The organism is Aequorivita echinoideorum, from assembly GCF_018476645.1.
Taxonomy (GTDB): Bacteria; Bacteroidota; Bacteroidia; order Flavobacteriales; family Flavobacteriaceae; genus Aequorivita; species Aequorivita echinoideorum.
On the sequence record NZ_JAHCTB010000005.1, the window covers coordinates 115,343 to 226,116 of the forward strand.

A 110,774-nucleotide genomic window follows, 5' to 3' on the forward strand; every position below is an offset into this window, starting at 1 on the left:
TAAAACAAACTGAGGTTATAACTTCGTGCATTTGCCCGCTCAAATTTTGAAGCATTTCTTTAGCTTCCTCAGCATTTTTTGGCTTTCCGAGTGCTTTTTGATTATGCCAAACAATGGTATCACTTGTAATCAAAATATCATTTTCATTCAAATTTGAAAAGGCCGAAGCTTTAAGCTGGGAGAGATAATCCGTTATTTGTGTGCGTTTCAATTGTTCCGAAAAAACCTCGTTTACTTCCTTCACATTGATTGCGAAGTCAATGTCCAACTCCTTAAAAAATGCCTGTCTGCGGGGCGAACCCGAAGCGAGGATGATATTGTAATCTTTAAGTTTTTCGCGAAGCATACGTTTGTTTCTGATTTTAATTTTTCCTTTTTAATTCAACATAAATTGGAATAATGGAATGGAGCACATTCCCAATAACATAATGATTTTGAGCAAATTTGAAAGCAATGCATAGTTTTTTTTTGTTTTCGCATCCCATACCGCATAACAAAAATAGAGCAGGGGCGCAATTACAAAAAATAAAAAATAGAGCATTAAAAAAGTATGGTTGTATAAAAAATTGTACGTATAAAACACACTGCCGAATATTGCCAATACCCCGAGAATAAAGACGATACCGTTGGTACGCTTTCTGCCAATGGCAATGGGCAACGTATTTAGATTCCCATTTTTATCTCCATTGATGTCCTGAATATCCTTTACTATTTCCCGAATAAAATTGATTAAAAATGCAAAGAGTGTGTAATGCCAAACAATTTTAAAAATTCCAATTTGCAATGGCCGGTTTCCGGCATTTATCACGGGAAGAATATCAAAAACGGGAACTATAAGCAAGCTCATTGCCACCAGTGCCGAAATAAGAATATTATCAATCAGAAGAATTCCTTTTAAATAGGAAGCGTACAAATAAAGCAAAGCCGAAAAAATGATAAACATCGCTGAGAATGCTGGCCGACCAATTGCATTTGAGAGATAGAAACCAATGCCAACACCCAGCATATTAAGCAGGATATAGAAACGAAACGCGCTTTTTTCTGAAATTTTCTTTCCTATCAGCAGCTTTTCCGGCTTATTGATTCTATCAATCGCAACATCATATATATCATTTATAATATTTCCGCCGGCGGCAATACAGAGAGTTGCAACCAATAGTAGTATAAATCCAAAGTCATTTAAAATTGTATGCGCACCAAAAGGATTGAAAAGTCCATACTTAATGAAAATTTGAACCAAAGCTATAAGCAGTAAATTCTGGTACCGGATTAATTTAAGGTAATTCACGTGGTTTTTTAATCCAATTTTGATGAAGGACCGCCAGTAATATCCCATTTTCCCTGAACTTTCAGCACTTGTTCTATAACATCGCGCACGCAACCGCGCCCGCCTTTTTTGTGGGAAACATACTTTGAAACCGCTTTTACTTGTGGCACGGCATCCTGCGGGCAAGTGGGCAGGCCTATTTCCTGCATCACGGGAATATCTGGCATATCATCGCCCATGTAGAGTATTTCGGCGGCGTTTATGTTATGTTTTTTTAGGATTTCGTGATATTTCTCAATCTTTTTGTGGGAACCAAGATAGATATCCCCAACACCCAAATTTTGCAGTCTTACGCGAACGCCTTCATTGGTACCGCCAGAAATTATGCAGATTTTATAGCCTTTTTCAATGGCAAGTTTCATGGCGTACCCGTCCTTTACGTTCATGGAGCGGAACATTTCACCTTCGGTATTTACCAACATATTTCCATCCGTCAGCACTCCGTCAACATCAAAAATAAAGGTTGTAATGTGCTTTAAATATTCTTTATAGCTTTTTTCCATCGTTTGATTTTAGTTGGTTTGTAAAGAGTTCGTAGAGTTTTTTATGTTCTCCGTTCGTGAGCAAATGTAGATGTTTTTCAATGGTTTTTAAATCGTTTCTGGCTGCGGGACCGGTCTGCGCTTCCCTCGGGTCTAAATTTTGAATTTTTTCAGAAGTCTCTAAAATTAAGGGTTTCAGCAAATTGAAGGGCAAATTTTCTTCGGCTAAAATTTCATTGCCAATTCGGTAGAGATAATTGGTAAAATTATTTACGAAAACTGCCGCGAGATGCAGTTTTGCTCTTTTTTCAGAAGAAATTTCAACAACTGTATTGGAGATATAACCTGCCAATTGTTGAAGCAATTTTAGGTCTGAATCCTTTTCGGCCTCCAAGCAAATGGGAACAGTTTTAAAATCCATTTGCCGTTGCTTTGAGAATGTTTGCAATGGATAGAAAACACCGCGCCTATTTTTTTCTGAAATTGTGTTTATATGTACACCACCGGAGGTGTGAACCACCAATTTATTTTGAAATGGCAGTTTTTCGGAAAAATCGGCAATGGCATCATCCGGGATTCCAATAATGTAAACATCTGCCGTTTCAATTGTTGTCATTTTCTCCACAAACGGAATATTTTCAAAGGGAGGTTCAGATTTTATAAAATTCCGATTGAATATTTGTTTCACCGTAACATTTTCGCATTGCAGAAAAGCCTTGCACAAATGTTGGTTTACGTTTCCAAAACCTAAAAAAACAACTTCAATCATCTGGCTAAATTACGCAAGAGTTTATGAATAAAAAACGCATTAAAATGCCTAAATTTGCGCCAAAATTCCCTGTAATGCAAAAAAAGCTTGCCGCAGTTCTTTTCTCCACTCGTTTAACCGCCGTTTTATTTCTAGTTTTTGCCGCCGCAATGGCCGCTGGAACCTTTCTTGACGCCTCTGCTGAAACACCGCCAACAGATTACACCCGCGAACTTATTTACAATGCGTGGTGGTTTGAGGCAATTATGGGGCTTTTTGTTGTCAATTTCATTGGAAATATTTTTCGCTACAACCTTCACAAGCGCAAAATGTGGGCTTCGCTATTGCTTCACTTGGCTTTTATTTTCATAATAATTGGCGCATTTGTTACGCGATACATTGGTTATGAAGGCGTTATGCACATTCGGGAAGGCAAAACGGAGAATTCAATTTTATCTGAACAAACATATTTGACCACATTTATTGATGGCGATTTTGAAATTGAAGGCGTTGCGCAAAGGCGTAAGTTGAAACCAAAAAAATTGAGACTGTCAGAACGTTTGGACAATGATTTTTCCATTGAAACCGATTATAACGGTCAGCCCGTTACCATCAAGTACAAGGATTTTATGAAAGGTGCCAAAGAGGGTCTTATTGAGACTGAAGATGGCGAGGAATATTTGAAAATTGTAGAGTCGGGTGGGGGAGAACGCCACGAGCACTGGATAAAGTTGGGTGAAATAAGCAATGTGCACAACATCCTGTTTGCCGTGAATAAACCTACTGAGGGTGCTATAAATATTACCTATACGGAAGATGGAGATTACACCATTACCGCACCCTTTGAAGGCAGTTTTATGAATATGAGCGAGCTTAGGAATGCGGGGGTAGACCAGAATAATCTGGATATGGAAAATGTGCAGGAACTCGCACAGCAATTCAGGAAACCTTTTTACCGCGATAGTTTGCAAACCTTGATGCTGCGTTCGCAATATCAGTTGGCTGGTATTGCCTTTGTAATTCCTGAACCAGTTGTAAAGGGGAAATTTGGTCCCGTTAAAATTGAAGAGGGCGAAGCTGCAAACCAAAATGCCCTTACGCTGGAAGTTTCTTCAAAAGATGAAACCAAAACCGTGGAACTTATAGGTGGAAAAGGAACATTTCCAGACCCTACAGAGGTGGAAATTGCTGGATTGAAGGTGTATTTAAGCTATGGTTCCGAAAAAATTGAACTTCCGTTCAGCCTTACCTTGAATGATTTTATCGCAACAAAATATCCTGGGACTGAAAAAGGCTATGCTTCCTTTAAAAGTAAAGTAACCGTAAACGATTCTGAAAATGAGCATTTTGATGCTGAAATTTTTATGAATAATGTATTGGACCACCAAGGGTTTCGTTTTTTTCAGGCTGGTTTTGATCCAGACGAGCAGGGTACTATTTTATCAGTAAACCACGACCGCGCAGGAACTTGGATAACCTATTTGGGTTATTTTTTACTCTATTTTGGATTGATGGCAATTCTCTTCAGCAAGCACAGCCGCTTTGGGAAACTGGAAGAAATGCTGGAAAAAATCAAAAAGAAAAAGGCGAAAATGCTTACAGTTGCTTTGGTACTATTTGGTTTTAGTGGATTCGCACAACATTCGCCATCATCAACCCATACATCTGCAACGAAACAGCAAATAGATTCGCTTATCAAGGCAAATGTGGTGAGCAAGGAACACGCGGCTAAATTTGGCCATCTTATTATACAGGATAATGGGCGAATGAAACCAGTAAACACCTTTGCCAGCGAATTATTAAGAAAAATAAGCCGAAGCGATAGCTACGAAGGTTTGGATGCCAACCAGGTTTTTATCTCCATGACTGAATTTCCACGATTGTGGGTTGAAGTTCCATTGATTGCGTTAAAATGGCAGAATGACAGTATCCGGCAGATTGCTGGCATTCCAAAAGAGCAGGATGATATTGCCCTATTGGATTTTTTTGATGAAAAGGGAAACTACAAACTCGAACCGTATCTGGCCGCAGCTACCAGAACCAATACGCCCAATCAATTTCAAAAGGATTTTATAAAGGCGCACGAAAATTTTTCATTGCTGAATGCGGCGCTCAGTGGAAGTATTCTGAAAATTTTTCCCATTCCTAATGATGAAAATAACAAATGGGTAGCATATCCTGAATTGGCCAGCGCCAATTTAAAAGGTATGGATTCGCTTTATTCCAAGAATATTCTTCCCCTTTACTTTGAAAGTCTGAAACAAGCAAGAAGCAGTGGCGATTATTCCAAAGCGGATGAACTTTTGGAAAGCATTACCAATTTTCAAAAAAAGTACGGTAGCGATGTAATGCCTTCAGAAACCAAATTAAAAGCCGAAACTATTTACAACAAAGCAGATATTTTCAATAGACTTTATAAATATTTTGCAGTTTTTGGCGTATTGATGTTTGTTCTTATCATTTTTCAACTTTTTAGAAATCGTAAATCCCTTCGAATTTTAATCAAAAGTTGCAAAATAATTATTTGGGCATTTTTTGTTTTAATGACGCTGGGTCTCGCACTTCGGTGGTATATAAGCGGGCACGCACCTTGGAGCGATGCTTATGAATCTGTAGTGTACGTAGGTTGGGCTACGGTTTTCTTCGGCCTCGCTTTTGGGCGTAAAAGTGATCTTACCGTTGCATCCACGGCATTTGTGGCCTCCATAATTTTGTGGGTTGCCCACGAAAATTGGTTGGATCCCGCGATTGCAAATCTGCAACCCGTTTTGGACAGTTACTGGTTGATGATTCACGTAGCGGTAATTGTGGCAAGTTATGGTCCATTTACTTTGGGGCTTATCTTGGCGGCAACTTCTCTTTTGTTGATGATTTTTACAACCCAAAACAATTTTAAAAGAATGGAAATTAACATAAGTGAACTTTCCGTAATTACTGAAATGGCGCTTACCGTAGGCTTGGTGATGCTGACTATTGGAAACTTTTTAGGAGGCCAATGGGCAAACGAAAGTTGGGGACGCTACTGGGGTTGGGACCCGAAAGAAACTTGGGCGCTTATAAGTATTATGATTTATGCTTTTGTCATCCACGCAAGATTGGTTCCCGGATTGCGAGGCCGTTGGATTTTTAATGTACTATCCATGTTTTCGTACGCATCAATAATGATGACCTATTTTGGAGTAAACTTTTACTTGAGTGGATTACACTCCTACGCCAGTGGTAATGCGCCAGTTACCCCGACTTTTGTTTGGTATATTGTTGCTTTTGCAATTGTTTTAAGCGTTATATCCTTTTTCAGTTACCGAAAATATTATGGGAAAAAGGAGCCAAAACTTCAAAAGTGAAACTAAAAAAACCACGAATTCAAAGATAAACACCTACAAGGTTTTAAAACCTTGTAGGATATTCGTGAATTCGTGGTTAAGGAAATCATCAATCGAAATTCGTAAATCGATAATCCTTTAAATCATATCTTCAGGTTTTACCCATTCATCAAATTCTTCAGCGGTTACGTAGCCCAAGTTCACCGCTTCTTCTTTTAATGTAGTTCCATTTTTATGGGCTGTATTTGCTATTTCAGCAGCTTTATAGTAGCCAATTTTTGTATTGAGGGCAGTAACAAGCATCAGACTGTTGTTTAATTGCTTTTTGATAACGTCGTGATTTGCCTCTATGCCTGCTGCGCAATGTTCCTCGAAAGAAATGCAGGCATCACCAATAAGTTGGGCAGACTGTAGGAAATTTGCAGCCATTACGGGTTTAAAGACATTCAATTCAAATTGTCCCTGCATTCCGCCCACAGCAATTGCCATATCGTTGCCAATCACCTGTGCGCAAACCATCGTGAGCGCTTCGCATTGCGTTGGGTTCACTTTACCGGGCATAATTGATGAGCCAGGTTCATTAGCGGGTATTATTATTTCTCCAATTCCACTTCGGGGACCACTGGCGAGCATTCGTACATCATTTGCAATTTTATTCAATGAAACCGCAAGTTGCTTCAATGCGCCGTGGGATTCCACAAACGCATCGTGTGCCGCAAGCGCTTCAAACTTGTTAGCAGCTGTTATAAAAGGCAGACCAGAAAATTTCGCTATATATTCTGCTACTTTTATATCATAACCCTTAGGTGTGTTAAGTCCTGTACCTACCGCAGTTCCGCCCAATGCAAGTTCAGATAAATGTGGAAGTGTATTTTTTAACGCTTTGATTCCAAACTCAAGTTGCGTGGCGTAACCGCTAAATTCCTGCCCAAGGGTTAGTGGCGTGGCATCCATAAAATGCGTACGGCCAATTTTTACCACATTTTTAAATTCTTCTGCTTTGTCTGAAAGGGTTTTTTGAAGTTTTTCAACTCCCGGGATGGTAACCTCAATCAATTTTTTATAAGCCGCTATGTGCATTCCCGTTGGGAACGTATCGTTTGAAGATTGACTTTTGTTTACATCGTCATTCGGTTGAAGTGTTTTATCACCTTCGCCAATGGTTTTTCCTGCCAGTTGGTGGGCGCGGTTTGCAATCACTTCGTTTACATTCATATTACTTTGCGTGCCACTTCCGGTTTGCCAGATTACAAGCGGAAATTGGTCATCGTGCTTTCCATCCAAAATCTCATCACAAACAGCTGCAATGGCATCCCGTTTTTCTTCTGAAAGAACGCCGAGATCGCAGTTGGTATAAGCGGCAGCCTTTTTCAAATAGGCAAAACCGTAAATAATTTCTAAAGGCATAGATGCTGGGCTTCCTATTTTGAAATTGTTTCTGGAACGCTCCGTCTGTGCCCCCCAAAGTTTATCGGCCGGGACTTGAACCTCGCCCATGGTGTCTTTTTCTATTCTATATTTCATATTAAAATAATTTTGAAAGGATTGATGGCAAAGGTAACGAAAAGCCAAAAGTTGTTCAACCCGCGCAGTTGTTTATTTGTTGTGAATAAATAGGAAATTCCTATAGTGTTTTTTGAAAAAATCCATTTATATTTGTGGCATCAATTAAAAACCAGTTACGCTATGTTTACATTTGAACAGTATTTAGGATTTCTTGCATTTTTGGTGATCATCACCCTTGGTTTCTGGTTAATGATTTTTCTTGTGAGTATAATTCCTTACTGGATTGGTGGGTCTTTGATGGAGAAATATAAATTGAAGCGCGAAGAGAAGAAGAGAGCTCTGGAAGCTAAAAAATAATTCTGTTGAATATATTAATCAAAAAAGGAAGCTATTTGGCTTCCTTTTTTATTTTGTGTAAATATTAAGTCTTGTGAAATTTTTCCGAAAGTAGTAAAAAGGAATAGTTTACGGGTACTTTATTTTGACTGCTTTCAACTAAAAATTTAAAGCTAAAATTTTACTATCCCTCAAACTCGCCATCATCTTCTCCACCATCTCTATTTCCGCGTTGTTGACGTTGTTTTTGCTGGTTGAATCGATAGGTGAAGGTCAACGAAACCAATCGTTGTCTCCATTGAAATTCATTATCGCTCGTAAATGTTTCAGCGTTGGTGAACGATCTGCGTATGCGGCTGTTGAATAAGTCGCTTACATTAAGTGCCAATGTTGCGTCTCCATCAATAATGTCTTTGCTCATTGCCATATCCACGGAAAGAATTGCCTCATTTTCAGTCTGGGCATTGTTTGATGGACCACGGTAAAAACCATTGGTCTGCCAATCAATTTCCCACGGCAATTTGATTTTGGAGCTCAATCTTGAGAAGTAGCTCGTATTTTCTGCTCCATAATCTATATTGTTGAAGAAACCTTCCGTTTTAAAGAAAAAATAATTGAAACTTCCATTGAGTTGAAGCCATTTTGCGGGATTGTAAAGTATTCCCAGTTCAAAACCATAACGATCATTCGTTGAAAGATTTATGGGAATTGTTCTAATAATCGGCACCCCGTTACTGGTAATCTGTCCGGTACTTTCCTGAACGCGCTCGAAAGCATCAGTCTCATGCTGATAATAAACGGACGAAGTAAATGTGAGTTTTTTCCATCGGCGTAAATACCCGAGGTCAAAAGCGTTTGAGTAGGCTGGATCCAGTTCTGGATTTCCTTGAAAAACATTCGCCTCGCTGGAACGGGAAGGAAACGGATTGATAAACCAATTTCGGGGTCTGTTAATCCTTCGGTTGTAACCTAAGGTGATGTTTTCGTTTTCCTTTAATTCATACGTTAAATTTACGGTAGGGAATAGCCCAGTGTATTTTCTGTCAAAATCCAAATCAAAGCCATTGTTTGCGGCAATATCTGCTGCTTCAACTTGCCCTTTCAGTTGTGTATGCTCTAGCCGAAGACCCAATAAAAACGAAAACTTTCCTAGTTTGTTCCCATATTGCGAATAGAATGCATGCACATTTTCATCATATGTGAATATATTTGAAAGACTATCATTTCTTATAAAGTTTCCAGAGACACCGTCTTCCTCAAGCAGGAGATAATCGGTTTCTGTACTTTCAAAATTACCTCTATAACCTGCTTCAAATTGGGCTTCTTCGCCAATTGGCAATATATAATCTGCCTGCGCCAAGTATTCTTTCTGGTTTTCCTTATTCCGAATATCCTCTGCGGGCAACACAACAGTAGCGGGAAAAGTGGTGCGCTCATCAATAAATGAAAGTTGGGTTTCCCGGTCCCTTGCAAGTTGGAAATCTGCTGTTAACTTTTGGCCATTATCATCTAGATTATTCACATAATTCAATGAAAATTGATAACTGGTATCATCCTCGCTTTCAGTTTCTGTTCGGGTAATCTGTTCCGCAACGCTACCATTTTGAAAATTTGAGGTGTTATTTGTGGTTACATCCGTATCATCGCCCAGACGTAAAAATGCACTTGCGGTAAGCGAAGACTTTTCGGTCAAGAAATATTCGATGCCCAAGTTTGTATTGAAGCCTTGATCCAATCGATCATATCTTCGGTCTTCCACGACACGCCCAAATTCTGGCTGGATGGTTGTGGTCTCGCCAGTTTCAGGATTAATTCTATCGTAAGGAAAATAGGTGTTGTCGAAAAATGCATTTCCGGGTGCATCTCTGTAGCGAATTCCCGTGGTATTGAAAATATTAAATTTATCAGTCCGTAAATTGATGTTTGCCGTAGCGGTGCTGTTTGTGGGAACACCAATACTCGTAGTTATGGAGCCGTTTAACCCCAGCGTTTTTTCTTTCTTCAGAATAATATTTAAAATACCGGCGGTACCTTCCGCATCATATCTTGCTGATGGAGAAGTGATTACTTCAACACGTTCAATAGCATCCGCCGGAAGTTGCCGAAGCGCATCGGTAGAGCCGAAACCTGCGATGGCAGAAGGTTTTCCGTTGATGAGAATGCGCACGTTATCATTTCCGCGAAGCGCAATGGCTCCATCCACATCTACCGTTACTGATGGAACATTATTCAAGGCGTCACTCACGGTAGCCCCACCAACTGTTAAATCCTTGCCTATATTATATACTTTTTTGTCGAGCCTTATCTGAACCTCTGTAGTCTCTGCGCGCACCACTACTTCATCCAAGCTTGAGGCATCCAGCGCTAACGTCATTGTGGGCAGCGTGGTGTTTTTTGTAAGATTCTGATTGGTAAGTTGCTTGGTTTTATATGAAATAAATTCAAATTGCACAGTATATCGGCCGGGAGCCACATCAATGGAATAATTTCCATCGAGATCTGTGATGCCACCTGTAACGGTTTTTCCCTGCTGATCTATAAATGAAACTGTTGCATATTCAAGTGGAAAATCAGTTCCCTGTTCAATAATTTTTCCTTTTACAGTAATCTCTCTATCAGATTGTTGGGCAGAAATTAGGGAAGATACAAGTAGGCATAGGGCCAATAAATAATACTTCATAGTAGTTTTTAGCAAATTTGACACACGAAAATAGCCTTGGTTTAACGGGCTTCTGCTAATTTTCTGTTAAATAAAAAAGGTTGAATTATAAAATATCAAGCACCTTCTCGGGCGGCCTGCCGATTACGGCTTTGGTACCTTTTACCGCAATCGGGCGCTCCATCATTCTAGGGTGTTCAATCATTGCATCTATGATTTGCGAATCACTTAAATTTTGGCCCGAGTAGTTTACCTTCCAATCTTTTTCCTGCGTGCGAACCAGATTAATGGGTTCAATACCCAAAAGTTCTATTATTTGCTTTAGTTCAGCGTGTGTTAGGGGTTTTTGAAGATATTTTACAATTTCTATTGTTTCACCCTTTTCTTCCAGTAGTTTTAGGGCTTCGCGGGATTTACTGCAGCGTGAATTGTGGTAGAAAGTTATCAATTCTTATTATTTTAAATTTATAAATACGGAAGCAATTCCAGTTCTTTGTTGAAATCGTATTGCAAATCTTCGTGGACCGTTGGTATTTTTTTTTTTATAAAATCCAATTGCCTGTTGTAAAGATTTTTGAGCAACTGATTTCGTTTTATAGATGGGCGAAACGCTTCAAGCTTTTCACAAAAATAAAGCAATAACTCAATTTCGGTTTCTTTTTTTGTTGAATAGCGAATGTATTTTTTCACCTCCCGAAGTATTTTGCGCACGCTTTTCTTCACATAAAAAAACGATTTGGAATTTATGGCTGAAAACTGTTCGTCCATCAGTTTTTTTATGGAAAGCACATAACCTTCCTCATTTTCGACTTCAAAAAGAAGATACGTCAATAACTCTTTATTTTCCTTCTTAAATTTTGAAAGTCGAAGGCAAAGCTCCAGCAACTCCTGTGTTGAACGATGATTTAGTTCGGTTTTTATTTCTTTAACGGAAGCGGCTTTCATTGATAATTTTCAAAAATTAGGATGAGCAATTTACAATTCATCACTCTTTTCCTTCTGTCCGGTCATCATTAAATAGGCTTTTAGAAAGCCATCAATTTGGCCATCCAGCATCGCGTCCGTATTTCCTGTTTCGTGTCCGGTGCGAACATCCTTTACAAGTTTGTACGGATGTAGCACATAATTACGTATTTGCGAACCCCATTCAATAGCAAGTTTGCTGTCCTCAATTTCAGCGCGTTGCGCCAACTGTTTTCTTAATTCAATTTCATATAGCTGTGATTTCAACATCTGCATCGCTTTTTCACGATTGTCCAGTTGGCTTCGGGTTTCGCTATTATGGATTACAATTCCGGTAGGGTGGTGGGTCAATATCGCCTTTGTTTCAACTTTATTCACGTTCTGTCCCCCGGCACCGCTGCTTCGGGCAAAATCCCAAGAAATATCTGCGGGATTAATTTCAATCTCTATAGTGTCGTCCACGAGCGGATACACGTAAACGCTGGCAAAACTGGTGTGCCGCTTTGCGTTGCTATCAAATGGAGAAATACGCACGAGACGATGCACGCCGTTTTCGCTTTTTAACCAGCCAAAAGCGTATTCGCCCTCAATTTCCAGCGTCACAGTTTTAACGCCGGCAACGTCACCGGGTTGAAAGTTGAGCTCCTTCACCTTAAAACCATTTTTTTCGGCCCACATTAAGTACATTCGCATCAGCATTTGCGCCCAATCGCAACTCTCAGTTCCACCGGCTCCCGCAGTAATCTGTAGGACGGCACTCATATCATCACCTTCCTCGCCCAGCATGTTTCGAAACTCCAATGCTTCCACAGCAGTTTCCGCTTTTTCAAAAGCGGCTTCCACTTGCTCGGGAGTGCCTTCACCCTCTTTGTAAAAGTCAAGCAGGATTTCAGCCTCTTCAGTATAGTTTTCAGAATTTTCGAAATCGGTTACCCACTTTTTTTTGGTACGAAGTTCTTTCATAAAAACTTCGGCTTCGCGCGGGTTATTCCAGAAATTGGGATCAAATGTTTTTTCCTCTTCGTTTGTTATTTCAACACGCTTTGCAGCAATGTCAAAGATATTGCCTCAAGGCCGCAACCCGGCTTTTAAGGTCTTTAATTTGGTCTGTTGTGGTCATAATTTATATCCGCAAATGCGGAAATTTTAAAATTTGAAGCTGGTTAAAAATTGAACGCCTTGCTTCAAAATGGGTTTAGGCGCAAAAATACCATTAACTTCGTGAGAAGAATGCATTTTTCGTTTAATTTTAACCCTTCCCGATTTTAGAAACCAATCAAAATCTTTTTTTTTATGAAAAAAACATTTCTTCTCTTATTGATGCTCTATTCGTTTTTTGCCATTTCGCAAAACGATGAAGCCTATGTGGATGAACAAATCGCACAGCGTGTGGCCCAGTTTAAAATGGGCAATATTTCAGATTACATCATTAGAAAGGATTTTTGTGAAGGCAATATCCAAATGTTCAAAATGCCTGATGGGAAAATGTGTTCTTCCGCGTCCACGTATTATTCGGTTTATGTTTTTTGGAAAGAAAATGAAAAACTTCAAGTTGAAAAAATTGATAATTGTGGCAGTTTTGAAGTTTTATCCGTTTCAGACACAAAATTTTTTGACAAGGCACTTGAAATGAAAAGCAAACTTGAAAATGAAGAAGTTAAACCGTATAAACCCAAAAATCAGGAAGCGAAGCCTACAGGAAACATGCAGGTTCAGGATTGCCGGAAAGAATTTAAATTCCATTTAGGAAATAGCGATTTTGAAAAATCTTTCAAGGAATATGATCTTGGCAATAATTCAACGTATGAAAATGTAAATTCAGAGTATAACAATGCGCTACCGCTTGTGAAACTTGATCGAAATATTTCGGAAATTATAGAAACATTGGAAAGTGAAGGGAAATTTTTCAGAAATAAAAAATAGAAAATGAAAATTGATTTAAGAAGCGATACCGTAACCCGCCCAAGCGAAGAAATGATGCGAGCCATTATAAACGCCGAAGTGGGTGACGATGTTTATAAAGAAGATCCAACCGCAAATAGACTGGAAGCACGGGTCGCGGAATTTTTTGGGATGGATTCCGCATTGTTTTTCCCTACGGGAAGTATGGCAAACCAAGCCGCAATAAAAATGCATACCCAGCCCGGAGAGCAATTGATTGCCGATAAATGGGCGCACGTCTACAATTATGAAGGCGGCGGCGTTTCCTTTAATAGTGGGGTTTCCTGCAAGTTGGTTGACGGCGACCGCGGCATGATTACCGCTGCGCAGGTTGAGGAAAATATTAACCCTCCAGATTTTTACCACAGTCCGCTTACAACGCTTGTTTGCTTGGAAAACACCACCAATAAAGGGGGCGGAGCATGCTATGATTTTTCAGAAATTGAAAAAATACGAAGCGTTTGTGATGCCCACGGACTTGGACTGCATTTGGACGGCGCGAGGTTGATGAATGCACTGGTCGCCAAAAAAGATAGCCCAAAGGATTACGGCCGGGTTTTCGATACTATTTCCATCTGCCTAAGCAAAGGCTTGGGAACGCCAATGGGAACAGTTTTGGCGGGAAAAAGTGAAATTATGAAAAAAGCGATGCGCGTGCGGAAGGTATTGGGCGGTGGAATGCGGCAGATAGGATTTATGGCCGCTGCGGGACTATTTGCTTTGGAAAATAATGTGGAAAGACTAGCAGAAGATCATAAAAGAGCTTCCGAAATTGCTGAAGTTTTGGCGCAATTGGAATACGTTAAAAAAGTAGAGCCAACGGAAACAAATATTGTTATTTTCTATTTGGCTGTTGGAATTTCAGATGAAAAATTTATGGAAGATCTAGCCCAAAAAAATATCCGTATCAGTAATATGGGGCAGGGAAAACTGCGCATCGTCACACATCTTGATTATACCCAAGAAATGCACGAGAGATTTTTGGAAGTTCTGAAAAACTATAATTAGATTTTAAAAGCACGAATCCACGAAAATTTGTATCAAATTATCCGTGAATTCGTATTTAAATTTTCAGAAAATTATTTGAACATATCCAAACCGGGAATGTCGGGCATTCCATCCTTTGCGACTGCGGCTACTTCGGTTTCGTGGACATTTGTTGCTTTTTCAATAGCTTTGTTCAGTGTTAAAATAAGATAATCTTCCAGTTGCTCTTTATCTTCAAGCAAACTATCATCAATTTCAATTGTCTTTATTTTTCTATTGGCCGTGAGCGTAATTTTCAAGAGCCCATCGTTGCTGGCTTCGTCAATCAGGACGGTATCCATTCTTTTTTTAGTGGCTTCAACTTTTTGCTGGGTTTCTTTTAGTTTACCCATCATTCCCATTAAATCTCCAAACATATTTTTTCGTTTTAGTTTGGTGCAAATTTACTAATTTGCACGGCTACTAATCAAGCTATCGGATTCAATCTTGGCAATATTTTGAATAAATAATCATTATGCTTTTTGATCCGTGAATCATTATAACATTCTATAGATGAAAAATTACACCTTGTTTTCAATTGCTTCCCTTATTTTTGCCGTATCAATACAAGCCCAGGAAATTTCAAAAACTACTATGAAAATCACGCCACCCAAAGCAAAAAAACTTTTGAAAAACCTTGAAAAGCATGGTGATATGCGTGCCGATAATTATTATTGGCTGAACAACCCAGAAGATAGCGAGGTTATTGATTATTTGAATGCGGAAAATGCGTATTACGAGCAAATGACGGCGGACACGAAGCAATTTAAGCAAGATCTATTTGAAGAAATGAAGGCGCGGATAAAGGAGGATGATGAATCTGTTCCCTATAAACTGAACGGATATTACTACATAACGCGATACGAAACCGGAAAGGATTACCCAATTTACACTCGAAAAAAAGGCTCGCTTTCAGCAAAGGAAGAAATTCTATTTGATGTGAATGAAATGGCAAAGGGGCATTCATACTATAATCTAACGGGGCTCAATGTTTCCGAGGATAATAATTTGGTTTCTTTTGGTGTGGATACCTTGAGCCGAAGAAAATATGATATATATATTAAAAACCTAAAAACAGGTGAAATTTATGCCGAAAGAATCCCGTTGACAACGGGCAGCGCAACCTGGGGAAGCGATAACAAAACACTTTTTTACACGCGAAAAGATGAAAAGACGCTGCGCGCAGATCGTATTTATCGCCACACGCTAGGCACGGACCCAATAACCGATGAGCTTGTTTACACTGAAAAGGATGAAACTTTTGGCACATACGTTTACAAAACGAAGTCAAAAAAATACATCGTAATCGGTTCTTACAGTACGCTCACTTCTGAGTATCGAATTTTAAATGCCGATACCCCTTTGAAGGAATTCAAAGTTTTCCAGCCGCGGGAACGTGGTCTGGAATATAGTATCTCGCACTATGGTGACAATTGGTATGTGCTTACCAATAAGGATAAAGCCCTCAATTTCAAATTGATGAAAACTTCAGAAGAAAAAACCTTGAAGGAAAATTGGGTAGATATGATTCCGCACCGCACCGATGTGCTTTTGGAAGATATTGACATTTTCAAGGATTATTTGGTCATAAGCGAGCGCAGGAATGGCCTTACGCAAATACGAATAAAAAAATGGAAGGGCAATGTTGACTACTACCTTCCTTTTGATAATGAAACTTATACAGCATTCACCACCCAAAATCCTGAATTTGATACCAAAATCCTTCGGTATGGCTACAATTCGCTGAATACACCCGCTTCGGTAATTGATTTCAATATGGAAACCAAAGAAAAAACGGTTTTAAAGGAGACTGAAGTATTAGGTGGAAAATTCGATAAAAATAACTATGAAACCGAACGTCTTTGGGCAACTGCGGCAGACGGCACCAAAATTCCAATGTCTATAATCTATAAGAAAGGTATCCAAAAAGACGGCAGTAACCCGCTGCTTATTTATGGATATGGCTCATACGGTTCAACCATTGATCCCTATTTTTCAAGTGTTCGCTTGAGTTTGCTTGATCGCGGATTTATCTTCGCAATTGCCCACGTTCGCGGTGGCGAATATTTAGGTAGACAATGGTATGAGGATGGAAAATTATTAAAAAAGAAAAATACGTTTACGGATTTTATAGATGCCTCAAAACATTTGATTGCTGAAGGCTACACATCTCCAGAGCATTTATATGCCTCGGGAGGATCTGCGGGCGGGCTGTTGATGGGTGCCATTGCAAATATGGCTCCGGAACTGTACAATGGAATTATTGCTTCCGTACCCTTTGTTGATGTGGTAACCACAATGCTGGACGATTCCATACCATTGACTACTGGTGAATATGACGAATGGGGAAATCCCAATGACCCTGAATATTATAATTATATGAAGAGTTATTCTCCATACGATAATGTGGAAGCAAAAAATTATCCCAATATGCTTGTTACAACAGGCCTGCACGACAGCCAAGTTCAATATTGGGAACCTGCAAAATGGGTGGCGAAAATGAGGGAATTAAAGACAAATGACAATATGTTGTTGCTTCATACAAATATGGATGCTGGACACGGTGGGGCTTCCGGTAGGTTTGAGGCATTAAAGGAAGTTGCTATGGACTATGCCTTTTTGCTGCATTTAGAAAGAATTAAGAACTAATTAAAATATTTCCTTACCTTTGTATGGTTTAAAATTTCAGCTTTGCTGAATATTTTTTGTAACGAACTTCCTTTTTATGAAAGATGAAATAAAAGCTCATGATAATGTATTGTCGCTTATAGGCAACACACCGTTAATAAAGCTTAACAAGATTACCTCAAAGATGAAAGGTAATTATTTCGCAAAAGTTGAAGCGTTCAATCCAGGACACTCCACCAAGGACCGCATCGCACTTTACATTATAGAACAGGCTGAAAAAAGAGGTATTCTTAAACCGGGAGATACTATCATTGAAACCACTAGTGGCAACACTGGTTTTAGTATTGCTATGGTAAGTATTATAAAAGGGTATGAGTGCATTCTAGCCGTGAGTTCAAAATCTTCAGCAGATAAAATTGATATGCTGAAAACAATGGGGGCCAAGGTATATGTCTGTCCAGCCCACGTTAGTGCTGATGATCCACGTTCCTATTACGAAGTGGCAAAAAGGCTTCACAATGAAATTAAAGGCTCGGTATACATAAACCAATATTTCAATGAGTTGAACATAGACGCCCATTATCAAACCACAGGCCCTGAAATTTGGGAACAAACGGCGGGAAAAATCACACATTTGGTTGCTTGCAGTGGAACGGGCGGAACAATTTCCGGTACGGCGAGATTTCTGAAAGAAAAAAATCCGAATATTAAAATTATTGGTATTGATGCTTATGGCTCGGTACTTCAAAAATATCATCAAACCAAAGAATTTGATGCAAATGAAATCTATCCATACCGAATTGAAGGTTTGGGTAAAAACTTGATTCCTACCGCAACAGATTTCAACATTATTGATAAATTCGAAAAAGTGACGGATGAAAGTAGTGCGCACACAGCGCGCGAACTAGCCAAAACCGAAGGGCTTTTTGTGGGTTACACTAGCGGCGCGGCGATGCAAGGCCTAAAACAACTTGAAGAAGATGGCGAATTTAATGAAACCAGTAACATTGTGGTAATATTTCCTGACCACGGTTCTAGGTATATGAGCAAAATATATAACGATAACTGGATGAACCAACAAGGTTTCTTCGATTCTGAAACTGCTGAAATACACAAAATTGAATTCATCAAATAGAAAAAATAATACTATTTAAAATAATTTCAAGGACCGATTAATAGATTTAATCGGTCTTTTTGTTTTATGATAAATTCCGTTTGGAAGCTCTTTCTAAAATCATTTGTTAATTCTTGTTATGCTGATTTATTTATTTAATTTTGCCGAACTATTTTAACAACCCATTATTGATGAAAGATTTATTCGATAAAATCTATAAAGATAAAGGCCCCTTAGGAAAATGGGCCGAACAGGCGGAAGGTTACTTTGTTTTTCCAAAACTGGAAGGGCCTATTTCAAACCGAATGAAATTTAAGGGGAAAGAAGTAATCACTTGGAGCATCAATGATTATTTGGGTCTCGCCAATCACCCAGAAGTTAGGAAAGTAGATGCCGAGGCCGCTGCAAAATATGGCTCGGCATACCCGATGGGCGCTAGGATGATGAGCGGGCATACAGACTTGCATGAGCAATTGCAGCGTGAGCTTGCCGCATTTGTAAATAAGGAAGCCGCCTATTTGTTGAATTTTGGCTACCAAGGGATGGTCTCAACCATTGATGCCTTGGTTTCCAAGGACGATGTAATTGTTTATGATGTTGATGCGCATGCTTGTATTATTGATGGGGTCCGTCTTCATTTGGGACAGCGTTTTACCTACAAGCATAACGATATGGAAAGCATCGAGAAGAATTTAAAGCGTGCCGAAAAAGTTGCAGAAAAAACCGGCGGTGGTATTCTTCTTATATCTGAAGGCGTATTCGGGATGCGCGGCGAGCAGGGAAAATTGAAAGAAATTATCGAGCTTAAGAAAAAATATAATTTCCGCTTTTTTGTTGATGATGCGCACGGTTTTGGGACCCTTGGAAAAACTGGAGCGGGAGCAGGTGAGGAGCAGGGCGTACAGGACGGTATAGATGTTTACTTTGCCACTTTCGCAAAATCAATGGCGAGCACAGGGGCATTTATTGCTGGTGATGAAGAAATCATGAATTATTTGAAATACAATCTTCGTTCACAAATGTTTGCAAAATCCCTGCAGATGGTTTTAGTGGAAGGAGCCTTGAAGCGTTTGGATATGCTCAGGACTATGCCTGAGTTAAAAAATAAGCTTTGGGAAAACGTGAATGCACTCCAAAACGGATTGAAAAAACGAGGTTTCGATATTGGTACTACTCAAAGTTGTGTAACTCCAGTTTATTTAAAAGGAAGTATTCCTGAAGCAATGGCACTTGTAAAGGATCTACGTGAGAATTACGGTATATTCTGTTCCATTGTGGTTTATCCAGTTATCCCTAAAGGGCTGATTTTATTGCGAATGATTCCTACGGCATCGCACACCATGGAAGATATAGAGGAAACCCTTGATGCTTTTTCATCAATCCGCGAACGATTGGAAAACGGAACGTATAAGCGTCTTTCCGCAGCGGTTGCTGAAGCAATGGGAGAAAAAATATAAAATTGAAAACTTTATAAATCAAAAAATCCACCTTTTGGGTGGATTTTTTGATTAAATCGATTTTCTGAACGTACTCCGTTCTTTATGTTGCACGGGATTGTAATCCTTCCAAAGCAATTGTACGGCAGTGTTTTCCTTTAATTCTGGATTTGTTTCAACGGTATGTATTCCTTTTGAATTAAAAAGATATTGCATTTCTTCAAAAATAATTGCGGTAACGCCCTTACCTTGATATTCCGGATCAATTCCTATTAAATAAAAGGCTGCGGTATCATTCTTTTTTTGGGCTTGGAGAATATAATTCCAGCCAATTGGGAAGAGCTTGCCATTTGCTTTTTTTAATGCTTTTGAAAAAGAGGGCATTACAATGGAAAATGCAATCAGTTTTCCTGTTTCATCTTTTATACAGCAAATGTAATCTGGGTGAATAAAACTGAAATATTTCTTCTTGTAATAATCAATTTGGTACTGCTGAATCGGGACAAAGGTTTGCAGCGTGTTATACGTTTTGTTCAGTAAACCAAACATCTCGTCCACGTAAGGCAGAATTTCCTTTTTATCCTTAAAACGAATCACCGAAAGTTTGTAGCGCTCACGTACTATTTTTGAAAATTTTGCGACTTTTTCAAAAATAGTTTCGGGAATTTTTAAAGTGTACTCAACCCAAGTTGCTTGTTTTTCATATCCCAATTGTTCTAAATGGCTTGCATAGTAGGGGTGATGGTACCACGTAATCATTGTATTCATTTCTTCGTAGCCCATTGTTAAAATACCAGCTTTTTCCATATTGCTGAAACCTACTGGACCTTCAGCGTATTCTAAATTATGTTCCCGCCCTTTTTGATAGGCTTTTTCCAGCAATGCTTTGGTCACTTCAATATCATCCACCATATCCAGCCAGCCAAAACGGATCTTTTTCTTTTGTTGCTCATTTATTTCCAAATGATTCAAAATCACGGCAATCCTGCCAACAATCTTGTCATTTTTATACGCTAAATAATACCAAGCATCCGCATTTTTGAATACTGGATTTTTTGACCTATCAAGGGTTTCCAATTCATCTTTTATTAAGGGCGGAACCCAATATTTATGGTCTTTATAAAGTGAAAATGGAAATGTGACAAACGCTTTTAAATCACTTTTTGAAGTAGCTTCCTTAATTGTAATCATACGCTAAAAATACTATTTATTCACCCTCACCCTCATCCTCAAGCTCGAGGGAGTCTTGCCGTTCTTGTTTTTTATCCGCTTCCTTGGATTCTTTATTGGCTTCGTCTTCCAAATATTCATCTTTGTTGTGCATATCGAAGCGATAGGCAACACCTGCCCGTGCGTAAAATCTAGATGGTGTATCCTTAAAATTCACGGTAAGGGAAAGATCGACCTGTAAATCTTCATTTATGAGTGCCGCAGCACCGCCGCGCAGTAATTGATCGCTATAAAAATCACTTTTAAATCCTTGGTTTTCAAGGAATACCGAAAAATAATCGTTGGTAGCGTGCGTAAGCGTTATTATGTACCCGTAAGTAGGAAATTCTGTTGAAATCCTATCGGCAATAATATTTGTAACCAGAACGAAACCGCCTACAAAATTGTTTTGTGTGGATAGTACCAGCTTCGGGCTTACCGAACTTTCGGCTTCAGGGGTGTAGGGATTATCCGCAAAATCAAAGTTGGCCCCAGCGTAAAGGGACAGCGCGGGAATCAAATCTTCCCATTGAATCCTATTATTCGCTTTCCAGCTATAAAGATTCGGGCCTTCCAAATCTCTTTTTCTGTAAGGATCATAAAACAAATATTTAGCGCCCACGGTATTGCTTCTAAAATTTGATAGCTTGTAGTCAAAAGGTACTGCGGCGCGATTGTCAGTAATCGTACTTCCCTGAAATTCGCCCATAATGCTTACCTCCAATTGTTCTTTCCAAAAACCATAGCGCACGGAGTAATCAATTGCGTAAGCGCTAGTTTCGGTTTCCAGCAGGTTGTGCTTTTCCTTTCCATAGCTAAAACCAGTTTCCACTTGAAGCACATTGTTGCCCACCGAAAAAGCTCCTTGCGAACCTCCCGGACGGTTTGTATTAATCATATCTGTATATTGAGCTGCCGCGTGCAGCAGTGGAAAAAATAGTGCTAATAAAAGGAGAATTGGCTTGGTGCGCATGGATTCTGGGTTTAGCCCAAAGATATAAGATTTTTATCATTTATTTAATAGAACACTTTCGTGTTTTTGTGCGTCAATACTTATTTTTGGAAAGATTTTTCTGAATTATGATTACATTTCTCAAAACCATTTTAATAATTCTCTTGGTGTATTTTGGCCTGAAATTCTTGATTAGGCTAGCCACACCATATTTAATGAAATATATTTCTAAAAAAGCGGGACAACAATTTGAAAAGGCATTCGGCAACAATCCTTTCCAAGAACAAAAATCTCAAAAAGAAGGTAATATAACTATTGATAAGATGCCATCCGTAAACAAAAGGTCCAATCAAAATGTTGGTGAATATGTTGATTTTGAAGAAGTAGAATAATATAGTTTCTAGTTTGTTTCTTCATTTTGTCGTTAATTCTAAGGCGAATAGTAATTATTCTCTTTTTTCTGATATTATTAATTTTCTTTCCTTTTGAAAAACTCTTTCCGCTTTAGTGAGCTATCAAAGATATTCTAAGTAATTTTTGTTAATTTCCCCACTTCATAATTTAGATGGACATTTATGCAGGCCAATTTCAAAAAAATCTTTCCCCACGTACTTGTTTTAATACTCTTCACCATTGCGGCTTTAGCTTATTTTAGTCCGGTTTTACAGGGCAAAAAGATTTTCCAGAGTGATATCGTCCAGTACACCGGAATGGCAAAACAACAAAACGATTTTCGTAAAAATACTGGCGAAGAAACCTATTGGACGGACGCAGCATTTGGCGGAATGCCCACCTACCAGCTGGGTGCGAAATATCCCCATAATTATATAAAACAGCTCGATCTCGCCATTCGATTTTTGCCGCGCCCGGCAGATTACCTTTTTCTATATTTTGTGGGAATGTATATTCTTTTTCTTGTTCTGAAAGTAGATTACAAACTTGCATTTTTGGGTGCTTTGGCTTTTGGTTTTTCCACCTATTTAATCATAATTCTGGGAGTTGGGCATAATGCAAAAGCCCACGCCATAGCATATATGCCATTGGTTTTAAGCGGAATATTTCTCACCTTCAAACGACAATACATTTGGGGATTTCTATTGCTCACGGTTTCCATGGCTTTGGAATTGGTTGCCAATCACTTCCAAATGACGTACTATTTGATGTTATTGGTTTTGATTATAGGAATTGTTTATTTAATTGATGCCATCATAAAGAAAATGTTGCCTCATTATTTTAAATCGGTTGCAATAATGGCCGGTGGCGTGTTGATAGCCGTAGGTCTCAATGCAACAAATATTCTGGCAACTAAGGAATATGCAGATACATCAACCCGTGGAAGAACGGAGCTTACCATCAACGCAGACGGCACGCCAAAAGATAATAAATCCGGTCTTGATTACGACTACATAACCGAATATAGCTACGGAAAGCTTGAAAGTCTCAATCTTTTTATTCCCAGATTTATGGGCGGAAGTTCTAACGAAGCCTTGCCGGATGACTCCCAGACTGCACAGGAATTGATGCGAATGGGTGCTTCTATGGAAGAAGCAAACCAAGTATTAAGCCAAGTACCTATGTATTGGGGCGACCAAACCATAGTCGCGGCTCCCGCCTATATAGGGGCAATTATAATTTTCTTGGCTGTCTTGGCACTTTTTTTAATAAGGGGAAGGTTGAAATGGTGGGCAGTATCTGCAGCGGTATTGAGTTTGTTGCTTTCTTGGGGTCGGAATTTTGAACCGCTCACCCAATTTTTTGTTGAATATTTTCCACTTTACAATAAATTCCGTGCAGTGTCTTCCATTCAAGTAATTATTGAACTAGTCTTGCCCGTCCTAGCAGTTGTCGGCCTGCATCAGTTTTTTAATCAGTTTGAAAGAGAAGAAGAACGAAAAAAGTCATTACTTTTTACAACAGCAATTGTTGGCGGAATTTCAATTTTATTGTTGGTTTTCAAATCTGCTTTTGAATTTGCGAGTCCGTACGACAGTTTTTTCCGCGAGCAATTAGGACTTCCCGTTGTGGAAGCCATTCGTGAGGATAGGATGTCGCTGTTCACATCAGATGCTATTCGTTCATTAATTTTCGTATTACTCACTGCGTCAGTTTTATGGTTTTTTCTGAAAGGAAAAATAAAACAATCCTTTGCAATAATTGCACTTTCCATTTTGATTTTGGTTGATTTGGTTGGTGTTGATAGACGTTATGTAAACGACGAAAACTTTGTGCAGGCAAGGGTAATGGACGATCCATTTCCACAGAATGGGGCTGATATTCAAATCCTTGAGGACGATGGACACTATCGTGTTTACGATGCCACGGTAAATGCTTTCAACAGCGGTCGTGCCAGTTTTTACCATAAGGCTTTAGGTGGCTATCACGCTGCCAAACCCGGGCGGATGGCAGATTTATTTGATTTCTATATCAGCAAGGGCGACATTGGTATTTTGAATATGATGAATGTTCGCTATATCATAACCCAAGCAAAAAATGGCGGGACGGTGGCCCAGCGAAATCCATACGCCAATGGAGATGCTTGGTTTGTAGAAAACGTGCTTCCGGCTGAAAATGCTGATGAGGAAATAAAACGATTGGATAGTTTGAATACCAAACAAACGGCCGTTATAAATAGGAATTTTTTAGACAGAATTCCGAATAAAAATATTGAAAGGGATAGCACTGCAACAATTGAATTGGTCAATTACAAACCGAACCATTTAACTTATGAAGCCGCAACAAAAACAGATCAACTTGCCGTTTTTTCTGAAGTCTACTATCCAAAGGGCTGGAATGCTTATATAAACGGAAAACCTGCTGATTATTTTAGAGCGAATTATGTGTTACGTGCCATGGTTATTCCGCCGGGAAATAATAAAATTGAATTTAAATTTGAGCCCGAGGTCATTCAAACCGGGAGTACTATTTCTTTGGTCAGTACGCTATTATTTGTTTTGATATTGCTGAGCGGAATCTATTTCTCATACAAAAAAGAAAAGAACCCGGAATAGATGAAGCGAGCGCTAATAGTAACTTATTATTGGCCACCTGCCGGCGGTCCGGGAGTACAGCGCTGGTTAAAGTTTGTAAAGTATTTTAGGGAATTCGGTATTGAACCCATTGTTTACGCTCCAGAAAATCCCAATTATCCTCTTCTTGACGCGAATTTTTTAAATGAAATTCCTCCCGATGTGGAAATAATTAAACAACCTATAAAAGAACCTTACCGCTTCGCGAAATTTTTTTCTAAAAAGAAAACGAAGCAAATCAGTAGCGGGATTATTTCGAAAAAAAATCCTTCGATGCTTGAAAAATTAATGCTTTACGTACGTGGAAATTTTTTCATTCCCGATGCACGTGTGGGTTGGGTAAAGCCCTCAGTTGAATTTCTTTCGGAATATATCGCAAAAAATCCCATTGACGTTTTAATTACAACGGGTCCGCCGCACAGTCTTCATTTAATAGGCATACAACTTCAGCAAAAACTGAATTTAAAGTGGGTAGCTGATTTTCGGGATCCGTGGACGACCATCCATTATCACAAATCGCTGCGTTTAAACATTTCTTCCGAAAAAAAGCATAAAGAATTGGAAGCTAAAGTTTTAAAATCTGCTGATTTAATTACAGTAACGAGTCCCACCACCAAAGCAGAATTTGAAACAATAACGAGCAAACCTATTGAAGTCATAACAAATGGTTTTGATGGTTATGAAAAATTCGATGAAAAACTGGATTCCAAATTTTCGATTGCGCACATTGGTTCTCTTTTGAGTGAACGGAATGCTGAAATTTTATGGGAAGTTTTAGCGGAAATTTCTTCGGAAAAAAATGATTTCAAAAAAGATTTACAATTGATTTTTGCCGGGACTGTTAGCGATGAAATAGCTGAAAGTCTGGAAAAATTTGGGCTTTTTGAAAACGCCGTTTTTAGAGGATATATCTCCCATTCCGAAGCACTGCAACTTCAGAAAAAATCACAGATTCTACTTTTGGTGGAGATAGACAGACCGGAAACGCGAGCCATTATACCCGGAAAGTTATTTGAATATTTAGCTGCGAAGCGACCAATATTGGCATTTGGACCCAAAAATTGGGATGTCGCACAAATTTTGGAAGAGACTAATGCCGGTTTCAATTTTAATTATCAGGAAAAAAATAGGCTGAAAGAAAAAATTCTGGAGTTATATGCTTCCTATAAGGAAGATAAATTGGAAGTCAATTCAAAAAATATTGAAAAATATAGTAGGAGGGAACTGACTTCAAAAATGGCTTCAGCTTTAATTGGTTTAATTCAGAAATAAAAAACCTCCACTCAGCACGAGGCCTCGCAGAGGTTCAACCAACCAACCAAAATTTTTAACCTCTTCCTCGAGAAGAATTTCCTCTAGAGGAATTTCCACTATTTCGCTGTGAACTTGCACTTTTATTTCTGTTAGAAGAATTACTACGTACGGTTTCACGTTGGGGAGCGCGCGAGTTTGTATTTCTTGTAACGGTATCTCCAGAATTTCTTACCGTTTTACTTCTTGAATTACTGCTTACGGAATTTCTCGTGTTTGTTTTTCTCGTAGTTGCCGGATTACTAGCTACTTTACGAGTAGTATTTTGAGTTGCACGCGTTGTAGTTCGTGTAGTTTTGGTATCTGTGACATTTCGATTTATATTTCTGTTATTGGAATTATTACTTCTAACTACGGCGCCTTTACTATTTGTACTGCTATTTCGAGTTACGTTTCTTGTAGTTGCAGCGTTGCTTCTCACAGGAGTTGAATTATCCCTCACAGAATTATTGCTGCGATTGTCCCTGGAAGCAATCATCGTATTCCTTCTATTTGGGTTGTAGTCTCTATTAATAGAAGATCTTCCGCTTTTATCGTAAACCCTACTTCCAGGGCGATAGAAATCCCTTCTTCCATTAGTATAGGCTACTCGATTTCGGTTTTTATAATAAATAACATGATCGTGATAGCTGTAACGTATTGGATTGTAATATCTTCTATATGGACGATCGTAAACTATGCAGTGCGCATAAATGGGCGGTGCATAGTACACATGCCAAGGACGATAAACATAAAAGGGATTAAAAACATTAATTGTCCCCGTGCAATGTGAGAAATATCCGAAATTATTATAGACTACGTGCAATCCACCTATACGCACAATTCTACGGTCGTTATACTGAATATCCACACTTCCGGCTTGTGTTATGCGCCCATAAGCATCATAGTATATTGGAATATTCTCAACTTGAATTACCGCACCGTAATCATCATATTGAACGTATGCCTCGTAATTGTAACCAGAATTAAAACTTACATTTACATTAGGAGTACTAATGGTTACTTGTGATCCGGTTTGTGGACCCACGTATACAAAGTCAAATTGCCCATCCGGAAATACAGAGAATTCAACATTACCTTCAATAAAGGTGTATGCATTTCCATCGTAATTGCGTCTCAAAGTTTCTTCATTTTCAAAAGTATCGGCTTTCGCTGAAACTCCCATTAAAAGAATACCGAAAATTAATGCTAGATTTTTCATAAGTTCAAAATTTAAATGGTTCAATTTTGCTAGTTGGTTATTTATACATCGTAAGTACCAACCATCGTGCCAAAATTTTAAAACCATTATAATAAACTGATATTTAGATAATTAATCAGTATAAATTTTTTTTGTTTGAATTTTTAATTTATATGAAATAAAAAATCCGCTGAAAATGTTTTACCATTTCAACGGATTTTAAAAACTAACCAACCAAAAAACTATTAAGTCTTATTGACCATATATTTTCAAGTATCGTGCCAAGTTTTTGCGTTTTACAAAACAACGAATTTATCTGTTTTGACTAATTTACTTCTTGAGAATAATTGGTAAACATAGATACCAGACTTATAAACTGACCCATCAATGCTTATAGATTTGTTATCAACCCTTTCATCTTTAACCAGCCTTCCAAAAACATCAAAAATTTTAATATTTTGAATATCAATATGAGCTGGAATCGATAATAGGGCATTGGCACTCACGGGATTGGGATAAAGCTTAATTTTATCTATCTCGATGTCATTCATACCTAAAATAGCACACGATGTAAATCCATTGAAGTAATGTGTATTTCCATTATTTGTAAAGCAGGATAAATAAGCACCGGAATCAAAATTAGTAAATGCATAAGGATAGATGCCATTTAAAGAACCAATCCCTTCAATCCAGGTTTCTACTTGAGTACCCTGATATTGAAATTCAATAACCTTTCTATTTGTTCCTGCAATAAATTGTATGCTTGTGCTTGAAACGGTAATTGGTTCGCCATCAATATAGACGCCGCCAATTGTATAACAGTATGCTTGATTACTAGAGTCAAGGAAAATTTCATCTCCAACTTCTAAAGTAAAATCAAATAGTAATTCATCAATACCTTCACTATCATTATAACAATATACTTTGCCATTATCCTCTCTTAATAACCAGTTAAAAATGGAAAAATCTACAGTGTAGTAAGTAAAGCTTCCTATTGTTTGTTGTCCGGTAATCTCATAAGTTTGATTGCTTATTGAAACTGGATCAGGATAATTATAGGTTACAGTATTCCAGACATTCCCAAGTTCGAGCATGGGAAGATAAGTTTGTGAAAAAGAATTGCTGAAAGAAAGCAAAGAAAAAACAAGTAGTAATTTTTTCATAATGAAATGTTTATGATATGATATTAAATATACTAAATTTTCTCCTTCAAATATTCCGCGGTAAATGATTGCTTGTTCTTTAATACTTCTTCGGGAGTACCTTGAGAAATTATTTCACCGCCGTTTTCACCACCTTCCTGTCCTAGATCTATTATATAATCTGCACATTTAATTAAATCTAAATTATGTTCCACCACGATTAAGGTATGCCCGTTTTCCAATAACGCATAAAATGAAGCCAGTAGTTTTCTGATGTCATGAAAATGAAGACCTGTAGTAGGCTCATCAAAAATAAATAGAGCTTTATCTTTTGAATTTCCTTTCACCAAAAATGAAGCAAGCTTAATTCGCTGCGCCTCCCCTCCGGACAGTGTGGAAGAACTTTGGCCCAACTGCACGTAGCCTAAACCTACATCCTGCAAGGGTTGAAGCTTGTTCACGATTTTTGTTTCATTGTGTTCGCCAAAAAATGATACGGCATCATCAACCGTCATTGTCAAAATATCATCTATATTTTTATCTTGGAAAGTAACTTCCAAAACTTCCTTTTTGAAACGTTTACCGTGACACGTTTCACATTCCAGATGAACATCAGCCATAAATTGCATTTCAATGGTAACTTCACCTTCACCTTTACAGGTTTCACAACGGCCGCCATCTACATTGAACGAAAAATGTTTTGCCTTATAACCGCGGATATCCGATAGCTTTTGTGAAGCGTATAAATTTCTGATATCATCATAGGCTTTAATGTATGTAACGGGATTTGAGCGGCTGGAACGACCTATCGGGTTTTGGTCTATATATTCTACACTCTTTATTTCCTTGAAATTTCCTTTTATTTCACTGAATTGTCCCGGTTTCTCGCCATAACCTCCAATTTCCCGAAGCATCGCCGGATAGAGAATTTTTTTGACTAGCGTACTTTTCCCACTTCCGGAGACACCTGTAACGGCAGTAAATGCGCCAAGAGGAAATGAAGCGTCTATATTTTTTAAATTATTATGTCGGGCGCCAGTTATTTCAATGAAATTTTTGCTATTTCTGCGTTTTTTGGGTACTTCAATTTCCAACTTTCCGTTCAGATACTGGGCAGTGAGCGAATTTGATTTTAAAATTTCAGCATAACTTCCGGTTGCAACCACTTCACCTCCGTATGTTCCAGCCTGTGGTCCAATGTCAATTATTTCATCCGCAGCTTTCATGATATCCTCATCATGTTCTACAACAATTACGGTATTTCCCAAATCCCGTAATGATTTAAGCACGCCAATTAAACGATCCGTATCTTTGGGATGCAGTCCAATACTAGGTTCATCAAGTATATACATAGAACCGACGAGACTACTACCTAATGAAGTTGCTAAATTTATCCGTTGCGATTCACCTCCTGAAAGCGTATTGGATTTTCTGTTGAGCGTTAAATATGAAAGGCCAACATCCATCAAAAATTTCAGTCGGTTATTAATTTCCAAGAGAAGTCTTTTCGAAACATTCTCGTCGTATTCGGAAAGTTTTAAATCTTTGAAGAAATCTGCAGCTTTGTTCAGCGGCAATTCTACCAATTCCTGAATAGCCTTTCCATTGATTTTCACGTAACCTGCTTCTGGGCGAAGGCGTTTTCCCTTGCAGACGGAGCATCTTGTCTTTCCGCGATAGCGGGAAAGCATTACTCTATTCTGGATTTTATAACTTTTTGATTCTAAAAACGAAAAAAATGAATTAAGGCCTTCAAAATGTTTGTTCCCGTCCCAAACCAATTGTTTTTGCGCATCGGTCAATTGAAACCACGGTTTATGGATGGGGAAATCAAATTTATAGGCGTTGTTAACCAGTTGGTCACGATACCATCCCATGCTTTCACCGCGCCACGGAAAAATAGCATTATCATAGACGGAAAGGGCGGTATTGGGAACTACCAAATCTTCATCAATACCAATAACATCACCATATCCCTCACAAACGGGGCAAGCGCCGTATGGATTGTTAAAGCTGAATAAGTGGACGTTCGGTTCCATAAAAACAATTCCATCTGCTTCAAAACGGTTGTTGAATTCTGTGATTTTTTTGGAAGAAAGTGCTTCTATGTACAGTTCGCCCTTTCCTTCAAAAAATGCCATTTCTACTGCATCTGCAAGCCTGTTATAAAAATCATCCTCATCTTTGGTTATAATTCTATCGATAACCAAATCTATTTTCTTCGGAAATGATTTTCCTTTTAATTCATCAATCCTGACAACTTCATCAGCAATTTTCACCCTTGAAAAACCTTGCTGTGCCAAGGCTTGGATTTTATTCTGCATCGTGCGCCCTTCTTCTAAATGGATTGGAGCGAGGAGTAGTAGTTTTTCGCCTTCATCAAATTCTTTTACAAAATTGATAACGTCGGTTGTTGTATCCTTTTTAACCTCCTTTCCAGAAACAGGAGATATTGTTTTGCCAATTCTTGTGTACAGCAGCTTTAAATAATCATAAATTTCAGTAGATGTACCTACTGTTGACCGTGGATTTGTGGCATTTACTTTTTGTTCAATTGCGATGGCTGGGGCAATACCTTTTATAGAATCAACCTTAGGCTTATCTAGCCTTCCCAAAAATTGTCGCGCATAGCTGGAAAGGCTTTCAACATAACGTCTTTGCCCCTCGGCATAGAGCGTATCAAATGCCAAACTAGATTTGCCACTGCCCGAAAGTCCCGTAATTACAACAAGTTTATTCCGTGGAATGGCTACTGAAATATTCTTTAAATTGTGAAGTTTTGCGCCCTGAATCAGGATATTTTTCTTGGTGTCTAACGTTGTTATATCCACTTGTTTCTCTTTCTTTTTAAGCTTTTTCGCAAAGATACTATAACGATTTCAGCTATTCACAGTTGTAGAGATTATAATTAATTTCTGAAAATTTTAACCTTTTGTTTGGTTTTGTGAAATCTTTCTTTTTATATTTACGGCTCTTAACGCAGAATCTAAAAATTATTGCCTATAGCATATCATTACTTTTAAGAAATAAACATTTTACTAAGCAACCAAAAACATAGTTGTTTATTTATTAAAAAAAGGTATTGATATGAAGCAAAGCACAAGCTCTGATGCGCTGTTGGTAAGCGCCTATATGAATGGTAATGAATCTGCACTTTCTGAGTTGATAACTCGACACAAACAAAGAATCTACAGTTTTATTTATTCCAAAGTTTTTGACAGAGACGTCGCCGAGGATATTTTCCAGGACACGTTCATTAAGGTTATCCGAACTTTAAAGCGTGGTGCCTACAACGAAGAGGGAAAATTTTTACCTTGGGTGATGCGTATAGCGCACAATCTGGTAATTGATTATTTCAGAAAAAATAATAGAATGCCCAAATTTGAAAACAATGATGATTTCAATATATTTTCGGTTTTGAGCGATAGCTCTTTGAATATTGAAAAACAAATCATCAAAGGTCAAGTAGAAGATGATGTGCGTAGGTTGATTCAGGAATTGCCTGAAGACCAAAAAGAAGTGCTTATTATGAGGATTTATAAAGATATGAGCTTCAAAGAAATAAGCGAACAAACAGGTGTTAGCATCAACACCGCACTGGGAAGGATGCGGTATGCGTTAATCAACTTGCGCAAAGTAATTGAGAAACATAATATTATATTGACAAATTGATACAATAAACATTTTTTTGCATCGTTATTAAAAAATAATCACCTTAAAACAACGATCTATGCAAAAAATGTACTCTAAAACCTCACGGGTGGACGACGTGAATAAAAATATGGCTCCAAAAGAAGAAACTATAAAATTTCTTCTGGATTATTCAGCGGCTTTAAGTGTTATAGATTACCATAAATTGAAGTTTGAAGCACTTCTAAACTAAACTTTGGAAAAACCCTGGAATTAGCTTTTCGGGGTTTTTTTTCTTTTCTGAAGTCAGAAATTGCTATTTCTTTGTCTTATAATATTCTTTGATAACCGATTTTCGGCCAATTGTTTTTGTGATAATATCATTATCGAGGTTCCAGCCGCGGGCTGGGGAGTAGTGCCTTCCGTACCAAATTATTTGAAGGTGCAATTTGTTCCAGCAATCTTCCGGAAATAATCTTTTGGCATCCTTTTCGGTTTGCACCGCATTTTTACCATTGGTAAACCCCCATCGCCACATCAATCTATGAATGTGCGTATCTACTGGAAATGCAGGTACATTAAAAGCTTGGCTCATAACAACGCTCGCAGTTTTGTGTCCCACAGCGGGAAGTGATTCCAAAGCTTGAAAATCTGAGGGAACGAAGCCGTTATATTTTTTTATAAGAATTTCCGAAAGCCCGTGAATCCCTTTTGATTTCATAGGAGAAAGTCCTACTGGTTTTATAATTTCCCTTATTTCTTCAACTGAAAGTTTAACCATGTCGTACGGGTTATCCGCAATTTCAAAAAGAATGGGTGTGATTTGATTTACACGTACATCGGTGCTTTGGGCTGATAAAAGTACGGCTATCAATAATGTGTATGGATCTTTATGTTCTAATGGTATTGGGACCGTAGGATAAATTTCATTTAACGTATCAATAACAAAATCTACCTTTTCTTGCTTCGTCATTTTAATTAATTTTATTGCAAAAGTAACTATTATGAAAACATTGAAAGTAGGGGATAATGCTCCACAATTCAAAGTCGCTGATCAAAATGGTGATATGGTTTCCTCAACGGATTTTAAAAATAAAAAATGGGTTGTTTTTTTCTATCCCAAAGCAAATACTCCCGGCTGTACAGCGGAAGCCTGCAACTTAAGGGACAATTACAATGAATTACAAGAGCAAGGTTATAATTTACTCGGAGTAAGTGCAGATTCACAAAAAAAACAAAAGAATTTTCAAGAAAAATATGATTTTCCATTTCCGTTGTTAGCAGATGAAAACAAGGAAGTTATCAATGGTTTTGGTGTTTGGGGGCCGAAAAAATTTATGGGTAAAGAATACGATGGAATTCACCGAATTACATTCGTAATTGATGAGAAAGGAATTATAACAAAAGTTATTGATAAAGTAAAAACGAAGGATCACGCTGCCCAGATTTTGGACTAACTATCAATTTTTTCCTTTGCGGGTTTGTAGTTGAATAATCTTTTCGCTTTAATAATTTCTGCAACACCGGGAGGCAACATCGTTTCCCAACCTTCTTCGCCGTTTTCAATTTTTGAAAGCACTTCCCGTGAGAAAATTTCCATAATGTCAGGGTTGTAGTTTTTAATATCCTCAACTTTGCCGTTATATTTGAAGAATTTATAAAGTTCTTTCATACGTGGGTGAACTTTCAAATTTTCGCTATTCGTGTATTCGCCCGTTTCCGGATCTTTCATGGGGTATAAATATACCTTCAAATCTTTGAAGAATAATTTTCCGAAAGCTTCCAAGATTCCGCCACTTAAATGACGGTAATATTTTTCATCAAAAACATCCACCAGATTATTGACGCCCATGGCCAATCCAATTCGCATTTTTGTGTAGCGCGAAAAATATTCAACGAGTTTATAGTATTCCTGAAAATTGGATATCATAACCGTATGTCCCAAGGAACAAAGCAATTTTGCCCGGTCCATAAAATCTTCCTCATCAATTTCTCCCTCTGCCCGTAAGTTGGAGAGCGTAATTTCAAAAATCACTTCGGTTCTTTCTTCTTCAACCCTGCTTTCATTTAAAAACATTTCATAGCTACGCTCAAACATATCAATATTTACCTTGGTAACGGGTCTAAAACTTCCGCGGAGCGCAAGAATATTTTTCTTATAAAGAATCCTGGCCGGTAAAATGTTATGTCCATCTGGACCAAACATGACGGCATCTGTCATGCCATTCTTGATAAGCTGCAAGCTCATCAACCTATTATCAACATCTTGAAATCGTGGGCCAGAAAAATTTATAGTATCTATTTCAATTTTATCTTTATCGATGTGATCGTATAGATATCGTAATAATTTTCGAGGAGTATCGTATTTATAATAGGCACCGTAGATAAGATTTACACCAAGAATCCCCAATGTAATCTGTTGAAGCTGGGCGTCATTTTCGTGAAAACGTACGTGTAGTGTAATTTCGTTATAGGCTTCTTTTGGGTCTACTTGATATCTGATTCCCAACCATCCGTGGCCTTTATACTGCTTCGCAAAATCAATAGTGGCTACGGTATTTGCATAAGCGAAAAACAATTTATTGGGGTGTTTCTCGCGGATGATACGCTCTTCAATTAAATTGATTTCGTGGGAAAGCATTTTTATGAGTCGCGCCTCAGTTACATATCTGCCGTCTTCCTCAATACCGTAGATGGCATCACTAAAATCCTTATCGTATGCAGACATGGTTTTGGCTATGGTTCCCGAAGCGCCGCCAGCCCTAAAAAAATTACGCACTGTTTCTTGACCGGCTCCAATTTCGGCAAACGTGCCATAAATATTTTCGTTCAAGTTAATGCGTAGCGCTTTACTTTTTATTGACGGAATATCTTCAAATTCCTTATCTCCAAGAATGGTTTCTGGCATGGCAATCTCTCGTTTTTGCTTCGATAACAAAGGTAGCAAATACAATAGGTAAACAAAAAAATTACTGTTATTTTTGCCCTAATGAAATCACAATTCACCGTTACTTTTCTTGGTACGGGCACATCGCAGGGCATCCCGGTAATCGGCAGTGATCATCCCGTATGCCAAAGTAAAAACCCGAAAGACAAACGACTTCGCGTATCGGTACTATTGACTTGGGATGATTATCAATTTGTTATAGATTGCGGGCCAGATTTTCGCCAACAAATGCTGCGCGAAAATGTTTCAAAAATTGATGGAATCCTATTAACCCACGAACACAGTGACCATACTGCGGGTATTGATGACATTCGACCTTATAATTTTAGACAAGGTGATACGCCATTTTACGCCCATCGGCGAGTTTTTAAATCTTTGCACGAGCGATTCGGTTATATTTTTGCCAAAGAGAACAAATATCCCGGCGCACCAAGTATTTCAGAAATTGAAATTGATAAAAATAAAAATTTCGAGATTGGTGGCAAAACAGTGATTCCAATTGAGGCATTTCACGATAGCCTTCCCGTTCTGGGCTTTCGGATTGATGGATTTACATATTTAACAGATGTGAAAACAATTGCTGAAGACGAAATCGAAAAAATTAGGGGAACACGCATTTTGGTGGTAAATGCGCTTCGGGAAGAACCTCACTATTCACATTTCAATCTTGCCGAAGCACTTGATTTCATTAATAAAGTAATGCCAAATAAAACTTATCTCACTCACATTAGCCATTTAATGGGTTTCCATGATGAAGTGGAAAAACGGCTACCGGAAAATGTCCATTTAGCTTACGATACGCTTAAAATTAATCTATGAAGAATAAAATTTTCCTGTATTTATTTTTGTTTGCTGTTCTGTTCATAATTTATCAATATATGAATGAAAAGACGATTTTTAAATCGCAAGAGGCTCAAATTTCAAATTTGGAAGCGAAAATTCAGGCGCGTGAAGATTCGCTTAAATCCCATAAAAATAGTATTTCAGATCTGAACTATTTCACATTAAGTGGTAATGAAAACGCTCAAAATTATTTTGGAAGTTTTGGGAATGATGCAAATACCGTTCAAGATTTGGTAGCCAATAAAATTTATGATCAAAATGTGCTTGAGGGTAGCAATCCCTTAATTCCGTTTGAGGGGATGAATGGCGAAATGAAAATAAATAGAATCCAGTTTTTGAACCATAAATGGATTATTGCCGATTTTACCGATGGAGTTTATTGGGGAGAAATGATATTGGATTACAGCCTAAATTCCCAAAATGAAATTACGCTGAATGTGATTTCTTCATTAATTTATCCAAAGAATTAATTATCCGTTTTTTTCAAGCCACTGTTTCATTTCTGAAAAATTTTGGGGAGAAACGCCGTGGCCAACGGGAAATTCAGAATATTGGAAGTCGATGTTTAGATTTTCCAGAAATGGTTTGGTTTTTCTTGCCCAGTCTACAGGAATTACTTGATCTACTGAGCCGTGGGAAGTGTAAATTTTAAGGTTGCTAAAGTCATTATCAGCAAATCCTTCCTTTAAAATTTCAGTATTTACATAACCGCTGAGTCCAAGCACGTTTTTTACCTTTTCTGGATAGCTCAACGCAACCGCAAAACTTAAAATAGTTCCTTGGCTAAAACCAGCCAATGTTATATTGTTTGGATCAAGATTATATTTTTCTACGGCTTCATCAATGCACTGTGCAATTAAATCACGGGAAGCAATTGCTTGTTTATCATCGCTAAATTTGCCATCCGCACTATCAAAGTAAATATTGTACCATGCATTTCCGTAAGGTTCCAATCGAATGGGGGCGCGAAAGGAAATGACGGCATATTTTTCCGGGAGCTCCGTTGCAAAAGCAAAAAGATCGTTTTCATCGCTCCCAAAACCGTGAAGCATAATAATAGCCGGTGCTTTTTCTGAAGTATTTTTCGCTGGCTTAAAATTGTGTTCTAAACGTAAATCCTTTTTTTCCATAGGTTGCAAAAATAGAAAAGTCTTGAGGAATCGTGTAAAATTTTCAATTTAAAAAAGTAAACCATTCCTGAAACTTTTCGCTAAGCAATGGTATTCCGCCGCGTTTATTCAAAATTGCCATTAACCAGCAGAAAAGCCAAATCAACAAAACAACAGTCCAAAGTATGTCGCCAATTAAATAGTTAATTTGGGACTGAATAACCACGGAAACCATAAACATCAAAAAAATTCCAAACATATTTTTAATATGCCAAGTGGCGAATGGATGCTTTTTTTCAGAATTCATAAAAAACGCAATAAAAAAACCTACAAACGGAGCATAGGCTATTACGGCTTCTCTCTTTCCAGCGGGTGCATTTTGCATCACTTGTTAAGAATTAATTTGTTGTTTGCCAAAATTCCGTAGGGCTTTCCCTTTAATTTTTGGTCTAGGAAAGCCGAATTTTTTGAAGTGGAATAGATATCTGCTTCACTAAAAACCCACTCCGTATCTGGATTGAAAAGCGTTAACTCTGCTTTAGAGCCTTCCTCAAATTTTGTCGAATCGATTTTAAAAACTTCCCTTAAACCAGTCAATGCTTCGATGGATTTTTCAAAACCAATCAATTTGTTCAATACGCCGAAACAAGCCTCAAGACCAATACTTCCAAACTTCGCGTGCTCAAATTCGGTTTTTTTATGTTCCGTATCTATAGGATTGTGATCGCTGGTTACGCCATCGATCGTGCCATCTTTCAGTCCTTTCAAAAGTGCTTTTGCGTCTTCCGAGGTTCGTAAGGGTGGCAATAATTTGTAATTCGTATTGAACTCTTCCAAAAGTTCATCGGTTAAAAACAAATTAAAAATCGAAACGCTACAGCTTACATTCAGCCCATTTTTCTTTGCCTCTTTTATTAAGGATACCGATTTTTTAGTAGAAATGGTTGGAATATGAAGTTTTCCGCCGGTGTACTCCAAAATATAGAGATCGCGGATAATCTGCAGCTCTTCCGAAAGATTGGGTATACCTTTTAAACCGAGTTTTGTACTGTTCACTTCTTCATTTGCGACACCGTTTTTCGCTACGGATTTTTCAAAAGGAAAAGATTGCACCAGTCCATCAAAATTCTGCGAATATTGAAGCGCTATTTTCAGCAGATTTGCATTCTCGATTGGAATTTTATAATCGTAAAATGAAATGGCGCCTTCATTCGTCATATCAAAAAGTTCAGCCAGATCTATGCTTTTGCTGCCCAAAGTTAGTGCGCCAATAGGGTACAATTTTACTGCGTGGCCCTCGGCCTTCGTTTTAATAAATTTTATTTGCGCTTTCGCATCGGTTACTGGAAAAGTATTCGCATTTACCGCAACTGCAGTAAAACCGCTGATGGCGGCGGTATTTAAACCGTTTTCAATTGTTTCCCTTTCCTCAAATCCTGGTTCGCCGAAAGATACGCTACTGTCAAACCAGCCGCGGGAAACGTGGAGATTTTCCAATGAAATTTCCTTGATATTCTTTTTCGATGAAATACTTGCGGCAATTTTTGAAATTTTGCCTTTTTCAATTAAAATGTCGCGTTTTTTTAAATGATGTTTACTTGAAGGTTCAACAATAACAGCCGATTTTAAGAGTATGTTCATTTGTGGAATTTTAAAATAAGCATTTCAAGTATCAGGAACAGCAATGCAAAAATAGCAAACCATTTCCAAAAACTGTTGATGGAATTTTGCTCTGCAATGTTTTCAAAAAGCGATTCCACTGAGCTGAAAGTTTTCGCTCCTTGCCAATCCTCAGCGTTTAAATAGTTGAGATTGCTTTCTGAACGGTCATAATTATAGCTCACATTTTCCAAGAATTCTTCCTTACTGAAAATTTCATAGATGCCGGCAGCATTGGGCTCATCCGTCGTTGTAATCAAAACTTGGTTTGCTTTTGTCTGCTGAAGTGGAATGAAATTTTCTGTTTCAGTTTTAAGAGTTAAAATTTCATCGGAACCTAATTTTACGGGAACCGCAAAAGTATTTTGTGAGCCAATTTCATAATATAAATCCGGTAAAGCGAGACTTAATTGGCTCATATTGTAAATAGTCGGTACAACTAAAGGTGAATTCTGAAAATTGGAATTTTCGGTATTTATGGGTGAAGTGAAAAAATAATTTTTTCCACTTTGGAGCAAAAACGGTTTTCCATCTTCATAGGTGAGTGCCGCGGAAGCATTTGAAGCAACATTGTAAAAGGAATTGACCGTGGGGTACTGAAAGTTAACTACTTGTTTTTCAAATACATTTTCAAAAAGTGGGTGCGAAAACATAATTTTCGTGATTCTTTTTTCCTGTGGAAGTAAATTCTCCAATGTTCCCAAATCTAATAAGGATAAAACGGAATTATAATTACCCACTTCTGCCTGCCCAGATGGAATTATCAAAACGCTGCCACCACCTTCACTAAAAGCTTTCAACGCAGTTGCTAAAGGGGCGGGAATCTCTGTTAATTCATTTAAAATGATGAAATTTTGGTCGGGAATTTCATTGTAATTGAGATTGCGGAATGGCTGTTGCACAAAATCAAATTCCTCGGTATTAAAAAGGCGCTGGAGATAATTGCCATCAGCTTCATTGATAGCCAATACTTTGATTTTTTTCGGCTTATTTATATTGAAAAACAAGGTGTTATCAAAAGGAATGTTGGGTTCCGTCAATTCAATTCTTCCGTTAAAACCTTCGGTATTTTCAATCTCAAAATCTATTGTGTTGCTATTTTTTTCTGAAAAGTCTACTGCAGTTTTAGCCACTAGTTTTTCGCCATTGAATAAGGAAATGGGGGTTTGTTTTAAATCCTCCCCATTCGCTGAAATTCTCACGGTTAATTGAACGTTGGCAGAATTTTTTGAAGCAATATAAACGCTATCTATCGCTATGTTTGAAGGATTCACAGGTTTCAGTTGCACCACATTTACATTCATATTTTCCGGTATTTCCGGAAAAGTTTCCTTTACCTGAAAATCAGAAATAAGCAGCAGCTGCCTTTGAACATCATTTTCTTTTGAAAAAAATTGATCTGCTTTCAATAGAATTTGGGACGGTGTCAATTGATTTTGTGAATACTCCAAGCCTAGAATTTCGTTTTTAAAATCCTGTACCGAAACATTTTTTCTTTCAGAATTATTGGAGAACCAACTTAATTTTTCTGCTGTAATATTTTCAAACAGGTTTTGCGCAGCCCTTTGCAACATAGGGCCATCGCTACCTTTCGCCTGCATACTAAAAGAATTATCAATATAGATAACGGTCTCTTTATTAGTACTCAAAGCAGTTTTGGAAGCAGAAAACGGTTGTGCAAAGGCAATAATAACGCAGGCAAGTGCAAGCATTCTTGCCAATAAGGTTAACCATTTTTTGAGTTGTGAACTTTTCCGTGTTTGGATTGTTACTTTTTTCAGAAAAGCAACGTTCGTGAATTCCACTTTCTGAAATCTGCGAAGCTGAAAAAGATGAATGAATATTGGGATGAGCAGTAAAAAGAGGGCGTAGAGAATTTCTGGGTGTTTAAACTGCATTCCTGTAAATATTGCTCAAAGATAAAAAATGGAACTTAATTCGCCTTACTTATGCACGGTAAAGGTGAAAATACTGCCCTTTCCAGGCTCAGATTCCAGAGATATTTGACCTTGCAATTTTGAAACCAAACTTTTTACGGTTGCTAGGCCAATTCCCGTCCCTTCATTTCCATTTCTATCCTTAACGCCAGTTGTTTTAAAAAGACTAAAAATTTCTTCCTGCACGCCCATATCGATTCCCATTCCATTATCCCTGATGGAAAATTTATGATATTCCGGTTCACTGATGTACGTTACGGCGACAAGTCTTTTTTGATTCATATTGTATTTCAGGGAATTATCAATCAAATTAATAAAAATCTGCATCAAGGCAGATTTGTTCACTTTTTTCAGGATTCCTTCCGTTGGATAAATGAATTCAATATCATCTACTATAAGAATTTCCTTTAGTTCCTCAAAAAAATCTTTTAAATAGATATCTTCTTTTGACGCGCCCAAAAGCTCATCAGATTTATAAAATTTCAAAATACCATTGATGTAATTTTTAAGGGTAGAGGAAGATTCTTCAATATAGGTCAGGTATTCCTGCGATTCATCCGTTAAATTTTCATTTTCTTCCCGCAGCAGTTGGGTGAGTGAAGTGATGTTTGCCAAGGGAGATTTTAAATCGTGGGATACCAAATGGGCAAATTTTATTAAACGCTCGTTTCTGTTTTGCAATTCCGTTTGAAATTCCATCAACAACGAGTTTTTCTTCCGAAGCTCAAAAAGATTGGTCACTTGTTTTGCTAGAGCTTTTAAAGCAGATATCTGGACATCGTTCAACTTTCTGGGCGCGTGGTCAAATACACACAATGTGCCCAGCACAAATCCACTTGAATTAATAAGCGGGACTCCCGCATAAAATATGGCATCAATATCCCAAACCAATGGATTGTCGTGAAATCTACCATCTTTTCTGGCGTCCTCGATGACGAAGATTTCAGCATCACTATTTATGGCGTGTCCGCAAAATGAAAGCTCTCGTGGCGATTGATTAAAATCCAATCCATAATGCGATTTGAAAAAATTTCGATCTTTATCTAAAAGCGTTATGAGTGAGATAGGGACCTCGCAGATTGTGGCAATCAGTTTGGTAATGTTATCAAAATCATCTTCAGAAAGTGTATCGAGTAGATTGTATTTTTTCAGCTCTGCTAATCTTTCAGACTCATTTTCGGGGATTTCTGGGGCAATCATATAATTTTATAGCTATCCTTTTTTTGGATTGCGGTAAATATAGTTTTATATGAGTCAATCTGAAAATTTCTTAACAGGATATTATAACAATTATATATCGCTGCGTTTTATGGTGAAGTGGAAGGTGGTGCCTCTACCTAATTTTGAAGCTACTGAAATAGTCCCGCCAAGTCTTTCAACTAATTTTTTAACGGTTGAGAGCCCAATACCATTACCTTTTTTACCGAATCGATCATTTTCGGCTGCAGTTTTGAAAATTTCAAAAATGTCAGAAATTTTATTCTTTGGTATTCCTATTCCGTTATCTGCAATTTGAAAATGATATTCTTTAGATTCTTTCCAGCAAGAAATATCAATAATTATCTTGTCTTTATCGTTGTACTTTAGACTGTTGGTCAAGAGGTTGATAAAAATTTGTTCTAAAGCAACTCTATTACCTAGGAGTTCAATGTTTTTTTCCGGAAGGTTTATTTCACACTCTCCATCAATATTCAATAACTCAATAATTTCCTCGAAGAGTGCATTGCTATCAAACCTTTCGGCTTCACGTTTCACTATGTTATCACTTTCATAGTGTTCCAGTAGCCCAGAAATATATTCGCTTAGTGTGAAAGAAGATTGTTTAATGTAATCCAAATATTCCCGACCTTGATCGTCAAGAAATTTTCCATATTTCGATCTCAAAATATCGGAGGTGATAATCATATTTGCCAGCGGCATTTTCATATCGTGGCTTACCAGTCCGGCAAAGTTTTTCAACTCATCATTTCTGGCTTTTAATTCCTCTTGAAGAACCAATAATGCCTCATTCTTTTTGCGCGCTTCAAACAACCGAACTACTTGATATGCCAATGCTTTTAGTGCATCTTTTTGGCTTTTTGAAAGTGTACGAGGTTTGGTGTCAAAAATGCAAAGGGTGCCAAGCGTGAATCCATCAGGGCTTACAAGCTTTACACCTGCATAGAAGACTGCATTTTTTTCCAGCACAAGTGGATTGTCCTTAAACCGAATGTCCTTGCGCGCGTCTTCAACGATAAATAAATTTTCCTCATTTAATATTGCGTGGCCACAAAAGGAAATATCGCGCGGAGATTCGTCAAAATCCAAACCGTAATGCGATTTCAAAAAATTGCGGTCAGAGTCCAAAAGGGTTACAAGTGATATGGGGACGTCACAAATACTTGCGGTAAGAGCCGTAATGTTGTCAAAATCCTTTTCGGGCAAAGTGTCCAAAAGGTTGTAAGATTTTACTGCGGCCAACCGAAGTTGTTCGTCTTTAGGTGTTGCGGGTTCTATCAAGTCTGAAATTCCTCGTACTTTAAATAAGTACCAAAAGTAACTAAATTTTCGACATTCCAAGTAAAGTTAAACAAATGTTAATAGGAATTTAATTTTTTTTGTTTTCGGTAAATTTTTCAAAGGCTCCCAATCCAAAAAGAGCAAAATCATATTTCACAGGATCGTGCTTATCCAATTTTCGCAAGGCGTCATCCAATTCCTCCAAAGCTTTCGAGTCGTTTTGTTTTCGCTTCAATAAATTTAATTGACGAGCGACGTTGCCACTATGGACATCAAGCGGACAAGAAAGTTGGGAAGGGGAAAGGCTCTCCCAAATGCCGAAATCCACGCCAGCATTGTCATTTCTTACCATCCACCGTAAAAACATATTGATGCGTTTAGCTGCTGAGTTTTTTAGCGGATCGCTTATGTGTTTTTGCGTGCGGGGAAGATGGGGAAGACTAAAAAAGACTTTTTTGAAATGATGGATTGCGGGCTGCAACGAATTTTTTTCGGCGTATTTTGAAAAAACATATTCCAAACCGCCGTGATTAATATAAATGTTATTTAAAGATTTAAAAAAATACGCCAAATCTATATGGTTAAAAGTTCTGTGGACGAAAGGCTCTACATTCGAAAAATTTTCTTCAGAAAAATCCATCACGAAATCGTAGGGCGAATTGCCCATAATTTCAACGAGGCGTTTCCCATTATTTATGATGCTTTTTCTATTTCCCCACGCAATAGTTGCAACCAGAAAGGCAGAAATTTCAATATCTTCCTTTTTCGTAAAAAGATGTGGAATTTGAATGGGGTCCGACTCAATAAAACTGGGATGATTGTAAACAGTAACCTTTTCGTCGAGGAAATCCTTCAGCTCGTTTTGTTTCATTGAATAATTTTTCCGTCCTGCATCACCAGTTTTCGGTCGGCCATATTGGCAAGCTCTTCATTGTGTGTTACAATTACGAAGGTCTGGCCGAATTGATCACGAAGCGTAAAAAATAAATTATGAAGATTTTCAGCACTTTCCGTATCCAGATTTCCACTTGGCTCATCAGCTAGGATTATGGATGGGTTATTGATGAGCGCCCGCGCAACGGCCACGCGTTGTTGCTCACCGCCAGAAAGTTCATTCGGTTTATGGTCTTCACGGTGTGATAGCCCAAGGAATGAAAGCAATTCCTTCGCGCGTTTTATTGCCTCCGGTTTAGGCGTATTTTTTATGAAGGCAGGGATGCAAACATTTTCAATCGCAGTAAATTCGGGTAAAAGCTGATGGAATTGAAAAATAAAACCCAAATTTTCATTCCTGAATTGCGCCAATTTTTTTCCGGAGAGCGATCCTACATCGATGCTATTTATTTTAAGCGAACTTTTAGTGTCATGAATAGTATCCAGTGTCCCCAAAATTTGCAAAAGCGTGGTCTTACCTGCTCCCGAAGCCCCAACGATTGAAACAATTTCACACTTTTTTATATGAAGATCTACACCTTTCAATACGTGAAGGTGGTCATAATATTTATGGATATTTATCGCTTCAATCATATTTTATAATTAATGGTGTGAAAGTACTATTTAATGAGGAACCATACAATTTGAAATAAAATATTGTTTCAAACTTTGGCAGGTTTATTGTAGTTCTAAAGAAAAAAGAATTATGAAAGATTATAAATATAAACTACTTACACGCGGTATTATTTACGATGCCATTGGTATGGTTACTATGGTAATTCCCTTCATCGGTCCTTTTCTCGATATTATCTGGGCGCCAATTGCAGCCAAGGAAATGAGCAAAATGTATGATGGTTACAAGGGGAAAATAGCATCGGTTCTTGTATTTTTGGAAGAGATTTTGCCTTTTACAGACGTGATTCCTACGTTTACATTAATGTGGCTATACACTTATGTTTGGAGAAAACAACCTGAGCCGAAGGCAATTAAAATCAAGGTTAATGAATAATAAAACTAAATCCCAGAAATGGGATTTTTTTGTATTGTAAAATTTTATTTGAATAAAAACCCAAGGCCCATTCTGCGGAGCATCATTTTTTCAAAATTCCAAAAAAAGTTGAATTCACCAAAGAGCCATCCAAAAAACACCAATAATATTTGATAAATGGGAAGAATGACTAAAATCCGGAAAGGCCAATAGATGTACCATCCCATTTCTTTTTTAATTGCGAACGCTTCCGTGAGCGGTTCAGCGAGTTTTGCCGAAGAACTTCCCGTAACGGCAAATACCAATAGAATTACGAAAAATTGCCAGTTGGAAGACACATTCCAGCGTTGTTTGAGTTTTTTCAATTTCTGATGCCTATGAATTTCTGATTGTAACGCCGCTGAAAAAATAAAAAGTAATTATAAAGTAGATAATTTACCTCGTAGCCATAATCTATGGTTGTGTCATAATTGATTTCCTGAACATATAAGTCGCGCGGATATCTATTGATTTGTCGCACGCGATTGTTGTATTCGTTAACTATCAATCTATTTCGAACTTCAAGATAAGGCTGGCCGTAAAATCCGCGCGGGGGCTGGCTAGCGAGCCAAGCCTGGAAACCAGGTTCAATAATGATGATTTCATACTCCAAACTATCATTTGCAATGCGAATAGTATCATTTGCTGCAGTTCTATCAGAAGAATTTTTGAACGCAGCATCGCCAGAGCCACAACTGTAAATGGCTATTGAAAAACCGATTATGAGTAAGAAAGTTTTCATATCAAACTTCACAAATGTACCTATTGTAGTAGCAAACGTGGGTATTTTAACGCGTTTTTAAAATTCTTTTTAAATTCGAAAAAGAATGTTTTCTGATTAAATTTTAGATGCAATTGCTATAATCTGTTCCGCAAGCTCGGTTCCAATCCTATCCTGTGCTTCGAGAGTGGCGGCGCCAATGTGTGGACTCAGGGAAATTCGGTCATTCATCAATACTTTAATGGATGGTTCTGGTTCATTCTCAAAAGTATCGAGCGCCGCAAAGGAAATTTTTCCACTTTCCAGACCTTCCAGCAAAGCCTTTTCATCGATTACGCCACCTCTGGCGGCATTGATAATGGCAACGCCTTGCTTCATTTGCGCAATTTCTTCCTTACCAATTAAATAGTTTTTTTGGGCGGGAACGTGGAGTGAAATAAAATGGCTGTGCTTGATTAATTCCGAAACAGGTTCCGTTTTTATTGGAAGCGTGATTTTCTGGCCGTCATAAAAATCGAGCGTAATAGCTGCCTCGCCAACTTCACTATCGCTTGCAATTACTTTCATACCGCAGCCCAAAGCGATTTTCGCCACTTCCCGACCTATTCTTCCAAAACCGACAATTCCCAAAGTCTTTCCGCGAAGTTCCCTTCCGCTGGCGTAACTCTTTTTCAGATTACCAAACTTGGTGTCTCCGTCCAATGGCATATTTCTATTGGAATCGTAAAGAAAACGAACGCCACCAAATAAATGAGCAAACACCAGTTCCGCAACAGAAGCAGAGGATGCCGCTGGCGTATTTATTACCGCAATGCCATTATTTCTAGCATATTCCACATCAATATTGTCCATTCCCACTCCGCCTCGGCCTATTATTTTCAAGGAAGGGCAATTGTCGATAATATCTTTTCTCACTTTTGTGGCACTGCGCACCAAAAGCACATTTATATTATTTTCATTGATATATTTCTGAAGTTGTTCCTGCGCCACATGCACCGTTAAAACTTCCATTCCGGCTTTTTCCAAAGCTTCAATTCCACTTTTTGATATTCCGTCGTTTGCTAATATTTTCATCTGAAGCATTCTAAATTTAAATAAAAATTTTTTTAAGCGCCTTTTTCGAGATTCTGCATCACATCCACCAAAACCTGCACGCTTTCCATTGGCAATGCATTGTACATAGAGGCGCGGTACCCGCCAACGCTTCGGTGGCCGTTTAGTCCGTTGATGCCAGCTTCTTTTACGATCGTATCAAAATTTGTTTTTAACTGGTCGTCAACAAGATTGAAAGTCGCATTCATTTTTGAGCGGTCTTCTTTATTTGCCACAAAACCTTCAAACAGAGGATTTCGGTCAATTTCAGAATAAAGTAATTCCGCTTTTTGGTTATTTACTTTCTCGATGGCTTCAATTCCGCCCAAATCCTTTAGCCATTGTAATGTAAGCATAGAGACATAAACTGGAAAAACTGCCGGAGTATTGAACATACTATCCTTATCGATATGCACTTTATAATTGAGCATGGAAGGAATGGCGCGGGAAACTTTTCCCAATATTTCTTCTCGTATCACAACAAGTGTTGTTCCTGCTGGCCCCATATTTTTCTGCGCCCCAGCGTAAATTAAATCAAATTTTGAAAAATCCAATCGCCGCGAAAAAATATCGCTACTCATATCACAAACCAGCGGTATCTGGGTTTCAGGAAAACTCTGCATTTGGGTTCCAAAAATTGTATTGTTACTGGTGCAGTGAAAATAATCTGCATCATTGGGTATGGAATAATTCTTCGGAATGAAATTAAAATTGGATTCTTTTGAACTGGCCACTTCCGCAACTTCTCCCAGCAATTTCGCCTCTTTTATAGCTTTATCGCTCCAAGTACCCGTATTCAGATAGGCAGCTTTTTTTTCCAACAGGTTGTAGGCTACCATCAAAAATTCCAAGCTTGCACCTCCTTGTAAAAACAATGCTTTGTATCCTTTATTCTGAAGGTTCAAATGCTCTAAGGCGAGCTCACGGGCACTTTCCATCACCGCTACAAAATCTTTGCTGCGGTGGCTTATCTCGATCAATGAAAGATTGAGGCCGTTAAAATTGAGAACCGCCTCTGCAGATTTTTCCAAAACGGATTGTGGTAAAATACATGGGCCTGCGCTGAAATTGTGTTTTTTCATTTTCGGAGATTTTTGTATTACAAAGATGTAAATTATGAAGGGAACTGAAACCGAAAATTCAAATAAAATATCAGTTTAGTTTCAACAGAAAATCAATGGTATCTACACCATCCGCATATTCCCAAAGTTTTGGTTTTTGTGCCTCGCCGAAATTAACTTTTCCATCAATTTCCAAATTTGAAACAATACATTGCACATTTTCGCTTTGGCTTTCCAATTCATCTTTAAGAGTTTCGATTGCAGCATATTCGTCATAAAAAACCACTGAAATAGGAGAGGAGAAGCCGCTGTCTTTTTTTAGCAACATAAATTCGTTGTCCAAAAGCGGCAAACTGTCCATTAAATAAACAGCTTTATTGTAATCGTAATTATTGATGTATTTATGATTGTTTATTATTTCTTTCCACGAAAACATGGCCTCAAAAAATAGTTTGAAATCATAATTTTCAGGAACATAAATTTTGGAAACATTTCTGCAGCCCAGCCCAAAATATTGAAAAATATCATCGGCCAGCAATTCCAGTTCTTCTTTGGTTTCATTGCCACTTAAAATTGCAACGGAATTTCTGTTTTTGCGTATTATGTGCGGATATTTCCCAAAATAATATTCAAAATATTTTGAGGTGTTATTACTTCCGGTCGCGATTACGGCGTCAAAATCATTCAGTTTTCCATCGGTAAATTCAATTTTATTTTTGAAGTTTGGCTCAATTGAAATCAATTCCTTTGCAAGCAATGGAAGCAAAATTTTATCATTTGAAGAAAGTTTCGCCAAAACATTGTTTCCCGTAATCAATACCGAAAGAAAATCGTGAAATCCTACCAATGGAATGTTTCCGGCCATTATCACAGCGACGGTCTTTGGGTTTTTTTCTTCAATATTATAGTTTGAAGTCCAATCTTGGAGATTTTTTTCGGTTAAAGCATTTGCCCAGCTTTGAAACGAGAATTTTATATTTTCAGGAGTAAACCATCCATTTTGTGCTTCGGCTGAAGCTAAAATTGATTCAAATTCATTTTTTGATTCAATTTTTGACAGGAAATTTCCCAATTCCGCGAAAGCGTTAATTCTTTCTTTTAAATCCATACTTAGTTTGGAGTTGCCCCTAATAGGCATTAAATTTGCGACAAAGTTAGAAAAAGATTAACTATGGCAATTATTATAACAGATGAATGTATAAACTGCGGAGCTTGTGAGCCTGAATGCCCAAATACCGCAATTTATGAGGGAGCGGACGATTGGCGGTATGCAGATGGAACAGACCTCGACGGGAATGTGGTTTTGCCAAACGGAAAAGCGGTAGATGCAAATGAGGCCAATGAGCCCGTGAGCGATGAAATTTATTATATAGTTCCTGATAAGTGTACGGAATGCAAAGGTTTCCACGAAGAGCCACAATGTGCGGCAGTTTGCCCGGTTGATTGTTGTGTGCCCGATGAGGATAACGTAGAAAGTGAATCCGAATTATTGGCAAAACAGGCCTTTATGCATAAGGATTAGGGAAATAGAGTATAACATATTGATTTATAGAGAAACGGTTGTCATTAATGACAACCGTTTCTATTTCATCTAATTAAAGAATAGATTGTTTTTATTAATTTCGTTAAATATCTAACTATAATAAATTATGTAATTATGACTAAACCATTAAAATGTATTTCAGTTGAAGAAGCGACCCAACTTCAAGATAATTGGCTAGCGACAAGAGCAATATATATAGAACAAGGTCTTGGTGGTGCTGACACACGTGAATTTCTATTTAGTGTAGAAGAACTTCAGGAGTTTTTAGACTACGTTAAAAGTGAATCTGAAGAGCAGGAAATTGATAATCCTGGCGTGCGTATTTACTTCGCAGCTTACAATAGTGAAGAAAACAATAAAGCCACCGTATTTTTGGCTCCAACCAAAGGAACTGATGAAAATGCTGACAACAATTACAAGATTGACCCTATGAATACAGTAATTGGTGGATGGCCGCCTAAAAATTACTAGGGATGCTTATAGCAATTATTGCATTGTCTTTAGAAGTATTGGCCTTTTTATTTGGATTGTATTACTACCGTAAGCAAAAATCTAGACAAACATTTTATTTAGTATGCTTTTTGGGGCTTACTGCATTCGTTGAAATCTCTGGATTATACGTGATGTTGTTTGATTACGGTTATCTATCATTTTGGAAGGACACGGTATTTGAAAAAAACTATTGGCTTTTCAATATTTATGGAGTAATAAGTTATACTTTCTATGCGCTTTACTTTAAATCGCATCTATTTTCCAGTAAAAACATTTTATTGCTCAAAATTCTCATTCCAATATTTCTTGTTGTCGGTATTGCTGAGATGGTATTTACTGACGGTTTCTACACAGGTTTCCAGCCAATTACAATGATAGTAGGGTCTTTGATTGTCTTTTTGAGTATATGTCTATATTATTTAGAACTTTTGAAAAGCGATCAAATTTTGCAGATATACAGAAATTTACCCTTTTACATTTCTGTTGGGGCACTTATATTTCATTTTTGTACAACTCCTATGTTTCTTTATAGTTCATATTACAGTATGTCACGGGATCCAGATTTTGTGATATTATATAAGATCATTGTATTTGGTTCAAATTATTTTTTATACTCAATTTATATTATAGGATTTTTAATATGCTCGCGGACAAAGGACCCTTATTACCTCAGGAAAAGCTTTTAATAGTATACTTTATTGCGGTATTGCTATTTTTAAGCTTGTTTGCCGTGATATTTGTTATTGCCTTTCAGCGTAGAAAGAACAAATTTCTTATAGATCGTTTTGAAGCCGAAAAACGCTTTGAGAAAGAACTATCCAATTCGCAAATAGAAATTCAGGAACAAACGCTCAAAAACATAGCTTGGGAACTCCACGACAATGTTGGGCAGTTGCTTTCCGTCGCCAGTATTCAACTTAATATGCTTATAGGTACAACTTCGGAAGAACAAAAATCACAATTGCTGGAAACCAAAAGAGTAATAGCAGACACCGTACAGGAAATTCGGTCCCTTTCTAAGGTGTTGAATAATGACGTTGTTCTCAAGAATGGTTTGGTGGAATCCCTAAAAGTAGAATTGGATCGGTTCAATAAGTTGAACTATTTGGATGCTTCGCACAAAATAACGGGAGAAATAATACCAATAAAAAGTAGCAATGAAATTATAATTTTCCGGATTTTACAGGAATTTCTTTCAAATGTCATTAAGCACGCCAAAGCCAATAAATTATTTGTACATTTAGATTATAAAGAAGAGAGCCTCGAAATAACAGTAAATGACGATGGCGTAGGCTTTGATGCTTCACAAAAAACAAATAGTAGCGGAATGGAAACTATGAGGAGCAGGGCAGAATTGCTCAACGCCACATTCTCTATTACCTCTGCCAGCGGTGAAGGCACAGCACTTTTCTTGAAATATCCTTACAATGCTTGATGACCCTCACACAAAATCAGTTGCAATCGTAGATGACCATTTGCTATTTGCAGGTTCCTTAGAAAAATTAATCAATAGTTTTCCCGGATTCATAGTGACATTCCACGCAAAAAACGGAATGGACCTGAAAGAAAAATTGATTCTCAACGAAGATCCGCATATTATTTTATTGGATATCAAAATGCCCGAAATGAATGGATTTGAAACCGCAGAATGGTTGACCAAATATCGTCCCAACATAAAAATTCTCGCTCTTACCATGGAAGACGATGAATATTCCATTATTAAAATGCTGCGTCGCGGCGCAAAGGGCTATTTGCTGAAGGATATCCATCCAGAAATTTTGAACGAGGCATTATTTGAAATTATGGAAAACGGTATTTACCACACCCAGCAAGTAAGTGAAACATTGGTTAACAATATTTTGCCAAGCGAAGAAGAAGGTCCCGTTTTCCGGGATCAGGAATTGCATTTTATACAGCTTGTCTGTAGTGAAATGACCTTTAAGGAGATTGCCGACAAAATGAAATTAAGTCCAAAAACGGTTGAAAACTACCGTCATGATGTTTACAACAAAGCCAAAGTAAAAACCCGGGTCGGGATGGTGCTTTTTGCACTTAAAAATAAACTGTTTCAAATTTAAAGGCAAGCATCCCAAATTGGGTCCTTTGGCGGAAGAGCTTCAATAATAATTTCTTCTCTTTGCACGGGATGTACAAATTTCAATTTTCTGGCGTGCAAATGAATGCTCCCATCCTTATTGCTTCGGTCAAAGCCGTATTTTAGGTCTCCTTTAATGGGACAACCAATTGCAGCTAACTGTGAACGGATTTGATGGTGCCGGCCAGTCTCCAATTTTATTTCCAAAAGGAAATAATTGTCCAAACTTTTCAAAAGTTTATAATGAAGAATTCCTTTTTTGGAATCAGGTATTTGCTTATCGTGTGCGTAACTTTTATTCTGCTTGGTATTTCTTGCCAAATAATGAATCAGATTATCCTCCGTTTTTGGAGGCATTTCCTTCACAATGGCCCAATATGTTTTTTCGGTTTCCCTTTCAGCAAACATTTTATTGAGCCGTGAAAGTGCTTTTGAAGTACGGGCAAAAAGCACAATGCCGCTGGTCGGTCTGTCAAGTCTATGGACAACTCCCAGAAATACCGCGCCGGGCTTGTCATACTTTTCGGCAATGTATTGTTTTACTACTTCAGAGAGTGGGTTGTCACCTGTTTTATCGCCCTGCACAATATCCCCGGGCCGCTTGTTCACGATAATTAAATGATTATCCTCAAATAAAACTTGAAGATTATCCTTAGTGCTATGTATGATAGATTGTTGGATATTTCGATTGCTGGATTATTGGATTTTTTAATTTTTTTATTCTTGGATTAGTCTAAAAATCCCTGAATCTAAATATCTATTTAGTATTGCTCATTATCATTCGGGAAATCGCCACTTTTCACATCGGCACTGTATTTTGCGAAAGCATTTTTCATATCGGTATAAAGATCCAAATAACGACGAAGAAAACGCGGATTAAATTCGTGTGTCATCCCAATCATATCATGCACTACCAACACTTGGCCATCAACTCCGTTTCCGGCGCCAATCCCGATTACGGGAATTGAAATTTTTTCGGCAATTTCCTGGGCAAGTTTGGCAGGTACTTTTTCTAGGACAACGGCAAAGCATCCCGCCTTTTCTAACAACATGGCATCCTGTATCAATTTTTCAGCTTCCTCCTCCTCTTTGGCACGAACGGTATAGGTGCCAAATTTATAAATGGACTGGGGCGTAAGTCCCAAATGTCCCATCACGGGGATTCCTGCATTCAAAATTCGTTTAATGGATTCTTTTATTTCCTTTCCGCCCTCAAGTTTTACGGCGTGGCCGCCGCTCTCCTTCATAATTCTTATGGCAGAGCGAAGTGCCTCTTTCGGGTCACTTTGGTAGCTTCCGAAAGGTAAATCTACCACTACCAGACTGCGTTCAATGGCGCGAACCACCGAGGCTGCATGGTAAATCATTTGGTCCAGCGTTATGGGTAACGTTGTTTCGTGCCCAGCCATCACGTTACTGGCAGAGTCGCCCACAAGAATAACATCAATTCCGGCACTATCTACAATTTTGGCCATGGTGTAATCATAGGCTGTAAGCATGGAGATTTTTTCCCCTTTTTTCTTCATATCTACCAAAGTTTTGGTAGTTATGCGCTTGTATTCTTTTTTTGCAGTGCTCATGGTTGTAACAGATTGGTGGGTAAAAGTACTAATTTTGAAAATCAATATTTAATATTTAAAGATGAAGTTACTCGCTATAATCCTTTGCTTTACTACTGTGACGAATATTTTTTCCCAAGAAAGTTTTTCTGAAATGGAAGCTAAAGGAATAATTGATAGATTTTTTGAAGGTTTTCACGAAGGTGATACGCTTAAAATGCAATCAGTTATGGCTGAAAAAATGATAATGCAAACTGCCTTTTTGGATAAAAGTGGAATGGCAAAAGTTACTACTGAAAACACCGAAGATTTTATTTTAGCAATTGCTAAGAGGCCAGAGAATGCTATTTGGGACGAGCGTTTATTGAGCTATAAAATTGAAATTGATGGCAATCTAGCGCACGTGTGGACGCCCTATGAATTTTGGCTAAATGGAACTTTTTTGCATTGCGGTGCCAATAGTTTTACACTGGCAAAATTTAACGATGGCTGGAAAATTGTCCATTTGATAGATTCCCGACGAAAGGAAGACTGCAATTAATTCCGATTTTCGAAATTAACAATCGCTGAGATAGACTTTTACCGCAAGCCCGCCCTCGCTGGTCTCCTTGTATTTATTGTTCATATCCTTCGCGGTTTCCCACATCGTTTCAATTACACTGTCAAGTGGAACTTTGGCTTTGCTCGGGTCACTGTCCAATGCCATTTCACAGGCATTTATTGCCTTTATCGCGCCCATGGCATTGCGCTCAATGCAGGGAATTTGTACCAAACCCGCTATTGGATCGCAGGTCATCCCTAAATGATGTTCCATGGCAATTTCGCTGGCCATCAAGCATTGCTCTGGAGTGCCGCCCATTAACTCACAAAGTGCGCCGGCCGCCATAGAAGATGAAACGCCAATTTCTGCCTGGCAACCGCCCATGGCCGCTGAAATGGTTGAGCCTTTTTTGAAAATACTGCCAATTTCCCCCGAAACCAAAAGAAATTTCCGGATATCCTCAAAATTGGCGTCGTGGTTTTCAATAACCAAATAATACATCAAAACGGCGGGGATTACGCCTGCGCTTCCGTTTGTAGGCGCGGTAACCACACGGCCCAACGAAGCATTGACTTCATTTACGGCCAGTGCGAAACAGGAGACCCATTTCAAAATTTGTCTGAATTTTACTTCCGTGCCTCTTATGGCTTCAATCCACTCCTCAGCATTGGAATATTTTGCCTCACCTATTAGATTTTTATGTGTGTTGAAGGCGCGTCGCTGTACTTTTAATCCACCGGGGAGAATGCCCTCGGTGTGGCAGCCCACAAACATGGAATCCAGCATTACATCCCAAATTTTCTTCAGTCCGTCATTGATTTCAGTTTCGGTTCGCAGCGATTTTTCATTTTCCAGCACTATTTCAGAAATTGATTTTCCCTCGGCTTTGCAATAGGCGAGGAGCTCGGTGCCTTTTTCAACGGGAAATGGGAATTGTGCAAATTTTGCCAATTTCGCTTTTTTTCGCTTGCGCTCTTTCTTTACGGTGAATCCGCCGCCAATGGAATAAAACGAAGAAGATTTTTTTGATCCATCTTTCAGCGTTGCCCGGAATGTCATTCCGTTAGGGTGAAATTCCAGAAATTTACGGTTGAATTTTATGTTTTCCTTCGGCACAAAAGGAACTTCAAGCTCGCCATTCAATTTCAATTTATTTTCCGAAGTAATAAAATCAATTTCCTTATCTATATTTTCAATGGGGAAAGTTACGGGGTCAAAACCCGAAAGGCCCATCATTACGGCAATATCCGTTGCGTGACCTTTTCCTGTAAGCGAAAGGGAGCCATAAAGGTCCACTGAAATTTCGGCTACATTATCAAAATTATTTTTCTCCTTCAATTCGCCAATCCATCGCAATGCGGCGCGCCACGGCCCCAGAGTGTGGGAGCTGGACGGGCCAACCCCAATTTTCAACATATCAAAAACGCTGATGCTTTCCATAATTTTAGTCTTAAGCCAAACCTAAGAAATTTTCAGGGAATGACTAACTTGAAAAATAGTAATTGTAAATAAAATTAATTGGAAATATTCCATAAAATAGGAAATATTCCTATTTTTGAAATATGGAAATATTCACTTCGGGCAAACTCACAAAAGTAAAAAGCCGGCATGAACCGGGCGTCTCAAAACAGACTGGTTTTTCCAGCCCTGCCACGCATTATCTGGAACCCACTATTGATTTGAATCAAGAACTGGTAATCAATCGCGACGCCACCTTTTTTGTACGCATTGATGGAAATGCCTTTACGGAATATAATATTCTCGATAAGGATGTATTGGTTATTGACCGCTCGCTATCTCGAACTTTTAATGATTTGGCGCTTGTTATAAAAGAAGGTGAATTTAAGATTCAGCGAATTCCGTTTGGTTTTTCAGAGGAAGAAATCACCGTTTGGGGAATAATTACTTATATAATCCACTACGCCCGATGATTGCTTTAGTTGATTGCAATAGCTTTTATGCTTGCTGCGAACAGGTTTTTCGTCCCGATCTTTTGGGAAAACCTGTGGTGGTTTTAAGCAACAATGATGGCTGTGTTATTGCAGCAAACAAAGAGGCGAAGGCAATTACGGATATCCCCATGTTTGAGCCTGTTTTCAAAATTAAAGACCAGTTGGTTGCCCGAAAAGTGAATTTTTTCTCTTCCAATTACACGCTTTATGGAGAGATGTCCCAACGGGTAATGAATATCCTCGGCACATTTTCACCGAATGTTGAAATTTACAGTATTGATGAAGCCTTTGTGGATCTCTCAGGGATGAACAACTTTTCCCTATATGAATATGGGCATTTAATAAAAGATACTATTTTCCGAAATACGGGATTGCCCGTGGGCGTAGGCATTGCGCCCACAAAAGTATTGGCAAAGCTCGCAAACCGAATGTCCAAGAAAATTGAAGAAAACAATCACGTTTTTGTAATCGATTCCAAAGAAAAAAGAATTGAAGCGTTGAAATGGTGTGAGATAGGTGATGTTTGGGGCATCGGTAGAAAGCACGCAGAACGTCTGAAAAATATTGGAGTTTTTAATGCCTTTCAATTTACTGAAATACCATTGCAATGGGTTCGAAAAGAGATGACCGTGGTGGGGGAGCGCACGTGGCGGGAACTTAGAGGCGAACCCTGTAAGGAATTTGTAACCCAACCGCCACCAAAAAAAGGAATTGGTACCGCAAAATCCTTCGGCATAAAATTGCTCGATTTAGAACGTATTGAAGAAGCTTGTGCTTACTATATTAGCGAAGTGAGTGAAATATTACGCGCCCAAAAATCCTGCGCTACCTATGTCCACGTGTTCATCGTTACCAATTACCATAGTAATGTGGACAAGCAATATTCTAATAAACGAACGGTGACATTGGATATTCCCACAAACGATACGTTCAAGCTTATTACCGCCGCACGAAAGGCACTGGTTGAAATTTACAAACCGGGCTATCGCTATAAAAAAGTGGGAGTGGACCTGAGCGGAATTATTCCCGAGGAGTATGTGCAGGGAAATCTGTTCCACCAGCCATCAAAATTGAACAATGAAAAGCTTATAAAAACCTTTGATGCCATCAATCGAAAATTCGGGAAAGCGACCATTTCTTCAGGATTAGTAGGTACGCGCGTTAACGAATGGGAACTCATTAAAAAAGAACGAAGTTCCCGATATACCACACAATGGGAAGAATTACTTTGCATAAATTCTGAATAAAAAAAAATTCCAAATGCCAAAAACAAATTTTGGCATTTGGAATTTTTCAGCTTAGGTTAAGCGTACTATTCTATTTTTTATGGAACCAACACCACTCTAAATCTAGCTTTATTATCCATCATCTTTTTGAAGGCTTTTTCTACATCATCAAGTTTGAAGGTTTCAATCATTGGCTTTGTTCCGGTCAATGCGCTAAAATTGAGGGTATCCTCACTTTCTATCGCGGTCCCGCTGGGCCAACCGGAAACGGATTTTCGCTGTTGCAGCAATTGCATTGGCGAAACTTCAATGGCATCTCCCGTTGCACCGATGCAGATTAACTGGCCGTCAATTCCCAACCCGTCAATCACCGAACTAATGGCATCTGCGTGCGGTGCGGTGGCGACAATCAATTTGGCGCCACCCAATTTTTGTAGTTCTTTTACGGCATCTTCCTTTTTGGAATTAATGTAATGGTGCGCGCCCAAATCTTTGGCGAGTTTCTTTTTGTCATCAGAATGGGAGAGGGCAACTACTCTCATTCCCATTTTCTTTGCATACTGAACCGCCAAGTGACCCAGACCGCCAATTCCTTGTACCGCAACCACATCGCCGGGACGGATGTTACTGTTTCGAATGGCATTGTACACGGTAATTCCGGCACACAAAAGCGGCGCCGCTTCTTCGGAAGAAAGTTCCTTCGGAATGCTTGCTACCGCTTCCTGCGGCGCGCACATATATTCGGCATAACCACCGTCGTACGATATTCCGCAGACCTTGGCGTTTTCGCAATTAATGAACATACCACGACGGCAGGGCTTGCAAGTAAAGCAATGGCCACCGTGCCAGCCTACGCCCACGCGCTGTCCTTTTTTCCAGTTTTTCACATCTTTTCCAACTTTTTCTATAGTACCCACAACTTCGTGGCCGGGCACGCGCGGATATTCCAACCCGGGGAAACCGCCCTGTTTCACGAAATTATCGCTGTGGCAAATTCCGCATGCTTCAACTTTAATTAATACTTCGTTTTCTTTTGGGGTAGGTTTATCAATTTCAACTATTTTGAAATCGGCTCCTGCTTTTGGTACTTGTACTGCTTTCATATTTTTGGTTTATGAGATTATGAGATTATAAGTTTATGGGATTTCTGGCTCTTGACTCTTGACTTTTCGCTTTTCGCTTTTCGCTTTTCGCTTTTCGCTTTTTTCAAAGAATTTAAAAGTACAAATTGTAAAAATGCATTTGTTTTAAGGGAACGTTAATTGCTTCAATATGCTTTGATAAACTTAAATTTTGAAAACAGTACGAATTTGCGTGAGGGATAGAAGACGCTATCGTGTAGCACTGATAGCCCGACCCGTTTAGGGGCACGCCCAAAATATCACAATTCCATTTTCTGCCACCTTGTCATACAATTTTCGCTGGCATAATCATTGTCTTATACAGTCCGCAATTAAAAATTTCAGAAATAAATAATAACAATAAACAATAGATATGAGTAAAATAATTGGAATCGACTTAGGTACAACCAACTCCTGCGTTGCCGTGATGGAAGGTAGCGAGCCAACGGTTATTCCGAATGCCGAAGGAAAAAGGACAACGCCTTCCGTGATTGCATTTGTGGAAGGTGGTGAAATTAAAGTAGGTGACCCGGCAAAACGCCAAGCGGTTACAAACCCAACAAAAACCATTAGCTCCATAAAACGTTTTATGGGGAACAAATATTCAGAATCAAAAAGCGAAGCGGAACACGCAGCTTATAAAGTGGTAAAAGGTGACAACGATACCGCTCGTGTGGATATTGATGGACGCATGTATACTCCACAGGAATTGAGCGCGATGATTCTTCAGAAAATGAAGAAAACCGCTGAGGATTACTTGGGTCAAGACGTTACCCGCGCGGTAATTACCGTTCCTGCCTATTTTAATGACAGTCAGCGTCACGCTACAAAAGAAGCGGGTGAAATTGCCGGACTTAAAGTGGAACGAATCATCAACGAGCCAACGGCTGCTGCACTTGCGTATGGTCTTGACAAAAAAGGAACCGACCAAAAAATAGTAGTTTTTGATTTTGGTGGTGGTACGCATGACGTGAGTATCCTTGAATTGGGTGACGGCGTTTTTGAAGTACTGGCTACCGATGGTGATACCCACTTGGGTGGTGATGATGTTGACCAAAAAATCATTAACTGGTTGGCTGACGAATTTAAAAAAGAAGAAGATTTTGATTTGAAGAAAGATCCAATGGCGCTTCAGCGTTTGAAGGAAGCTGCCGAGAAAGCAAAAATTGAATTGTCTTCCTCAACCCAAACTGAAATCAATTTGCCATACATTACAGCTACTGCCAGCGGACCAAAGCACTTGGTAAAAACGTTGACGCGCGCCAAGTTCGAGCAATTGATCGAGGATCTTGTAAAAAGAACAATAGCCCCATGCGAAAAAGCACTGAAAGCTGCCGGATTGAGTAAAAGCGATATTGACGAAGTAATTTTGGTTGGTGGTTCTACCCGTATTCCTGCAGTGCAGGAAGCGGTGGAGAAATTCTTCGGAAAAAAACCGAGTAAAGGTGTAAACCCAGACGAAGTTGTGGCCGTAGGTGCTGCGATTCAAGGTGGTGTATTGACTGGAGATGTAAAAGACGTACTTCTTTTGGACGTAACGCCACTTTCCCTTGGTATTGAAACAATGGGCGGTGTAATGACCAAATTGATTGAGGCCAATACAACCATCCCAACTAAGAAAAGTCAAGTGTTTTCTACTGCGGCAGACAATCAGCCGAGTGTTGAAATTCACGTGTTGCAAGGAGAGCGCCCAATGGCGAACGACAACAAAACAATCGGTCGTTTCCATTTGGATGGTATTCCACCAGCACAGCGCGGTACGCCACAGATTGAGGTAACGTTTGATATTGATGCCAACGGTATTATCAAAGTAAGCGCTACCGACAAGGCGACCAACAAAACGCAGGATATCCGTATTGAGGCTTCTTCTGGATTGACTGAAGAGGAAATCAAAAAGATGAAAGCGGATGCCGAGGCAAATGCCGAAAGCGATAAAAATGCGAAAGAAAAAGTTGAAAAACTGAATGAAGCGGATGGAATAATCTTCCAGACTGAAAAGCAATTGAAGGAGTTTGGCGATAAATTATCTGACGATAAGAAAAAGCCAATTGAAGATGCTTTGGAAGAACTGAAGAAAGCGTACGAAACCAAAGAAGTTGAAACCATTCAACCTGCTTTGGATAAAATAAACGAAGCTTGGAAAACCGCTTCTGAAGAAATGTACAAAGCCCAAGCAGAACAGCAAGGCGCCCCAACCGGTGATGCCGGGGCAGGAGCACAGCAGGGCAGCACTGGCGGAGGTTCCGAAAACAGCGATGTTGAGGACGTAGATTTTGAAGAAGTGAAGTAAAAGCCCCCTAATCCCCGAAGGGGGAATTGGGAAAAGCTTAAAATCAAAACCGCAACCTGTGAGGGTTGCGGTTTTTTTATCAGTCTATTTGATGACAACTAGATTTGTTTTTCAACGTATTCTTTCAATTCTTCATTATTCATCTTTAGTAATTTCTCAATTTTTCTGTCTTTAGAAATACCCTTGCCCAAATTCGCAGAATAAAGTTCTAAAACACTCTTGACTCCAGCTAAATTCCCCAAAAGTTTATTGTCCTTTTCGGCGGGATTCTCTATGGCAAATTTACTCCAACCAGCTAGGTACATAATCAATAAATCTGGATTTTCTGCAGTCATCCCTGTTTGGAATTCGCACAATTCTATTGAAAAGGTAGAAGTGCCGGTCATCCATTGTAATAAATAAGAAAAGCGGCCCGAAAAGGCCGCCTTTAGAAAGCTTGTTTTTAACCAAATATTAAGCTTTAATGATTACTAAGCAAGTGGGGATTGCTTTCATAATCAAAGACAATATTAAATAAAAACACGTTAACGTGAAAATTTAATCGATGAAATGCACTAATTTTTATTACTAAATACTGCCAAAAAAAATAAACGACTCAATTTGAGCCGTTTAGGAATTAAAGAAAAATGTGAGGAATTAATACTAATCGTCAGAGTCCTCAGTTTCAAGTGCGATAACTGAGCGACCAAAATCATTTTGAGCGGAAAGATCCAAAAAGTTCATCGATGAACCTGATTTGGAAAGCAACACCACAGAAAAATTTTCGTGGTTTGTAAAATTATTTTCCGCTACTATAAGTTCTTTTAAATTTCTGCATTTAGCCAAACCTGCTGGTAAATTACCACTTAGTCTATTTTCAAAAATATTGAAAACTTCAATTTTTTTAAGATTGGTAACATTTTGCGGCACACTTCCAGACAATTGGTTGCTACTCAAATGCAACTGCTTCAAATTAGATAAGTTTCCAAGTTCCTCCGGAATCTCACCTGTTAGTGAAGCACCATTTATTGCCAAGATTTCAAGGTTTTTCAAATTGCCCAATTCAGCTGGAATCGCTCCAGAGATAGGATTGAAACTCAATTCCAAAACCTTCAAGTTTTCCAATTCTCCAAGAGATGAAGGCAAGGTTCCATTCACATTATTGAACAATAATCGTATTGAGGTAACACTATTATTTTCAACAGTAACACCGTTCCATTGATTGACCGGTTGCTCCAGATCCCAACCATCTACCCATTCCGGTCCATTAGTGGTATTGTAAAAATCAATAAGAACTTGTTTTTCCTTTTCGCTTATTTGTGCTACTAGCACACTCGCAAAAAACATAAATGCACAGGTAAATAGAGTAGTTTTCATCATTTGGGGCTTGAATATGATCTTTTAAAACAGTGTAAAAGAACTATATTCTATGATAATGTGCAAAAATATTCGATGAAATGCACAAAAAATTCACATTGTTATTTGGCCAATTCTTTCAAAAAATTGGTATTAACTTCGTGAACACCTTGAAAAACCTCAACTTTTAGTTGTTTACCAAAGAGTTCTGAGGCTTGAAGATGAGCTTCAGTTTTGCGCGCTTCAGTAATGTAAGGATCATTATCGCCATAAAGGTAAGTGACTTTGGTTTTGGGATTAAGAAAATCGAAATCTTCCTTTTTTAATTCCTTTGGGATTCCCCCAGAATGGAGCAATAAATGGTTGCAATTTATTTTTCGAGATGCAACCCATCGCGTGGCAATGGATACACCCTGCGAATATCCCATGACAATTAAATTGTTAATTTCTTTGGGAATTTCTGTTTCAAAAATCTTATCCATATAGCGTAGGATATTTTTTGTTTCATCTTCCGTGTTTTCGCGCGTAAGCCACGATGCTCCTATTCTCTTAAAATTTGAATCTTGGTAATATTTTGCAGGTGCTTGCGGCGCAATAATAAAATTTTCTTCACTATTTAATTCAGAAAAATAGTTTATGAAATATTTGCTCAAATAGCCCATTCCGTGGAAAACAATCCAAACATTTTTAGTTTTATCAGAATATTCATTCAGAACACTATACGTATTCGTTGCTGTGTAAGAAACTTTTTTTTCCAAACCGTTTGTAAATGTCATTTCGTATTTTTACAAATGTAAATATATAGCATGACTAACCAAGAAATTATCGCGGCCTGTAATAAAATGTGCCAAAATACCCTGATGGAAACGTTGGGTATAGAATTCACGGAAGTAGGCGAGGATTTTATAGTGGCGAAAATGCCCGTGACCAGTAAAGTCCATCAACCAGATGGCGTATTGCACGGTGGTGCATCTGTGGCATTGGCGGAAAGTGTGGGCAGTGCCGGAGCCTTTATTTTTTTAAATTCAAAAGAAGTAGTAGTCCGGGGAATTGAAATTGCGGCAAATCACGTGAAGAGCGTAAAGGATGGTTATGTGTATGCTAAGGCAAATATTATCCATAAAGGTCGCACAACTCAATTATGGCAAATAAAAATTACGGACGACCATAAAAATTTGATATCATTAATTAAATTAACCACGCTTACGCTACCGAAAAATAACTAATGGATTTTCCCAAGCTTGTCGCCAAAGTTTCTGAGCATTATTCAAAAAAATTACCCTTTGTTCTTTTTAGTTATCCAAAGGAAAATACTTTGAACATAATTTTTCAAGACGACGCAATCCTGCACACCACACAATCACTTTCTGCTGAAGGTTTTGTATTTGCGCCTTTTGATTATGAAGATATTGCCTATTACATTCCCAAGCAAAATTTCAACTCTGCCCAATTTCCCGAAAATTTTGAAAATTCTAAACCTTCAGCAGTTAAAACTCCAAAATCCACAGTTCAGAAAAAAAAGTACATTCAACTAGTTGAAAAAACTATTGAATATATAAAATCGCGAAAGGCAGTAAAAATTGTACTTTCCCGCTCCAAAGAATTTGAGCTACCAAATTTTGATATTGAAACACTTATAAATCAACTTTTTGGTAGCAATCCCGACGCGTTTAAATACATATGGTTCCACCCAGAAACAGATATGTGGTGTGGAGCTACCCCAGAAATTTTGGTGGAGATAAATGATGCCGCCTTCAAGACAATGGCGCTCGCCGGTACACAAAAAGATGATGGGCGCGAACCCGTTATTTGGCCCCCAAAGGAAATTGATGAACAGCAATTGGTAACCGAAGCAATCACCACCAGTCTACAAAAAGTAACTTCGGTACTGAAGGTTTCCAAGGCCTATACGCACCGTGCGGGTTCACTTTTGCATCTGCGCACGGATATTACCGGAATGGTGAAACGCGGAAAGGCTACGTTGACCACCATTGCCGCCGCTTTGCATCCCACACCCGCCGTTTGTGGCACTCCGCAGAAAATCGCAAAAGATTTTATTCTGAAAAATGAAAGGCATAAACGTGAATTCTATACCGGATTTTTGGGCCCCATAAATGCAAAGGATGCCACTTCAACATTAATGGTGAATCTCCGTTGTATGAAAATTTTGGACGGAAAGGCCCGAATTTTTGTAGGTGGAGGCATTACCATAAGCTCAATTGCCGCAGAGGAATGGGAGGAAACCCAAAATAAAATGCAAACCATGCTGGAAGTGTTGAAGCCAATGCTATAATATTTGGGGTGTATTTGTACATTTGCCTCTATGAAATTTTCGAATAAAATCCTCTCGCAAACCTTTACCCAACTTTGTTTGGAAAAGGGCATAACCCAAATAATTATTTCTCCAGGTTCCCGTAACGCACCATTGACTATCGGTTTTGCGGAAAATCCTGAATTTAAAACCTATAGTGTTGTAGACGAGCGTTGTGCCGCTTTTTTTGCTATAGGTATTGCCCAGCAAACCAAGAAGCCAGCAGTTTTGGTTTGTACTTCTGGGTCTGCGCTTCTTAATTATTATCCCGCAATTGCAGAGGCTTTTTATAGTAATATCCCGCTTATCGTTGTTTCCGCAGATAGACCTAAAAAATTGATTGATATAGGGGATGGGCAAACCATCCGCCAAGAAAATGTGTATAAAAACCACATTTTATATAGTGCAAATTGTGAGGAAAGTGAAGGCGGTGACATCGAAGAAGATTTCCAAATAAAAAATGAAACGGAAATCAACATTGCTTTGAATACGGCTATTGAACTCAATGGGCCGGTTCACGTTAATATTCCTTTTTCTGAGCCGCTCTACGAAACTACGGATAGACAGATAGTCTGGCCACAAAATGTAAGGCCACGCCTAGAATCGTTTAAAATTGAGGAAGATTTAGAGCCATTTGCCAAGATTTGGAACAAGAGCGCAAAAAAAATGATTTTGATTGGAGTGCTACCTCCCAATAGCATTGAGCAGGATTTTATTGAAAAATTAGCAGCAGATGAGAGCGTAATTGTACTCACGGAAACGACTTCGAATGTTTCAAATAACCAATTTTTTCCTGCAATAGATCAATTGATATCTTCTCTGGAATCTAAGAATTTTGAAGATTTAAAGCCTGATATTTTATTGACTTTTGGCGGAATGATTGTTTCCAAAAGAATAAAGTCATTTTTGAGAAATTACACTCCAAAGGAACATTGGCATGTCGATTTACATGATGCAAATGATACTTTCTTTGCCCTTAATCAATATTTTGAAACAAAGCCATCCGTATTTTTAAATGAATTTCTTCCGAAGACAAAAAATGTGATCAGTAGCTATAAAGCCGATTGGCTTCGGGTGAAGCAGCACCGGCTTTTGAAACACGCAGAATATGAACATAAAATTCCATTTTCAGATTTTAAGGTATTTTCAATACTTTTCAAAAATCTTTCAAAGCAAATTCAGCTTCAATTGAGCAACAGCGCCACTATTCGCTATGCCCAACTTTTTGAAATAGATTCTTCCATTCAGGTTTTTTGCAATCGCGGGACAAGTGGTATTGATGGCAGCACTAGTACTGCTTTGGGAAGTGCCGTGGCTTCAGCCTTGCCTACTATTTTAATTACGGGTGATCTCAGTTTTTTTTATGACAGCAACGCACTTTGGAACAATTACATCCCGAAGAATTTCAAAATAATTATCATAAACAATAGGGGTGGGGGCATTTTCAGAATTCTTCCGGGCGAAAAGGATAGCGAAGTTTTTAAAACGTATTTTGAAACACAACACACTATGAATGCCAAACATCTCGCCGAGATGTATAATTTTGAATATACTTCAGCTGAAAACGAGGAAGATTTAAATGCAAATCTTAAAGAATTTCTTGAAAATGAAGATAGACCCGCTATTTTGGAAATATTTACGCCATCAAAAATTAATGACAAAGTCCTGCTAGACTATTTCAGATTTATAGCCTAACAAATTTCGTGACCAATTATAAGCATCGGCCATGGTTCCAAATTGCCGAAAGGGTTTTTTACAGAAAGTAGCCTCCAGCATTATATTCATGCTCGCTACTTCGGTATAGGTTACTACGGCTACACCACGAAGCGTCGGGACTTTATTCAAATATTTGTAATCTGGAAGTTTGATGGAATAGGAGTGGATTCTATTTGAGATATAAACGAAAGGTCTTCCTTCTAAAATATTGAGTCCCTGTATAAGTATCGAAAATCCATTTTTATAGGAAAGCACAACGCCTTCGTCCACTTCCATCACAACAATATTTTCGTAGAAATATAGCTTGCCAATATCCGTCTCCAGTATTTGGTTCAGGGGAATTTGTTGCGGAAAATTATGTGGTGATAAATATTTCATTTACGTGAAGTTAGGAAGAAACTTGATTGGTTGAACAACCGTTATGAAATTTTTTTGAACTTAAAACAGCTATCTTTGCCATATGATAAAACTAGGTGAATTCAATACGCTTACCATTTTACGGGAGACCGATCCCGGCCTGTATTTGGGAGATGAAGAAGAAAATGTTGTGCTTCTGCCACATAAATATAAACCCGAAACTTTTGAAATAGGAGATCAAATAACCGTTTTCATTTATTTGGATAACGAGGAGCGTCCCATAGCTACAACTTTGGAGCCTTTTCTATTGCTCAATACATTTGGATATTTGCATTGTAGTGATGTTACCCAATATGGTGCCTTTATGGATTGGGGGCTTGAAAAACAACTTTTTGTTCCCTTCAAAGAGCAAGCGCGACCAATGAAAAAGGGAAATTGGTATATAGTGTATCTATATATTGACGAAAAAACAAACCGATTGGTTGGCTCCAGCAAAACCAACAAATTTCTTCAAAATGAAAATCTTACCGTTGAAAATTTTGACGAGGTGAATATTTTGGTAACGCATATTACCGAAAAAGGCGCAAATGTCATCATCAACGGAATTCACAAGGGATTGATTTACATTGAAGATATTTTTGAGGACATACGAACCGGAGATAGGATGAAGGCGTACATCAAAAAAATAAGGGAGGATAATAAAATTGATATTGTACTTCAAACTCCGGGTTATAAAAGTATTGAGCCCAACGCAAACTACATTAGGGAAGAATTGGAAGCTGCCGGAGGATTTCTACCATTACACGATAAATCTGAGCCGGATGTCATCAAAAATGAGTTGGGTATGAGCAAGAAGAGCTTCAAAAAAGCAATTGGTACACTTTATAAGGATAAGCAAATAATTATTAAGGAAGACGGTATCGAATTGATTTCCTAAAAGAAAGATTTAATATCTACCACCGCGAAACCCGAAAGAACCATTCCCAATCCTTGATGGGGCGCAGCGCGGACAAATACCAAAAGGAGGACAACTATCTGTTACCAATAAACCGCGTTGGGCTTCCTTGTACGCAACATTTGGAACCGCCGTTGAACCATCGGCTGGATAACTTCCGCTACCAAAAACTCCATATTCCTGAGGATTCAATTTTATTTCAATATCTGAAGCGATATATTGCTGGTTATTGGTCATCGCCTCTAGCATATTAACTTCCTTCCGATAATTTTCACGCGTCATTTTAAACGATGGGACTTTTTCAGAAAATTTTGAAGTGGAAATCAAAGAGTACGTGGTTAAATCTTCAATTTCAGGAAGGGTGGTTGCATTTATTCTAAGGAAACGTGTTTCAAAATCTGATTGCGCTGAAACAAAAACAGGTAATAACAATGCTATAAACAACCACTTTTTCATAGATTCCAAATGTATCAATTTTTGAGCCAACTTAAAAACGAATTTTTTCTCCGAGAGATTTTCGTTTTAAATATTCAATTTTTTTGAAATATTTTTTGGCAACGCATCTTTGTGCACGGTAATGCTTATGGCTTTCAACCGCATATAGGTCTCGCTAAAATATACATAGCCGCCGTGGGCATTTCGGCTTTCGTCTGTTCCCCAGCTATTTTTTACCTTATAGTACTTGGTTCCGTTTTGGTCACGTAGCATCCCGGTTATGTGCATTAAATGATCATCTGTAGTATTATAATTCTCAAATTCTTCTTGGCGGTACTGCTGGGTGATGGTTTTTTCTGGATAAATTCCTTGGAGCGCTTTTATGTTATTTTCGGAATTTTCAGGGATTATAGCAACCCCATCTTTTGAAGAAAATGTCCGCTCGCTAACATCGCAATCCAGTTCAACGGTAAAACCTTTTTCCAAAGCATTATTGATAGTAGTCATCATTTCATCAAGAGGTACATTATAAAAACTGCCATTGCTCCAGTTATCGGGAATATTCAGAATAAATTGAGAATAAAAAGGAGCGTGCGTAAAACTTGTGATATTTATATAGTCTGAGGGCTGAATCCCCGTCATTTCAAGAAAACTTTGTGGTGTATATTGTTTTCCCCCGTACGTAAAATTCAAGTTATTTTTACCAAGATATGCATCAAGCACGCCTTCAATAGCAGGCTTCCATTTTGCGCTCAACTTTTTACCAGGATTATCCACATACGTTTTTAACATAGCTTCGAGTATGGCAACCAGTTCAGCGTGGTTATGACTTTTTTCATTTTGAAACAATCCGCTGAAGGCTTCCTGTGGCATCAATCCATGTTTTTCAACCGAATTCAAAACGTCATGCGCGAGTCCACCTTCACTGAATTGCGCTTTTCCCTGCCGCATTATGTAATTTTCAGCTTTTAGGGGATAGGTGTTCCGCACTTGGTACATTTCGCTTAAATCTATTCGCTTACCAGTTAGCCGAATTATTTCACTTTCCAAAAACGAAGTGCCGCTAAAACTCCAACAAGTACCCGTATTTCCTTGGCTTATAACTGGCAAGGCCTCAAGGTCTGTAATGGTAGTAAATTTATAAGCTTCCTGTGCGGAAAGGTTTATGCTGAAAAATATTCCGATGGAAATGAGTATTTTTTTCATCTTGATAAGAAGTTTAGGATTCAATTTTACTTAGGGTCTATCGCCGAAGTAGCCAACTATAAACCATAAACAATTTATATCTTTGAAAACAAAAATAAGGATTATGTCTACACCCAATTGGAAAACTGCAAAACAATATACAGATATTACCTACAAAAAGGCTGATGGCGTAGCGCGTATTGCATTCAACAGACCTGAGGTACGCAACGCATTTAGACCCAAAACAACTGCCGATCTTTTGGATGCTTTTCACGATGCGCAGGAGGATACCTCAATTGGTGTTGTTTTATTATCCGCCGAAGGACCGTCCCCAAAGGATGGCGTTTATAGTTTTTGCAGCGGAGGTGACCAAAAAGCACGTGGGCACCAAGGTTATGTGGGAGATGACGGATACCACCGTTTGAATATTCTTGATGTGCAAAGGCTTATACGCTTTATGCCAAAAGCCGTCATTTGTGTAGTTCCAGGTTGGGCCGTGGGGGGTGGGCACAGTCTACACGTGGTTTGCGATCTCACATTGGCAAGCAAGGAACACGCCATTTTCAAGCAGACCGATGCTGATGTTACAAGTTTTGACGGCGGCTACGGAAGCGCGTACTTGGCTAAGATGGTAGGGCAGAAGAAAGCGCGTGAAATCTTCTTCCTCGGAAGAAATTATAGCGCCCAAGAAGCCTTTGAAATGGGAATGGTAAATGCCGTCGTTCCGCACGCAGAATTGGAAAATACAGCCTTTCAGTGGGCTCAGGAAATTTTGGCAAAAAGTCCAACTTCCATCAAAATGTTGAAATTTGCAATGAACCTAACCGACGACGGGATGGTAGGCCAACAGGTTTTTGCTGGTGAAGCCACTCGACTGGCATATATGACCGATGAAGCAAAAGAAGGCCGCGATGCATTTTTGGAAAAACGGAAGCCTAATTTTGATAAGAAGTGGTTGCCGTAATATTTCAAATACGTATCACAAAATGCTCCTTCTTTTGTTCTTTTCTGAAAAAAACCAAACCCCATTGAAAGGTATCAATGCTTACCGTTACTTTTTCATTTGCTATTATTTGCTTCCAGGCTTCCGTCATACCATTGCTCCAATATATATCGTCAAAAATAATCACCGAATCATTGTGGATGTTTTTCAAAAGTGAATTGAAATATTCCAAAGTGCGTTGTCCGTTGTGGTCGCCATCAATGAAAATTAAATCGAATTTTTCAGTCCCTTCACTTCGGGTCTCGGAAAGAAAATCACTGAATAACCTTTGTTGAATTTCAATATTGTGAAGGTTGAATTTTTCGAAATATTGCTGTGCTTTTTTTAATGTATTCGGGCAGCCTTCAACGGTTTGTATAGATGAAAATTCATTTGCAAGTGAAAGGGCAACGGTTCCCAAACCGAGCGATGTTCCCAATTCCAAAACAGTTTCACTCTTAAAATAGCGCGCCAACCGAAATAATAATTTTTGCCTTTTCTTCCGCATTCCGGCATTTTTTACAACAGCTGAAACCTTGCGCGCATTGCCTTTGAAAACACGCGAGCCCTGACCAAAATCTGTCATTTCAAATGTAGAGGGATCGCTGCGTAAGGCTTTGCGGTGCGATTTTAAAATTTCGTATTCCGGATATTTTCTTTTATCGTTGAAACATTTGGTCACCAAACTGTACACAAAAGGTGAATGCACACCGTGCCTATTTTTCGAGAGGCGGATAAATTTTATGTAGCTTTTTGATTGATGGATCATTAATAAATTGAAAGCTTAAAGTTAAAGATTCAAAGTTACAGCGAAAAGGAATTAGCGAAGAGCGAAAAGTATATTTTCCATCAACCATCAACCATCAACCATCAACCATCAACCATCAACCATCAACCATCAACCATCAACCATCAACCATCAACCATCAACCATCAACTATTCCTCCATTTTCGCAGACAACTCAAACCAGCGTTCTTCCTTTGCTTCAATTTTATCCATAATTTCCTGAAGTTTTATGGACTGTTTGTCAATTTCGGCACCGTCCCAATTTTCGGTGGCAAATTTATTTTGAAGTGTCTCGAGCTCGGCTTCCAGATTTGCAATTTCCTTTTCCAGTTTTTGGTACTCTTTCTGCTCGTTATAGCTTAGCGTATTTGTTGAGGTCTGATTTTGCTTCCAATCATTCTTTACTTTTGGTGCCGCTTCACTGGCTTCCCGCTTTTCCTGAATATTGCTGTCTTCATACGTTCGGAAATCACTGTAATTTCCAGGAAAATCTTCCACTTGGGCATTGCCGCGGAATACAAAAAGATGGTCCACAATTTTGTCCATAAAATAGCGGTCGTGGCTCACTACTAAAAGACAGCCAGGAAAATCCAACAGAAAACTTTCCAAAACGTTCAGCGTAACAATATCGAGGTCATTCGTGGGCTCATCGAGTATTAAAAAGTTCGGATTTTTAATCAAAACCGTACATAAATAAAGCCGTTTGCGTTCACCACCGCTTAATTTTTCAACAAAATCGTACTGCTTTTTTGGATCAAAAAGAAAGCGTTCCAAAAGTTGCGAGGCAGAAATCTGCCTGCCTTTTTTCAGCGGAATATAATCGCCGTATTCACGTATTACATCAATTACTTTCTGGCCCTCTTTAATATTGATTCCCGCTTGTGTGTAATAGCCAAACTGCACCGTTTCGCCCACAATCACTTTCCCGGAATCCGGTTTTAGCGCTCCGGTAAGGATATTCAAAAAGGTGGATTTTCCCGTACCGTTTTTTCCGATGATACCCACGCGCTCACCTCGATTGAAATTATATTCAAACTTTTCCAGCATTTTCTTCTCCCCAAACGATTTCGAAACATTGTGGAATTCAACAACCTTGGTACCCATTCGTTCCATATTCAGTTCCAGTTGTACTTGATGGTCGTTCCTGCGCTTGCTGGCGCGTTCTTTTATTTCGTGGAAATCGTCAATTCGGCTTTTGCTTTTGGTGGTTCGCGCTTTGGGCTGGCGGCGCATCCATTCCAGTTCTTTCTTAAAAAGTTGTTTTGCCTTTCCCGTTTCCGTTGCCTCGTTTTCTATTCTGGCATCACGTTTTTCGAGATAATAACTGTAATTGCCCTTGTAACTGTACAAAACTCCTTCATCCAATTCTACAATTTCATTGCATACGCGCTCCAGAAAATAGCGGTCGTGCGTGACCATAAATAGGGTAAAATTTTCTTTTGCAAAAAGATTTTCCAGCCATTCGATCATTTCTAGATCCAGATGGTTGGTGGGCTCATCCATTATAAGCAAATCTGGTGTGGTGAGAAGCGCATTTGCCAAAGCGAGGCGTTTTTTCTGTCCGCCACTTAAACTTCCCACTTTCGCGTGCAGATTTTCCAGTTTCAGTTTGAAAAGAATTTGCTTATACCGTGTTTCAAAATCCCAAGCGTTGTGTGCATCCATTGCGTCAAAGGCTTTTTGGTAGGCTTCAGAATCATTGGGATTTTCAATGGCGTGCTCGTAATTTTCAATGATTTTCAAAATAGGATTGTCTGAAGAAAATATTGTTTGCTCAATTGTAAGTGCCGGATTTAAATCTGGCTCCTGTGGCAGGTATGCCGTTTTTAAGCCTTTTCTAAAAACGACATTTCCGGTATCGGCGGCATCGTTTCCTGCGATAATATTTAAAAGCGAGGTTTTTCCGGTTCCATTCTTGGCGACGAAACCAATCTTCTGTCCTTCATTTATCCCAAAGGAAATATTTTCAAACAAGACCCGCATCCCAAAGGATTTGGAGATATTTTCTACTGAAAGGTAATTCACAGGTTATATTTTCGGCAAAAGTAGGGTAAATGTTCTATGAAGAACTTTCTGCAAGGTCTTTTTTTGATGAAGAACTTCCTGCAAGGTTTTTTTTTTGACCTTGTAGGTTTTCAAAGGTAATACCTACAAGGTTTTGAAAACCTTGCAGGAGGGTTTTGGAAACCTTACAGGAAAAATCAAAAATAAATGTTGCAATTGGGCAACAGACTTTCAATTCTTTTTTTTTCAGAAGCTGAAATGGGATTTCCTTTCAAAATCAATGTTTTTAGATTTTGAAGTTTTTCCAAATTCTTTGGCATCTTTTCTATTTGATTGTTTGAAGCAATCAACAATTCAAGTTCCTCCAGGTTTGAAACTTCTTCGGGTAGGGATTTCAGTTTGTTGTCGTTCAAAATCAATGATTTCAGGTTTTGAAAAGTACCAATTTCCCTTGGAAGTTGATGCAGTTGGTTGTATTCCATATTCAACTCTTCCAAATTTTTCAGCTGTGCCCAACCTTCGTTGAATTCGTTGAATTGGTTATAGCCCAAATCAAGTGATTTCAGATTTTTCAGTTCAAAAAAAGAATTTGGTACGTAGCTCAATTGATTGTTGTCCAATTCCAAAACTTCCAGACTTTTGCATTTGTTGATGGTTTCCGGGAGTGCGGTTATGTAATTATAGGAAAGGTGCAAAAAGCGCAAATCCTTCAATTTGCTTATTTCTTCGGGAATTTCCGCGATTTCATTGTTTGAAAGGTTCAACCGAATCAATTGTTTGAGATTGTCAATATCTTTTGGAATATATTTCAATGAATTCAACATCAAATTGAGCACTTCCAGCTTTTTTAATTTGAAAATTTCTTCATTGAGCATTTCAAGATTGTTTCCCATTAAATTCAGAAATACCAATTTTTTAAGTTGCGCAATGGAATCCGGTACTTCAAAAACGTGCCTATCACGAAAATTTAGTTGGGTTGCATTTTTATCTTTTTCCAAAGCCATCTGGACGCTTCCATAGATGGGTGCCTCCATTGGGTTTCCGTTTTGCGCCGAGGCCGATGAATAAATTACAAAGGAAATACCGAGAAAAAGAATGATTTTAAGAATACGTTTTTTTGGGGAATAGGTCATTTTTAAAAATTTAATAGTATTTATTTTAAATTGAAAAAGGCAACTAAAAAGTAGCATTTATGTCCGTTCGAGCGCAGTCGAGAACTTCATGTTCTTGTTGCGAAAGCAGGTCTCGACTCCGCTCGACCAGACATAGAAATAGTGCTACTTTTTAATTGCCAATACTTTTTTCAGCAAGTATTATTTGCTTGTCAATATTTTGAATTGGCCTACTTTGCCATCAATTTCAATTTTCATTATCAAAACATCGCTATTTGAAGTAAATCTTGAAAGATCCAATTCCAATTTTTGGTTTCCGCCAATGGTCTCAGCATCCGTATTGTATAGATTTCTTCCTAAAATATCATACAGTTCAATTTTGATGATCTTGCCAGCATCTGCAGCGCTCAACTCCAGCGTTACCTGTCCTTGGGTTGGGTTTGGATACAGTGCCAGATTTTCCAAGGCGTTTTCGTTTACTCCCAATATCTCTTCAACGGTTATGTATTCTACCTTTGTTTCTTCAGCGCTGGTGCCCGCAACGTTTGAAACTACCAGCGAAACATCATAAACACCTGGAGTGCTGTAGGTAACTACTGGATTTTGATCTGTAGAGGTTGCAGGAGTTCCGCCCTCAAAAGTCCAAGTCCAAGAATCTGGTGTATTCAAACTTAAATCTGAATACGTTATAGTTTCACCTTCCGTAATAATGGTATCATCTGCCGCAAAATCTGCAACCGGTGCTTGAATTCCAATTTGGTTGCGAAGCGCAAAAATAACCGTTGCCGAAGCGTCAAAAGTCACATTGTTCAAAGTGGCATCTTGTTGTGGGTCATTATTGCCACTTGGGTGCTGTACCGAGAAAAATCCGTATTTGTAATCTGGAGAAAAAGTAAGTCCAGTAGGTTCAGAGCCTGCAGGCATGGAACTATGGATCAATACATTTGGGTTGCTCTGTGTATGGTCTGGACGAACTACCCAAATGTAGTTAAGGCCACCATCCTGAAGCACCCAAAGGTTTCCGCGGTCATCAAAAGTAAGGTTATCGTTACCATCGCTCCAAGGCTCTGTGAATACACCTTGGTCTGTAGTAACATCATAAGACCTTCCGCCTACAAATGTTTCAAATTCTGAGATTGTGTTTCCGTCATCCTTAAATCTGTACACACGATCTTTTCCTTTTGAAGTGAAATAAATTTTTCCGGTTATTGGGTTGATTTCGCAATCTTCCACACCGTTAAAGTTGGTTCCGCCAAGGGCTCCCGCAACCGATGAAATATTGTTTCTATCTGCTTGTGTTGTATTTGGAACTTGAACCCAAGTAGCAGTTGCCGAACTTGGATCATTGCCTGAAAGCGGTAAATCCAATTTCAAAACATATACAGTACCTGAAGTAAGGTCGCCGGGCGTATCTGCCACAAATTTGTAAACGCAATCCGTTCCGCCATCTTCACCGTAGTAAGCGGTTGAACCGTCAGCAGAAACTACTACGTTTTCGTGATTCATACGTCCCATAGCCCAAAGTTTTTCCTGTCCGTTGCCGTAATCCTTTACTTGTGCAGTTACAGGATCAATTTCAACAAGCCAGCCCACATCTTGATAGCCGTCTCCATTTACATCACCGGCACTTGTGTTTTCTTCGGCAGTAATTACTGTTCCCCAAGGAGAGATTCCGCCGGAGCAATTTCTTATGGTGGTTACAAGAGCAGAATTATACATATCCACAGCTTGGCTGTCATCCACTACCCAAAGGTTGGTTGCAGTGTCAAGATGCATATCAAGTATGGAAACGCCTCCGGGATTGTTTTCATGGTTAACAGATAAATGACCAAGCTCGCTGCTTCCATTAACAGGAACATACCCTGTAAAATCGTGGTTTCCGGGAACTGTTCCGCCGCCAATGCTGTAAGCAGAGCCTTGTTTCAATATTTGCTGAAAGTTATGTTCGGTTGGGATAATCAAATTCGGGGTTTGCCCAGTGGGTACAATCGAAGTGAAGCATCCTATGTGTTCATCTGTACAATCAATTGAAAGATCTTCAGCATTTTTTATAAACATATCAAAACGAAGGTCAGAGCTTTGGCCATCGCGGTTGTGTATTTCAACGGCAATTCGGTTTATACCATTTACGAATATACTTTTCGGCAATTGCTGAGTGAAGTAAATATTCTCGTTGATGCCATCAATAATTGTTGAAGAAGTTGTTAAATAATCAGTTGGTTCCGCAGGCATATTATCGCGGAAAACCTCTACACCATTCACATAAACGATAGCACCGTCATCTCTTTTTATTCCGAAGTCAACAAAATCTGCTGTGTTGGCAAGGTCTACAATAATATCTTTTGTGAAATAATAGGTTATGTATTTATTTGAGGAATTAGGCCCAAATGAAATGGTGGTATTCACGGGATCGCCGTAACCCAAAGTCCCGTGGCCATTGGCCCAAGAGGAATTATCGTAGGAAAGCTCAGCCCAGTTTACATTGTCAAGACTTGTCCCATTGTCCAAATATCTCCAGCGGCTATCCTTTGCCACCGGAAACGGAGTTGGGTCCAGCGGAGGCAAAACCGGAGTGAAACCTACGGCCATATCAAAACTTAAATCGCTACTATTTGCGGTAGCTTGGTGAAGCTCAACCGCTATAACATTGGTACCATTTTGAAGCAAATTTGCGGTGGCTTGCTGAAAGTAAGTTGTTTCATCTGAACCGCCAACGGTTGAAGAAGCAAACGTATTATAAGTAACGGTTCCACCAGGCATATTCATACGGAAGGCCTCCGTTCCGTTCACATATACCACTACGCCATCATCACGGCGAACATCGAATATAAGGTCGCTGTATTGCGAAGCATCGGTTATTTCAAAAGTATTTCTGAAATAATACGTAGGATATTTATTCTGGGAATTTGGACCAAAAGAAAGCGTGGTGGTCACTGGATCACCGTAACCAAAAGCACCATTCCCGGAAGCCCAAGCGCTGTCATTAAAACTTACATCTTTCCAAGAGGTGCCCAAGTCAACACCCGTGTCATTGTATTTCCAGTTGCTATTTGCAGGAATGGGAAATACGCCATTCACTGCCAGATTTTCGGAAGTCTCCATCGCGCACGCAGCGCTTTTTGGAGCATCCATTGCCGTTTCAGCTTGTAGACCAAAACCCGTGAGAACGGACATGAATAAACTTACTAATAGGAATTTTTTCTTCATTTTTAGTGGTTTAAAAGGTTTTATGAATTTGTGCTGTAAAAGTATCCATGGCACTTTTCCTTTTAGTGACCCCTATTTTAACCTTGGGTAAATGCTGTGTTACTTAGGTTACTAAACCTTTAAGCGTAAAACTGATTTTTTTTGGAAGAATAAAACCTCTTTCTTTGGGAATTAAGGAGTTATGCCGCCAATGTTATTTTTTGTAAGATGAAGTGTCACTTAACGTTTTCATAAAGGCTATCAATTCCTTTTTTTCTATATCGGTCAAATTGAGTTTGTCCGGTGCCAAAGTTTGGTTCAGCACTTGCAGTCCAATTCCTGCGCCACCGCCCTCGTTATAAAAATCAATTACTTCTTCCAAGGTTCCATAGGCTCCGTTATGAAAGTAGGGTGCAGTGAATTCTACATTTCTAACCGTGTTGGTTTTAAAGGATTTTTCATAAATCCAGGCCTCTTCACTTATAATTTGGTTGGCAACTCTGCCCTCATCCGTATCCAATTCTTTTATTTCTGAATTCGGATTTTTCAAAACACCCAATATTTCAGATTCATTTTCACTGTAAAATGGCGGGACCAGTCCGGAAAAGGTGGGCACAAAATGGCAAGTGGCGCAACTTGCCTTTCCCATAAATAGATTAAACCCATTTTTTTCTTCGGAAGAAAAATCATTGGATTCATTACGAACGTATGTATCAAATTTGCTGTTCCAGGATTTTAGGGAAAGAACGTATGAAGCAAGCGCTTTTGAGAATCGTTCGCGCGTGATTTCACCCTTCCCAAAAACGGATTTAAATTTCTTCGCATACGTTTCATCCGTATTCAACTTTTTCAGAATATCGCTATATGCTGTATTAAATTCATTTTCATTGAAAATTACGTGCTCCGCCTGTTGTTCCAGCGTAAAGGCGCGCAAATCATAAAAATAGCGGTCTGCATAAGCGGAATTCAACAAAGTGGGTGCATTGCGAAGCACCGTTTCTCCTTGAATACTGCTTGCAGACTTAGGAAGGTTATCCGTAAAAGCCTTGTTTGGATTGTGGCAGCTCACGCAACTCAAAGCACCGTTATTGCTAATGGTTTCATCATAAAATAAATCTTCCCCCAATGCTCTCAAACGTGCATTGTCCTCTTCCTTTTTGAGGCCCGTAAAGAAATAAGGATTCAAAAAATCCTCGGCAAAAATGGAAATGCTCTTGGGATTCCAAGACATCGTATTTTCAATAAAGACGGTATTTGATGAAGATTGAAGTTGCCCCAGATTTTTGTAAAGTGGATCGATGAATTTTTTCAGAAATGATAATCTATCAAAATCCTCAAAGGAATTTTCATTTTCAAGCGCTTCAATGGCGCCATCAAAGAGGGAAACAATTGTGTTGTTTTGATAGTTTTCAGAAAAATAATCTTTTAGGCCGATGAGGGAAGATTGGGCTTCGGGAAGCGCATTTAGCGACCCGGGCGTGTCAAATCCTGTGATGCCCATTGAGTAAATCCGTACCAATTGAAGGCGCATTGCGGCAATGTCATTTTCAAAAGTATTCTTGTTTTTGGGAAACGAGGCGTAAAGCAAACTATAGGTAGCAATTAATTTAGTTGCCAAAGCCGAAATTTTGGTGCGTTCCTCAAAAGCTTCTTCTGAAAAAACAAGCTCATCCATCGTTTGCAACCCTTCCGGATCGAGCACGGTAGGCCTTGTATTTTCACGTTCTATATGTAATAGCGGCGCGCCATTGAAGTGTTCATTTGCATATTCCGGATAGCGGAATGAAACAAAAAATTCAATCTTTTTATACTGCATGCGTGTTTCGCTAACCACTTTTTGAACCGATTCCTGATCAGTTTTTCCCAATTTGAAATCCTCCGCAACTTTTTGCAGCATTGCTACTTGTTTATTGAAAGCCGCAGTCTGCCGTTGCAAATAACTTAGTTCAATTAATTGATCTTGGGATGAAGAAAATGAATAAAGAAATAACGCGAAAATGGAAATGGCGAGAACAGAAGCTATTTTAATTTTTTTGGTTTGAAACATTATGGTATGCAGTTTTGATGGGCTTAAACAATTGCCGAAAGTAAAAAGCACACAAACCCTCAGCGTTATTTGAATATTAAATAATGATTAAGTTGACAACATAATTCCATATACTAAAGGATCAGAAAATATGTTTCATTATTTGTTATGTTCCTTTATATTTGTGCGTTAACAACCCTACCTACTTTATGGATTTGAAGTATCTATTGCTTTTATTGCTGATTGCCCTTTGCGGTACTTCCTGTATTTCCACCAAACAACTTACCTATTTGCAGGAAGATACGTCCACCACGGATACCCTTGCGATTCTTCGAAAAAGGCAGGAGCCGTACCGACTTCAAATAAATGATCTTTTAAGTATTCGCGTTAAGGCGCTGGACCAGGAGACGGTGGGTATTTTTAACCCCATTAACGATGCGCTTCCAAGTGCGACGGGCGAGGAACGGCTGTACTGGGACGGTTTTGTGGTGGATGACCATGGTAATATCCGCATTCCCAGCATAGGCGAATTGAACGTTTTGGGATATACGGTAGATGAGGTTCGGGAAAAGGTGCAGGAAATACTTTTGCGTGATTACTTTAAACCGGAAGCAAATGTTTTCGTTACGGTAAAATTGGCGGGAATTCGGTACACAATTAATGGCGAAATAGGTAGTCCGGGCTCGAATATTATCTATCGCGATCAGGTAAGTATTATGGAGGCCATTGCCAATAGCGGCGACATTACATTGACCGGCGATAGGAGCGATGTGGTAATCATTCGTCAATATCCTGCGGGTCAAAAAGTGCATCACATCGATTTAACGAAACTGGAGGCGATGAATTCCCCATATTATTTTGTGAAACCGAACGATCTTATATTGATTAATCCACTACCGCAAAAATCATTAGGAACGGGAACCACGGGACTGCAATCCTTTACAACCATACTGGCCATATTTTCAGCCATAACCACAAGTATTCTTCTTTTTACAAGGCTTTAGAAAATGAGTGAAGATTTTGAAATAAACGAACCCGTATCTACTTTTGATTTTAGGGGATTTTTATTCCGGTTGCTTCGGTATTGGCCGCTTTTTCTCATATCTCTAGCCATTGCTTTTGGAATTGCCTACTACATAAACGTTCGGAAACTTCCTATTTACCAAATGGAAAATATGGTCTCCATAAAGGATGACCAAAACCCGTTTTTCACCAGCAATACCAGCCTTACCTTTAATTGGGGCGGAACAACGGATAAGGTAAATACTGCGATTATTACCTTGAAATCGCGATCGCATAATGAAAAGGTGGTGGAACGGCTTCAATATTATGTGGATTACCTTAAAGATGGGGAATATCAACAGGTTGATGCCTATAAACAAACACCATTTTTTGTTGAAATAGACACCACGAAGCCACAGATTCAAGGCAAACAATTACAGGTAGTATTTAGGGATTCCGTGAATTTTACGTTGAGCGCAACGTTTACTGAAGGCGCAGTCCCGCTTTTTAATTATGCTTCAAAAGAAAAGACTTCGGTATTTGTGGAGGCAGGCGAATTTTCGAAGCAATATAAAATGGGGCAGAAGATCAATCTGCCGTTTTTCAGTGGAACTTTTATGCCCAACCCAGATTTTATGGGAAATCCTGGCACGCCATACTATATTGTTCTCAAGAATTATGACGGCACGGTAAGGCAATATTTGGGAATTCGGGTAGACCCGGAAAGCAAGGGCTCTTCCGTTTTACGGATGCGCCTTACGGGAAATAACAAGGCAAAGTTGGTTGATTACCTGAATACTTCGGTTGAGGTTTTAAGCCAAGATATGCTGGACCGAAAGAATCTTTTCGCTACCAAAACCATTCGTTTTATAGATAGCAGTCTCGCCATGAAATCTGCGGAACTGTCCACGGTAGAGGATGAATTGAACCAATTCAAAAACAAGAATGCCATTTTCAATCTTGAAAGTGAAGGTTCAGAAATAAATACGAAACTGAGTGAACTCGATCTGCGGAAGGAAGCCGTGAACCGGGAGCTGAATTACTATAATACGCTACAGAATTACCTGACGAGCCGTTCAGACTATCGCGATGTTCCTGCGCCATCAGTAGCGGGGATTTCAGAATCCAGTATTGTGAGTGGTGTGGGGCGAATTATCCAACTTTCGGAAGAGCGGAATAAACTTCGCTATTCCTTTAAGGATGGCGCGCCCGTTTTTGCCGATATTGATAGGCAAATTGATGCGGTGAAGAATGTGTTGCTTGAGAATATTCGCTCCTCCAAAAGTCTGAAAACCGATGATCTCAACGCAATTAATAGGGATATAGGTAGGTATGAAAGTGAGATACGCGGTTTGCCGAAGGAACAACAGGATTTATTGAAGATTGAGCGCAGGTATAATTTGAGCCAAGGATCCTATAATTTATTTCTTTCGAAGCGTAGCGAGGCAGGATTGGTAAAGGCGGCGAATGTGAGCGATGTGATGGTTATCGACTCAGCGAAGGATACCGGAGGCGGGCAAGTGGGCCCCAATACCAAGCTCAATTATATGATGGCGCTTCTATTTGGCAGCCTTATTCCGTTTCTATTCGTATTTGTACGCGTGTTTTTTGATACAAAGATTGGCTCGGTTAAGGAACTCGAGCGCATCACTTCCATACCGCTGCTTGGCGTTATCGGTAAAAGCCATATAGATTCCAATCTTGCCGTGATTACCAAGCCAAAATCCGCTATTGCTGAATCTTTTAGGGCTCTGCGTTCCAGCCTCCAATTTATATATAGAAAGCAGGGGATTGAAGGTGCGAAGACGGTCTTGATTACTTCTTCCGTAAGTGGAGAGGGAAAAACATTCTGTTCCATTAATATAGCTTCTGTTTTTGCGCTTAGTGAGAAGCGAACAGTTTTAGTAGGACTTGATCTTCGTAAGCCGAAAATATTTGATGATTTTGGAATTGATAACGCAGTGGGTGTTGTAAATTATCTTATAAATGATGCTTCTCTAGAACAAATAATCCAAAAAACCGAAGTGGATTATCTTGATGTGATAACGGCAGGACCCATCCCTCCAAATCCTTCAGAATTGTTGATGGGCGAACGAATGGAACTGCTTATTGATAGCTTAAAAGAAGAATACGATTACATTATTCTGGATTCCCCACCGATGGGATTGGTAGCGGACTCATTGGAACTGACGAAGCTTGCAGATGCCACCATCTATTTGGTTCGGCATAACTATACGCAGAAAAATATGTTCACCTTCGTAAATGAAAAGTACAAAACCGGCGAAGTGAAACACATAAGTTTGGTATTGAATGATTACCAAGAAAAAGCCGGAAAAGGTTATGGCTATGGTTACGGCAACGGTTATGGCTACGGCTATGGAAGCTATGGCAATGGATACCACGAACACGTACCTGCAAAAACGCTTTTGCAAAAGATTAAAAGTAATTTTCGTAAATGATAGAAATTTTTGTTTCCACGAATTTTGCAATAAGCTTATGAAAGCAATCTATCAATTAAAATATTACCTTGAAAAGCGTGGGTTTTATGTGTCCTCACGCTTGGCAGATAGACTGGGAATGCGGGCCAAGAGCGTTCGGCTTTTCTTCATATACGTATCCTTCGCCACGCTGGGCGTAGGCTTTGCAATATACCTTACCCTTGCATTTCTTTTGAAGCTGAAAGATTTGGTCAATACCAAAAGAACATCTGTTTTCGATCTTTAGAAAAATTTACAGGGAATTAAATCATTCTCAATTAAAAATTTTATCAAGAATAATTTGGAAGTCATAATAGTTAAGGAAGCGTTAACAAATTTCCGTCAAAATTCTTGAAATTGTTGAATTTTTTGAGCATCTTGCTTCGTTTTAAAAAATTCAAGTTTCATTTAAAATTCAATTATGAAGAAATATCTTCTTTTACTTTTTACTTCTTTATTACCAATACTAACTTTTGCTCAACAACCTACAGCCTCAGAGAAGGTGGATGTGTTTTTTCAAAAGTACACAGGTTGGTTCGTGGAGCTTATATTTTTGGAAATACCTTTTTCTGAGACTTTTAAAATTCCGTGGGTTCTTATTGTGCTAATAGGGGGTGCAATGTATTTCACTTTTTATTTTAAACTTATCAATTTTACGGGCTTTGGAACAGCAATACGTGTGGTAAGAGGAAAATATGAAGATATTGAAAAACACGGTGCAGATACGCTATATGGTGATGTAACACCAAATGAGCAGGAAAATATAATTGAAACCATTCGCGACGACAATGCAGATGGTGAAGTTTCACACTTTCAAGCGCTTACGGCAGCACTTTCGGCGACCGTGGGTCTTGGAAATATTGCTGGTGTTGCGGTTGCTCTTTCTATTGGTGGGCCCGGGGCAACATTTTGGATGATCGTGGCCGGTCTTTTGGGGATGGCATCAAAGTTTGCGGAATGTACGCTGGGTGTTAAATTTCGAGATGTGGGTCCAGACGGTACAGTTTACGGCGGCCCTATGTACTATCTCAAAAAAGGATTGGCACAAAAAGGAATGGGCGGCTTTGGGAAATTTCTCGCCGTACTTTTCGCCATTTTTGTAATTGGAGGCTCCTTTGGTGGTGGAAATATGTTTCAGGCAAACCAGGCCGCGGCTCAATTTGTACAGTTATTTGATTTACAGGGTACGAGCGCTGCGATTTATTTCGGTATCGCGATGGCAATTATTGTTGCCGTAGTAATTATTGGCGGAATTAAAAGAATAGCAAAGGTTACGGAAAAAATTGTTCCGTTTATGGCAGGAATTTATGTGCTTGGAGCGATTGTAATTCTAGCTGCAAACTATATGCACATTGGTGATGCTTTTGCACTAATTTTTGAAGGAGCATTTTCCGGACTTGGTATTGCTGGTGGATTGGTGGGTGTAATGATTCAAGGTGTTCGCCGTGGTGCATTCTCAAATGAGGCCGGTGTAGGTTCTGCCGCGATTGCCCACTCTGCAGTACGCACAAAATATCCAGCTTCTGAAGGTATTGTGGCCCTATTGGAACCTTTTATTGATACCGTTGTAATCTGTACTATGACTGCTCTTGTGATTGTAATAACAAATTTTGATAACAATATTATCCAATATGGAGTTGAGGTCAAGGAAGGTGTTGAACTTACGGCATCTGCTTTTGATAGTGTGATTCCGCATTTTTCAATAGTACTTACCGTTGCTGTAATTCTGTTTGCATTTTCAACCATGATTTCTTGGTCTTATTATGGAATGCAAGGCTGGGTTTATCTTTTTGGAAGGGGAAAGGTTACCGAGTTCATTTATAAAATTTTATTTTGTATTTTCATTTGGGTCGGTTCCGTAATAAGTTTGGGATCAGTCATCAACTTTTCGGATGCAATGATTTTTGCGATGGTCGTTCCCAATATTATAGGTGTCATTCTATTGACTCCCGTGGTTAGAAAGGAATTAAAAAAATATATGAATGCCATAAATACCAAGCACGAAGCATTGGATGAAGGTGCAGAAGATCTTCGCAAGCATATGTAAAATTTTCTTTTATGAAACAAAATTCCCACTTCTCGTTTAATAGGCAACAGCGAAGTGGGATTTTGTTTTTATTATTTCTTTTAATTGGCCTTCTCTGTCTCTATTTTTTTGTTGATTTTTCTGAAGAAAGTTCGTTCGATACTTCCTCTTCTGAAATTGTTGCGCTTCAAAAGCAAATAGACTCTTTACAGGTTGCTGAGATTGAAAATAGAAAACCGAAACGATACCCTTTCAATCCTAATTTTATTACAGATTATAAAGGTTACACATTAGGAATGACTTCTGAAGAAATCGACCTGCTTTTGGCGTATAGAAAGGATGGCAAATGGATAAATTCCGCTGCAGATTTTAAAAAAGTTACTGGAATTTCCGATTCGCTTTTGGCTGAAATAAGCCCACTTTTTAAATTTCCGGACTGGGTCACAAATCCCAAAAACAAATCTGATTTCAAAAAATTTAAGGATGACAAGGGTTTTTCTGAAAAAACCTATGCGCAAAAAATAGATCTCAATAAAGCCACTTCTGAAGAATTACAGAAAGTAAGCGGAATAGGGGAAGTGCTGGCCGGGAAAATTATCTCACATCGTGAAAAATTGAAAGGCTTCTCAGATGACAATCAACTTTACGACGTGTATGGTCTCGATCCCGCAGTGGTTATGCGTACACTCAATCTTTTTACTGTAAAAACACCTAGGGAAATTGTTAAGATGAATTTGAATAAAGCAACTGCTTCAGATATTGCTACAATCCCGAACGTTTCTTTTGATCTTGCCAAGAAAATATGGGAGTACCGTATCTTGCACGAAAAAGTTCAAAGCTTTCAGGAATTGGACAAAATACCGGGAATTACTGAAAGAAAGTTACAGGTAATTCAGTTATATTTGTTCATTGAGTAATTTTAAAAAATCGCCGAAAGGCCTATAAATATTAGCATTAAGAGCAGATGGACAAAATGTATTTTACAGAAGAACACGAATTTTTCAGAAAAAGTTTCAAGGATTTTCTTCAAAAAGAGGTAGTACCCCATATAGATAAATGGGAAAAAACGGGAACCATTGAACGGTTCATTTGGAAAAAATTCGGGGAAATGGGTTATTTCGGCATCTATCAGCCCGAAGAATATGGTGGGCTTGACCTGGACCTGTTTTACACCGTGATTTTTTTGGAAGAGCTTCAAAAAATAAATTCCGGAGGTTTTGCCGCCGCAATGTGGGCTCATGCTTATTTGGCAATGACACATCTTAAAAAAGAGGCTAACCACGAGCAAAAGGAGAAATATCTGGCGCCCAGTATTACAGGTGAAAAAATCGGTTGCCTTTGTATCACGGAACCCTTTGGCGGGAGTGATGTTTCTGGGATGCGGACAACGGCAGAAAAGAAAGGCGACGCCTATATTCTGAATGGTTCAAAAACATTTATAACCAATGGCATTTACAGTGATTATTTGATTGTTGCCGCAAAAACATCTCCAGAGCTTGGGAACAAAGGTATCAGCATTTTTGTGGTAGATCGGGATACCAAGGGAATTTCCGCTACAAAACTTGATAAATTGGGCTGGCGCGCAAGTGATACCGGAGAAATTGCTTTTGACAATGTTGAAATTCCTATCACCAATTTAATGGGTGAAGAAAATATGGGTTTTCCTTACATTATGCAGCATTTTGCCCTAGAACGCCTAATTATGGGAATTAACGGACACGCCCGTAGTGAATTTGCCCTGGAATATACTATTCAATATATGAAAGACAGATTTGCATTCGGAAAAAGTATCTCAAAATTTCAAGCATTGCGCCATCGTGTTGCACAATTGGCGAGCGAGATTGAAGTCTGCAAAACCTTTAATTACGTTACCGCAAAGCGATTAAATGATGGCGAATACGTGGTGAAAGAAGCTACAATGAGTAAACTTATTTCGACGAAAGTATCGGATGAAGTTATGACTGAATGTCTCCAGTTTTTGGGCGGTTATGGTTATATGGAAGATTATCCATTAGCACGTTTGCTTCGGGACAGCAGGTTAGGGCCCATTGGCGGAGGCACTTCAGAAATTCTTCGGGAGATTATCGCAAAAATGGTTATTGAAGAAAAATCTTATAAACCCGCGACTTAATTTTTTTTAAAATTTATTGATAAATGAAATCATTGAGCATAAAGAAAAATCTTGGGATTTTCATTTTATTTATTTCCGTCTCAACTTTTGCGCAAACAGAAATCAAAAATAAAGTAACGGATTTCCTTACTTTTCTCCCAATAGAAAGTGCGAGTGTTTATATAAAAAATACCACGGTGGGTACTATTACAAATAGTGATGGTAACTTCAGCCTGGTAGTGCCTGCGGAATACAAAAATGATACGCTAGTAGTGTCCTCCATTGGTTACAAAAGCTTTAAAACCGCAATCCAAGATTTTGATTCTTCTACTGAAATTGCATTGGAGGAAGATGTTGCCTCGCTGGATGAAGTCGTTTTGGTAGCGGATACCCGACCAAAAACAGGTAATGATATTATGCTGCGTGCTATTGAAAGGTTACCGCGTAATTTGCCAGAAAAAGCTTATCTTCAAAAGGGCTTTTTACGTCATAAGGAGCGCAATAGGAGGGAGTACAAATGGCTAATTGAAAGTGCCATAACTCTTTACGATTCCAGTTACGCGGCCGGCGCTGAGGATAATTTGAAAATAAATGTGGACGAAACACGAAAAAGCTATGATCTTCGCGATGTGGATAGCTTGTATGCCTACACTTCGTATTTACGCTATAAAGCGAGGAATGTAAACTTAAAATCGAAAACCTTGGTGCGTGATACCATCCAGACCAAAACACTTGTAAATGCGATAAAATGGAATGACGAGCGCATAAATGGGTTGGATAATCTTTTCAAGGGCAGATTGAATCTGGTCAGAAATGCAAATGCTCCGCAAGCATTGTTCGGGAAAAATATGCTGGAAAAACATCAATTTGACCTTGATACTATTCTTGTGGAAGATGGGCGAAAACTATATAAGATCAAAATTTCAAGGAGTAAGGATTTTATAGGGTTGGGAACCGAGAATATTTACAATGAAGGGTATGAGGCACAAGGGTGGATCTATATTTACTGGGATAATTACGCAATTAAAAAAGTAGAGTACGAATTGGTTGCGGCCAGCGATGCGCAGAAGAAACGAAGCAAAAGTTTATTTGGCACACAATTGAACCACAAACTTATTTTGAGTTATAAAGATTTTGACGGGAAAATGTACCCGAGCTATATTTTCTACGAAACGCCGAAGCTTGTAAATGTGGGAGATAGATCTTCAGACGCAGAGCGAAATGCCGCTGAGACAGGAAGCACTCGGGACGAGCAGTTCTATACAACAACGCAGGAAATTCTTTTTACGGAAATAATCCGGGAGCCAGAAATGGTATCTGAAGCCTTGAACCAGGAAAATTGGGATTCTGATATTTTTCTAGTAAGACCTTACAATGCGAAGTTCTGGAAAAATTACAATGTTTTGCTGGAAAGTAGGGAGGAAGAAAAATTGATTCAGGATTTAAGCAAGAGAGCAACTTTGTTCAAGCAGTAAATTTTCATAAAAAAAATGAAAACCAAAGAGTAATTCCTGAAAACTTTTTCTATTTTTGCCGTCCTAAAGAAAGGAGGTGATGACACTATGTTAATTATACCAGTAAAAGACGGAGAAAATATTGATAGAGCGCTGAAGCGTTTCAAGCGTAAATTCGATAAAACCGGAACAATGCGCCAGTTACGCGCAAGACAGGCATTCACGAAACCTTCTGTTGAAAGAAGAGCACAAATACAGAAAGCCCAGTATATTCAAAACCTTAGAGATCAAGAAGAAGTATAATTCTTGATTCTTTAAAGCTTATATCACATCCGTAGAAATCAACTTCTACGGATTTTTTTGTGGTTTAAAGTTAGCCGTTCAAACAATAATTTTTAAATTTAGCATCGAACCTTCAATTTCCCCAAAATGCCCTTTCAGGATTTTGCTGATTATCTTCAGCTTGAAAAAAAATATTCAAAGCATACCGTAAAAGCATATAGAAAGGATTTGGAAAGCTTTCTTTTGTTTGCTTCAGAGGAATTTGAGATTTCAGAAATAAAAAAAGTTAATTATGCAATAATTAGAAGTTGGATTGTTTCCTTGGTGGATTCTGGCATTTCAAACCGAACGGTAAACCGGAAAATCTCTTCGCTTAAAACTTATTTCAAATTTCTTTTGAAAACAGCACAGGTTGAAATAAATCCACTTGCGAAGCACAAGTCATTAAAAACATCAAAGAAAATTCAAATACCATTTTCCGAATCTGAAATTGATGGTGTGATGCAAATTCTTCAAACCGAAAATGATTTTGAGGGAATTAGAAACCGGCTGGTCGTATTGATGTTTTACTCCACTGGAATAAGGCGCGCAGAACTCATAAATGTGAAAATCGCAGATTTGTCAATGGTCGGCAAAACAATTAAGGTCCTTGGGAAAAGAAATAAGGAGCGCATTATCCCGCTATTGCCATCTGTAATGAAAGTGCTTGAAGAATATTTAAAAATCCGTAAGCATTTAATGCAAGTTATGGACGCCGAATATCTTTTTTTGACGCCCAAAGGATTCAAAATCTACGAAAGTCTTGTGTACAGAGTGATTAATTCCTACTTTAGTGAAACGTCTGAAAAAGTAAAGAAAAGTCCACATATTTTGCGACATTCCTTTGCCACGCATCTTTTAAACGAAGGTGCGGATATAAATTCGGTAAAAGAGCTTTTGGGACACTCAAGTCTGGCATCTACACAAGTTTATACCCAAAATAGTATCGCCAAACTTAAAGAAGTCTATAAAAATGCGCATCCTCGAAATTAGTTAAAAACGCTGGCTTATGGTTTAAAAATACTTTTCATTAATTAAAATTTTATACTATGAGAGTAAATGTGCAAACTCCAAATTTTGCCGCGAAAAATGAGTTGTTGGTTTTCGTGGAAAAGAAACTGACAAAGCTTGAGCAATTTTACGATAGAATTGTTTTTGCGGATGTGTTTTTGAAAGTTCAAAAAACCAGTGAGAAAGAAAATAAAATTGTAGAAATATTGCTGAGTATTCCCGGAGATAATTTAATAGTAAAAAAAGAGTCAAAAAGTTTTGAAGCCGCTACAGATGAGGTAGTAAGGGCATTAGAGCGGCAGCTGAAAAAAAGGAAGCGAAAAGAAAAGTTGTATTTGGCATAGAAATTTTCATCAAAAAGTTTTGTAGAAAAAATAATTTCTATACATTTGCAGTCCGTTAGAAATAGCGGACTTTTTTATGGCCTGTCAAAGGATGTAAAAAAGATTAAAAAAGCCGATGTAGCTCAGCTGGCTAGAGCAGCTGATTTGTAATCAGCAGGTCGTGGGTTCGAGTCCCTCTATCGGCTCTTTAAAATTTTGAAAAACCTGGTTGGGATTTAACTTTGAAGTTGTGATCCCGCAAGGCTCGGGGAGATACTCAAGCGGCCAACGAGGGCAGACTGTAAATCTGCTGACTACGTCTTCGCAGGTTCGAATCCTGCTCTCCCCACACTTGAAGATTTTCAATTTTAAAAGTCTATCTTTAGAGCGGGATTTTTTGATTGAAGTTGAGAATAAAAGTTCTTATTGCATAGTGCACTAGAAATTATATAGATTTCGAAAAACGCGGGAGTAGCTCAGTTGGTAGAGCGTCAGCCTTCCAAGCTGAATGTCGCCGGTTCGAACCCGGTCTCCCGCTCATATTGCATTAGCGTTTCGTCGTTAAATGCATAAACTTTGAACTGTCACCCTGAGCGACGTCTAAGGGCTGGACTTAAAAGGCCGGTGTAGCTCAGGGGTAGAGCGTTTCCTTGGTAAGGAAGAGGTCATGGGTTCAATTCCCATCATTGGCTCAAGTTTTATTGAAACTGAACACTAATATATAACTTAAGATTAAATTAATACAAAATGGCAAAAGAAACATACGATCGGTCAAAACCACACTTAAATGTTGGTACAATTGGACACGTAGATCACGGTAAAACAACGTTAACCGCAGCTATTACCAAAGTAATGGCCGATGCGGGTTATTCGGAAGCCAGATCATTCGACCAAATTGATAATGCTCCTGAGGAGAAAGAAAGAGGTATTACAATTAACTCTTCGCACGTAGAATACCAAACAGCAAATCGCCACTACGCACACGTTGACTGTCCTGGTCACGCGGATTACGTTAAGAACATGGTTACTGGTGCTGCCCAAATGGACGGTGCTATTTTGGTTGTAGCGGCTACAGATGGTCCTATGCCACAAACTCGTGAGCACATTCTATTAGGTCGCCAGGTGGGTATTCCACGTATGGTTGTATTTATGAATAAAGTGGATATGGTTGATGACGAAGAGCTTCTTGAGCTAGTTGAAATGGAGATACGTGACCTTCTTAACTTTTACGAATATGATGGTGACAACGGTCCTGTAATTGCTGGTTCAGCTCTTGGTGCACTTAATGGTGAAGCTAAGTGGGTTGATACTGTAATGAAATTGATGGAGGCTGTTGATAGCTGGATTGAACTTCCAACTCGTGATGTTGATAAGCCTTTCCTAATGCCTATTGAAGATGTTTTCTCAATTACTGGCCGCGGTACTGTTGCAACAGGACGTATTGAGACTGGTGTTGCTAATACAGGTGATGTTGTAGATATTATCGGTATGGGTGCGGAAAAATTAACTTCTACTATTACTGGAGTTGAAATGTTTCGTAAAATTCTTGATAGAGGTGAAGCTGGTGATAACGTAGGTATTCTTTTGAGGGGTATCGAGAAAAGCGACATTCGTCGTGGTATGGTTATCTGCAAAAAAGGTTCAGTTACTCCACATGCTAAATTTAAGGCTGAGGTTTATATCCTTAAAAAAGAAGAAGGTGGGCGTCACACTCCATTCCATAATAACTACCGTCCTCAGTTTTACGTTCGTACCACTGACGTTACTGGTACTATTTCTTTGCCTGATGGTGTAGAAATGGTTATGCCTGGAGACAACTTGACAATCCATGTTGAATTGCTTTCTCCTATTGCAATGAACGTAGGTCTACGTTTCGCAATCCGTGAAGGAGGGCGTACCGTAGGAGCTGGTCAGGTTACTGAAATACTAGACTAATTAAATAGATTTAAAAGCACTGGGTGTCCCAATATTTTGGGATACCTTGGCTTTTATAGCGGGTTTAACTTTCCCGGTAGCCATCGGGATGGTAGATTACGAATAAAGATAATTTTATTATCTACGGGTTTAGCTCAGTTGGTAGAGCACTGGTCTCCAAAACCAGGTGTCGGGAGTTCGAGTCTCTCAACCCGTGCAAGATATTCACTGGATTATTTTGAAAAAAATTTCAGAAAGATCTTAATCTGAATTTAAAAACGGCAATAATATGATAAATTATATTTCAGAATCTTATAATGAGCTAAAAAATCACGTTACCTGGCCTACGTGGACAGAAGCTCAAAAATTAACCGTTATTGTTGCTGTGTTTTCAGTTCTTTTAGCCTTGGCTGTTTGGGGTATAGATACTGTTTTCCACTGGGTAGTGGATCAATATTTCATCTGGATCAAATCGTAAGGAATGACCGAAACAACAAATACAAAAAGGTGGTATGTAGTCCGTTCAGTAAGTGGACAGGAGAACAAGATCAAGTCCTATATTGAAACTGAGATAAAGAGACTGGAGCTTGAGGATTATATTGATCAGGTTTTAGTGCCAACCGAAAAAGTGATACAGATCCGTAATGGGAAAAAAGTAAATAAAGAACGTGTTTATTTTCCCGGTTACATAATGATTCAGGCAAATTTGGGTGGAGAAATCCCCCACATAATTAAATCAATCAATGGAGTCATTGGTTTTTTAGGAGAAGTAAAAGGGGGTGACCCAGTTCCACTTAGACAGTCTGAAGTCAACAGAATGCTCGGAAAAGTAGATGAGCTTTCCGTTAAAGACGACAATGTGAATATTCCATATGTCATCGGGGAAACGGTAAAAGTTATTGATGGACCATTCAATGGTTTTAATGGTACTGTAGAAAAAATAAATGAAGAAAAGCGCAAGCTTGAAGTAATGGTAAAGATTTTCGGAAGAAAAACACCATTGGAACTGAGCTATATGCAAGTCGAAAAAGTTTAATTGTTACGCTTAATAGGTTTTTCAGAAGCTTCCACTTTTTGGATTACCACATTAAAAATTAGAAATGGCAAAAGAAATAAGTAAAGTAGTTAAGTTGCAAGTTCGCGGGGGTGCTGCTAACCCTTCACCACCAGTTGGGCCTGCTCTTGGTGCTGCCGGTGTCAACATCATGGAGTTCTGTAAGCAGTTCAATGCTAGAACCCAAGATAAGCAAGGTAAAGTATTGCCAGTAGCGATCACGGTTTATAAGGACAAATCTTTTGATTTTGTTATTAAAACTCCACCCGCCGCCGTTCAAATACTTGAAGCTGCAAAAGCGAAAAAAGGCTCCGGTGAACCACATGCAAAAAAAGTAGCCACAATCTCGTGGGACCAAATCAAAACGATCGCGGAAGATAAAATGCCCGATCTCAATGCATTTACGGTAGAATCAGCAATGAAAATGGTTGCGGGTACTGCACGTTCCATGGGTATTAAAGTAAAAGGTGACGCACCTTTTTAATCTGAAAAAAGAATCTATAAAATGGCACGATTAACTAAAAAGCAAAAGGAAGCAAATGCTAAAATAGAGCCCAATAAGGCCTATTCGGTAGCTGAAGCTTCTGCTTTAATAAAAGAAATCACCAGCGTAAAGTTTGACGCTTCGGTTGACCTAGCTGTGCGCCTTAACGTGGATCCACGTAAAGCAAACCAAATGGTTAGAGGCGTTGTTACTCTTCCTCACGGAACAGGTAAAGATGTGAAAGTTTTGGCATTGGTAACTCCAGATAAGGAAGCAGAAGCCAAAGAAGCTGGAGCAGACTACGTAGGTCTTGATGAGTACCTCGATAAAATTAAAGGAGGGTGGACAGATGTTGACGTAATTGTAACTATGCCAAGTGTTATGGGTAAATTAGGTCCTTTGGGACGCGTGTTGGGTCCTCGTGGCCTAATGCCAAACCCAAAAACAGGTACGGTAACAATGGACGTTGCTAAAGCAGTTTCAGATGTAAAAGCTGGTAAAATCGATTTTAAGGTTGATAAAACCGGAATCGTACACGCAGCTATTGGTAAAGCATCATTTGATGCTGAAAAAATCGCTGGAAACGCAAGAGAATTATTAACAACCCTCGTTAAACTTAAACCACAAGCTGCAAAAGGTGTTTACATTAAGAGTATCTTCATGTCTAGCACCATGAGCCCCGGAGTTGAAGTTGATACCAAAAGGTTTACTGAGCAGTAAAAACTGGAAATTATGACAAGAGAAGAAAAATCACAAGTAATTGAAACGTTGACTGCGCAGTTGGCTGATAACAGCAATATTTATTTAGCTGATATTTCAGGCCTAGACGCAGGGACTACTTCCAACCTTCGTCGTGCTTGTTTCAAGGCAGGCATCCAGTTGGCAGTTGTTAAAAATACATTGCTGAAAAAGGCAATGGAGAGTTCTGATAAAGATTTTGGTGAACTTACTGGTATATTGAAAGGAAACACTTCCTTGATGTTTTCTGAAACTGGAAATGCACCGGCAAAAGTAATCAAGGAATTCAGAAAAAAATCTGACAAGCCTCTTTTAAAAGGAGCTTATATTCAAGAATCAATTTACGTTGGCGACAATCAGCTAGATAGCTTGGTTGAGCTTAAGTCTAAAGATGAACTTGTTGGAGAAATTATTGGGTTATTGCAATCGCCTGCTAAAAATGTTATTTCAGCACTTAAGAGTGGAGGTAGCACTATTGCGGGACTTGTTAAAACCTTATCCGAAAGAGAAGGATAAAATTCAATTAGCACTAATTAATTTATATAAACACAATTTTTTTTAAAAACGATAGAAATGGCAGATTTGAAAGATTTCGCAGAACAATTGGTTAACCTTACCGTAAAAGAGGTAAATGAGTTAGCTACAATATTAAAAGATGAGTATGGTATCGAGCCTGCAGCTGCTGCTGTAGCTATGGCCGGTCCAGCTGCTGGCGGTGGTGGAGATGCCGCTGAGGAGCAATCAGAATTCACAGTAATGCTGAAAGCTGCTGGTGCATCTAAACTTGCAGTAGTAAAACTAGTTAAGGAATTAACTGGTGCTGGTCTTAAAGAAGCAAAAGAAATGGTAGACAACGCTCCTTCCGCAATTAAAGAAGGTGTTTCAAAAGATGAGGCAGAATCATTGAAGAAACAATTGGAAGAGGCTGGAGCAGAGGTTGAGCTTAAGTAAGCTAATTACCATCAAAGCCCTAAGGTTTAGGTCTTCCCAGTTATTGGGAAAGACCTAAACCATTTTGCGTATATAATGGTTAACGCCTTTTATACGATTTTTTTTCATTTTTATTTTAATTAAAATTCCGTCCATAGATGTCAGCAACGCAAACTGAAAGATTGAATTTTTCCTCTGTAAAAAACAAGCCGGAATATCCCGACTTTTTGGACATTCAGATTAAATCCTTTCAGGATTTTTTCCAGTTAGAAACCAAGTCAGAAGAAAGAGGCCAAGAAGGATTGTACAAAACCTTTTTGGAAAATTTTCCCATTACCGATACTCGAAACCAATTTGTTTTAGAGTTTTTGGACTATTTCGTAGATCCACCAAGATATTCCATCCAGGAATGTATAGAGCGTGGCCTTACTTACAGCGTTCCTCTTAAAGCGCGATTAAAACTTTATTGTACAGATTCTGAGCACGAGGACTTTGAAACCATCGTACAGGATGTGTATTTAGGTACAATTCCTTATATGACCCCCAGCGGAACCTTCTGTATCAATGGGGCCGAGCGTGTAGTTGTTTCACAGCTTCACAGATCTCCGGGTGTCTTCTTTGGCCAATCTTTCCACGCAAATGGAACTAAATTGTACTCAGCCCGCGTAATTCCTTTCAAAGGTTCTTGGATTGAGTTTGCTACAGATATTAACAGTGTAATGTATGCGTACATTGACCGAAAGAAAAAATTACCAGTAACTACACTTTTCCGAGCAATTGGTTTTGAAAGGGATAAGGATATTCTTGAAATATTTGACCTTGCTGAAGAAGTAAAAGCATCCAAAACTGGACTTAAAAAATACATTGGCCGTAAATTGGCCGCACGTGTGCTGAAAACTTGGCACGAAGATTTTGTGGATGAGGATACCGGTGAGGTTGTGTCCATCGAGCGTAACGAAATCATACTCGATCGTGATACGGTTGTTGAAAAAGAACACATCGATGAAATCATTGATTCCGGAGCCAAGACAATCTTATTGCATAAAGAGGATAATCTCTTAGCGGATTATGCTATTATCCACAACACATTACAAAAAGATCCTACCAATTCTGAAAAAGAAGCGGTGGAACATATATATAGACAACTTCGTAACGCTGAGCCACCTGATGAGGAAACTGCCCGTGGTATAATCAACAAGCTTTTCTTCAGTGACCAGAGATATAATCTGGGTGAAGTAGGCCGTTACAGAATGAACAAAAAGCTGGGTCTTGATATCGCTATGGACAAGCAAGTGCTTACCAAGGAAGATATCATTACCATCGTTAAGTATTTAATCGAGCTTATCAATTCCAAAGCGGAGATTGATGATATTGACCACCTTAGCAATCGTCGAGTACGTACAGTAGGTGAGCAGTTGTCACAACAGTTTGGTGTTGGTCTTGCCCGTATGGCGCGTACCATCCGCGAGCGTATGAACGTTCGTGACAACGAGGTTTTTACGCCAATTGATTTGATTAATGCGAAGACATTATCTTCGGTTATCAATTCATTTTTTGGTACCAACCAGCTTTCACAATTTATGGACCAGACAAACCCATTGGCAGAGATTACGCACAAGCGTCGTCTTTCTGCACTCGGGCCAGGTGGTCTTTCTCGTGAAAGAGCAGGTTTTGAGGTTCGTGACGTTCACTATACTCATTACGGAAGACTTTGTCCAATTGAAACCCCGGAGGGACCAAACATTGGTCTTATTTCTTCACTTGCAGTATATGCGAAAGTGAACAATCTTGGTTTCATCGAAACTCCATACCGTAAGGTTGACAACGGAAAAATCGATATTAAGCACGCACCAGTGTACCTTTCTGCTGAAGAAGAAGAAGAAAAACACATCGCACAGGCAAACATTCCTTTATCTGAAAAAGGTGATATTGAAACGGATAAGGTAATTGCACGTATGGAAGGTGACTTCCCACTGGTTGAACCAACGGTTGTAAATTATGCAGACGTTGCGCCAAATCAAATTGCATCCATCTCTGCATCGTTGATTCCGTTTTTGGAACACGATGACGCGAACCGTGCTTTGATGGGCTCAAACATGATGCGTCAGGCCGTACCTTTATTAATTGCAGATTCACCAATCGTGGGAACTGGTCTTGAAAGACAAGTTGCTTCAGATAGCCGTGTATTGATAAATGCTGAGGGAGATGGCGTTGTTGAATACGTTGATGCAAATGTAATAACAATCAAATACGACCGTACCGAGGAAGAGCGTATGGTAAGTTTTGATAGCGATTCAAAAACATATCAATTAATAAAATTCAGAAAAACAAACCAAAGTACTTCCATTAACTTGAAGCCTATCGTTCGCAAAGGGGATAGAGTGAAAAAGGGACAGGTGCTTTGTCAAGGTTACGCTACCGAAAAAGGGGAACTTGCTCTTGGGCGAAACATGAAAGTTGCTTTCATGCCTTGGAAAGGATACAACTTTGAGGATGCGATTGTTATTTCTGAAAAAGTGGTTCGTGAAGATATTTTTACTTCAATCCACGTTGATGAATATTCGTTGGAAGTTCGTGACACCAAGTTGGGTAACGAGGAATTGACGAACGATATTCCAAACGTTTCGGAAGAAGCCACAAAAGATTTGGATGAATTCGGTATGATCCGAATTGGTGCCGAAGTAAAACCTGGTGACATCCTTATCGGGAAAATAACTCCAAAAGGAGAAAGCGACCCAACTCCGGAAGAAAAACTGCTTCGCGCCATTTTTGGTGACAAAGCGGGTGATGTGAAAGATGCTTCATTGAAAGCTTCGCCATCTTTGAACGGTGTGGTAATTGACAAGAAATTGTTTGCCCGTGCCGTAAAGGACAAGCGCAAGCGTGCTCAGGATAAGGAAGACATCGCTGCATTGGAGGCTAAATATTATTCTAAGTTTGATGAGCTTCAGGAGGTATTGGTTGAAAAATTGTTCGCCATTGTTGGTGGAAAAACTGCACAAGGTGTAAACAATGATCTTGGTGAAGTTGTTTTCCCAAAAGGTAAAAAGTTCACATTAAAAATGCTTCACGCAGTTGATGATTACACCCACTTAACGGGAGGTACTTGGACGACAGATGACGATACCAACGTTCTGGTAGCAGATTTAATGCACAACTATAAAATTAAGGAAAACGACCTTCAAGGAAACTTGCGTCGCGAAAAGTTCACAATCTCTGTTGGAGACGAACTTCCTTCCGGTATTTTGAAACTCGCCAAAGTTTACATCGCCAAAAAGCGTAAACTGAAAGTAGGGGACAAGATGGCGGGACGTCACGGAAACAAAGGTATAGTTGCACGTATTGTACGTGAGGAAGATATGCCTTTCCTTGAAGATGGAACTCCAGTTGATATCGTGTTGAACCCACTTGGGGTACCATCGCGTATGAACATCGGCCAGATTTATGAAACGGTTCTTGGATGGGCCGGACAGAAATTAGGTCGCAAATATGCAACCCCAATTTTTGACGGTGCAACCATTGACCAAATAAATGAGTTGACCGATGAGGCTGGAATTCCAAGATTTGGACACACCTATCTATTTGATGGTGGAACTGGTAAACGTTTTGATCAACCTGCAACTGTAGGTATAATCTATATGCTGAAATTGGGCCACATGGTAGATGATAAAATGCACGCGCGTTCCATCGGGCCATACTCACTTATTACACAACAGCCGCTTGGTGGTAAAGCACAATTTGGTGGTCAGCGTTTTGGAGAGATGGAAGTTTGGGCTTTGGAAGCATACGGCGCGTCCAGTACACTTAGGGAAATATTGACTGTTAAATCTGATGATGTTATTGGAAGGGCGAAAACCTACGAAGCAATCGTAAAAGGTGAAACCATGCCAGAACCAGGCTTACCGGAATCTTTCAATGTACTTATGCACGAATTGAAAGGATTGGGTCTTGACATTAGATTAGAAGAATAGGTTGAAATCCCCGTGAAAGCGGGGATCTCAAGATTCTTTCCGAAATCATTTAATATGGTTTCAAACAAAACAACAAAGTTTATTTTACATTATGATGAACAGAAATAAAGAAAACACAGTACAGAAATTCGACAAGATTTCTATTGGTTTGGCTTCCCCTGAATCCATTTTGGCAGAATCACGCGGTGAAGTGTTAAAACCTGAAACAATAAACTACCGTACGCATAAGCCAGAGCGTGACGGACTTTTCTGTGAGCGCATCTTTGGTCCCGTGAAGGATTATGAATGTGCCTGTGGTAAATATAAAAGAATACGCTACAAGGGTATTGTTTGCGACCGTTGTGGTGTGGAAGTAACGGAGAAAAAAGTACGCCGTGACCGTGTGGGGCATATCAATTTGGTAGTTCCTGTGGCGCACATTTGGTATTTCCGAAGCCTTCCGAACAAAATCGGCTACCTGCTTGGATTGCCTTCCAAGAAACTGGATATGATTATTTACTACGAACGTTACGTAGTAATTCAGCCTGGTATTGCAAAATATGAGGGTGGTGAAGCAGTTAAAAAATTGGATTTCTTAACTGAAGAAGAATATCTTGCAATTCTTGATTCACTTCCTCAAGAGAACCTTTATTTGGAGGAAAGCGATCCAAATAAATTTATTGCGAAAATGGGAGCGGAGTGCTTGATCGATCTTTTACAAAGAATTGATCTTGACCAACTTTCATACAACCTTCGCCACAAAGCGAATAATGAAACTTCAAAACAACGCAAAACGGAAGCGTTGAAGCGTCTTCAAGTTGTTGAAGCATTACGCGAGGCAAACTTGAACCGCGAAAACAAAGCGGAATGGATGATTATGAAAGTAATTCCGGTAATTCCGCCAGAATTACGTCCATTGGTACCACTTGATGGTGGTCGTTTCGCAACTTCAGATTTGAATGATCTGTACCGTCGTGTAATCATCCGTAACAACCGTTTGAAGCGATTGATGGAAATTAAAGCTCCTGAGGTAATCCTTCGAAATGAGAAACGTATGCTTCAGGAATCGGTGGATTCATTGTTTGATAACACACGTAAATCTTCCGCAGTAAAAACTGACAGCAACCGTCCGTTGAAATCACTTTCAGATTCATTGAAAGGAAAACAAGGTCGTTTCCGTCAAAACTTGCTTGGTAAACGTGTGGATTATTCGGCTCGTTCTGTAATTGTCGTTGGACCAGAATTGAAACTGTACGAATGCGGTCTTCCAAAAGATATGGCTGCCGAGCTGTACAAACCTTTCGTTATCCGTAAATTGATTGAGCGAGGGATTGTAAAAACCGTAAAATCTGCAAAGAAAATTATTGATAAAAAAGAGCCTGTAGTTTGGGATATCTTGGAAAACGTTCTTAAAGGACATCCAGTTATGCTAAACCGGGCCCCAACGTTGCACAGACTTGGTATCCAAGCTTTCCAGCCAAAATTGATTGAAGGTAAAGCTATCCAGTTGCACCCATTGGTATGTACTGCATTTAATGCGGATTTCGATGGTGACCAAATGGCGGTACACCTCCCACTTGGGCCAGAGGCAATTTTGGAATGTCAACTACTAATGTTGGCATCACATAATATTTTGAATCCCGCAAACGGTTCACCAGTAGCCGTACCTTCACAGGATATGGTTTTGGGTCTTTATTATATGACCAAACTCAAAAAGACAATGGGTGATACTGTTGTGAAAGGTGAAGGCCTAACTTTTTATTCTGCTGAAGAAGCTATTATTGCTTACAATGAAGGCAAAGTAGATTTGAACGCGGAAATAAAAATTAGAACCAAAGACTTCAACGCTAATGGTGAGTTGGTTAACCAAATTATCACAACTACCTTAGGAAGGGTAATCTTCAATGAAAAAGTTCCGGAAGCTGCAGGATACATCAACGAGGTTTTGACCAAAAAATCGCTTCGTGATATCATCGGTAGAATTTTGAAGGTGACTTCCGTTCCCGATACATCTGCATTTCTTGACGAAATTAAAGGTCTTGGGTATAAATTCGCTTTTGAGGGTGGATTGTCTTTCAGTTTGGGTGATATTATTATCCCTGCTGAAAAACAAAATATGATTGATAGCGCAAACGAACAGGTTGAAGGTATTATCAATAGCTACAACATGGGTCTTATTACCAATAATGAACGCTACAATCAAGTAATTGATATTTGGACTGCGACCAATGCTGAGTTGACTGAACTTTCTATGAAACGTATTCGCGAAGATCAGCAAGGTTTCAACTCTGTATACATGATGCTTGACTCTGGTGCAAGGGGTTCTAAGGAGCAAATTCGCCAGTTGACAGGTATGCGTGGATTGATGGCAAAACCGAAAAAATCTAACTCAGGTGGGGGTGAAATCATTGAAAACCCAATCCTTTCAAACTTTAAGGAAGGTCTTTCCATTCTTGAATACTTTATCTCTACGCACGGTGCTCGAAAGGGTCTTGCGGATACCGCACTTAAAACGGCGGATGCTGGTTACTTGACCCGTCGTTTGGTGGATGTTTCACAAGATGTTATCATCAACATTGAAGATTGCGGTACACTGAGAGGTATTGAAGTTTCTGCCTTAAAGAAAAACGAAGAAGTCGTAGAATCTTTGGGAGATAGAATTGTTGGACGTATAGCACTCAATGATGTTGTAAACCCATTGACCAAAGAATTGCTTGTTGCCGCTGGCGATCATATTAATGAAGAAATCGCCGAAGCAATTGAAAAATCTCCACTGGAAAGTGTTGAAGTTCGTTCAGCGCTTACGTGCGAGGCCAAGCAAGGAATTTGTTCACAGTGTTACGGCCGTAATCTTGCTACCAATAAAATGGTGCAGCGTGGAGAGGCAGTTGGAGTTGTGGCAGCGCAATCCATCGGTGAGCCAGGTACCCAGCTTACACTTCGTACATTCCACGTGGGAGGTATTGCAGGTAACATTTCAGAAGAAAATAAATTGGTTGTTAAATTTGACGGAAAAGCAGAGATTGAAGATCTGAAAACCGTAAAAGGTGAAGACAATCAAGGTAAAACGGTGGACATCGTTATTTCACGTACTTCTGAAATAAAATTGGTTGATAAGAAAACAGGAATTACATTAAGTACCAACAATATTCCTTACGGTTCTACACTGTATGTAAAAGATGGTGATAGTCTTAATGCGGGTGATGTTGTGTGCGCTTGGGATCCCTACAACGGTGTAATTATTTCAGAATTTGCTGGAAAAATTAAATATGAAAACATCGTTCAAGGGATGTCTTATCAAGTTGAAATCGATGAGCAGACTGGTTTCCAAGAAAAAGTAATTACGGAATCCAGAGATAAGAAACGTATTCCTACCCTTCAGATTTTAGGAAAGAAAGACGAAGTTATTCGAAGCTATAACTTACCAGTTGGCGCCCATTTGATGGTAGATGATGGTGATAAGATCAAAATCGGTAAGGTGCTTGTGAAAATTCCACGTAAATCTGCCAAAGCGGGTGATATTACTGGAGGTCTTCCACGAGTAACCGAACTTTTTGAGGCACGTAATCCTTCAAACCCCGCTGTAGTTAGCGAGATTGATGGCGTGGTTTCTTTCGGAAAAATAAAACGTGGTAATCGTGAGATTATCGTTGAGTCTAAATTAGGCGAAGTGAAAAAGTATTTGGTAAAACTTTCAAACCAAATTCTAGTTCAGGAAAACGATTACGTTCGCGCAGGAATGCCACTTTCCGATGGGTCTATTACACCAGAGGATATCCTTCGAATTAAAGGTCCTTCAGCAGTACAGCAATATCTTGTAAACGAGGTTCAAGAGGTTTACCGTCTGCAAGGGGTGAAAATCAACGACAAGCACTTTGAAGTTGTTGTTCGCCAAATGATGCGCAAGGTTCGAATTCAAGATCCGGGAGATACTACCTTCCTTGAAGATCAATTGGCACATAAAGATGATTTCATCGAGGAAAATGATAAAATCTTTGGAATGAAAGTGGTTACCAATGCTGGTGATTCACAAAATTTAAAAGAAGGTCAAATCCTTACTCCACGTACATTGCGGGATGAAAATTCTTTATTGAGAAGAAATGATAAGGAGTTGGCAGAAGCACGCGATGCGGTTCCTGCAACGGCAACTCCGGTACTTCAAGGTATTACCAGGGCGTCGTTACAGACCAAGTCATTCATTTCTGCGGCTTCCTTCCAGGAAACTACCAAAGTATTGAACGAAGCGGCTGTAGCCGGTAAAGTTGATACCTTGGAAGGCTTGAAGGAAAATGTAATTGTAGGACATAAAATACCTGCCGGAACCGGTATGCGTAGATATGACACTATAATTGTAGGTTCAAAGCAAGAGCTTGAGGAAATGAATCGCGTTAAACAGGAAGTAAATTATAATTAATATTGAAAAGGTGCGTTTCACAAAACGCACCTTTTATTTTTTAGGCAGAGAAATCTAAAGTCTAATATTTAAAGTCTAATATCTAACAATGGCAGATCAAAAAAAAGAACAGCCCAAGCAAGGGCAGATAAATATAGAATTGGATGAAAGCGTGGCCCAAGGCATTTATAGCAACTTGGCCATAATCAATCATTCGGTTTCAGAATTTGTGGTTGATTTTGTAACCATCATGCCCGGAATTCCAAAAAGCAAAGTGAAGTCACGTATAATCTTGACACCACAACACGCAAAAAGATTTCTAAAGGCATTGAACGACAATGTAAAACGATTTGAAAACGCCCACGGCGAAATCAAGGATTATGAGCAGCCGCCCATTCCTTTGAACTTTGGCCCTACTGGCGAAGCATAAAGAAAAATCCAGCTCGAAAAGCTGGATTTTTTATTTAGTTATGAACCTTAATTTTTTTGCCAAAAGACAAAAGCCAAAAGCGTTTATTTAGCTTTCTCAAATTCACTCACAAAATGAAGCTTCACATTTGGATATTTTGATTGCGTCATCTGCAGCGTAAAAGCCGAGTCTGCAAAGAAGACCAATTGACCGCGTTTATCTTTCGCTAAAAATTTTGCCTTTACTCTTTTAAAATCCACGAATTCCTCGCTTTTGGGATCTTTCGCTTCAACCCAGCAGGCTTTGTGTACATTTAGATTTTCGTAGCTGCATTTGGCGCCGTATTCGTGTTCCAATCTGTATTGTATTACTTCAAATTGAAGTGCACCAACGGTTCCGATAACTTTTCGACCGTTCAATTCCAAAGTAAAAAGCTGCGCCACACCTTCATCCATCAATTGGTCGATACCCTTTTCGAGCTGTTTGCTTTTCATAGGGTCGGCATTATTGATATATTTAAAGTGTTCGGGGGAGAAGCTGGGAATACCTTTGTAGCGCATTTCTTCACCTTCAGTCAACGTATCGCCAATCTTAAAATTCCCAGTATCGTGAAGTCCAACGATATCACCCGGATACGAAGTGTCCACAATCTGCTTCTTTTCAGCAAAGAAAGCATTGGGGCTACTGAATTTCAGTTTTTTACCATTTCGAACATGTAAATAAGGAGAATTTCTTTCAAAAGTTCCCGAAACAATTTTCACGAATGCCAAGCGGTCGCGGTGCTTTGGGTCCATATTTGCGTGAATTTTAAAAACAAACCCTGAAAATTCCTTTTCATCGGGTTTAACCATACGCGTGTCACTTTCCTTTGGGCGTGGGGTAGGGGCAATTTCAACAAAGCAATCCAAAAGTTCGCGCACACCGAAATTATTCAATGCAGAACCGAAGAATACAGGCTGCAGTTGCCCTTCCAAATATTCCTCTCTATTAAAATCCGGATAAACTTCATAAACCAGTTCCAGTTCATCCCGAAGCGTTTTTGAAGCTTTTTCGCCAATCAGTTTTTCAAGTTCGGGACTGCTCACGTCTTCAATTTCAATGGTTTCCTCTATGTTTTTTCTGCTATCGCCACTAAAAAGGTTCACATTTTTTTCCCATATATTGTAAATACCCTTGAAATCATAACCCATTCCAATGGGGAAACTTAAAGGTGTGACACGAAGATTCAATTTTTTTTCAATTTCATCGAGCAGTTCAAATGCATCCTTTCCCTCGCGGTCCATTTTGTTGATAAAAACAATCATTGGGATGTTTCGCATTCTGCAGACCTCTACCAGTTTTTCAGTCTGTTCCTCAACTCCTTTTGCCACGTCTATTACAACTATAACGCTGTCTACTGCGGTCAAGGTTCGGAAAGTATCTTCAGCAAAATCTTTGTGTCCCGGGGTATCGAGAATATTGATTTTTATGCCTTCGTATTCAAAAGCCAACACGGAAGTAGCCACGGATATTCCACGCTGGCGCTCAATTTCCATAAAGTCACTGGTGGCGCCTTTTTTTATTTTGTTGCTTTTTACCGCACCGGCTTCCTGTATTGCTCCGCCAAAAAGGAGAAGTTTTTCGGTCAAGGTAGTTTTACCGGCATCTGGATGGCTAATGATTCCGAAAGTTCTTCGACGTTTTATTTCTTTTGCTAATGACATTTTTTCTGAATGAATTCTGCAAAGATATAGTTTGTAAATGATGTTTTAAAATAGAAGAAAGGTATAGGAAATTGTTTTCTGTTTTAAACGAATTATTGTAACGCAGGGAAGATTAAATAGTGAAAATATTTGAAGTATTTTACCTACAAACAAACCGTCATATTGTATTTATTTATACTTTCGCAATCCCCAAATGTGTTCTTTATCAGCCTAAATACGTACTAGTACGTATAAGTTTTTCCTACATATTGGGGGGTTGTTCTGTTAAATTTACGTTGTTTGCCGAAAATTTCTACAGTTCAACTAATAGACGCTCTTTGTCAAAACCCCGATGTTTTTTACTGCGTATATTTGATACGAAAATTTAAGTAAAAATTTATTTTGATAGGAGTAGTCTGTCTATACAGATTATATAAAACTTATAACGATGCACATTAGTAATTTTGTTTCTTTTCCCAACAGAGCGCTGTTATTTTTCAGTAGCGCGCTTATGCTATTTGGTTTGACGGTATCGTCTGCGCAGAATGGCGTTGAAATTTCAATCGTAAAAAAATCTGACAAACCGAAGACTGAATCGGTTCATTCGTATACGTTGGAAATAAAAAATACTTCAAATAGACCTGCTACGTATACGTTGCGCGCCCAGAACGTGAATTGTGAAAATTCTCCCGTGGGCCAGTCAAACTTGGCAGTATCATTACTTGATGCCACAAAAGCTTCGCCGACAAATCAAGTGAGACTTGATGCGGGACAGACCAAGCAAGTAATTCTTCAAACTTCCCGTAGTGCAGATACACGCTTAAATACTTTTAGTTGTGTAGAAATTTTTGCAGAAAACGAAGGTAACCGTTCTCAACAGGCTTCTGTAGTTATGAGGCAAATGGTTCCAGATCCAAATACATTTGAATAAATAAATTAAACCACGTTGTTTATGAAAATAAAAACTACTCTTGGTTGCTTGTTAACTTTTGCCTTTAGTGCTCTTATAACAGTCAACGCTCAAATAAAAGACCCTTTTACCCCTCGTTACTCAGAAACTGTTCGAGGTAATTTTACAACGATAGCAAACAACATGTTATCGCGTACTGCTACTTCCAACTATAACGGAGAGGCTTCAAACCACGATTTTGATGATAACGTTTACGTTGACATTGATAATGACAATTCAACATTCAACTCCAGCAACGCAACATTTGCTATTCCTGGCGGAGTTACAGATCCTTCGTGTCTTGTTATTAAAAAGGCGTACCTATATTGGGCCGCCGCAGATAAGGAAAAAGATAATGGAGATGACAATCAACCCAACTGGAATTATAATAATGTAAAATTGAGACTTCCGGGACAGAATTCGTATGCTACATATACTGCAGATGAAGTTTTTTACCGAGGAAGAAATGAACATTTCAGTAATGATCCATATATCTGTATAAAAGATATAACTAGCCAAGTTTTGGGCTTAAATAATCCTTTTGGTGTTTACCAAGTTGCAAATGTTGAAGCCAAAAGAGGTGAATTATTTGGCCACGATGGAGCCAATGTGGGAACTTCTGGAGGTTGGCAAATTGTTTTTGTTTATGAGGAAGATTCCATGTTCCCCAGAAACATCACAATATTTGATGGTTATGCTCACGTTACCAGTAGTACCAATAATTTCAATATAGATTTTAATGGTTTCCAAACGGTTCCAAATGGGCCGGTAAACGCCGATGTGGTTTTTGGCGCTTTGGAAGGTGACCGCGATCTTAGCGGCGACATGCTTCAAATAAGGAATACTCAAAACAACTATGTAAATCTTTCGACACCGCAACGCTCTGCCGATAACTTTTTCAACAGTAAAATTACGCGCTATGGTCAAAATGTGACCGACCGTACTCCTGCCAGCCAAAACACATTAGGTTTTGATGCTGGTATTTTTGTTTTGGATAATACAAATAATTCAATTCTTGCCAACGGGCAGAATTCCGCTAGAATTAGATTGACGTCAAATCAAGAAACGTATGGGCTATATTTGGTTGGATTTTCAGTAGAAGTTTATAGACCAGAACTCTCTCCAATGTTGTTGACTACGTCTTTGGCTCCCGGAAATACTATTAATGCGGGATCTGAATTTGACGTAAGTTTCAACGTAAAGAATTATGGTAATGATAATGCTAAAAATACCACGATTAGTTATCAATTGCCATCATCCGTAGATTATGTTTCTGCAAACTCTTTACCTTCTGGTGTTAGTGTTAATTATAATTCGACCACCAGAACCGTAACTTTTACAATTGCCAATAATAAGGTAAGAGTAGGGGATCCGCAGTTTACCATTAATTTTAAATTAAAAGTAAACAGAAATTGTAGTAACCTCAATACGGATTTTCAAGTACAGACAGTTGCTAATTATATAGGAAACTTTAATCCCAATCCGTTTAGTACTGTAAGTTCAACAGACGTAAATGCTTGCGGTTATGGAGATTTATTGCCTACAACTATTCACATAAATGGTGCTTCGCAAATTCAATTGTCTCATACTAAAGTTGATGTGGGCTGTAATGGCGCATCTACTGGATCCATAGACCTCTCCGTGACAGGTGGCACACCTCCATATACTTATTTATGGAGCAATGGTGCAACAACTCAAGATTTGAACAACATTCCAGCAGGACAATATACTGTTGTAGTTAAAGATGCGAATAATTGTGAAAAGACACAAACTATTACCATCAATCAACCAGCAGCATTGTTGGTAAATGTTACAAAACAAAATGCCAACGGTAGCGGAAACTGTGCAAATGGTCAGGCTACTGCCACAGTTTCTGGTGGAACAGGCCCCTTTACGTATCTATGGAGCGCAAGTGCTAATAACCAGACTACGGCTACTGCAACTAATCTGCCCACAGGTACTCATACTGTAAAGGTTACCGATTCCAAAGGATGTATGGTTGAAAAAACAATAACCATATTTTGTGATATTTCTGGTTGGAATTTTACCTGCGGCCAAGATAAAGTGGTTGATGAATATGGATATAATGCGAACTGCAATGTAACCACAAACGTGGCAATTCCAAATGCCTCCAACGTTTACCAATATGTTGTTGAAATAGTTTATAAAGGAAATAATCCTGGTTCCACCATTCAGTTTACGGATTCTTCTGGAAATACACGTACACTTGAAAGATCCGTTCCAGTAGGCACAAGTTCTGATATTTGGGTTTACCGCGGATTGTTTATAGGAAATACTAACTCCGTAAACTATGCTAATAACCAACATGCTTGTAGTCTTCAATCTGTATTGGTTTATGCATTCAGAAATATGCCAAGTGCATCTTCAAGCTCTGGTCAGTTTACAAGTTTAAGCGGAGTGAATAACGTTGTCAACTTTACACTTAACGTTCCTTCATTTACTGCGCCCAGAGATTTAATTATTGAAACTCCCATATCAGAATTAACTACAGATGGTCGCTATCTTTTAGTAAAAGCAACCGCAGGTTCGGTTACCAACCAAACCATTATTTATGGTCCTGATGCTTCATTACCAGGAGGAACTTGCTGCTTGGCTATTCCCACATTAACATTGAATAATGTTCCGGGTAACGTAACGCAGGTTACAATTACTGTTGATACAAGGAACAATCAAAATGGTCAATCTGTAAATGGACAATCGTGGGCTATTGCGGGTGGTGTAAATGTTGACGCCGATTGTTTTGAGGAATTAGATATAACCCTTCAAGGTAAAACAGATATTTTATGCTATGGTGGAAACACAGGTTCTATCACTGTTGCTGGATCCGGTGGTGTGCCTCCATTACAATATTCGCTAAATGGTGGAACTCCTCAAGCAAGTCCAACTTTTAATAATTTGACAGCTGGAGCTTACACCATCGTAGTTTCGGATTCAATTGGAAATAATGATACACTTAATGTCACATTGAATCAACCTGCAAATCCGCTCAGCGTAGTTATTACTAAAGTTAATGCAACAACAGCCCAAGGGTGTAATAATGGAAGTGCAACAGCAACTCCAGGTGGGGGAACAGCCCCTTATACTTACGCATGGAGTGCAAGTGCTGGAAATCAAACAACGGCAACTGCTATAAATCTTCCCTCAGGAACTCATACCGTAACCATTACAGATGCCAATGGATGTATTCTAGAACAAGGTGTTGTCATTGATTGTGTAAATACATGTGATGCAATAATTACTGTAGACAATATTACAAACGTATTATGTACAAATAATAATACGGGAAGTGCAACGGTAAGCGCAAGTTCGGTTGCTAATCCAAATGCTACATTTACTTTTACTTGGAACACCAATCCTGTTCAAGTCTTTGGTGGAGTAACATCAAGTACCATTAGTAACTTGACTGCTGGTGTTTATACTGTGAGCGTTACTATCGATGGTACAGTCTGTCAGCCAGTAGAACAAAGCATAACTATTACTCAGCCTGCTAACGTTTTAACCGTTACCACAACTTCAACTGATGAAAATGGTCCTAATACAGGAGATGGAACAGCTACAGCAACGGCAAGTGGAGGGACACCGCCTTATTCTTATGTTTGGAGTCCTGGAGGGCAAACTACCCCGACTATCACTGGACTTGGTGCTGGAAATTATACTGTAACAGTTACAGATGCTAATGGATGTATCGCTACATCTACAACGACTGTTAACCCTGGAACTTGTTTAAATTTATCAGTAACAGCATCTGCTACTCCAACTACTTGTAATGGAGATTCAGATGGAACTGCAACTGCAAATGTAACAGGCGGTTCAGGTTCTATAAGCTACTTGTGGAGTCCCGGAGGTCAAACTACTCAAACTATTTCGAACCTTGCAGCTGGAACATATACTGTTACTGTCTCAGATTCAGTAACACAGTGTACTAGTGAATCAACGGTTACGGTTAACCAACCTGATATTCTTACTGCTGGAATTGCAATAACAAATGTAGATTGCTTCGGAAATAATACTGGATCATTGGATCTTACGGTTTCTGGAGGAACTGCACCTTACAGTTTTGTTTGGTCTCCTAATGGTGAAACTACTGAAGATTTATTCAATTTGGTAGCTGGAAATTATTCTGTGGTCATTACTGATGTTAATGGATGTACTATAACTAAAAGTGCTACGGTTAATCAACCAACCGAAGCATTATCATTGGAAATAGTTGCACAAACAAATATTTTATGTAACGGAAAAGGTTCGGTTACCGTAGAAGCAGGGGGAGGAACTGCACCATATTTGTATAACCTGGATGGTGGTACACCACAAGCTTCAGGACAATTTAATGATCTAGATACAGGCACTTATACTATTAATGTTATAGATGCGAATGGGTGCTCAACCTCAATTGAAATAACTTTACTTAAAAATTGTATTATTGCCATCGACGACATCAACGACACGTTCGTTGACCTGCCCGTGAGCGGGGACGTGGGCACGAACGACCAGAACCCCGACGGCCCGGCGGGCACGGAGGTGTTCACGCTGGTGTCGGGCCCCTCGAACG

96 protein-coding genes, 5 tRNA genes and 1 pseudogene (1 of these 102 cut by a window edge) are annotated in these 110,774 nt (G+C 38.9%); 56 read left to right on the forward strand and 46 right to left on the reverse strand.

The features are described 5' to 3' along the window. The 4 genes in view from KIV10_RS11985 to KIV10_RS12000 are tightly spaced (at most 30 nt apart) and all read right to left on the reverse strand, a layout consistent with a single transcriptional unit that may run on beyond the window. Positions 1–346, reverse strand: partial view of a Maf-like protein gene (locus KIV10_RS11985; protein ID WP_214114054.1) — the 5' portion only. 242 nt of this gene lie to the left of the window's left edge; only the first 346 of its 588 coding nucleotides appear in the window; its start codon is at positions 344–346; the stop codon falls past the left edge of the window. Positions 347–376: 30 nt separating this feature from the next. Next, entirely contained in the window at positions 377–1,288 is a 912-nt protein-coding gene (locus KIV10_RS11990) for a geranylgeranylglycerol-phosphate geranylgeranyltransferase (protein ID WP_214114056.1), read from the reverse strand. Positions 1,289–1,296: 8 nt separating this feature from the next. Then, positions 1,297–1,830 (reverse strand): KdsC family phosphatase, encoded by a 534-nt coding sequence (locus tag KIV10_RS11995; protein WP_214114058.1) that lies wholly within the window; start codon positions 1,828–1,830, stop codon positions 1,297–1,299. After that, the gene (locus KIV10_RS12000) at positions 1,814–2,578 is read right to left on the reverse strand and encodes a Rossmann-like and DUF2520 domain-containing protein (RefSeq protein WP_214114060.1); all 765 of its coding nucleotides are present in this window, start codon (positions 2,576–2,578) and stop codon (positions 1,814–1,816) included. The genes KIV10_RS11995 and KIV10_RS12000 overlap by 17 nt, the downstream gene beginning before the upstream one ends. A gap of 74 nt (positions 2,579–2,652) precedes the next feature. Between KIV10_RS12000 and ccsA the strand changes: the two genes are divergently transcribed. Then, complete coding sequence (gene ccsA, locus KIV10_RS12005) at positions 2,653–5,901, forward strand: cytochrome c biogenesis protein CcsA (RefSeq protein ID WP_214114068.1); 3,249 nt, start codon at positions 2,653–2,655, stop codon at positions 5,899–5,901. 117 nt (positions 5,902–6,018) lie between these two features. On the opposite strand, the gene fumC is transcribed toward ccsA, so the two are convergent. Next, positions 6,019–7,404, reverse strand: a complete 1,386-nt coding sequence (gene fumC, locus KIV10_RS12010; protein ID WP_214114070.1) for a class II fumarate hydratase — start codon at positions 7,402–7,404, stop codon at positions 6,019–6,021. Positions 7,405–7,566: 162 nt separating this feature from the next. Between fumC and KIV10_RS12015 the strand changes: the two genes are divergently transcribed. After that, positions 7,567–7,743, forward strand: coding sequence for a hypothetical protein (locus tag KIV10_RS12015; RefSeq protein WP_214114072.1), 177 nt, complete (start codon positions 7,567–7,569; stop codon positions 7,741–7,743). 163 nt (positions 7,744–7,906) lie between these two features. Here KIV10_RS12015 and KIV10_RS12020 read toward each other — a convergent pair whose 3' ends face one another. The 4 genes from KIV10_RS12020 to prfB form a co-directional block, all read right to left on the reverse strand. Then, entirely contained in the window at positions 7,907–10,402 is a 2,496-nt protein-coding gene (locus tag KIV10_RS12020; RefSeq protein ID WP_214114074.1) for an outer membrane beta-barrel family protein, read from the reverse strand. Between the two features lie 85 nt (positions 10,403–10,487). Beyond that, positions 10,488–10,829 (reverse strand): arsenate reductase (glutaredoxin), encoded by a 342-nt coding sequence (gene arsC / locus KIV10_RS12025; protein WP_214114075.1) that lies wholly within the window; start codon positions 10,827–10,829, stop codon positions 10,488–10,490. 17 nt (positions 10,830–10,846) lie between these two features. Beyond that, entirely contained in the window at positions 10,847–11,326 is a 480-nt protein-coding gene (locus tag KIV10_RS12030; RefSeq protein WP_214114076.1) for a hypothetical protein, read from the reverse strand. Positions 11,327–11,356: 30 nt separating this feature from the next. Beyond that, a protein-coding gene (gene prfB / locus KIV10_RS12035) for a peptide chain release factor 2 (RefSeq protein ID WP_214114078.1) occupies positions 11,357–12,464 on the reverse strand; the annotation gives its coding sequence in 2 pieces (ribosomal slippage) (positions 11,357–12,400 and positions 12,402–12,464; 1,107 coding nt in all). 173 nt (positions 12,465–12,637) lie between these two features. On the opposite strand from prfB, the gene KIV10_RS12040 reads away from it, so the two are divergent. After that, the gene (locus KIV10_RS12040) at positions 12,638–13,267 is read left to right on the forward strand and encodes a hypothetical protein (RefSeq protein WP_214114079.1); all 630 of its coding nucleotides are present in this window, start codon (positions 12,638–12,640) and stop codon (positions 13,265–13,267) included. A gap of 3 nt (positions 13,268–13,270) precedes the next feature. Beyond that, positions 13,271–14,293, forward strand: coding sequence for a threonine aldolase family protein (locus KIV10_RS12045; protein ID WP_214114081.1), 1,023 nt, complete (start codon positions 13,271–13,273; stop codon positions 14,291–14,293). 71 nt (positions 14,294–14,364) lie between these two features. Here the strand turns inward: KIV10_RS12045 and KIV10_RS12050 are convergent, their stop codons facing one another. After that, positions 14,365–14,688: a YbaB/EbfC family nucleoid-associated protein gene (locus tag KIV10_RS12050; protein WP_214114082.1), complete on the reverse strand. Its 324-nt coding sequence runs from the start codon at positions 14,686–14,688 to the stop codon at positions 14,365–14,367. A gap of 136 nt (positions 14,689–14,824) precedes the next feature. Here KIV10_RS12050 and KIV10_RS12055 point away from each other — a divergent pair, with 136 nt between their 5' ends. The 3 genes from KIV10_RS12055 to KIV10_RS12065 all read left to right on the forward strand — a co-directional run bounded on the left by KIV10_RS12055 (position 14,825) and on the right by KIV10_RS12065 (position 19,510). Then, positions 14,825–16,960: a S9 family peptidase gene (locus KIV10_RS12055; RefSeq protein WP_214114083.1), complete on the forward strand. Its 2,136-nt coding sequence runs from the start codon at positions 14,825–14,827 to the stop codon at positions 16,958–16,960. A gap of 76 nt (positions 16,961–17,036) precedes the next feature. Beyond that, positions 17,037–18,074, forward strand: a complete 1,038-nt coding sequence (locus tag KIV10_RS12060) for a PLP-dependent cysteine synthase family protein (RefSeq protein WP_214114085.1) — start codon at positions 17,037–17,039, stop codon at positions 18,072–18,074. Positions 18,075–18,244: 170 nt separating this feature from the next. Then, positions 18,245–19,510 carry an aminotransferase class I/II-fold pyridoxal phosphate-dependent enzyme gene (locus tag KIV10_RS12065; protein WP_214114087.1) on the forward strand — a complete coding sequence of 422 codons (1,266 nt, stop codon included), beginning with the start codon at positions 18,245–18,247 and terminating at the stop codon, positions 19,508–19,510. A 51-nt stretch (positions 19,511–19,561) separates the two neighbouring features. Here KIV10_RS12065 and KIV10_RS12070 read toward each other — a convergent pair whose 3' ends face one another. Both KIV10_RS12070 and KIV10_RS12075 read right to left on the reverse strand, forming a co-directional pair. Then, positions 19,562–20,680 carry a GNAT family N-acetyltransferase gene (locus KIV10_RS12070; protein WP_214114088.1) on the reverse strand — a complete coding sequence of 373 codons (1,119 nt, stop codon included), beginning with the start codon at positions 20,678–20,680 and terminating at the stop codon, positions 19,562–19,564. A 16-nt stretch (positions 20,681–20,696) separates the two neighbouring features. Beyond that, the gene (locus tag KIV10_RS12075; RefSeq protein WP_246516293.1) at positions 20,697–21,596 is read right to left on the reverse strand and encodes a transporter; all 900 of its coding nucleotides are present in this window, start codon (positions 21,594–21,596) and stop codon (positions 20,697–20,699) included. Positions 21,597–21,778: 182 nt separating this feature from the next. On the opposite strand from KIV10_RS12075, the gene KIV10_RS12080 reads away from it, so the two are divergent. The 3 genes from KIV10_RS12080 (at position 21,779) to KIV10_RS12090 (ending at position 25,948) form a co-directional block, all read left to right on the forward strand. Next, positions 21,779–22,042 (forward strand): DUF4834 family protein, encoded by a 264-nt coding sequence (locus KIV10_RS12080; RefSeq protein WP_246516294.1) that lies wholly within the window; start codon positions 21,779–21,781, stop codon positions 22,040–22,042. A 183-nt stretch (positions 22,043–22,225) separates the two neighbouring features. After that, complete coding sequence (locus KIV10_RS12085) at positions 22,226–24,658, forward strand: YfhO family protein (protein WP_214114091.1); 2,433 nt, start codon at positions 22,226–22,228, stop codon at positions 24,656–24,658. After that, on the forward strand, positions 24,659–25,948 hold the full coding sequence (locus KIV10_RS12090; RefSeq protein WP_214114096.1) for a glycosyltransferase family 4 protein: 1,290 nt from the start codon (positions 24,659–24,661) through the stop codon (positions 25,946–25,948). Positions 25,949–26,003: 55 nt separating this feature from the next. Here KIV10_RS12090 and KIV10_RS12095 read toward each other — a convergent pair whose 3' ends face one another. The 3 genes from KIV10_RS12095 to uvrA form a co-directional block, all read right to left on the reverse strand. Then, positions 26,004–27,188: a hypothetical protein gene (locus tag KIV10_RS12095; protein WP_214114097.1), complete on the reverse strand. Its 1,185-nt coding sequence runs from the start codon at positions 27,186–27,188 to the stop codon at positions 26,004–26,006. Positions 27,189–27,463: 275 nt separating this feature from the next. Then, the gene (locus KIV10_RS12100; RefSeq protein ID WP_214114099.1) at positions 27,464–28,330 is read right to left on the reverse strand and encodes a T9SS type A sorting domain-containing protein; all 867 of its coding nucleotides are present in this window, start codon (positions 28,328–28,330) and stop codon (positions 27,464–27,466) included. Between the two features lie 32 nt (positions 28,331–28,362). Beyond that, positions 28,363–31,140, reverse strand: a complete 2,778-nt coding sequence (gene uvrA, locus KIV10_RS12105) for an excinuclease ABC subunit UvrA (protein ID WP_214114100.1) — start codon at positions 31,138–31,140, stop codon at positions 28,363–28,365. 256 nt (positions 31,141–31,396) lie between these two features. Between uvrA and KIV10_RS12110 the strand changes: the two genes are divergently transcribed. Beyond that, positions 31,397–31,981, forward strand: a complete 585-nt coding sequence (locus tag KIV10_RS12110) for an RNA polymerase sigma factor (protein ID WP_214114101.1) — start codon at positions 31,397–31,399, stop codon at positions 31,979–31,981. 58 nt (positions 31,982–32,039) lie between these two features. After that, positions 32,040–32,192 (forward strand): hypothetical protein, encoded by a 153-nt coding sequence (locus tag KIV10_RS12115; RefSeq protein WP_214114103.1) that lies wholly within the window; start codon positions 32,040–32,042, stop codon positions 32,190–32,192. Positions 32,193–32,255: 63 nt separating this feature from the next. Here the strand turns inward: KIV10_RS12115 and KIV10_RS12120 are convergent, their stop codons facing one another. Further along, on the reverse strand, positions 32,256–32,912 hold the full coding sequence (locus tag KIV10_RS12120; protein WP_214114105.1) for an endonuclease III domain-containing protein: 657 nt from the start codon (positions 32,910–32,912) through the stop codon (positions 32,256–32,258). Between the two features lie 31 nt (positions 32,913–32,943). On the opposite strand from KIV10_RS12120, the gene bcp reads away from it, so the two are divergent. Beyond that, the gene (gene bcp, locus KIV10_RS12125; RefSeq protein WP_214114107.1) at positions 32,944–33,396 is read left to right on the forward strand and encodes a thioredoxin-dependent thiol peroxidase; all 453 of its coding nucleotides are present in this window, start codon (positions 32,944–32,946) and stop codon (positions 33,394–33,396) included. Here the strand turns inward: bcp and KIV10_RS12130 are convergent. Next, positions 33,393–34,847, reverse strand: a complete 1,455-nt coding sequence (locus tag KIV10_RS12130) for a TonB-dependent receptor (RefSeq protein WP_214114109.1) — start codon at positions 34,845–34,847, stop codon at positions 33,393–33,395. The two genes, bcp and KIV10_RS12130, sit on opposite strands and share 4 nt — an antisense overlap. Positions 34,848–34,928: 81 nt before the next feature. On the opposite strand from KIV10_RS12130, the gene KIV10_RS12135 reads away from it, so the two are divergent. Next, complete coding sequence (locus KIV10_RS12135; RefSeq protein ID WP_214114110.1) at positions 34,929–35,705, forward strand: MBL fold metallo-hydrolase; 777 nt, start codon at positions 34,929–34,931, stop codon at positions 35,703–35,705. After that, positions 35,702–36,199 carry a hydrolase gene (locus KIV10_RS12140; protein WP_214114112.1) on the forward strand — a complete coding sequence of 166 codons (498 nt, stop codon included), beginning with the start codon at positions 35,702–35,704 and terminating at the stop codon, positions 36,197–36,199. Before KIV10_RS12135 ends, KIV10_RS12140 begins: the two co-directional genes overlap by 4 nt. Here KIV10_RS12140 and KIV10_RS12145 read toward each other — a convergent pair whose 3' ends face one another. The 8 genes from KIV10_RS12145 to KIV10_RS12180 all read right to left on the reverse strand — a co-directional run bounded on the left by KIV10_RS12145 (position 36,200) and on the right by KIV10_RS12180 (position 44,460). Next, complete coding sequence (locus tag KIV10_RS12145; protein WP_214114114.1) at positions 36,200–36,859, reverse strand: alpha/beta hydrolase; 660 nt, start codon at positions 36,857–36,859, stop codon at positions 36,200–36,202. Positions 36,860–36,902: 43 nt separating this feature from the next. After that, positions 36,903–37,223: a hypothetical protein gene (locus tag KIV10_RS12150; RefSeq protein WP_214114116.1), complete on the reverse strand. Its 321-nt coding sequence runs from the start codon at positions 37,221–37,223 to the stop codon at positions 36,903–36,905. Then, positions 37,223–38,479 (reverse strand): dihydroorotase, encoded by a 1,257-nt coding sequence (locus tag KIV10_RS12155; protein ID WP_214114118.1) that lies wholly within the window; start codon positions 38,477–38,479, stop codon positions 37,223–37,225. Before KIV10_RS12155 ends, KIV10_RS12150 begins: the two co-directional genes overlap by 1 nt. Then, complete coding sequence (locus KIV10_RS12160) at positions 38,476–40,395, reverse strand: BatA domain-containing protein (protein WP_214114120.1); 1,920 nt, start codon at positions 40,393–40,395, stop codon at positions 38,476–38,478. Before KIV10_RS12160 ends, KIV10_RS12155 begins: the two co-directional genes overlap by 4 nt. A gap of 45 nt (positions 40,396–40,440) precedes the next feature. Beyond that, positions 40,441–41,634 (reverse strand): sensor histidine kinase, encoded by a 1,194-nt coding sequence (locus KIV10_RS12165; protein ID WP_214114122.1) that lies wholly within the window; start codon positions 41,632–41,634, stop codon positions 40,441–40,443. Positions 41,635–41,724: 90 nt separating this feature from the next. Beyond that, the gene (locus KIV10_RS12170) at positions 41,725–42,933 is read right to left on the reverse strand and encodes a sensor histidine kinase (protein ID WP_214114124.1); all 1,209 of its coding nucleotides are present in this window, start codon (positions 42,931–42,933) and stop codon (positions 41,725–41,727) included. Positions 42,934–43,021: 88 nt separating this feature from the next. Next, on the reverse strand, positions 43,022–43,804 hold the full coding sequence (locus KIV10_RS12175; protein WP_214114125.1) for a TIGR02757 family protein: 783 nt from the start codon (positions 43,802–43,804) through the stop codon (positions 43,022–43,024). After that, entirely contained in the window at positions 43,801–44,460 is a 660-nt protein-coding gene (locus KIV10_RS12180; protein ID WP_214114127.1) for an ABC transporter ATP-binding protein, read from the reverse strand. The genes KIV10_RS12175 and KIV10_RS12180 overlap by 4 nt, the downstream gene beginning before the upstream one ends. 112 nt (positions 44,461–44,572) lie before the next feature. Here KIV10_RS12180 and KIV10_RS12185 point away from each other — a divergent pair, with 112 nt between their 5' ends. Then, positions 44,573–44,875, forward strand: a complete 303-nt coding sequence (locus KIV10_RS12185; RefSeq protein WP_214114129.1) for a hypothetical protein — start codon at positions 44,573–44,575, stop codon at positions 44,873–44,875. Between the two features lie 44 nt (positions 44,876–44,919). On the opposite strand, the gene KIV10_RS12190 is transcribed toward KIV10_RS12185, so the two are convergent. From KIV10_RS12190 to KIV10_RS12210, 5 genes are all read right to left on the reverse strand, one after another. Next, positions 44,920–45,219, reverse strand: coding sequence for a DUF6787 family protein (locus KIV10_RS12190; RefSeq protein WP_214114131.1), 300 nt, complete (start codon positions 45,217–45,219; stop codon positions 44,920–44,922). After that, positions 45,216–45,635 (reverse strand): DUF6146 family protein, encoded by a 420-nt coding sequence (locus KIV10_RS12195; RefSeq protein ID WP_214114133.1) that lies wholly within the window; start codon positions 45,633–45,635, stop codon positions 45,216–45,218. The genes KIV10_RS12190 and KIV10_RS12195 overlap by 4 nt, the downstream gene beginning before the upstream one ends. Positions 45,636–45,731: 96 nt before the next feature. Further along, on the reverse strand, positions 45,732–46,688 hold the full coding sequence (locus KIV10_RS12200; RefSeq protein ID WP_214114135.1) for a D-2-hydroxyacid dehydrogenase: 957 nt from the start codon (positions 46,686–46,688) through the stop codon (positions 45,732–45,734). Between the two features lie 32 nt (positions 46,689–46,720). Further along, positions 46,721–47,788, reverse strand: coding sequence for a 3-phosphoserine/phosphohydroxythreonine transaminase (serC, locus tag KIV10_RS12205; RefSeq protein ID WP_214114137.1), 1,068 nt, complete (start codon positions 47,786–47,788; stop codon positions 46,721–46,723). Between the two features lie 70 nt (positions 47,789–47,858). Beyond that, entirely contained in the window at positions 47,859–48,875 is a 1,017-nt protein-coding gene (locus KIV10_RS12210) for an acyl-CoA reductase (RefSeq protein WP_214114139.1), read from the reverse strand. Between the two features lie 63 nt (positions 48,876–48,938). Here KIV10_RS12210 and KIV10_RS12215 point away from each other — a divergent pair, with 63 nt between their 5' ends. The 4 genes from KIV10_RS12215 (at position 48,939) to KIV10_RS12230 (ending at position 51,880) form a co-directional block, all read left to right on the forward strand. Further along, on the forward strand, positions 48,939–49,289 hold the full coding sequence (locus KIV10_RS12215) for a 4Fe-4S dicluster domain-containing protein (protein WP_214114141.1): 351 nt from the start codon (positions 48,939–48,941) through the stop codon (positions 49,287–49,289). Positions 49,290–49,424: 135 nt separating this feature from the next. After that, on the forward strand, positions 49,425–49,781 hold the full coding sequence (locus KIV10_RS12220) for a hypothetical protein (protein ID WP_214114143.1): 357 nt from the start codon (positions 49,425–49,427) through the stop codon (positions 49,779–49,781). 661 nt (positions 49,782–50,442) lie between these two features. Further along, positions 50,443–51,237 carry a sensor histidine kinase gene (locus KIV10_RS12225; protein WP_214114144.1) on the forward strand — a complete coding sequence of 265 codons (795 nt, stop codon included), beginning with the start codon at positions 50,443–50,445 and terminating at the stop codon, positions 51,235–51,237. Next, positions 51,230–51,880, forward strand: coding sequence for a response regulator (locus KIV10_RS12230; RefSeq protein ID WP_214114145.1), 651 nt, complete (start codon positions 51,230–51,232; stop codon positions 51,878–51,880). Before KIV10_RS12225 ends, KIV10_RS12230 begins: the two co-directional genes overlap by 8 nt. Here KIV10_RS12230 and KIV10_RS12235 read toward each other — a convergent pair. Together KIV10_RS12235 and panB are read right to left on the reverse strand one after the other, a co-directional pair. Continuing rightward, complete coding sequence (locus KIV10_RS12235; RefSeq protein ID WP_317194742.1) at positions 51,877–52,509, reverse strand: RluA family pseudouridine synthase; 633 nt, start codon at positions 52,507–52,509, stop codon at positions 51,877–51,879. The genes KIV10_RS12230 and KIV10_RS12235 overlap by 4 nt on opposite strands. A 149-nt stretch (positions 52,510–52,658) precedes the next feature. After that, positions 52,659–53,477 carry a 3-methyl-2-oxobutanoate hydroxymethyltransferase gene (gene panB, locus KIV10_RS12240; RefSeq protein WP_214114147.1) on the reverse strand — a complete coding sequence of 273 codons (819 nt, stop codon included), beginning with the start codon at positions 53,475–53,477 and terminating at the stop codon, positions 52,659–52,661. A gap of 97 nt (positions 53,478–53,574) precedes the next feature. Here panB and KIV10_RS12245 point away from each other — a divergent pair, with 97 nt between their 5' ends. After that, a complete protein-coding gene (locus KIV10_RS12245; RefSeq protein WP_214114149.1) occupies positions 53,575–53,997 on the forward strand; it encodes a nuclear transport factor 2 family protein in 423 nt (140 codons plus the stop codon). Positions 53,998–54,012: 15 nt separating this feature from the next. Here the strand turns inward: KIV10_RS12245 and KIV10_RS12250 are convergent, their stop codons facing one another. After that, the gene (locus tag KIV10_RS12250) at positions 54,013–55,437 is read right to left on the reverse strand and encodes an L-serine ammonia-lyase (protein WP_214114150.1); all 1,425 of its coding nucleotides are present in this window, start codon (positions 55,435–55,437) and stop codon (positions 54,013–54,015) included. Positions 55,438–55,559: 122 nt separating this feature from the next. Between KIV10_RS12250 and KIV10_RS12255 the strand changes: the two genes are divergently transcribed. Both KIV10_RS12255 and KIV10_RS12260 read left to right on the forward strand, forming a co-directional pair. After that, positions 55,560–55,928 carry a S24 family peptidase gene (locus KIV10_RS12255; RefSeq protein ID WP_214114152.1) on the forward strand — a complete coding sequence of 123 codons (369 nt, stop codon included), beginning with the start codon at positions 55,560–55,562 and terminating at the stop codon, positions 55,926–55,928. After that, positions 55,925–57,196, forward strand: coding sequence for a Y-family DNA polymerase (locus KIV10_RS12260; protein ID WP_214114154.1), 1,272 nt, complete (start codon positions 55,925–55,927; stop codon positions 57,194–57,196). The genes KIV10_RS12255 and KIV10_RS12260 overlap by 4 nt, the downstream gene beginning before the upstream one ends. Before the next feature lie 77 nt (positions 57,197–57,273). On the opposite strand, the gene KIV10_RS12265 is transcribed toward KIV10_RS12260, so the two are convergent. Next, positions 57,274–58,278, reverse strand: a complete 1,005-nt coding sequence (locus KIV10_RS12265) for an alcohol dehydrogenase (RefSeq protein ID WP_214114156.1) — start codon at positions 58,276–58,278, stop codon at positions 57,274–57,276. A gap of 391 nt (positions 58,279–58,669) precedes the next feature. On the opposite strand from KIV10_RS12265, the gene dnaK reads away from it, so the two are divergent. Next, positions 58,670–60,586, forward strand: coding sequence for a molecular chaperone DnaK (gene dnaK / locus KIV10_RS12270; protein ID WP_214114158.1), 1,917 nt, complete (start codon positions 58,670–58,672; stop codon positions 60,584–60,586). 98 nt (positions 60,587–60,684) lie between these two features. Here the strand turns inward: dnaK and KIV10_RS12275 are convergent, their stop codons facing one another. The 3 genes from KIV10_RS12275 to KIV10_RS12285 all read right to left on the reverse strand — a co-directional run bounded on the left by KIV10_RS12275 (position 60,685) and on the right by KIV10_RS12285 (position 62,697). Further along, the gene (locus KIV10_RS12275; RefSeq protein WP_214114160.1) at positions 60,685–60,972 is read right to left on the reverse strand and encodes a hypothetical protein; all 288 of its coding nucleotides are present in this window, start codon (positions 60,970–60,972) and stop codon (positions 60,685–60,687) included. Between the two features lie 256 nt (positions 60,973–61,228). Then, the gene (locus KIV10_RS12280) at positions 61,229–61,942 is read right to left on the reverse strand and encodes a leucine-rich repeat domain-containing protein (protein WP_214114162.1); all 714 of its coding nucleotides are present in this window, start codon (positions 61,940–61,942) and stop codon (positions 61,229–61,231) included. Positions 61,943–62,043: 101 nt separating this feature from the next. Then, positions 62,044–62,697 (reverse strand): alpha/beta hydrolase, encoded by a 654-nt coding sequence (locus KIV10_RS12285; RefSeq protein WP_214114164.1) that lies wholly within the window; start codon positions 62,695–62,697, stop codon positions 62,044–62,046. Positions 62,698–62,727: 30 nt separating this feature from the next. Between KIV10_RS12285 and KIV10_RS12290 the strand changes: the two genes are divergently transcribed. Genes KIV10_RS12290 through menD form a run of 3 tightly spaced genes read left to right on the forward strand, consistent with a single transcriptional unit; the run spans position 62,728 to position 65,927 of the window. Further along, the gene (locus KIV10_RS12290; protein WP_214114165.1) at positions 62,728–63,147 is read left to right on the forward strand and encodes a PaaI family thioesterase; all 420 of its coding nucleotides are present in this window, start codon (positions 62,728–62,730) and stop codon (positions 63,145–63,147) included. Then, the gene (locus KIV10_RS12295) at positions 63,147–64,214 is read left to right on the forward strand and encodes an isochorismate synthase (protein WP_214114167.1); all 1,068 of its coding nucleotides are present in this window, start codon (positions 63,147–63,149) and stop codon (positions 64,212–64,214) included. Before KIV10_RS12290 ends, KIV10_RS12295 begins: the two co-directional genes overlap by 1 nt. 30 nt (positions 64,215–64,244) lie before the next feature. After that, entirely contained in the window at positions 64,245–65,927 is a 1,683-nt protein-coding gene (gene menD, locus KIV10_RS12300; protein ID WP_214114169.1) for a 2-succinyl-5-enolpyruvyl-6-hydroxy-3-cyclohexene-1-carboxylic-acid synthase, read from the forward strand. Here the strand turns inward: menD and KIV10_RS12305 are convergent. Continuing rightward, positions 65,901–66,326, reverse strand: a complete 426-nt coding sequence (locus tag KIV10_RS12305; RefSeq protein ID WP_214114171.1) for a hypothetical protein — start codon at positions 66,324–66,326, stop codon at positions 65,901–65,903. The two genes, menD and KIV10_RS12305, sit on opposite strands and share 27 nt — an antisense overlap. An 82-nt stretch (positions 66,327–66,408) precedes the next feature. Between KIV10_RS12305 and KIV10_RS12310 the strand changes: the two genes are divergently transcribed. Next, positions 66,409–67,242 (forward strand): CvfB family protein, encoded by an 834-nt coding sequence (locus KIV10_RS12310; RefSeq protein WP_214114173.1) that lies wholly within the window; start codon positions 66,409–66,411, stop codon positions 67,240–67,242. A 9-nt stretch (positions 67,243–67,251) separates the two neighbouring features. Here KIV10_RS12310 and KIV10_RS12315 read toward each other — a convergent pair whose 3' ends face one another. Continuing rightward, positions 67,252–67,716: a hypothetical protein gene (locus KIV10_RS12315; RefSeq protein ID WP_214114175.1), complete on the reverse strand. Its 465-nt coding sequence runs from the start codon at positions 67,714–67,716 to the stop codon at positions 67,252–67,254. 66 nt (positions 67,717–67,782) lie between these two features. Continuing rightward, a complete protein-coding gene (locus tag KIV10_RS12320; RefSeq protein ID WP_214114176.1) occupies positions 67,783–68,901 on the reverse strand; it encodes a C1 family peptidase in 1,119 nt (372 codons plus the stop codon). Between the two features lie 103 nt (positions 68,902–69,004). Between KIV10_RS12320 and KIV10_RS12325 the strand changes: the two genes are divergently transcribed. After that, positions 69,005–69,844, forward strand: coding sequence for a 1,4-dihydroxy-2-naphthoyl-CoA synthase (locus KIV10_RS12325; RefSeq protein ID WP_214114178.1), 840 nt, complete (start codon positions 69,005–69,007; stop codon positions 69,842–69,844). 4 nt (positions 69,845–69,848) lie between these two features. On the opposite strand, the gene KIV10_RS12330 is transcribed toward KIV10_RS12325, so the two are convergent. From KIV10_RS12330 to KIV10_RS12350, 5 genes are all read right to left on the reverse strand, one after another. Next, the gene (locus tag KIV10_RS12330) at positions 69,849–70,631 is read right to left on the reverse strand and encodes an O-methyltransferase (protein ID WP_214114180.1); all 783 of its coding nucleotides are present in this window, start codon (positions 70,629–70,631) and stop codon (positions 69,849–69,851) included. Between the two features lie 168 nt (positions 70,632–70,799). After that, on the reverse strand, positions 70,800–72,674 hold the full coding sequence (locus KIV10_RS12335; RefSeq protein WP_214114182.1) for an ABC-F family ATP-binding cassette domain-containing protein: 1,875 nt from the start codon (positions 72,672–72,674) through the stop codon (positions 70,800–70,802). Between the two features lie 176 nt (positions 72,675–72,850). Then, positions 72,851–73,786, reverse strand: coding sequence for a leucine-rich repeat domain-containing protein (locus tag KIV10_RS12340; RefSeq protein WP_214114183.1), 936 nt, complete (start codon positions 73,784–73,786; stop codon positions 72,851–72,853). 180 nt (positions 73,787–73,966) lie between these two features. Beyond that, a complete protein-coding gene (locus KIV10_RS12345; RefSeq protein ID WP_214114185.1) occupies positions 73,967–76,972 on the reverse strand; it encodes an alkaline phosphatase PhoX in 3,006 nt (1,001 codons plus the stop codon). A 193-nt stretch (positions 76,973–77,165) separates the two neighbouring features. After that, entirely contained in the window at positions 77,166–78,998 is a 1,833-nt protein-coding gene (locus KIV10_RS12350) for a cytochrome-c peroxidase (protein ID WP_214114187.1), read from the reverse strand. Between the two features lie 188 nt (positions 78,999–79,186). Here KIV10_RS12350 and KIV10_RS12355 point away from each other — a divergent pair, with 188 nt between their 5' ends. From KIV10_RS12355 to KIV10_RS12475, 25 genes are all read left to right on the forward strand, one after another. Beyond that, positions 79,187–79,981 carry a polysaccharide biosynthesis/export family protein gene (locus tag KIV10_RS12355; RefSeq protein ID WP_214114189.1) on the forward strand — a complete coding sequence of 265 codons (795 nt, stop codon included), beginning with the start codon at positions 79,187–79,189 and terminating at the stop codon, positions 79,979–79,981. Between the two features lie 3 nt (positions 79,982–79,984). Continuing rightward, the gene (locus tag KIV10_RS12360; RefSeq protein ID WP_214114191.1) at positions 79,985–82,438 is read left to right on the forward strand and encodes a polysaccharide biosynthesis tyrosine autokinase; all 2,454 of its coding nucleotides are present in this window, start codon (positions 79,985–79,987) and stop codon (positions 82,436–82,438) included. 37 nt (positions 82,439–82,475) lie between these two features. Continuing rightward, the gene (locus KIV10_RS12365; RefSeq protein ID WP_214114193.1) at positions 82,476–82,703 is read left to right on the forward strand and encodes a PspC domain-containing protein; all 228 of its coding nucleotides are present in this window, start codon (positions 82,476–82,478) and stop codon (positions 82,701–82,703) included. Between the two features lie 174 nt (positions 82,704–82,877). Next, positions 82,878–84,503 (forward strand): alanine/glycine:cation symporter family protein, encoded by a 1,626-nt coding sequence (locus KIV10_RS12370; protein WP_214114195.1) that lies wholly within the window; start codon positions 82,878–82,880, stop codon positions 84,501–84,503. An 11-nt stretch (positions 84,504–84,514) separates the two neighbouring features. Beyond that, positions 84,515–85,399, forward strand: a complete 885-nt coding sequence (locus tag KIV10_RS12375) for a ComEA family DNA-binding protein (RefSeq protein ID WP_214114196.1) — start codon at positions 84,515–84,517, stop codon at positions 85,397–85,399. 47 nt (positions 85,400–85,446) lie between these two features. Continuing rightward, the gene (locus KIV10_RS12380) at positions 85,447–86,613 is read left to right on the forward strand and encodes an acyl-CoA dehydrogenase family protein (RefSeq protein WP_214114198.1); all 1,167 of its coding nucleotides are present in this window, start codon (positions 85,447–85,449) and stop codon (positions 86,611–86,613) included. Positions 86,614–86,636: 23 nt separating this feature from the next. Then, positions 86,637–88,067, forward strand: coding sequence for a carboxypeptidase-like regulatory domain-containing protein (locus KIV10_RS12385; RefSeq protein WP_214114200.1), 1,431 nt, complete (start codon positions 86,637–86,639; stop codon positions 88,065–88,067). 87 nt (positions 88,068–88,154) lie between these two features. Next, positions 88,155–88,349: a 30S ribosomal protein S21 gene (gene rpsU, locus KIV10_RS12390; RefSeq protein ID WP_214114202.1), complete on the forward strand. Its 195-nt coding sequence runs from the start codon at positions 88,155–88,157 to the stop codon at positions 88,347–88,349. A gap of 126 nt (positions 88,350–88,475) precedes the next feature. Continuing rightward, positions 88,476–89,360 carry a tyrosine-type recombinase/integrase gene (locus KIV10_RS12395; protein ID WP_214114204.1) on the forward strand — a complete coding sequence of 295 codons (885 nt, stop codon included), beginning with the start codon at positions 88,476–88,478 and terminating at the stop codon, positions 89,358–89,360. A 56-nt stretch (positions 89,361–89,416) separates the two neighbouring features. Then, positions 89,417–89,722, forward strand: coding sequence for a ribosome hibernation-promoting factor, HPF/YfiA family (hpf, locus tag KIV10_RS12400; RefSeq protein WP_214114206.1), 306 nt, complete (start codon positions 89,417–89,419; stop codon positions 89,720–89,722). A gap of 111 nt (positions 89,723–89,833) precedes the next feature. After that, positions 89,834–89,907 (forward strand) — tRNA-Thr (locus KIV10_RS12405). A gap of 61 nt (positions 89,908–89,968) precedes the next feature. Then, positions 89,969–90,050: transfer RNA gene (locus tag KIV10_RS12410), tRNA-Tyr, on the forward strand. 116 nt (positions 90,051–90,166) lie between these two features. Next, positions 90,167–90,239: transfer RNA gene (locus tag KIV10_RS12415), tRNA-Gly, on the forward strand. 82 nt (positions 90,240–90,321) lie between these two features. Beyond that, positions 90,322–90,393: transfer RNA gene (locus tag KIV10_RS12420), tRNA-Thr, on the forward strand. Between the two features lie 55 nt (positions 90,394–90,448). Beyond that, positions 90,449–91,636 (forward strand): elongation factor Tu, encoded by a 1,188-nt coding sequence (gene tuf, locus KIV10_RS12425; protein WP_214114208.1) that lies wholly within the window; start codon positions 90,449–90,451, stop codon positions 91,634–91,636. Positions 91,637–91,759: 123 nt separating this feature from the next. Then, a tRNA-Trp gene (locus tag KIV10_RS12430) sits at positions 91,760–91,832 on the forward strand. 72 nt (positions 91,833–91,904) lie between these two features. Further along, positions 91,905–92,093: a preprotein translocase subunit SecE gene (gene secE / locus KIV10_RS12435; protein ID WP_214114210.1), complete on the forward strand. Its 189-nt coding sequence runs from the start codon at positions 91,905–91,907 to the stop codon at positions 92,091–92,093. Positions 92,094–92,096: 3 nt separating this feature from the next. Further along, on the forward strand, positions 92,097–92,651 hold the full coding sequence (nusG, locus tag KIV10_RS12440; protein WP_214114211.1) for a transcription termination/antitermination protein NusG: 555 nt from the start codon (positions 92,097–92,099) through the stop codon (positions 92,649–92,651). Positions 92,652–92,715: 64 nt separating this feature from the next. Next, positions 92,716–93,153 (forward strand): 50S ribosomal protein L11, encoded by a 438-nt coding sequence (rplK, locus tag KIV10_RS12445; RefSeq protein WP_045081579.1) that lies wholly within the window; start codon positions 92,716–92,718, stop codon positions 93,151–93,153. A gap of 21 nt (positions 93,154–93,174) precedes the next feature. Then, positions 93,175–93,873, forward strand: coding sequence for a 50S ribosomal protein L1 (rplA, locus tag KIV10_RS12450; protein ID WP_214114213.1), 699 nt, complete (start codon positions 93,175–93,177; stop codon positions 93,871–93,873). A 12-nt stretch (positions 93,874–93,885) separates the two neighbouring features. Then, a complete protein-coding gene (gene rplJ, locus KIV10_RS12455) occupies positions 93,886–94,407 on the forward strand; it encodes a 50S ribosomal protein L10 (RefSeq protein ID WP_214114215.1) in 522 nt (173 codons plus the stop codon). 57 nt (positions 94,408–94,464) lie between these two features. Continuing rightward, complete coding sequence (gene rplL, locus KIV10_RS12460; protein ID WP_214114217.1) at positions 94,465–94,842, forward strand: 50S ribosomal protein L7/L12; 378 nt, start codon at positions 94,465–94,467, stop codon at positions 94,840–94,842. A gap of 137 nt (positions 94,843–94,979) precedes the next feature. Next, the gene (gene rpoB / locus KIV10_RS12465; RefSeq protein ID WP_214114219.1) at positions 94,980–98,792 is read left to right on the forward strand and encodes a DNA-directed RNA polymerase subunit beta; all 3,813 of its coding nucleotides are present in this window, start codon (positions 94,980–94,982) and stop codon (positions 98,790–98,792) included. Between the two features lie 94 nt (positions 98,793–98,886). Next, a complete protein-coding gene (rpoC, locus tag KIV10_RS12470) occupies positions 98,887–103,185 on the forward strand; it encodes a DNA-directed RNA polymerase subunit beta' (protein WP_214114240.1) in 4,299 nt (1,432 codons plus the stop codon). A gap of 88 nt (positions 103,186–103,273) precedes the next feature. Further along, entirely contained in the window at positions 103,274–103,594 is a 321-nt protein-coding gene (locus KIV10_RS12475) for a DUF3467 domain-containing protein (RefSeq protein ID WP_202335383.1), read from the forward strand. An 83-nt stretch (positions 103,595–103,677) separates the two neighbouring features. Here KIV10_RS12475 and KIV10_RS12480 read toward each other — a convergent pair whose 3' ends face one another. Next, positions 103,678–105,276 (reverse strand): peptide chain release factor 3, encoded by a 1,599-nt coding sequence (locus KIV10_RS12480; RefSeq protein WP_214114221.1) that lies wholly within the window; start codon positions 105,274–105,276, stop codon positions 103,678–103,680. A 427-nt stretch (positions 105,277–105,703) separates the two neighbouring features. Here KIV10_RS12480 and KIV10_RS12485 point away from each other — a divergent pair, with 427 nt between their 5' ends. Both KIV10_RS12485 and KIV10_RS12490 read left to right on the forward strand, forming a co-directional pair. After that, on the forward strand, positions 105,704–106,186 hold the full coding sequence (locus KIV10_RS12485; RefSeq protein ID WP_214114222.1) for a hypothetical protein: 483 nt from the start codon (positions 105,704–105,706) through the stop codon (positions 106,184–106,186). Between the two features lie 21 nt (positions 106,187–106,207). Next, positions 106,208–110,774: pseudogene (locus KIV10_RS12490) on the forward strand (SprB repeat-containing protein); the annotation flags it as partial.

Excerpts from the sequence above, each read along its gene's own strand:
- KIV10_RS12070 (WP_214114088.1), bottom strand. The coding sequence starts at position 20,680 with ATGATTACAATTAAGGAAGCTACTTCAAAAAGTGATTTAAAAGCGTTT.
- rpoB (WP_214114219.1), top strand. The coding sequence starts at position 94,980 with ATGTCAGCAACGCAAACTGAAAGATTGAATTTTTCCTCTGTAAAAAAC.
- KIV10_RS12215 (WP_214114141.1), top strand. The coding sequence starts at position 48,939 with ATGGCAATTATTATAACAGATGAATGTATAAACTGCGGAGCTTGTGAG.
- KIV10_RS12370 (WP_214114195.1), top strand. The coding sequence starts at position 82,878 with ATGAAGAAATATCTTCTTTTACTTTTTACTTCTTTATTACCAATACTA.
- KIV10_RS11995 (WP_214114058.1), bottom strand. The coding sequence starts at position 1,830 with ATGGAAAAAAGCTATAAAGAATATTTAAAGCACATTACAACCTTTATT.
- KIV10_RS12020 (WP_214114074.1), bottom strand. The coding sequence starts at position 10,402 with ATGAAGTATTATTTATTGGCCCTATGCCTACTTGTATCTTCCCTAATT.
- dnaK (WP_214114158.1), top strand. The coding sequence starts at position 58,670 with ATGAGTAAAATAATTGGAATCGACTTAGGTACAACCAACTCCTGCGTT.
- KIV10_RS12040 (WP_214114079.1), top strand. The coding sequence starts at position 12,638 with ATGAAAAAAACATTTCTTCTCTTATTGATGCTCTATTCGTTTTTTGCC.
- KIV10_RS12340 (WP_214114183.1), bottom strand. The coding sequence starts at position 73,786 with ATGACCTATTCCCCAAAAAAACGTATTCTTAAAATCATTCTTTTTCTC.
- KIV10_RS12305 (WP_214114171.1), bottom strand. The coding sequence starts at position 66,326 with ATGAAATATTTATCACCACATAATTTTCCGCAACAAATTCCCCTGAAC.
- KIV10_RS12080 (WP_246516294.1), top strand. The coding sequence starts at position 21,779 with ATGATTACATTTCTCAAAACCATTTTAATAATTCTCTTGGTGTATTTT.
- KIV10_RS12090 (WP_214114096.1), top strand. The coding sequence starts at position 24,659 with ATGAAGCGAGCGCTAATAGTAACTTATTATTGGCCACCTGCCGGCGGT.
- panB (WP_214114147.1), bottom strand. The coding sequence starts at position 53,477 with ATGAGCACTGCAAAAAAAGAATACAAGCGCATAACTACCAAAACTTTG.
- KIV10_RS12060 (WP_214114085.1), top strand. The coding sequence starts at position 17,037 with ATGAAAGATGAAATAAAAGCTCATGATAATGTATTGTCGCTTATAGGC.
- KIV10_RS12200 (WP_214114135.1), bottom strand. The coding sequence starts at position 46,688 with ATGAAAATATTAGCAAACGACGGAATATCAAAAAGTGGAATTGAAGCT.
- KIV10_RS12230 (WP_214114145.1), top strand. The coding sequence starts at position 51,230 with ATGCTTGATGACCCTCACACAAAATCAGTTGCAATCGTAGATGACCAT.
- KIV10_RS12355 (WP_214114189.1), top strand. The coding sequence starts at position 79,187 with ATGGATTTGAAGTATCTATTGCTTTTATTGCTGATTGCCCTTTGCGGT.
- KIV10_RS12345 (WP_214114185.1), bottom strand. The coding sequence starts at position 76,972 with ATGAAGAAAAAATTCCTATTAGTAAGTTTATTCATGTCCGTTCTCACG.
- serC (WP_214114137.1), bottom strand. The coding sequence starts at position 47,788 with ATGAAAAAACACAATTTCAGCGCAGGCCCATGTATTTTACCACAATCC.
- KIV10_RS12380 (WP_214114198.1), top strand. The coding sequence starts at position 85,447 with ATGGACAAAATGTATTTTACAGAAGAACACGAATTTTTCAGAAAAAGT.
- KIV10_RS12360 (WP_214114191.1), top strand. The coding sequence starts at position 79,985 with ATGAGTGAAGATTTTGAAATAAACGAACCCGTATCTACTTTTGATTTT.
- KIV10_RS12115 (WP_214114103.1), top strand. The coding sequence starts at position 32,040 with ATGCAAAAAATGTACTCTAAAACCTCACGGGTGGACGACGTGAATAAA.
- KIV10_RS12110 (WP_214114101.1), top strand. The coding sequence starts at position 31,397 with ATGAAGCAAAGCACAAGCTCTGATGCGCTGTTGGTAAGCGCCTATATG.
- KIV10_RS12265 (WP_214114156.1), bottom strand. The coding sequence starts at position 58,278 with ATGAAAGCAGTACAAGTACCAAAAGCAGGAGCCGATTTCAAAATAGTT.
- ccsA (WP_214114068.1), top strand. The coding sequence starts at position 2,653 with ATGCAAAAAAAGCTTGCCGCAGTTCTTTTCTCCACTCGTTTAACCGCC.
- KIV10_RS12485 (WP_214114222.1), top strand. The coding sequence starts at position 105,704 with ATGCACATTAGTAATTTTGTTTCTTTTCCCAACAGAGCGCTGTTATTT.
- KIV10_RS12140 (WP_214114112.1), top strand. The coding sequence starts at position 35,702 with ATGAAGAATAAAATTTTCCTGTATTTATTTTTGTTTGCTGTTCTGTTC.
- KIV10_RS12480 (WP_214114221.1), bottom strand. The coding sequence starts at position 105,276 with ATGTCATTAGCAAAAGAAATAAAACGTCGAAGAACTTTCGGAATCATT.
- KIV10_RS12310 (WP_214114173.1), top strand. The coding sequence starts at position 66,409 with ATGATAAAACTAGGTGAATTCAATACGCTTACCATTTTACGGGAGACC.
- tuf (WP_214114208.1), top strand. The coding sequence starts at position 90,449 with ATGGCAAAAGAAACATACGATCGGTCAAAACCACACTTAAATGTTGGT.
- rplJ (WP_214114215.1), top strand. The coding sequence starts at position 93,886 with ATGACAAGAGAAGAAAAATCACAAGTAATTGAAACGTTGACTGCGCAG.
- KIV10_RS12320 (WP_214114176.1), bottom strand. The coding sequence starts at position 68,901 with ATGAAAAAAATACTCATTTCCATCGGAATATTTTTCAGCATAAACCTT.
- KIV10_RS12385 (WP_214114200.1), top strand. The coding sequence starts at position 86,637 with ATGAAATCATTGAGCATAAAGAAAAATCTTGGGATTTTCATTTTATTT.
- nusG (WP_214114211.1), top strand. The coding sequence starts at position 92,097 with ATGACCGAAACAACAAATACAAAAAGGTGGTATGTAGTCCGTTCAGTA.
- KIV10_RS12375 (WP_214114196.1), top strand. The coding sequence starts at position 84,515 with ATGAAACAAAATTCCCACTTCTCGTTTAATAGGCAACAGCGAAGTGGG.
- KIV10_RS12180 (WP_214114127.1), bottom strand. The coding sequence starts at position 44,460 with ATGATTGAAGCGATAAATATCCATAAATATTATGACCACCTTCACGTA.
- KIV10_RS12045 (WP_214114081.1), top strand. The coding sequence starts at position 13,271 with ATGAAAATTGATTTAAGAAGCGATACCGTAACCCGCCCAAGCGAAGAA.
- KIV10_RS12220 (WP_214114143.1), top strand. The coding sequence starts at position 49,425 with ATGACTAAACCATTAAAATGTATTTCAGTTGAAGAAGCGACCCAACTT.
- rplL (WP_214114217.1), top strand. The coding sequence starts at position 94,465 with ATGGCAGATTTGAAAGATTTCGCAGAACAATTGGTTAACCTTACCGTA.
- KIV10_RS12275 (WP_214114160.1), bottom strand. The coding sequence starts at position 60,972 with ATGACCGGCACTTCTACCTTTTCAATAGAATTGTGCGAATTCCAAACA.
- KIV10_RS12475 (WP_202335383.1), top strand. The coding sequence starts at position 103,274 with ATGGCAGATCAAAAAAAAGAACAGCCCAAGCAAGGGCAGATAAATATA.
- KIV10_RS12175 (WP_214114125.1), bottom strand. The coding sequence starts at position 43,804 with ATGAAACAAAACGAGCTGAAGGATTTCCTCGACGAAAAGGTTACTGTT.
- KIV10_RS12365 (WP_214114193.1), top strand. The coding sequence starts at position 82,476 with ATGAAAGCAATCTATCAATTAAAATATTACCTTGAAAAGCGTGGGTTT.
- rplK (WP_045081579.1), top strand. The coding sequence starts at position 92,716 with ATGGCAAAAGAAATAAGTAAAGTAGTTAAGTTGCAAGTTCGCGGGGGT.
- KIV10_RS12195 (WP_214114133.1), bottom strand. The coding sequence starts at position 45,635 with ATGAAAACTTTCTTACTCATAATCGGTTTTTCAATAGCCATTTACAGT.
- KIV10_RS12145 (WP_214114114.1), bottom strand. The coding sequence starts at position 36,859 with ATGGAAAAAAAGGATTTACGTTTAGAACACAATTTTAAGCCAGCGAAA.
- KIV10_RS12150 (WP_214114116.1), bottom strand. The coding sequence starts at position 37,223 with ATGCAAAATGCACCCGCTGGAAAGAGAGAAGCCGTAATAGCCTATGCT.
- KIV10_RS12350 (WP_214114187.1), bottom strand. The coding sequence starts at position 78,998 with ATGTTTCAAACCAAAAAAATTAAAATAGCTTCTGTTCTCGCCATTTCC.
- KIV10_RS12160 (WP_214114120.1), bottom strand. The coding sequence starts at position 40,395 with ATGCAGTTTAAACACCCAGAAATTCTCTACGCCCTCTTTTTACTGCTC.
- KIV10_RS12085 (WP_214114091.1), top strand. The coding sequence starts at position 22,226 with ATGCAGGCCAATTTCAAAAAAATCTTTCCCCACGTACTTGTTTTAATA.
- KIV10_RS12185 (WP_214114129.1), top strand. The coding sequence starts at position 44,573 with ATGAAAGATTATAAATATAAACTACTTACACGCGGTATTATTTACGAT.
- KIV10_RS12280 (WP_214114162.1), bottom strand. The coding sequence starts at position 61,942 with ATGAAAACTACTCTATTTACCTGTGCATTTATGTTTTTTGCGAGTGTG.
- KIV10_RS12130 (WP_214114109.1), bottom strand. The coding sequence starts at position 34,847 with ATGCCAGAAACCATTCTTGGAGATAAGGAATTTGAAGATATTCCGTCA.
- secE (WP_214114210.1), top strand. The coding sequence starts at position 91,905 with ATGATAAATTATATTTCAGAATCTTATAATGAGCTAAAAAATCACGTT.
- KIV10_RS12255 (WP_214114152.1), top strand. The coding sequence starts at position 55,560 with ATGGAAATATTCACTTCGGGCAAACTCACAAAAGTAAAAAGCCGGCAT.
- KIV10_RS12315 (WP_214114175.1), bottom strand. The coding sequence starts at position 67,716 with ATGAAAAAGTGGTTGTTTATAGCATTGTTATTACCTGTTTTTGTTTCA.
- KIV10_RS12295 (WP_214114167.1), top strand. The coding sequence starts at position 63,147 with ATGGATTTTCCCAAGCTTGTCGCCAAAGTTTCTGAGCATTATTCAAAA.
- KIV10_RS12260 (WP_214114154.1), top strand. The coding sequence starts at position 55,925 with ATGATTGCTTTAGTTGATTGCAATAGCTTTTATGCTTGCTGCGAACAG.
- KIV10_RS12055 (WP_214114083.1), top strand. The coding sequence starts at position 14,825 with ATGAAAAATTACACCTTGTTTTCAATTGCTTCCCTTATTTTTGCCGTA.
- KIV10_RS12330 (WP_214114180.1), bottom strand. The coding sequence starts at position 70,631 with ATGATCCATCAATCAAAAAGCTACATAAAATTTATCCGCCTCTCGAAA.
- KIV10_RS12030 (WP_214114076.1), bottom strand. The coding sequence starts at position 11,326 with ATGAAAGCCGCTTCCGTTAAAGAAATAAAAACCGAACTAAATCATCGT.
- rplA (WP_214114213.1), top strand. The coding sequence starts at position 93,175 with ATGGCACGATTAACTAAAAAGCAAAAGGAAGCAAATGCTAAAATAGAG.
- KIV10_RS12095 (WP_214114097.1), bottom strand. The coding sequence starts at position 27,188 with ATGAAAAATCTAGCATTAATTTTCGGTATTCTTTTAATGGGAGTTTCA.
- KIV10_RS12285 (WP_214114164.1), bottom strand. The coding sequence starts at position 62,697 with ATGACATTTACAAACGGTTTGGAAAAAAAAGTTTCTTACACAGCAACG.
- fumC (WP_214114070.1), bottom strand. The coding sequence starts at position 7,404 with ATGAAATATAGAATAGAAAAAGACACCATGGGCGAGGTTCAAGTCCCG.
- KIV10_RS12290 (WP_214114165.1), top strand. The coding sequence starts at position 62,728 with ATGACTAACCAAGAAATTATCGCGGCCTGTAATAAAATGTGCCAAAAT.
- KIV10_RS12050 (WP_214114082.1), bottom strand. The coding sequence starts at position 14,688 with ATGTTTGGAGATTTAATGGGAATGATGGGTAAACTAAAAGAAACCCAG.
- KIV10_RS12325 (WP_214114178.1), top strand. The coding sequence starts at position 69,005 with ATGTCTACACCCAATTGGAAAACTGCAAAACAATATACAGATATTACC.
- menD (WP_214114169.1), top strand. The coding sequence starts at position 64,245 with ATGAAATTTTCGAATAAAATCCTCTCGCAAACCTTTACCCAACTTTGT.
- KIV10_RS12100 (WP_214114099.1), bottom strand. The coding sequence starts at position 28,330 with ATGAAAAAATTACTACTTGTTTTTTCTTTGCTTTCTTTCAGCAATTCT.
- rpsU (WP_214114202.1), top strand. The coding sequence starts at position 88,155 with ATGTTAATTATACCAGTAAAAGACGGAGAAAATATTGATAGAGCGCTG.
- KIV10_RS12000 (WP_214114060.1), bottom strand. The coding sequence starts at position 2,578 with ATGATTGAAGTTGTTTTTTTAGGTTTTGGAAACGTAAACCAACATTTG.
- KIV10_RS12395 (WP_214114204.1), top strand. The coding sequence starts at position 88,476 with ATGCCCTTTCAGGATTTTGCTGATTATCTTCAGCTTGAAAAAAAATAT.
- KIV10_RS12210 (WP_214114139.1), bottom strand. The coding sequence starts at position 48,875 with ATGGATTTAAAAGAAAGAATTAACGCTTTCGCGGAATTGGGAAATTTC.
- KIV10_RS12225 (WP_214114144.1), top strand. The coding sequence starts at position 50,443 with ATGCTCGCGGACAAAGGACCCTTATTACCTCAGGAAAAGCTTTTAATA.
- bcp (WP_214114107.1), top strand. The coding sequence starts at position 32,944 with ATGAAAACATTGAAAGTAGGGGATAATGCTCCACAATTCAAAGTCGCT.
- KIV10_RS12075 (WP_246516293.1), bottom strand. The coding sequence starts at position 21,596 with ATGATTAATACAAACCGTCCGGGAGGTTCGCAAGGAGCTTTTTCGGTG.
- KIV10_RS12135 (WP_214114110.1), top strand. The coding sequence starts at position 34,929 with ATGAAATCACAATTCACCGTTACTTTTCTTGGTACGGGCACATCGCAG.
- KIV10_RS12120 (WP_214114105.1), bottom strand. The coding sequence starts at position 32,912 with ATGACGAAGCAAGAAAAGGTAGATTTTGTTATTGATACGTTAAATGAA.
- KIV10_RS12250 (WP_214114150.1), bottom strand. The coding sequence starts at position 55,437 with ATGGAAAGCATCAGCGTTTTTGATATGTTGAAAATTGGGGTTGGCCCG.
- rpoC (WP_214114240.1), top strand. The coding sequence starts at position 98,887 with ATGAACAGAAATAAAGAAAACACAGTACAGAAATTCGACAAGATTTCT.
- KIV10_RS12065 (WP_214114087.1), top strand. The coding sequence starts at position 18,245 with ATGAAAGATTTATTCGATAAAATCTATAAAGATAAAGGCCCCTTAGGA.
- KIV10_RS12015 (WP_214114072.1), top strand. The coding sequence starts at position 7,567 with ATGTTTACATTTGAACAGTATTTAGGATTTCTTGCATTTTTGGTGATC.
- KIV10_RS12155 (WP_214114118.1), bottom strand. The coding sequence starts at position 38,479 with ATGAACATACTCTTAAAATCGGCTGTTATTGTTGAACCTTCAAGTAAA.
- KIV10_RS12165 (WP_214114122.1), bottom strand. The coding sequence starts at position 41,634 with ATGATTGCCCCAGAAATCCCCGAAAATGAGTCTGAAAGATTAGCAGAG.
- hpf (WP_214114206.1), top strand. The coding sequence starts at position 89,417 with ATGAGAGTAAATGTGCAAACTCCAAATTTTGCCGCGAAAAATGAGTTG.